Raw genomic sequence first — 111154 nt, 5'->3', positions numbered from 1 at the left:
CAGGCGGAGCGCGTCCTCGACGCGCACGATCCCGACCTGCTCACCGTTCGGCCCGACCAGCCGCACCTCGGGGACGCGGATGCGGTCGTTGATGCGCGGTTCGCTGATGTGCCTTGCTCCTCTGCGACGTGCTCGGAACCACCGTCGCGGGAGGGTCTCCCCCGACGGACGCGTCGCGAGGGCCTGACCCGGCTCGGGCGTCGCAGGCGACGCCGGAGAACCGCACCCACCCCCGGTGCTCGCGGGGTGGTGCGGTGGACCGGGGACCCGGCGGCCGGTGAGGGCCGACGCGGGTGGGAGGAGGCCTCCACTTGGCGCACCGGGCCCCGTTCTGCGGTGCTCCCGGGTGCCCGGACGAGCCGGGCGGGAGCGTGCGCGGTCACGGAGCCGCGGTCGGTCAGTCGCCTAATGTACCAGCGTGAGCCAGCCAGAGACCAGCACCGAGTCCGCCACCGCCGTCCGGGACCTCGCGGAGGTCCCCGCGGTCGAGGTGGTGACGGCCGCCGCCGTCCACCTCATGAGCGCCGCGGCCGTGAAGTGCGGGCTCGCGGAGGACGCCGAGGCGGGCGGCCACCTCGACCTCGGCGAGGCCCGTGTGCTCATCACCGCGCTGGCCGGCCTGGTCACCGCTGCCTCCCCCGAGATCGGCGACCACCACGCCCGGCCGCTGCGCGACGGCCTCCGGTCGCTGCAGCTGGCCTTCCGCGAGGCGTCCCCCTTCCCCGACGCGCACGGCGCTGGCCCGGGCGAGAAGTACACCGGCCCGGTCCGCTGACCACGCCCGTCCGCCCCGTGGTCAGCGGGTGCTGAGGGGGTCCTCGGGCCAGGCGTGCTTGGGGTAACGACCCCGCATCTGCGCCCGCACCTCCCGGTAGGCGCCTCGCCAGAAGCCCGCCAGGTCGGCGGTGACCGCGAGCGGTCGCCCGGCCGGTGAGAGCAGGTGGATGACGACGGCGACGCGCCCGTCCAGCACGCGCGGCGCCCCGGTCCAGCCCAGCACCCTCTGCAGCCGGACCGCGAGCACGGGCGCGGCCGGGTCGGACCAGTCCAGCGGTGCGCTCGACTGGTCCGGTCCGCGCTGGCCGAGCACCCGGGCCCCTCCGTCGGGCAGGCGCAGGCGCTCAGGCGCCAGCTGGTCGAGCCTGGTCGCGTCCGGCCACGGCAGCAGCCGCCTCAGCGCGGAGGTCGTGTCCACCCGGGCGAGGTCGGCCCGTCGGCGCGCGCCGGCCAGCTCCGGGCCGAGCCACTCGGCGGAACGGGCGAGCAGGGCGTCGTCGTCGACGGCGGGCCACGGGTCGCCGAGCGCCTCGCGGCACGCCGCGAGGCGCCGCCGCAGCCGCACCGCCCCCTCCGGCCACGGCAGCAGCGCCAGGCCCGCCTGCCCGAGGCCGTCGGCGAGGGCGTCGGCCACGAGGGCGCGCTCGCGGTCGTCGAGGGCTCCGGTGAGCGGTCGGCTGCTCAGCTCGACGGCGCCGAGGCGCTCCACGCGCCGGGCGACCACGTCACCGGTCGCGCCGCCCTGCCAGGCCACCTCCTCGACGTCGACGAGCAGCTGCGGCGCCGCCGCGCGGGCGCCGTCCTCGTCGAGGGCGGCGGCGGCGCGGACACGGGCCTCCGGGTCGCTGCCGGACCTGTCGGCCACGGCGACGGCCAGCCAGGGCGCGCCGCGCAGGCCCGACCCGGGGGCCAGCCTGACCGCAGTACCGCCCGCCGTGAGGTAGGACTCCCCCGACGACCCCGCCGAGCGGGCGCGGGCGAGCCGCTCGGGGTGCGCCAGCCCGACGACGAGCCCGGCCGCGGCGTCGTCGGTGAGGCGGGCAGCCCTCGTGGCGGCGGCGGGCCGCTGGCCGGCGGGCAGGTCGCCGAGGGCGCCGGACAGACGGCGCACCTCCGCGCGCCACCGGGCCGAGCGGCCGGGGTCGTCGTCGCGGCGGAGGGCGCGCCAGCTCGCCGCGATGTCGTCACCCCCGCCGCCGGGGCCACCGCCGCCGACGAGGCCGTCCTCGCTGAGCAGGGCGACCACCTCGGCAGCGGTCCGCTCCCCCACCAGCGCCGCGCCGTCGAGCAGCGCACGGCCCCAGCGCGGCTCCAGCCCCAGCGACGCGACCGCGCGGCCGCGGGGGGTGGGGCGGGCGGTGGACGGGTCGTCGCCGTCGAGGAGGGCGAGGTCGTGCAGCACGCCGACCGCGGCGGCGGTGGCGCCGGCGGGCAGGGGGTCGAGCAGGGGCAGGCCGGCGCCGTCGGCGCGCGACCACGCGGCCAGCGCCAGCACCGCGCCGGTGAGGTCAGCGGTGGCCACCTCGGGCAGCGGCTGGGGCGCGAGGCGCTCGTGCTCCAGCGCGCTCCAGCACCGGTAGACGGTGCCGGGGGCCTCGCGGGCGGCGCGGCCGGCGCGCTGCTCGGCGGCGGCGCGGCTGACCCGGGTGGTGGCCAGCCCGCCCAGGCCGCGGGCGTGGTCGGTCCGGGGCACGCGCGACAGGCCGGCGTCCACCACGGTCCGCACGCCGGGCACGGTCAGGCTCGACTCCGCGACGGCGGTGGAGACCACCACGCGCCGCCGCCCGGGCTCGGAGGGGCGCAGCGCGGCGTCCTGCTGGTCGGTCGACTGCCGGCCGGACAGGGCGAGGACGTCGACGCCGCTGCCGCCGTCACTGCCGAGGGAGCGCTCCAGCCGGGACCGCACGCCGCCGACCTCGGCCGCTCCGGGGACGAACACCAGCACGTCCCCGGCCCGCTCGGCCAGGGCGCGGCGGGTCGTCGCGGCGACGTGGTCGAGCAGCGCGGGGTCGGTGCGCGTCCCCTCGGGCGGGCGCACGGGCCGCGTCGGAGGCGCCCACACCACCTCCAGGGGGTGGACGGGCGCGGTGGCGACGACGACCGGCGCCGGCCGCGCGCCACCGCCGTCGCCGTCCTCCTGTCCGTCGGCGGCGCCGAGCACGGCGGCGAGGCGGGCGGTGTCAGGGGTGGCGGAGGCGGCCAGGACCCGCAGGTCGGGGCGCAGCGCGGCGCGGGCGTCCAGGAGGAGCGCGAGGGCGAGGTCGGCGTCGAGGTGGCGCTCGTGGACCTCGTCGAGGACGACGACGTCCACGCCCGGCAGCTCCGGGTCGCGCTGCAGGCGCCGCAGCAGCAGACCGGTGGTCACCACCTCCACCCGGGTGGCGGCGCTGGTGCGGCGCTCACCGCGGACGCTCCACCCGACGCGCTGCCCGACGGGCTCGCCGACCAGGGAGGCCATGCGGCGGGCAGCCGCGCGGACGGCCACGCGGCGGGGCTCGGCGACCACCACGCGGCCCGCTGACGCCGGGAGGGCGTCGGCGAGCGCGAGCGGCACCAGCGTGGTCTTGCCGGTCCCGGGAGGAGCGACGAGCAGCGCGGTGCCGCGGTCGGCGAGGGCTCCGGCGAGGTCGTCGAGCACCTCCCGGACCGGGAGGTCGGCGCCCGAGCCGGGCCGTCCCGCGGGCGGCAGCATCACGTGCGCCATCCTCCCGCGCCCCGTCCCCCCTCCCTCGTCCGGCGACGACCGAGGGAGTCGCACGCGCAGACCGTGCGCGACTGCCTCGATCGTCGCGGAGGAGGAGGAGGGGTCAGATGCCGAGGAGGACCTCGCGGGCGGCGGCGCGGGCAGCGGCCGGGTCGTCGGCCTCGACGGCGGCGCGCGCGGCCTCCTGGCACGCGGCCAGCTCGACCTGCGCCAGGCGCGCCCCCACAGCGGAGACGGCGCTGGCCGCGCACGACAGCGACGTGATGCCCATGCCCGCGAGCACCGCGCCCAGCAGCGGGTCGGCGGCGGCCTCGCCGCACACGCCCACGGGCTTGCCGGCCGCGACCCCGGCGGCGGCGGTCAGCGCCACGAGCTGCAGCAGCGCGGGCTGCCAGGGGTCGTTCAGGTGGGCGAGGTCGGCGGAGAGCCGGTCGGCGGCGAGGGTGTACTGCGCCAGGTCGTTCGTGCCGATGGAGAGGAAGTCGACCTCGCGCAGGATCCGCTCGGCGTGCAGCGCGGCGGCCGGGACCTCGATCATGACGCCGGCGGTCAGACCGCGAGCGCGGACGCGGGCGGCGAAGTCGCGGGCCTCGGCGGCGGTGGCGACCATCGGCGCCATCACCCACGGCGAGGTGCCGGTCTGCTCGGCGGCGAGGGCGACGGCGTCGAGCTGGCGGTCGAGGATGCCCGGCTGGCCCCACGCGATGCGCAGCCCGCGCACGCCGAGGGCGGGGTTCTCCTCGTCCGGGGCGGTGGCGAACTTCAGCGGCTTGTCGGAGCCGGCGTCGAGGGTGCGCAGCACCACCTTGCTCCCGGTGCCCGCGCCGGACGGGCGGTCGGAGAAGGCCGCGAAGACCTCGCCGTAGATGCGGGCCTGCTCGGCCACGGACGGCTCGGAGTCGGCGTCGAGGAAGCACAGCTCGGTGCGGAACAGGCCCACGCCCTGGGCGCCGGTGGCGGCGGCCCTGCGGGCGCCCGCGCCGTCCTGGACGTTGGCGAGGACGTCGACGGCGCGACCGTCGGCGGTGGCCCCCGGGCCGGTCCAGGCGGCGACGGCGGCGGCCTCGCGCTCGGAGGCCTCCACGCGAGCGGCGGCGAGGACGCGGTCGGGCTCGACGGCGACCTCCCCGGAGGTCCCGTCGACCAGCACGAACTGGCCGGTGGCGACGTCGTCGAGGCCGCCGACGGCCACCACGCAGGGGATGCCGAGCTGGCGGGCGATGATCGCGGTGTGGCTCGTGGGGCCGCCGCGCGTGGTCGCGATGGCGAGCACCAGCTCGGGCCGCAGCCCGGCGGTGTCGGCGGGGGCGAGGTCGTCGGCGAGCAGCACCGAGGGGTCGGCGGGCACGGGCACGCCCGGCTCCTCCTGCCCGGTGAGCTCGGCCACGAGGCGGTCGCGCAGGTCGGCGAGGTCGGTGACGCGCTCGGCCATCACCCCCCCGAGCTGGGTGAACATCGCGCTGAACTGCTCCGCCGCACCGACGACGGCCTGGTCGGCGGGGGCGCCGGCCTTGACGCGCTTGGCGACGGCGGCCAGCAGCCCGCGGTCGCGGGCGAGGCCCGCTGTGGCCTCCAGCACCTCCGCGGCGGCGCCGGTGGCGCGCGCGGCGCGCCCCTCCAGGCGCTCGGCGACGACACCGGCGGCGGCCTGGAAGCGCTCGACCTCACCGGCGCGCGCCTCCTCGGCCACGGACGGCTCACCGGTGACCTCCGGCAGGCGCGGCCGGTCGGCCGGACGGACCACGGGGCCGGCACCGACGCCGGGCACGACGGGGATGCCCGCGAGCGCGCGGCCGCCGGAGGAGGCGGCAGAGGCGGACGGAGGGGTGGCGACGCTGCTCATCGTGACTCCTGCGCTGGAGCGGACCCGCCACGCGGACGGGCGCGGGTCGGGCTGAGGGGTGGTGTCCGGGACCAGCGTGCACCGAACCCGCCCCTTGACACAACAACATGAACGGGCGTAGAACCACATGTCACAAAGATGTTTCCCACACAAGCCCACATCGCAGCGGGCCGGGACACCACACACCGCCACCACACGCAGGCACGAGGGAGTGCGCCGTTGTACGCGACAGAGCGCCACGAGGCGATCGCCGGGCTGGTCCGCCAGCACGGTCGCATCGCCGTCACCGACGTCGCCGCGCAGTTCGGCGTGACCACCGAGACCGTCCGCCGCGACCTGGCCGCCCTCGAGAAGGCGGGCCTGCTGCGCCGCGTGCACGGCGGCGCCGTCCCCACCTCCTCCCTGACGGTCGTGGAGCGCGCCGTGGCCGACCGCGACGTCGAGCGCGCCGACGCCAAGGACCGCATCGCCCGCGCCGCCCTCGACCTCGTGCCCACCGGCGGCTCCATCGCCCTGGACGCAGGCACGACGACGGTCCGGCTGGCCCGACTGCTGCCGGTGGACGCCCCGCTCCTCGTGGTGACGAGCGCCGTGCCCGTCGCCGCCCAGCTCGCGGGCGCCGGCCGCATCGACCTCCACCTCGTGGGCGGCCGCGTCCGCGGCACCACGCACGCGGCCGTCGGCCCCGACGCGCTGGCCCAGATCGGCGCCCTGCGCGTCGACACCGCCTTCGTCGGCGCCAACGGCATCACCGCCGACCACGGCCTGACCACCCCCGACCACGACGAGGCCGCCCTCAAGCGGGCGCTCGTCGCCGCCGGACGCCGCGTCGTCGTGCTCGCCGACGCCTCCAAGCTCGGCCAGGAGCACCTCGTGCGCTTCGCCGGGCTCGACCAGGTGGACGTCCTGGTCACCGACGCGAGCGCCCCCCGGCGCGAGCTCAAGTCCCTCGAAGCCCGTGGAGTGGAGGTGCTGGTCGCGTGATCGTCACCCTGACCGCCAACCCCAGCCTGGACCGCCTGGTCCCGCTGGCCGGCCCGCTGGAGCGCGGCGCCGTGCTGCGCTCGGCCGCCGCCGTCGACCAGCCCGGAGGCAAGGGCGTCAACGTGGCCCGCGTGGTCGCCGCCGGTGGGCGCACCGCGGTCGCGGTGCTGCCCGGCCACCCCGACGACCCGCTGCTGCTGGCACTGCGCGAGCTGCACCTGGTGCACCGGGCCGTGCCGATCGCCGCGCACTCGCGGGTCAACCTGACCCTCGCCGAGCCCGACGGCACCACCACCAAGGTCAACGCTCCCGGCGCCCCCCTCGACGCCGGCGCGCGCGCGGGGCTGGCGGAGGCGCTGCGCCGCGAGGCCGCAGGCGCCCGCTGGGTCGCCCTCTCCGGCTCGCTGCCCCCCGGGGTCGACGACGACTGGTACGGCCGGCTCGTGGCGCAGCTGCGCAGCACCGGTGCCCGGGTGGCCGTGGACACCTCCGGCGCGGCGCTGCTGGCGACCGCCGGGCCGGACGCCCCCTCGTCGTCGACGGCGCTGCCCGACCTGCTGAAGCCGAACGCCGAGGAGCTCGCCGAGCTCACCGGCCTGGCAGCACCGGGCCGCGGCGGCGCGGCCGGCGCCGAGCTCGAGGCCGACCCCGTGGCCGCGGCCGAGGCCGCCTCGACCCTGGTCGAGCGCGGCGTCGAGACCGTCCTGGTGACCCTCGGAGGTGCGGGCGCCCTGCTCGTCACCGCCGACGGCGCCTGGCACGCCGTGCACGAGCCCGTCACGCCGGTCAGCACGGTCGGCGCCGGTGACTCCACCCTGGCCGGCTACCTGCTGGCCGAGCTGGACGGCGCCGCCGAGGCCGAGCGCCTCGCCGTCGCCGTCGCCCACGGCACCGCCGCGGTGCAGCTGCCCGGCTCGACCCTCCCGGGGCCCGAGCACGTGCAGCGCGACCGGGTCACCACCCGGCGCCTCTGACCTCTTCCCCGCACGACCCAGCCCCACCCCCAGCACTCCCCCAGCACGGACCGCCGACGCCGTCGGCCAGACCAGGAGGACCGGACCGCATGTCCACCGACACCACAGCGCCGGCGCAGCTGATCACGACGCAGCTCGTGCGCCTCGACGCCGACCTCGGCGCCCGCAAGGAGGACGTCATCGCGTCCCTCGCGGCGATCGTCGCCGGCACCGGCCGCGCCACCAGCCCCGAGGGCCTGCAGCGCGACGCGATGGCCCGCGAGGCTCAGTCGGCCACCGGCCTGCCCGGCGGCATCGCCATCCCCCACTGCCGCTCGGAGTCCGTCACGACGGCGACGCTGGCGTTCGCGCGGCTGTCGCCGAAGGTCGACTTCGGCGCCCCCGACGGCGGCGCCGACCTGGCGTTCCTCATCGCCGCACCGGCCTCCGGCGGCCAGGAGCACCTCAAGCTCCTCACCGCGCTGGCCCGCGCGCTGGTCAAGCCCGCCTTCACGGCAGCGCTGCGCGCCGCCAAGACCGAGCAGGAGGTCGTCGACCTCGTCACCGACGTCGTGACCCCGAAGCCCGCCGCCGCACCGGCCGCTGCGACGACGACGGCGACCGCCGCTCCTGCTGCCGCCGCACCCGCCGCGGGCGCGTCGTCGTCGAGCTCCTCCAACGGCGCCGGCAAGGTCGTCGTGGCCGTCACCGCGTGCCCGACCGGCATCGCCCACACCTACATGGCCGCGGACTCCCTGGTCGCCGCCGCCGAGCGCGCGGGCATCACCCTCAAGGTGGAGACGCAGGGCTCCGGCGCCACCACGCCGCTGCCGGCCGAGCTCATCGCCAGCGCCGACGCCGTCATCTTCGCCACCGACGTGCCGGTCAAGGGCCGCGAGCGCTTCGCGGGCAAGCCGGTCATCGCCTCCGGCGTGAAGCGGGCCATCAACGAGCCCGACGTCATGGTCGCCGAGGCGCTCAAGGCCTCCACCGACCCGGCGGCGGCCCGCGTGGCCGGCGACGGCGGCGGAGCGTCGGCGTCGACCGCGGTGCAGGGCGGCGACGTCTCGTTCTGGGTCAAGGTCCGCCAGGTCCTCCTGACCGGCGTCAGCTACATGATCCCGTTCGTGGCGGCCGGCGGTCTGCTCATCGCCCTCGGCTTCCTGCTGGCCGGCTACCGCGTGACCAACCTGCCCAGCGGTGCGGACAGCATCCTGCTGACCAACTCGCTCTGGAACCTCCCGGACGTGGCCTCGCTCAAGGCGGCCGAGCCGCTGCTGCAGGGCGACGGGCTGCGCGACAGCGCCCTGCTCGTCTACCTCGGCGCGATGCTCTTCCAGATCGGCGCCCTGGCGTTCAGCTTCCTCGTGCCCGCCCTGGCCGGCTACATCGCCTTCGGCATCGCCGACCGCCCCGGCATCGCCCCCGGCTTCACCGCCGGTGCCATCGCCGTCTTCACCGGCGCCGGCTTCCTCGGCGGCCTCGTCGGCGGTGTGCTCGCCGGTCTGGTGGCCTACGCCTTCTCGCGCCTCGACGTGCCCAAGTGGCTGCGGGGTCTCATGCCCGTCATGATCATCCCCCTGGTGGCGTCCATCGTGGCCGGTGGCCTGATGTTCCTCTTCCTCGGCCGCCCGCTGGCCGCCGCCACGAACGGCCTGTCCAGCTGGCTGAGCGGGCTCACCGGCACCTCGGCGATCCTGCTCGGCGTCATCCTCGGCCTGATGATGTGCTTCGACCTGGGCGGTCCGGTCAACAAGGCGGCCTACGCCTTCGCCACCGCCGGCCTGTCCGTGACCAACCCCGGCTCGATGCAGGTGATGGCGGCCGTGATGGCCGCCGGCATGGTGCCGCCGCTGGCGATGGCCCTGGCCACCGCCGTCCGCCCGAAGCTCTTCTCCGCCGTCGAGAAGGAGAACGGCAAGGCCGCCTGGCTGCTCGGCGCCTCGTTCATCTCCGAGGGGGCCATCCCGTTCGCCGCGGCCGACCCGCTGCGCATCATCCCGGCGTCCATGGTCGGCGGGGCCGTCACCGGTGCGCTGATCATGGCCTTCAAGGTGCAGCTGCAGGCGCCTCACGGCGGACTCTTCGTGTTCTTCGCCATGAACAACGTCCTGCTCTTCGTCGCGGCGCTGGTCGTCGGGTTCGTGGTCTCGGCCGCGCTCGTCATCGTCCTGAAGAGCACCGCCAAGACCCCGGTCGCGGCCTGACCGCCCCTCTGATCCACTCTCGCTAGACGACACGCCCCTCACGAAGGAGAGAGCACCGTGCCCAGCACCACCGTGACCGTCGGGTCCGCCGTCGGCCTGCACGCCCGCCCCGCCGCCGTCATCGCCCAGGCGGCGACGGACACCGGCGCCGAGGTGACCCTGTCGGTCGAGGGCCAGGAGCCCGTCGACGCCGGCTCCGCCCTGCTGATCATGACGCTGGGCGCCGCCAAGGGCGACCAGGTGACCGTCGAGTCCGACGACGAGGCCGCCATGAAGACCGTGGCCGACCTGGTCGCCAAGGACCTCGACGCCTGACGCACCCCGCTCCACCAGGAGGGCCCCCGCCGGATCCGGCGGGGGCCCTCCTGCGTCGCAGGACCCGTGACGACGGCGAAGAGGTCATTGCGAGCGCGCCCCCTCCACCCGGGCCTCGACGCTGAAGAGGTCACCGGGCTGGCAGCCCAGGGCGTCGCACACCGCGGTGAGGGTGGAGAAGCGGACGGCGCGGGCCCTGTCGTTCTTGAGCACCGACAGGTTGACCACCGTCACCCCAGCGAGCTCCGCCAGCTGGACCAGCATCAGGCCGCGCTCGGCGAGGAGCGCGTCGAGGTGGCATCGGACCCGGTGACCGCCGTCGTCGTCCTGCGGCACGGTCAGACGGGCCCCTCGGCGTCGCGGACGAGCTTCTCGCCCTGCCGGAAGGCTTCGGCGAGGGCGAGCAGCAGCCCCACGAGGAGGAGGCTGCTGACGTCGAGCACCTGCCACGACGGGGACAGGGAGGCACCAGCGCCCGCCATGCCCAGGCGCTCCAGCACGAGCGCCGCGGCCCACCTGGGGAGCACCGGCGCGACCTGGGAGGCGACCAGCACGCAGACCGCGCTCCCCGCGATGCACCGGGCGTTGCCGCCGGAGAAGGACCGTCCCTCCCCCACGCGCGTGACGACGCGGCGGAGCAGCAGCGCCGCGACGCCTGCAGCTCCCCACCACAGCAGCACGCCGCCGCGCACGAGCGCCCACTCCGCGACGGTCGATCCCTGGCTGGACAGCTCCAGGTCCTGGTTGGTGGCGGACAGCTGCGGCGGAGGCACGTCGCCGGTGGAGACGAACGCGGTGCCCACGGGCAGGTCCACGGCGACGTCCGCCGGTCGGCCGCCGCTGCCGTCCAGGGCGTCGACGGACCGCACCACGACCACGGGCACGTCGATGCCGGCTCCGGCCTGCGTCATGCCGTTGACCCAGTAGACGGGGGCTATGACGATCGCGGCGAGGCCGGCGACCCCCAGCACCACCTCGAGCAGGCCGAGGAGCCAGGGACGCGCGTACTGCTTCGCCGCGGTGGTCACGGCGCAGCGTGGCGCATCGACAGTCGATAGGGCAAGCAGTCGCTCGGTGCGGCGCGCCGCGGTCCGGCGTCAGGGGGCGGTGCGCTCGGCGAGGAGGACGAGGCGCTCGAGGCGGCGCTGCTGCCCGAACCCGGACAGCGGCGCCGCGAGGCGCTGGAGCAAAGGGCCCAGCGGCCCGTGGACGGTGGCGGTGAAGACCACGCGGCTGCCTCCGCCCGGTGCGGGGCTGACCAGCTGGGCGTACCGCAGCTCGTGCCCGAGCGCACGGGTGCGCCATCGCATCCCGCCGCCGGGCAGCACCTCGGTGACCTCCATCGTCGTGGCGGGCCCGAACCACGGCTTGACGCGCCCCCGCCAGCCGGGGTGCACGCGGCCGGTGGCCGGGTCGGTGCGGACCACGTGCGGCGACCAGAGCGGCCAGCTGCTCACGTCGACGAGCAGATCGTGCACGGCAGCCGGCGGCGCGGTGCTCGTGCGCTCGCGCGTGATCGGTGGAGCCGGTCGCAGCGCCATCGTCGTCATCCTCCGAACGCTCCCATCGCCGGCCCCGCCCCACCACCTCCGCACTCTCCCGCCCGAGTACCGGTCAAGGGGCTCCTAGACCGGCACTCGCGCGGGAGAGTGCCGGGAAGCAGGGCGCCACACCGGCACTCGGGCGGGAGAGTGCGGAGGAGGAGGAGGAGGTCACCCGGGGGCGGGCAGGCGCGCGAGTGTGACGGATGTCAGGTCCCAGGCCGTGAGGGGTGCACGCGAGGTCGTGAGCGCGCGCACTGCCACCGGGTCCTCCCGGGCGGGAGCGTGGAGCCATGACCAGCACAGCGACCGCCTCGGCTCCGGCGGGCACGACGAGCGACCTCGTCGTCGACGTCCGGGGCCTGTCCGTCACCTACGGCGCGTTCACCGCGGTGGACGCCGTCGACCTCGACGTCCGCCGCGGGGAGGTCTTCGCCCTGCTCGGCACCAACGGCGCCGGGAAGACCTCCACGCTCGAGGCCCTGCAGGGGTTCCGCCGCCGCTCGGCGGGCTCGGTGGCCGTGCTCGGGGAGGACCCGATGGTCAGCACCCGCCGACTGCGCGCGGCCAGCGGCACGATGGTGCAGGAGGCGGGCTTCGTGCCCGAGGCCACACCCCTGTCCGCGCTGCAGCTGTGGGCCTCGCTGAGCAGCCGCGTCGACGACGCCGACGCCGTGCTCGAGCGCGTCGGCCTGGCCCACCGCCGCACGGTGCTGGTCAAGGACCTGTCCGGCGGCGAGAAGCGCCGCCTGGACCTCGCGCTCGCCGTGTGGGGCGCTCCCGAGCTCATCGTGCTCGACGAGCCCACCACCGGCCTCGACCCGGAGTCCCGCGCCACCCTGTGGGCCCTGGTCCGGGAGCTGCGCGACGGCGGCACCACGGTGCTCATGACCACGCACCACCTCGAGGAGGCCGAGGCCCTCGCCGACCGGGTGGCGATCATGCACCGCGGCCGGATCGCGGTGGCCGGCACGCTCGCCGAGGTGCTCCGCGAGCGCCCCGCCCGCATCACCGCCGTCCGGCGCCACCCCGGTCAGCCCGCCGCGGCGGCTGAGCACCTCGACCTGCGCACCCGCCACCTCCAGCGCGACCTGCTCGCCCTGCTCCTCGAGGCCGACCGCGCCGGTGCCGTGCTCGACCAGCTGCGCGCCACACCGGCCTCCTTGGAGGAGGTCTTCCACGCCGTGGTCCGCGGCGACCTCGCCACCACCCCCGCCCGCGAAGGAGCCTCCCGATGAGCACCGCCGTCCCGTCCACCACCGCCCACCAGAGCCGGACGACGACGCAGCGCCGCCGCCGCAGCGTGACCCCGCTGCAGCGCACGCTGCGCCTGGCCAGGTTCGAGACGTCGATGCTCGCCCGGCAGCGCACCACCCTCGTCACGCTGCTGTCCGGCCCGTTCCTCGTGCTGGCGCTCGCCGCCCTCAGCCCGTCCGCCTCACCGCAGGCTCTGGCCGCCCTCGCGGGCATGGGCGTGCTCGTGGTGATGTCGCTCACCACCCACTTCGCCGGCGTCATGCTCACCGTCAACCGGCGCGAGGCGCAGGTGCTCAAGCGGCTGCGCACCTCCGAGCTCAGCGGCGGCGAGCTCGTCACCGGCATGTACCTGCCGCTCGTGGTGGTCGGCGTGCTGGAGTCCCTCGCGGTGGTCGGCGTGCTCGCGGCCCGCGGCGGGGCGCTGCCCGACGCGCTCGGTTGGCTCCCGATGATGACCGGGGTGCTCATCGCCTCCGTCGGCCTCGTGGTGGCCGGTGTCGCGGTCGCCGGGCTCTCGGGGAACGCGGAGAAGGCGAACTGGGCCGCGGTCCCGCTGCTCGTCGTCGTCTCCGGCGCGGCGAACATGCTGACGGTGAGCGCGCTGCCGGAGGTGGCGCGGCAGGTGCTGCTGCTGTTCCCCTTCGCCAGCCTCACCGACCTCGTGGCCCGCACGTCCGGTGCGTCGGTCTCGCTCGCGGAGCTCCCGGTGCCGGTGCCGGGCGAGCTGGTCGACATCGCCCTGCTCGTGGTGTGGACGCTGGTGTTCGCGGCGGTGGCGAAGCGGCTGTGGCGCTGGGAGCCTCGCGGCTGATGCAGCACGCTGGCCGCGTGAGCACGGACACGCGCGACGGACGGGGAGCGCCACCACGAGGACCGGTCACCGACCGGGTCCCCCCGTGGTGGCGCTCCCCGCGCGTCTGGTGGGCCTCGCTGGACCAGGTGCAGCGGGTGGAGGTCTACACCGCGCAGGTCCTCTACTGGCTGGGCGCGGTGCCACCGCTGCTCCTGCTGGTGCTGACCCGCGGCTCCGGCCCGGCGTGGCAGACGGCCCTGGTGGTGGGCCTGTCCGTGGCGCAGGGCGTCGCGGCGTTCGTGGTGCTGCGCGCTGGGGTCGAGCCGCACTGGCGCGCTCAGCAGCGCCCCGGGCTCGTGGCGCTCGCGGTGAGCACCGCCGCGCTGCTGGCCACCGCGCCGCTCGTGCCGACCGCGGCGTCGCTCAGCGGCTCCCCGCGGCAGGCCGTGGTCGCCTACTCGGTGATGTTCTCCCCCGCCGCGGTGGCCGTGGTGCACCGGCGAGCGGGCTGGCTCGTGCCGGTGTTCGCCGGCCTCGCCGTCGGGGCCGCAGCCCTGCTGGGTGGCCAGCCGCCGCTGGTGGTCCTCACCACCGGCGCGTTCACGGTGCTCGGGTCGGCGTTCATCGTCATGACGCTGCGGCTGTCGGTGTGGCTGCTCGACGTGGTCCGCCAGCTCGCCGGCGCCCAGGGCGACCGCGCCCGCCTCGCCGTCGCCGAGGAGCGGCTGCGCTTCGCCCGCGACCTGCACGACGTCGTGGGCCGCGACCTGTCCGCCATCGCCCTCAAGTCCGAGGTGGTGGCGCGCCTGGCCGAGCGCGGTCGGCCCGAGGCCGCCGCCGAGGCGCTCGCGGTGCGCGAGCTGGCGCAGTCGTCCCTGGCCGAGGTGCGCGCAGTGGTCCGCGGGCACCGCCGCGCCGACCTCGACGTGGAGCTGTCCGGGGCGCGCGCGCTCCTCGCCTCCGCCGGGGTGGGGTGCGAGCTGCGCGTCGAGCCGGGCGCTGTGGCGGCGCTCGCTCCCGCGGCGCAGGAGGCGCTCGCCTGGGCGGTGCGCGAGGCCGTCACCAACGTGGTGCGCCACGCCCGGGCGCGCGAGTGCTCCCTGTCGCTGGCCGTGGTGGAGGGGACCGCGGTGCTCGTGGTCCGCAACGACGACGACGGCGGCGCCTCGCCCGTCCGCCCCGGTGCCGGGCTGACGGGGCTGCGGGAGCGGCTCGAGGCCCGGGGCGGCTCGCTCGAGGTCCGCCGCGAGCCCGGCCGGGTGGTGCTCACGGCTACCGTCCTGGTGAGCCCCGACGAGGGGAGCCACCCCGTGGATCAGGAGGCCCGCGCGTGATCAGAGTGCTGCTGGCGGACGACGAGCAGCTCATCCGCACCGCGCTGGCGACCCTGGTGGACCTCGAGGACGACGTCGAGGTGGTCGGCCAGGCCGCGTCCGGGCCGGAGGCCGTCGCGGTGGCGCGGGCGGTGGAGCCAGACGTCGCCGTCCTCGACCTGCAGATGCCCGGCCTGGACGGCATCGAGGTGGCGGCGCAGCTGCGCCAGCAGGTGCCCGGGTGCGGCGTCGTCATCGTCACCGGCCACGGGCGGCCCGGTCACCTCAAGCGGGCGCTGGCCACCGGCGTGCGGGGGTTCCTGCCCAAGACGACGTCGGCGGCGGTGCTGGCATCCGTCATCAGGACGGTCCACGCCGGTGGGCGGCACGTCGACCCGGAGCTCGCGGCCGACGCGATCGCCGCCGGGGACTCCCCGCTGACACCTCGCGAGGCCGACGTGCTGGAGCTGGCCGCCGGCGGGGCCAGCGTGGAGGAGATCGCGGTGCGCGCGTCGCTCTCGCCGGGCACGGTGCGCAACTACCTCTCAGCGGCGGTGCAGAAGCTGGGGGTGTCCAACCGGCACGAGGCCGTCACCCGGGCCCAGGCCGCCGGCTGGATCTGACCCTCCCCAGCACCCTCTCAGGGGCACCAGCGAAGATCATGTCCTCCCCCCTGCAGAGAGGACTGATCCAGCGTGACCACCTTCGACACCCTCCTCGCCGAGCAGATCGGCCACGAGTTCGCTGCGTCCCACCAGTACGTCGCCATCGCCGTGTGGTTCGACGACCACGACCTCCCTCAGCTCGCCGGGTACTTCTACCGACAGTCCGTGGAGGAGCGGAACCACGCCATGATGCTCGTCCAGTACCGCCTGGACCGCGGCATGGGCGTGGCCATCCCCAGCGTGCCGGCTGTGCGGAACGAGTTCGCCGACGTGCGCGAGCCGATCGCGCTGGCGCTCGCCCAGGAGAAGCAGGTGTCGGAGCAGATCCAGGCGCTGTTCGCCGCCGCCCGTGCTGAGGACGACGGGCTCGGCGAGCAGGCGATGCTGTGGTTCCTCAAGGAGCAGGTCGAGGAGGTCGCGTCCATGCAGACGCTGCTCACCATCGCGGAGCGCACCACCAACCTCTTCGACATCGAGAACTTCGTGGCCCGCGAGGCCGGCAGCAGCCACGCGAACGACCCGGGGGCCCCGAGCGCCGCCGGCGGCGCCCTGTGAGGCGCTGACCCGTGAGGCGGTGGCGGTCCAGGTCCCACCGGCTGAGGCACCATCAGCGGGTGGGACCTGACCTGGCGTGGCCGCTGGACGCCCCTGACGTCGTCGTCCTGCCCTCGGGCAGGCGGGTGCGGGGACGCGGCGTGCGCCGCGGCGCTCCGCCGACGGGTCTGGAGCCGCACGTCAGCTACCAGTGCACGTGGCAGCGCCCGGCACCGCAGCCGTGGCCGGTGCGGTGGGTGCGCTGGCCCGACTTCGGCCTGCCGCTGGTCCCAGCCGACTCGCGCGCCGCGCTGCACGAGGCGTGGGAACGCGCCGCCACCGAACGCGTGGAGGTCTGCTGCGGCGGCGGGAACGGACGCACCGGGACGGCGCTCGCGCTGATGGCGGTGCTCGACGGCGTGCCGCCGGCAGAGGCGGTGGCGTGGGTGCGCGAGCACTACCGGCGGACCGCTGTGGAGACGCCGTGGCAGCGGTGGTGGGTCGGGCGCTGAGCGCTCAGTCGAAGTCGAAGATCGAGTGCTGGTCGTAGAAGTGCAGGACGTAGCGGCACTGGACGCAGATCATCAGCGTCATCCGGTGGGTGGTGAAGCCCCAGCGCGAGTCCTGCCGGGACTCCTCCTGCTGGAACTGCGTGCACCCGCACAGCGGGCACGCCAGGGTCGGGGACGTCTGCTCCGTCACGGCTCGCAGCCTGGCCGTGACGGGCTGCGGCCGCGTCAGCCCGCAGGCTGACGCGGCCGCAGCCGCCGTCGTCAGTCCGCCAGACCGTGCTCGTGCCAGTAGCGGAGGTGCTCGGCCGTCGACCACGCGCTGACGGCGTCGAGGTCGGGGTGCTCCGGCAGCGGTGAGCGGCCGCTGGCCAGGAGGTCCTCGAGGTGGGCGCCGCGCTCGTCGATGAAGGCGAGCGCCTGCTGCTGGGTGCGCTCGCCGCGCTTGACCTCCAGCACGAGCGAGCGCTCCGGCTCGGGCATCGGGAGCGTGAGACGCCCGTGCTCCACGACCTCGATGCCCTGGAACGCCAGCCGGAGCGCGTGGGAGGCGTACTTGGTGTCGAAGCCGTGCTGCGCGACGAGCTCAGGCCGGTTCGGCGCACCGGACGCTGCGCCGAGCATCCGCTCCCTCTGGCTGCGCAGGTAGCCCAGGAACCTGTGACCCGCGCGCTGGCTGAGCAGCTCAGGGCCCTCGGCGCGCAGCCGCTCCCCCAGCGGGGTGGTCAGGACGACGTCGGCGGCCGGGGTGAACAGGGGCAGCAGCGCGGTCGGGTTGCCCGTCAGCACCAGCGCCAGGTAGCGGCGCAGCGAGTACAGGACCAGGTCGACGTCGCCGTGGTGGGAGCGGTGGCCCTCCGGCACGGTCCTCGCGACGTAGTGGCCGTCCACGTGGCCGACGCCGAGCACCGCCCGCGGGTGCTCGACGTAGACGCCCATCTCGTCGTGGTCGTCGGTGCCCTCGATGGCGATGCCGTGCACGCCGGAGCCCACGACGGTGCGCAGCACCTCGCGCTCGGTCGCGGTGGGGTCACCGTGCTCCGTCAGCCAGGTGCGGTCGGCATCGACCTCGTCGGTCTCCGTGGTGGTCATCCACCCATGATCACGGTGGGCGCAAGGAGGTTCCTGCTCAGGTGTCGCCGAGCCAGACCCTGCCGAAGCGGGGCAGCTCCACCTCGAAGGCGCCGTCGGGCACGGTCACCGGTGACGACGTCAGCAGCTCGACCAGCTCGGTGCCGGGCTCCACCACCCCGTCGGGCACGGTGACGGTCACCGGCGCGTCGCGCAGCGAGTGCAGGGCGAGCACCGTGCGACCGCGCCACGTCATGGTGTGCGCCAGCACCGACGGCTCCCCCACGTCGACCAGCCGGACGGCACCGCGGCCGAGCTCGGGGCGACCGCGGTAGGCGCGCAGCATGCGGCGGAAGAAGTGCAGCAGCGAGTCGGGGTCCCGCTCCTGCTCGGCCACCACCGGGCCCGGCCCTGCATCGCCCGCGGCCCAGGCCATCGGCGTGCGCACGGACAGCCGCCCGGGGATGGAGAGGTCCTCCAGCTGGCCGACCTCCTCGCCGTAGTAGAGCACCGGTGTGCCGGGCAGGCTCCACGTCAGGCAGTAGGCGAGCTCCATGCGGTCGCGGTCGCCGTCGACCATCGTCGGCAGACGCAGCCGCAGGCCACGGCCGAACAGCTGCACCTCCTCCTCGGGGCCGAAGGCGTCGAAGACCTCCTGCCGCTCGTCGTCGGAGAGCTGGTCGAGGGTGAGCTCGTCGTGGTTGCGCACGAACAGGCCCCAGCTCTTGCCCTCGGTGAGCTCCGGCCGTGACTCGACCGCCTCGCGGACCGGGCCGGAGTCGCCGCGGGCCATGGCCAGGTACAGCGCCTGGTTCAGCGTGAAGTCGAAGCACATGGTCATCCGCTGGCCCGCCCCGCCGAAGAACGGGGCGATCTCGTCGCGGGGCTTGTTGACCTCTCCCAGCATCACCGCCTCCGCGCTGCGGCGTGACAGGAAGGTGCGCATGACGTCGAGCATCGCCAGCGACTCGTCGAGGGCGGTGTCGTCGTCGAGCTGCTCGTCGCGCTCGCCGCTGGACGAGCCGGACGTGCTCGCAGGGCCCGTGTCGTCGGCGTCGCCGTCGCGGGTGGCCGTCTCGGCGAGGAAGGGCGCGGCATCCACCCGGAACCCCGCGACGCCCAGCTGCAGCCAGAACCCCATGATCCGGCGGATCTCGTCGCGGACCTCGGGTTCGGAGGTGTTGAGGTCGGGCTGGTGGCGGTAGAAGCGGTGGCGGTAGTAGAGCCCGGCCACCTCGTCGCGGCTCCAGACCGAGTCCTCCGCGTCGGGGAAGATGATGTCCGCGTCGGCGTCCTCCGGGTCCGGCTCCTCGCGCCACACGTACCAGTGGCGGTAGGGCGAGTCCGGGTCGGAGCGGGCCGACTGGAACCACGGGTGCTCGTCGCTGGTGTGGTTGACGACGAGGTCCACGATGACGCGCATCCCCCGCTCGCGAGCCGCCCGCACCACCTCGACGAACTCCCCGAGCGTGCCCATGCCGTCATCGACGCCGTAGTAGTCGGAGATGTCGTAGCCGTCGTCACCCTCGGGCGAGGGGTAGAACGGCTGGAACCAGAGGAAGTCCACGCCGAGGTCGACCAGGTGGTCGAGGTGGGCGCCGAGACCGGCGAGGTCGCCGCGCCCGTCACCGTCGGAGTCGGTGAAGCGCTTGATGTCGAGGCAGTAGCCGACGGCGGTGGCCCACCACTCGTCAGCGGTCGTGGTCAGCATCAGAGGACTCCCGTCCGGGTGGCGGTGGCGCGGTCCGTCGTGGGGGCGGTTCCGCCACTGCGCTCTGAGAGGGCCTGCGCCGTGGTGCCGGCGCCGGTGCGGCCGACCAGCTCCAGCGGCGCCGTGGGGGCCAGGCGCGGCAGCACCCGCTCACCGGCCTCGTCGATCCACGCCTCGAGGTGCTGCCCCACGTGGTGCAGGTAGACGCCGTCGAAGCCGAGCCCGGCCCACTGCGCCACCGTGTCGCTGATCTGCCCGGCGTCAGCGGAGACCAGCACCGAGTCCTCCAGCTCCGCGGGCTGCACCCGCTGGCCGATGTCGTCGAACTGCTCGACCGTCGCGAGGTCGGCGAGGACCTTGGAGGAGAAGACGTTGTTGCGCCACTGCTCGTGGGCGACGGCCAGCGCCTCCTCGTGGGTCTGCGCCCACGAGAGGTGGACCTGGAGGTTCACCGGGCCGGTGCCGCCCGCCCCGCGGTAGGCGTCGACGACGGAGCGCATCTGGTCGGGCGGGGCGTTGACGGTGATGAGCCCGTCGGCCCAGCTCGCCGCCCACTCAGCGGTCCGCGGGGTGAGCGCGGCGGCGAGCAGCGCGGGTGCGCGATCGACCGGCGGACGGCTGAAGACCCGGGCCTCGTGCACCACCACCCGTCCGCGGTGGGTCACCTCCTCGCCGGCCAGCAGCCGGCGGACGACGTCGACCACCTCCGCCAGCCGCGCGTCGCGCTCGTCCTTGGGCGGCCACCCGTCCCCGGTGACGTGCTCGTTCATGTACTGGCCGCTGCCGAGAGCGGCCCAGAAGCGGCCGGGGAACATCTCCGACAGCGTCGCGATGCCCTGGGCGGTGACGGCCGGGTGGTACCGCTGGCCCGGCGCGTGGACGACACCGAACGGCAGCTGCGTGCGCGCCAGCGCGGCACCGAGCCACGCGAAGGCCAGACCCGACTGTCCCTGGGCGGTGCCCCAGGGCGTGATGTGGTCCGAGCACATGGCCGCGGTGAAGCCGGCCTGCTCCGCCATGACGGCGTAGTCGAGCAGTCTGCTGGGAGGGATCTGCTCGTGGCTGCAGTGGAAGCCGATCGCCGTCACGGCACACGAAACTAGGGGGCCACGGTGCAGCTGGCACGTCGGGCACACCTCGGCGCCAGATGGTAAAGGGCTCGCAAAAGTGGGAGGTCAGCCCGGCAGCGGGATCGTCACGACTCGGCTCCGCACCAGCGGCAGCGCGGTGACCCCGGAGGGCGTTCGTGCCCACCGTCGCCCTCGCACCACCGCGCCGCCGCCGCACGCGCGGCGGCCTCGCTGCGGTGGAACGTCGTCGGGTGGTGGGGACGCCCGGGTGTGGTCCCCTCGCCCCACGCGCACCAGCGGCGCAGCAGGCCACCCGGGTTCGGCCGCACGACCAGCACCGCCCGCGGCAGCTCGCGGACCACCAGCTCCACCGAGTCGACGCGCTCGGCCAGCAGCTCGTGCTGGCCGAGGCGCTGGGCCACGGAGTCACGGGCCCACCCGGCGTGCTCTCTCGCGCCGGCGGCCAGCTCCACCACGACCCTCAGCTCACGGCCCGCGGCCGCCCCCGGGCCCGCCTCGGCGGTGACGCCGACGACACCGCCGAGGCCGTCGCCGAGCCGCGCGACGGCGGCGGCGACCTCGGGGTCGCGCGGCGACGGCGTCCACACCTCCCCCTTCGCCAGCGCCCACAGCGCAGGACGGGGGACGACGACGGAGCCCGCGGGGCCGTCGACGCCCGGGTCGAGCACGAGCAGCTGCTGCCCCTCCTGCACGGCGCTGACCGCGGCGCGGCGCGCCTCCACGGGCACCGGGCGAGCCTCCGCACTCCATGCAGTGAGCGCCGTCACCGAGGTGAACACCGGCAGGGCATCGCGCCCGTCGGGCGAGCGCAGCGTGGGGATGGCCATGTCGGCCCCCAGGTCGCCACCCGTGGCCTCGTCGGCGCCGGCGGAGATCGCGGTCACCGGGACGAAGAGCCGCGCTCCCGGCAGCGCCGCGACGAGCGCCGCCACGTCGACCGGCTCTCCCGTCGCGCGTGCGGCGTCGAGCAGCGCGGCCACCGCCGAGGCCACCGCGCCGTCGTCACCGGCGAACGGGCTGTCGGTGAGGGTGCGCCCCGCCCACGGGGTGCCGGCGGAGTCGCCGTGGGCGTCCCCGTGGCGGCCGGGCAGGTGCTGGCCCCGGCGCAGGGGGTGGCTAGCGCCCATGATCACGGCCGGGGATGTCGGCAACGTCCATGATCACGGGGGCGGGTCAGGGGCGTCCGGCGACGTCGAGCGCCTCGGGCAGCGTGAACGCCCCCGCGTAGAGCGCCTTGCCGACGATCGCGCCCTCCACGCCGTCCGGGACCAGGGCGCGGAGGGCCTGCAGGTCGGCGAGGGAGCTCACGCCGCCGGAGGCGATGACGGGAGCCTCCGTGGCGGCGCACACCTGCGCGAGCAGCTCGGTGTTGGGGCCGCGCAGCGTCCCGTCCTTGGTGACGTCGGTGACCACGTAGCGGGAGCAGCCGTCGCGGTCGAGGCGGGCCAGCACCTCCCACAGGTCGCCGCCCTCCTGGGTCCACCCGCGGGCGGCGAGGGTGGTGCCGCGCACGTCGAGGCCCACGGCGATCCGGTCGCCGTGGCGCGCGATGGCGCTGGCGGTCCACTCCGGGTCCTCCAGGGCGGCGGTGCCGAGGTTCACGCGGCGGCAGCCGGTGGACAGGGCCCGCTCGAGGGAGGCGTCGTCGCGGATCCCGCCGGACAGCTCCACGTCGACGTCGAGGGTGCCGACCACGGAGGCGAGCAGCTCGGCGTTGGAGCCGCGGCCGAAGGCGGCGTCGAGGTCGACGAGGTGGATCCACTCCGCGCCGCCCTCCTGCCAGGCGAGCGCGGCGTCCAGCGGGGCTCCGTAGTGGGTCTCGGAGCCGGCCTCGCCCTGCACCAGGCGCACGGCCTGGCCGTCGGCCACGTCGACGGCGGGCAGCAGCTGCAGGCGGGCGGCGCTCGAGGGGGACGTGGTCTCACTGCTCACGGGCGCCATCCTCCCAGCCCCGCGAGCGCCGTCCGTCCACGGGCCGGGCTGGCCGGGTGGTCGGCACGGAGCGCGCGCAGCAGGCTGTGCGCCGTGTCCACCAGCAGCGGCGCGCCCGCCCTCCAGACCTCCGCCCCGCAGGACCACCCGGTGGTCGCGGCGGCCCGCCGGCGCGAGCCGGACGAGCGGCGCGAGCACGTCGTCGCCGTCCTCCTCGACGCCTTCGCGCCGCTCATCGAGTCCGACCCGGCGGCCTTCCGCAAGCGGTTCCGGAAGATGGCCGCCAGCCCGTGGACCTTCTACCGCGGGAGCGCGTGCCTGTTCTACGCCGACGTCGCCGCCCCGGAGGTGGCTGGGGCTGACAGGTGGGCTGACGAGCGCACCAGCCGCGTGTGGATCCAGGGGGACCTGCACGCCGAGAACTACGGCACGTACATGAACGACCAGGGGCAGCTGGTCTTCGACGTCAACGACTTCGACGAGGCCTACCTCGCGCCGTTCACGTGGGACGTGTGGCGGATGGCGGCGTCGGTGGCGCTGCTCGGGGTGGCCAAGGCCTTCGCCGACACGGACATCGAGCGGATGGTCACCGCCTACTGCACCGCGTACACGGAGCAGGTCCGCGCCTTCGCCACGAAGGACGACGACGCGGCGTTCGCCCTGCGGCTCGACAACACCACGGGCCCCGTCCACGACGCCCTGGAGGAGGCCCGCGCCTCCCGGCGGATCGACCTGCTCGACGCCGAGACGGAGATCGCCGACGCCGGGCCGGAGGCGACGATCGACCGGCGCTTCCGCGACACCCCCCTGCACCGCCGCCTCGACGACGACGAGCGCGCCACCGTGCTGGAGGCCTTCGACGGGTACCTCGTGACGATCCCGGAGGCCAAGCGCGGCGAGCGGATCGAGTACCACGTCAAGGACGTGGTGGGCCGCTCGGGCATCGGCATCGGCAGCGCCGGCCTGCGCACGTACAGCCTGCTGCTGGAGGGGCGCACGCAGGCGATGGAGAACGACGTGCTCCTGTCGATGAAGCAGGGCGTGGTGGCGGCGCCCTCGCGCGTCGTCGGCAGGCTCGTGGGCCCCGACGGGTCGACGGAGCTGTTCACCGACCACGGCCACCGCACCGCCGTCAGCCAGCGGGCCCTGCAGGCCCACGCCGACCCGTGGCTCGGGCACACCCAGATCGACGGCGTCGGGTACGTGGTGAGCGAGGTCTCGCCGTACACCGCCGACCTCGACTGGGACGACGTCGACGAGCCCGACCAGGCCGTCGCGCTGCTGCGCGACCTCGGCCGCGCGACGGCCAAGGTGCACTGCGTGGCCGACTCCTCCAGCGACGGCGGGGAGGTGCCCTTCCAGGTGGAGGAGGCCGTCGTCGCCGTGCTGGACGCGGCCGGGGAGGACGACGACGCGGGGCGCAGCGGTGACGCGCTGTTCGCGGCTGACGCCGTGGCGTTCGCGCTCGGCTACGCGGAGGTGGTCCGCGACGACTTCCGCCTGTTCGTCGACGGCTTCCGCAACGGCGCCTTCCCCGGGCTCTGACGGAGCCCGGTCAGCCCGCGGACGGCGAGGCGGAGGCGGCCGGGCAGTTGGCGTCCGACCAGGTCTTGAGGCGGTCCTCGACCGCCTGCGCGTCGGGGTGGGCCGCGACCGCCGCCTGCACCTTCGCCTGGAGGGCCGGGTCCTCCGGCGAACCACCCTGCAGCGCGTCGCTGATGGACGCCCACGCAGCGCGGTACTCGGTGAAGTCGGCCTCGACGGCGTCCGGCGGCTGCATGGCGTCCATGCGCTGGACGTAGGTGGGGAGCTGCTGGATCGCCGCCGGCAGGCCGCCCGCCTCGATCTGGGTGCCGAGGTCGGTCAGCGCGGCGCGGTCGGAGCAGAACTTCGCGACCACCCGGTCCTGCGAGCCCGCCGCGCCGGTGCTCGAGGAGCTCTCCGAGGGCGCCGGCGCGGACGTGGCGCTGGAGGCCGACGCTGCGGCGGTCGGCGCCTCCTGGCCGTCGGAGCCGCCGCTGCAGGCGCTCAGCGCCAGACCGGCGACCAGGACAGCGGTGACGCGGAGGGTTCGGGAGACCAGCACCCGGCGAGGCTAGTGCCCGTCAGCTGGTCCCTCCGCGGTCCGCCGCTCCCCCGCCAGCGCCCGGGTCAGAGCGTGCGGTGCACGGGGGCGCCTCCGACCACGGTGAGCACCACGGGCGCGGCGGCGAGGTCCGCCGGCGGGGCGGTGGTCGGGTCGACGCCCACGGCCGTCAGGTCCGCCGCGGCCCCCACCCGGATGACCCCCCGCGCTGCGTCTCCCACGGCCAGCGCGGGGGCGCGGGTGTACCCGGTGAGCGCCGCCACGGCGCTGATGGCCTGGTCCGGGCCGACGGGCGCGGCGTCGTCGTCCTCGACGGGGCGGCGCAGCTGGGCGGCGGCCATGATCGCGCGGGCGTCGAAGTGGGCGACGGGCCAGTCCGAGCCGAGCACCACCAGCGCCCCCGCGCCCAACAGGTCGCGGATGCGCCAGCCGTGGCCGGCGCGCTCGGGGCCCAGGCGCACCGACCAGTTGTCGCTGCCGTCGGCGGCCACGAAGTGCGAGCAGTGCGTCGGCTGCATCGAGGCGGTGATGCCCGAGCGGCCGATGCGGGTGACGAGGTCGTCCGGGAGCGTCTCCAGGTGCTCGAGGCGGTGGGCGGCGCGGCGTCCGGGGGCGCTGTCGGCGGGCACGGGCGGCCCGAGCGGCTCGAGCACGTCCATGACGAAGCGCACCCCGCCGTCCCCGATGGCGTGCGTGACCGTGGGGACCCCGGCGGCGTCCAGCGCCCGCACGGCGCGGGCGTAGGCCTGGGGGTCGCGCCAGTACGAGCCGGTGCTCTCGCCGTTGGCGTCGGCGTGGTCCAGCCAGGCCGTGCCGCCGTCGATGGTGCCGTCGATCATGAGCTTGACGCCCGCCACCCGCCAGCGCCGCCCGGTGCGCTCCTGCCACGCGACGAGCTGGGCGACGTCGTCGTCGTCGACCCCGGGCATGCAGAACGGGGCGACGCGCAGCCGGAGCGGCAGGTCGCCGTCGTCCTCGGTGCGGGCCAGCAGGTCCAGCGAGGCGGCGTCGCCGTCCATGACGTGGGCGCCGACCAGGCCCTGCGCCGCCATGTCGCCGAGCAGCGAGCGCAGCCGGGACCGCAGCTCGGCGTCGGGGGCGCTGGGGGCGTGGCGGTCGGCGAGCGCCATCGCGTCCCACTCGAGCAGGAAGCCCGTGGGGCGCGGCCCGTCGGCCGTGGCGTCGCAGATGACCTCGGCGGTGCTGGCGAAGCGCCGCGGGCCGTCGACGCCCGCGGCCCGCAGCAGCGACGTGCTCGCCAGCGCCGAGTGGGCGTCGGCCATGCGGAGCAGGCAGAGCGCGCCGCCGAGCGCGTCGTCGACGAGGTCGGCGCGCGGCACCCCGCCGGGGAAGACGTCGGGCACGAGGCCCCACCCCTGCACCCAGCCGTCGGTGCTCTCCCGGGCCAGCTGCGCGAGGCGCTCGCGCAGCTGGTCCAGCGTGCGCACGGCGGTGAGGTCGGCGCCCGCGGACATCGTGAGGCTGCCCACGGGGTGGGAGTGGCCGTCCACCCAGCCGGGGGTCAGCGCGGCGCCGCCGAGGGTGACGACCTCGGTGCGGGAGCCGCGCCACCGCTCGGCGACCTCGTCCCCTCCGACGTCCACGACCACGCCGCGGGAGACGGCCACGGCGCGGGCGCGGGGACGGGCGGGGTCGAGGGTGACGACGTCGGCGTCGACGATCAGCAGGTCAGCCGTGCTGGGGGAGCTCACGCTGCGCCATCCTCCCCGCGACCGGTGCCGAGCCGCGCCCAGGCCTCCGGCATGCGCCGGGCGAGCACCGGCGAGAGCACCAGCCCGAGGACGACGACGGCGAAGACGAGGCCGACGAGCACGGTGTTCACCGCCGCGCCGGCCGAGGTGAGCAGGTCGATCTGGCTGATGGTCAGGACGATGGCCACGACGAGCAGCACGAGCCCGAGAGCGGGGGCGACGATCACGCGGAGCGTGCTGTACCCGCGCCGGTCCTTCCAGAAGAAGCGGAGGACCGCGGCGCAGGCCAGGGCCTGGAGCAGGAGCAGCCCGATGCCGCCGGGGGTGTTCACCCACAGGAGCAGCTGGCGGTAGGGGTCGGCACCGGCGAGGGCGAAGCCGCCGACGACGACGAGCGCGAGCACCGTCTGCGCGAGGCCAGCGGTGGCCGGGGACTGGTAGCGGGGGTGCGTGCGTGCCAGCGCCCGGGGCAGCACGCCCTCGGCGGCGAGGGAGCGGGCGTAGCGGTTGCAGGCGTTGTGGAAGGCCAGCAGGGAGGCGAAGACGCTGCTGACCAGCAGGACGACGAGGACGTCCGCGGCCCGCGCCCCGACGTACTGGGTGGCGGCCACGGCGAACAGGTCGTTGAGGTGCTGGGCCAGGTACTCGGGGCCCTGGTTGCCGTACGCGTGCCCGACGGTCCACACGACGAAGGCGTAGAAGGCGGCGAGGAAGCCGACCGACACGATGGTGGCGCGGGGGACGGTGCGCTCGGGGTCGCGGGCCTCGGCGCGGTAGATCGCCGTGGACTCGAAGCCGGTGAACGCGACGAACGCGAGCGCCAGGACGGCGGCCATGCCGGGCGCGAACACCGCGGTCGGGGTGAACGACCCGGGCTGGCCGAGCTGGACGGCGCCGGCGGCGAAGATGCCGGTGCAGACGACCACGAGGATGGCGGTCTCGAGGGTGAGGAGCACCGCGAGGACCTTGGCGCCGACGTCGACACCGCTGCGCCCGAGGAGGTGGACGAGCACGAGGGCGGTGAGCGAGATGACCCACCAGGGCACCTGGGCGCCGGTCAGCGTGGTGACGGCGGTGGTCCCGGCGACGCCGAGCAGGCCGTAGACGCCGATCTGGAGGGCGTTGTACGAGACCAGCGCGAGCAGCGCCGACGCGAAGCCGGCGGGGCGGCCCAGGCCGAGGGTGATGTAGCTGTAGAAGGCGCCGCCGCTGGGCACCACCGCTGACATGGCGGTGAAGCCGGAGGCGAAGAGCAGCAGCACGAGGCCGGCGATGACGTAGGCGGCGGGGGCTCCCGGGCCGCCGATGAGCAGGGCGAGCGGGGCGACGCCCGCCATCACGGTCAGCGGTGCGGCGGCCGAGATGACGATGAAGGCGATGCTGGACGTGCCGAGGACCCCGGGGCGCAGCGCCGTCGCTGCGGTGGGGCCGTCCGAGCCGGCAGCGGTGCCGGTGCGGCTGGTGGCGGGGCTGGTGGCCGTCGGTGCGGCGGGGCGGTGCGTCGTCATGAGCACTCCTCGATTAACCCAAACCCTTTGGGATCGGCACACCGTAGGGCTCACGACGAGCCAGCGGAAGGGGTGAGCGCAGACTCCGACCCGAACCGGTCCTGGCACGATCGACGGATGCCCCGCCCACGGACCCGCCTGCTCGACCGCGAGCGCATCGTCGCGGCGGCCCTGGCGGAGCTGGAGGTCAACGGCCAGCTGACGATGTCCGCCGTCAGCCGGCGCCTGTCGGTGCACGTCTCGTCGCTCTACGAGCACGTGAGGGACCGGGCCGAGCTGGTGGACCTCATCCGCGAGGTCGTGACGTCGGGCCTGGACGAGGACCTCTCCGAGGTGCCCGCGGGGGCCGGCTGGCGCGAACCGCTCGAGCAGTGGCTCGTCAGCTACCGCGCGGCGTTCGCCCGCCACCCCCGCGCCATCGGCCTGCTGACCACCGAGCCGATCCGGAGCCACCGCGCGGCGCGCGGGTACGACAGGGTGCTCGGCCTCCTGGCCCGCGCCGGCGTCTCCCCGCAGGAGGCGATGGCCACCCTGACCGCCCTGGAGTGCTTCGTGCTGGGCTCCGCCCTGGACGCCGCCGCCCCCGACGCGATGGTCGAGGTGGACGACGACGACGCGCGCGGGCCGCTCGGCGAGGCGCTGCGCGCCGAGCCGTCACCGGAGCGGCGCGCGGACCACGCGTTCACGACCGGGCTGCGCCTGCTGCTGGACGGCCTCGCCGCGAGCGCCCCGGCGTCGTCGTCCTCCTGACCTGCGGTCCCTCGAGGGGACGGGAGGTGGGGGTCAGCGCAGGGAGGTGACCCAGTTGCGCAGCAGCTGCGCGCCGGCGTCGCCGGACTTCTCCGGGTGGAACTGCGTGGCCGACAGCGGCCCGTTCTCCACGGCCGCCACGAAGGGGGCGCCGTGCTCGGCCCACGTCACGAGCGGCCGGCGGCGGCGCAGCGTGCCGTCCTCGCGGACGTCGTCGTCCATCTCCCAGCGCTGCACGCCGTAGGAGTGGACGAAGTAGAAGCGCTCGTCGGCGATGCCGTCGAAGAGCACCGAGCCCTCCGGCGCGTCGACGGTGTTCCAGCCCATGTGCGGGACCACGGCGGCGGGCAGGCGCTCCACGGTGCCGGGCCACTCCCCCAGGCCCTCGCTCTGGACGCCGTGCTCGACGCCGCGGGCGAACATCACCTGCAGCCCCACGCAGATGCCGAGCACGGGGCGGCCACCGGCCAGGCGCCGGTCGACCACCTCGTCACCGCGCACGCCCTTGATGCCCTGCACGCACGCCTCGAAGGCGCCGACGCCCGGGACCACGAGGCCGTCGGCCTCCTGCGCGGTGCGCCGGTCGGCGGTGAGCTCGACGTCCGCACCCACCCGCTCGAGGGCTCGCACGGCGGAGCGCACGTTGCCGAAGCCGTAGTCGAGGACGACGACGCGGGGGCGCCGCGGCTGACCGGGAGTGCTGTCGGTGCTGGTCAGGCCCTCGCTCGAAGCGGTCGCGCTGGTCACTCCTCCAGGCTAGGCGGTCCACCGGTGTGACCCAGACCACTTCCTCCTGCTCGGCGAACAGGCCCTGGCGCGGTTAGCGTCGTGCAGCACTCCTTCCTGCCCGCGCAGGACGACCCGCCGCACGGGCGAGGTCGGTGGATCGCGCGAAGAGAGGTCAAGCCATGGCTCCTGAGCGTCCGTACCCCCGTCGTGACGTGTCCGAGGACGACGCCGGCCGTCTGTGGAACTGGGCCCGCAACTCCACCCTGGCCGACGCGTCGGCCCTGGTGAGGGCGAGCTCCGAGCTCGAGGTCCGCTCCCTGCTCGCTTCCCGCCCCGGCCGCGTGCGGCTGGTGGGCAGCCGCATGTCCTCGGGGCGGATGCTGGCCCCCGCCGGCTCGTCGGAGAGCGAGGTCCTCCTGGACGTGCGCGGCCACCGCGGCCTGCTCGCGCACGGCGAGGACTGGGCCACGTTCGCCGGCGGCACCGTGCTGCAGGAGGTCTACGACGCCCTCGCCGGGCTCGGCCGCATGCTCCCGTCGTCCCCCGGCGTCATCGCCGAGCAGACCCTCGCCGGCGCACTGGCGACCGGCACGCACGGCCAGGGCCTGCAGCAGAGCTCCATCGGCGACGCGCTGCTCGCGGTGCGCCTGGTCATGGCCGACGGCTCCGTGGAGGAGTTCGGCGCCGACCACCCCTGGTTCGGCGCGCTGCAGGTGGGTCTGGGCACCCTCGGCGTGGTCACCTCGGTGACGCTGCGCACCGTCCCCGTGGCCGTGTACTCGTGCGTCAAGGGCGCCACCAGCGCCGAGACCCTCGAGGACGACCTGCTCGTCTGGAACCGCGGTCACGAGATGGCCAAGGCGTGGTGGTTCCCGGACGACGAGAAGGTGCACGTCTGGACCGCGCAGCGCGCCGCGGCGCCCGAGCTGGCCGCCTGGGAGGCCGGTGGGCGGCAGCTGGTGGAGCGCACCGAGACCAGCGACGCCATGAACCGCGCCGTCGACGCAGCGCTGGCGCACATGCGCGCCGACACCCGCATCCTCGACGCGCAGGGCAAGCCGTTCCGCACGGTGACCCGCTTCAAGGACTTCTCCGACGTGACCGGTGACGTCTACCAGGTCTTCATGCGCGGCATCGCGACGCCGCAGATCAACGTGGAGATCGGGGTGCCGCTGGACCGCGCGCCCGCCGTCGTCCAGAAGATCCGCGCCTGGCACGCGGAGACCAGCCCGCACCTGCACTACCCGATCATCCTGCGGGCCACGGGTCCGTCGCGGGCGTGGCTGAGTCCGTCGGAGGGCGGCGACACCCTGTACTTCGGCTTCGTCGTCTACTACGCCGAGGACGGCTCGCTCAGCGAGGAGGGCGTCGACTTCCTGATCGAGGTCGAGAAGCTGCTCGCCGCCGAGGGCGGCCGCCCGCACTGGGGCAAGTACTTCGACGACACCCTCTACGACTGGCCGGCGCTCTACCCGCGATGGGACGACTTCCTCGCCGTGCGCGAGGCCCTGGACCCCGAGCGCGTCTTCAGCAACGCCTTCACCGACCGGCTCTTCCCTGCCTCGCGCGCGTCGGAGGTGGCCGCGTGAGCGGGCCCCGTCTCGACGAGCGCGTCGACGCGCGACCCGCGGCCTGGGCGACGCTGCTCACCCAGCCGAGCTACCTCGTGGGCGTCCGGGCGCTGCACGCCTCCCTGCGGCGCAGCGGCTCGCAGCACCCGCTCGTCGTCATGGTCACCGAGGACGTCGACGACGACGCGCGCCGCGCGCTCCTCGAGGACGGCGCTCTGGTGCGCGAGCTGCCGCGCGTCGGGCCCGACGAGTCCCTGGAGGCGCACTACGCCAACGCCCGTTTCGCCGAGGTGTGGACCAAGCTCGGGGCGTGGGGGCTGGTGGAGTTCTCGCGGCTGGTGGTGCTGGACGCCGACATGCTGGTCGTGCAGCCCATGGACGAGCTGTTCTCCGCCGAGCTGCCCGCCGGGGGGATCGCCGCGTGCCACGCGTGCCGGTGCAACCCCAACCGCATCGCCAGCTACCCGGCCAGCTGGGTGCCTGCCAACTGCTTCTACACGCACTGCCGCGGCGCCTCCCACGTGCGCGAGCCCGGCGTGGAGGAGTACTTCAACGGCGGCTTCCTCGTCATCGAACCCGACGCGGCCGTGCACGCGGAGATGCTCGCCCGGCTGCGCGGGCTGGAGGACCTCTCGGCCTACCAGTTCGCCGAGCAGGACTTCCTCAACGAGTTCTTCGACGGGCGCTGGCAGCCGATGGCGTACGTCTACAACGCGCTGAAGACGCTGCCGCACCAGCACCCGCAGGTGTGGGACGCGGCCGAGGTGAAGAACATCCACTTCATCATCGACAAGCCGTGGGAGAAGCGGCCGGAGCCGGGCGAGAAGTACGCCGAGCTGCACCAGCTGTGGTGGGACCTCGCCGACGACACCCCCGGCCTGCTCGCCGAGGACCCCGCGTCCGCCTCCACCGCTGCCTGACGCCCCTCCCCCCTTCCGCACTTTCCGCCGCACGTGCAGCAAGAGCCCTCTCCTTCTCGCACTTTCCGCGGCAAGTGCGAGAAGGAGAGGGCGGGTAGCGCGCTTTCCGCGGCAAGTGCGGGAGAGAAGCGCGTCAGGGGGTGATGGTGATCTGCGCCTTGTCGAAGGCCAGGTAGCCGGAGTAGTCGGAGCCCACCCGGTCGAAGGAGGCCGGGTACGGCTCGGGGTAGCTCCACGCGCCGTCCGCGGCGGTGGCGCCGCCGGGCGCGGTGACGTTCCAGTACTGCGCCACGCCCTTCCAGGGGCACGTGTACGGCGTGGGGCTCTTCGACAGCGCCCCCTCCACCACGCTGCTCGGCGGGAAGTAGGCGTTGCCCTCGATGCGCACGATCGCGTCGTCGTCGGCCTCAGCCACGACGACGCCGTCCAGCACTGCCTTCACGGTGTCCTCCAGGTGCATCCGGTGGAACGGTCCTTCCTCCGGAAGAACACCGGCCACGCGTCCGGCAGTCCCGTCCCCGGCACGTCCGGGTGGGCAGGCTGACGTCCGCTTCCGGGGCCGCAAGCGGACGTCAGCCTGCCCACCGGAACTCAGCCTCCCCACCCGGGGCGCCCGGCCCGGGCGCGACGCGGTCAGCGGGTGATGCGGCGCAGCACGTCCACCACGAAGTCGACGGCGACGCCGTACGCGAGGTGCGAGCCGCCCTCCCACACCCACCACGCCTTCGGGAGCTCCGACGGCGACGCCTGCACGCCCAGGGCGGGCAGGGTCGAGCCGTGGAAGGCGGCGAAGAGCGCTGCTCCCCCGACCGCTCCGCCACCGGCGCGCGCCAGCGGCACCCGGCGCGTCAGCACCGCGTAGAACACCGGGTAGCCGTACGCCAGGGCGCGGTGGAACCGCTGGGCACCGGCCTCGAGCTCGTCGTCGTCCAGCGCGTCAGCGGCGGCCTGGCCCTTCCGGGCAGCGACGAGCTTCCTGTAGAGCAGCGACGGCGGCATGCGGTCGCCGTGGCCGGCCGGGTCGGCGCCGTCGAGCTCCTTCTGGCCAGTCTCGGGCGGGAGCTTCCGCTCGCCCCACTCCTGCAGGCCCGACTCGGCCGCAGCCTTCACGGCCGACCCCACCCATCCGGCGGCGAGACCCAGGGCGACGTCGGTCAGGAGCTTCGAGGAGGCCACCCGACCTGAGTACTGCACCGCCGATCACCCCGCACTCCGGAACCGCAGCCGGGCGCCCGGCTGCGGTGAGCGTGACGGTCGGGTGGGGTCTCGTCAGCGCAGGGGCTGCGGGTCGTCGCGGGACGCGACGTAGAGGATCCGGTCGTCGGTGCGCAGCGAGCCGATCGACGGGTCGGAGTAGCGCAGCATCCGACCACCGCGCCACACCCCGACCACGGGAACGCCGCAGGCGTGCGGCGGCCGCCCCACCTCGGACGCCTCCACCGGGCGCTCGTCGAGGTCGAGCCCCGAGCCGAACGACAGCATGTCCTCCACCACGCTCACGGCGTCGGGGCTGTCGGTGGCCAGACCCAGCAGGCGGCCCGCGGTCTCGGAGGAGACCACCACCGACGTCGCCCCGCTCTCGCGCAGCAGCTCCGCCGTCGCCGACTCCCGTGACGACGCGAGCACCGTCACGTGCGGCGCCACGCGGCGCAGGGTGAGCGCGGCCAGGACGGCGGTGTCGTCGCGGTCGAGGGCGATGATCGCCGTTCTCGCGCGCTCGACCTGCGCCTCGACGAGCACCGACTTGTGCGTGGCGGACCCGATGACCACCGCGTACCCGTCGCTGCTGGCGCGGGAGGCGGCGGCGTGGTCGGCCTCGACGACGACGATCCGGTCGGCCGGGTGGTCGCGCAGCCGCAGCGCGCGCACCGCGTTGCGCCCCTTGGTGCCGTATCCGAGGACGACGACGTGGTCGCGCATGCGGGCCTTCCAGCGGTGGACGCGGATCTCGGTGCGGGAGCGCTCGGTGAGCGCCGACAGCGTGGTGCCGACCAGGATGATGACGAACATCAGGCGCATCGGCGTCACGACCAGCGCGTTGACGAGCCGCGCCTGCTCGGTGACGGGCGTGATGTCGCCGTAGCCGGTGGTCGAGAGCGTGACGGTCGTGTAGTAGAGCGCGTCGATGACGGAGACGTGCCCGTCGGCGTTGTCGGTGTACTGGTCGGCCTCGACCAGCACCAGGCCCCAGTTGACCAGCAGCAGGAGCAGCGCCAGACCCAGGCGCAGGGCGATGGAGGTCAGCGGCGTGCGCCGCGGGGTGAGGCGGGGCAGCCTCAGCCCGGCGCGCGCTGTGGCCATGGGGCGAGCCTAGGGGGCGGGGCCGTGAGCCGCGGCCGAGCAGCGGCCATAGGCGCTGCCTGGGGCGGGGGCCGCAGATGCGTCTTTGACGCGTGGCCGGCTCAGGGGTGTGCTGGAGATCAGCACACATCCGCACCACCGGGAGGCCCCACCGTGAGCTCCAGCAGCACGCGCATCGACAGCGGCGCCGTCGAGGGCGACTTCTTCCGCATCCACGACCTGCTCTCGCCCGAGGAGGCCGACGTCGTCACCCGCGTCCGCACCTTCCTGCGCGAGCGCGTGCAGCCGGGAGCCGACGAGCGCTGGGAGCGCGGGGAGACCCCGCTGGACCTCGTGCCCGAGGTCCGCGAGCTCGGCATCACCGGCACGCCCGAGGACGACCCGTCGGTGGCCCCGAAGAGCGCGCTGCTCGCCGGTGTCCTCGCCATGGAGATGACCCGGGTGGACCCGTCGTTCGCCACGTTCTTCGGCGTGCACAACGGCCTGGCGATGGGCTCGGTGCGGGTGTGCGGCTCGCAGGAGCAGAAGCGCCGCTGGCTGCCGGACATGGTGCGGTGGGAGAAGGTCGGGGCGTTCGGCCTCACCGAGCCGCTCGTCGGGTCGGGCACCGCCGGCGGCCTGACCACCACCGCCCGTCGCGAGGGCGGCACCTGGGTGCTCGACGGCGAGAAGAAGTGGATCGGCAACGGCACCTTCGCCGACCTCGTGGTGGTGTGGGCCCGTGACGTGGCCGACGACCGCGTCAAGGGGTTCGTGGTGACCAGGGGCGCGCCGGGGTTCACCGCCGAGGCGCTGCAGGGCAAGATCGCTCTGCGCGGCGTGCAGAACGCCCACCTCGTGCTCGACGGCGTCCGCGTCCCCGAGGCCGACCGCCTGCAGGGCGCGAACAGCTTCCGCGACACCGCCGAGGTGCTCAAGGTGACGCGCGGCAGCGTCGCGTGGAGCGCCACCGGCTGCGCGCTCGGCGCCTACGAGGCCGCCCGCGCCTACGCCGTCCAGCGCGAGCAGTTCGGCCGTCCGATCGCCAGCTTCCAGCTCATCCAGGACCTCATCGCCCGCATGCTCGGCAACGTCACCGCCTGCCAGGCGCTGGCCGTGCGCATGGCCCAGCTGCAGGAGGCCGGCCAGCTCGGCGAGGCGCAGGCCGCGATGGCCAAGATGTTCTGCACCACCCGCATGCGCGAGACCGTCGGCTGGGCCCGCGAGGTGCTCGGCGGCAACGGCATCCTGCTCGAGCACGGCGTCGCGCGGTTCTTCGCCGACGCCGAGGCCCTCTACTCCTACGAGGGCACCCGCGAGATGAACGCGCTCATCACCGCGCGCGCGGCCACCGGCACCAGCGCCTTCGGCTGAGGCGCCCCCGCTGCCACCTCGCACGCCCCGACGAGAGGACTCCTCCGTGACCACCACCCCCCTCGACCCCACCCCGAAGACCGACGACGACGGGAGCGAGCCCCTGCTGGCCGGCGTCCGCGTCATCGACCTGGCCAGCGTGATCATGGCGCCGTACGCCTGCCAGGTGCTGGGAGACCTCGGCGCTGACGTCATCAAGGTGGAGCCGCCAGCCGGTGACGTCATGCGCCGCCTGCAGCGGCGAGACCCCGCCGACCCCGACAGCACCGGAGCGATCGCCCTCAACCTCAACCGGAACAAGCGCAGCGTCCGTCTGGACCTCAAGACCGACGAGGGCCGGGCCGCCCTGCTCGACCTCGTGGCGACCGCTGACGTGCTGGTGACCAACATGAGGCCCGGCGCGCTGGCGCGGCTGCACCTCACCCACGAGGACCTCGCGCCGGTGAACCCGCGGCTCGTGTACTGCAACGCGCAGGGCTTCCGCTCGGACTCGGCCGCCGCTGACTCGGCCGCCTACGACGAGGTGGTGCAGGCCGCCTCGGGGATGGTCGACCTCATGCGCCGCACGACGGGCTCGCCGTCGTACGCGCCCACGGCCATGGCGGACAAGATCTGCGGCCTGACCATCGTGTACTCGGTGCTGGCCGCGCTGCTGGCCCGCGGTCGCACGGGACGCGGGCAGCGCGTGGAGGTGCCGATGGCGGACACGATGTTCGCGTTCACGATGGTGGAGCACCTCGGCGGCCGCGCCTACGAGCCCTCGGCAGGACCGGTCGGCTTCCCCCGCTCCCTCGAGCCGGGGCACGCCGCGGTGCCCACCGCCGACGGCTTCGCCGCGGTGCTGCCCTACAGCTGGCAGAACTGCGTCGACTACTTCGACCTGGTGGGCCACCCCGAGGAGCTGGACGCGTTCACCCCGGAGACCCTGCAGCACCACCTCGGCGACCTCTACGCGGCCGTCGCCCGCCACTCGCGGCTGCACACCACCGCCGAGTGGCGGCAGCTGTGCGCCGATCGGAGCATCCCGTTCGCCCCGGTCATGGACCTCGACCACGCCGGCGAGCACGACTACTGGGCCGACGGCCACATGCTCGACGTGCTGGAGCACCCCGTCGAGGGCCCGTACCGCGTCATCGGCTCCCCGGTCCGCTTCTCCGGCGCCGCCACCGGGGTGCGCCGCCACAGCCCGGCCCTCGGAGAGCACACCGACGAGGTCCTCGCCGAGCTGGGCTGGACCCCCGACCGCCTCGCGGCCCTGCACGCGCGCGGGGGCGCGGGCGCTGCTGCCGGCACGGGAGGCGCGCGGTGAGCACGCCGCACGACCGCCCGCAGGGCGGCCCTCCGGTGCGGACGGAGGTGCACGGGGCCGTCCTCGTCGTCGTCCTGGACCGTCCGGAGGCCCGCAACGCCGTCGACGAGGCCACGGCCCTGGCCGTCGACGCCGCCCTGACCCGGCTGGAGGACGACGACGCGCTGCGCGTGGGCGTGCTCACCGGGGCCGGGGGCGTCTTCAGCGCCGGGATGGACCTCAAGGCGCGCGCCCGCGGGGAGTCCCCCGTGCTGGGCTCCACCGGGTTCGCCGGTCTCACCCGCAGGCGCCGCAGCAAGCCCCTCGTGGCCGCCGTCGAGGGCTGGGCCCTGGGAGGCGGCACGGAGCTCGTGCTCGCCTGCGACGTGGTGGTCGCCTCCCGCGAGGCGAGGTTCGGCCTGCCGGAGGTGACCCGCGGGATCGTGGCGCCGCAGGGCGGCCTGGTGCGCCTGCCGCGGCGGATCCCCCGGGCCGTCGCCGCCGAGCTGCTGCTCACCGGTGCCGCCCTGGGCGCCGAGCGCGCCGAGCAGCTCGGCCTGGTCAGCCGCCTCACCGAGCCCGGTGGTGCGCTGGCCGGCGCGCTCGAGGTGGCTGAGCAGGTGGTGGCGGCGGCGCCGTTGGCGGTGTCGGCGGTCAAGCGGGTGCTCGACGAGACCGCCGACCTGCCCGAGGCGGAGGCCTTCACGCGGCAGGACGCGCTGGTGGCGGACGTGCTGCGCTCGCAGGACGCCGCCGAGGGGGCGCGGGCGTTCGCCGAACGCCGTGCCCCGCGCTGGCAGGGCCGCTGACCGGGCCGTCCGGCAGGCCGCCGGCAGAGCTGCTGACCGGGGACTAGGGACGACGACGACCGCACACCGAGCGCAGCGCGTCCACGAGCGCCTCGGCCGCCGGTGAGCTGGCCCCGGGCGCCCGCACCACTCCGAAGGGCAGCAGCAGCGGCGGGTCGAGCGGACGCGCGACGCCGCCGAGGGCGGTGACCCGCTGCGCGTGGCGCCGGTCGACGAGCGCGGCCCCCGCGCCCGCGAGCACCAGGGGCAGCACCGTGGCCGGCTGGGGCGTGACCACCGACGCGCGCGGCAGCCCGGTCTCGGCCAGCTCGGCGCGCAGCGCCGTGCGCGCCGAGCCACCGTTCTGCAGCGCCACGAGCGGGAGCGCGGCCACCTCGGTGCGCCCCAGGGGCTCACCCGCGCAGGACGAGCCGGGAGGGAGCACGGCCCACACCTCCTGCTCTCCCAGCTGCTCCGCCGGCAGGGTGCCCGGCAGCGGCAGCTGCACCACCGCCAGCTCCGTGCGGCCGCGGGCGAGGTCGGAGACCAGGCGCGCGTCGTCGCGGGCGTCCTGCACCCGCACCAGCACCCCGGGGTGGGCAGCGCGGAAGAGGCCGACCGCAGCGGCCAGGGGGTCCGCGGCCACCGACGCGTGGGCGACCACGTCGAGGGTGCCCGTGCGCAGCGCCACGACGTCGGCGACGGCCCGGCGGGCGGCGTCCAGCTCGCGCACCAACCGCTGAGCCGGTGCCACCAGGGCCCGGCCGGCTGCGGTGGGGACCGTGCCGCGGGGGGTCCTCTCGAACAGCGGGCACCCGGCGGCGCGCTCCATGGCCCGCACCGCCTGCGACAGCGACGGCTGCGCCATCCCCAGCAGCGCGGCGGCACCGGTGATGCTGCCCTGGTCCACCACGGCGAGCAGCACCTGCGCCTGGCGCTCGTCGGCCAGCAGCGGGGCGGTCACGGCGCGCAGTCCTCGGCGAGCCGCACCAGCGCCCGCGCGGCGGGCGACAGCGCGCGGCGCAGGTGCACCAGCGCGTGGGCGGCGGTGACCGCGGGCCGGGTGCGGCGCAGCACCACGCCCTCGGCGGCCGCCCACTGCGCGAGCACACCGCTGAGGAACCCCGCGCCCGCACCTGCGAGCACCAGCGAGGCCACCGCCTCGCGGTGAGCGGTCTCCACCGCCAGGCGCGGCCGAGCGCCCACCGCCTCCAGCGCCCGCGAGACCAGCCGCTCGCGGCGGCTGTGGTCGGTCACGCCGATGACGTCGCGGCCGTCCAGCGCCGCCAGGGGCAGCGGGTCGGGCAGGTCGTCGCTGCCGGGTGGGAAGGCCACGAGCACCTCCTGCTCCCCGAGCGGCACGACCACCAGCTCCGACGCCGCCCTGCTCGGGGTCGTCCGGCCGAGCGGCAGGGAGGCGACCGCCACCTCGGCCCGGCCCTCCAGGAGCGACTCGAGCACCCGGTCGTCGTGCTCGGCGACGCGCACCTGCACCCTCACCCCGGGGTGGCGGGCGCTGAAGGCTCCGAGCAGCTCGCTGGCGGCGTCCGCGGCGAGCACCGCCTCGACGGCGACGTCGAGGACGCCGCTGGCCCGCTGCGCGCACTGCTCCCCGGCGGAGCGCACGGCTTCCGCGGCGGCGCCGGCACCGCGGAGCAGCTGCCGGGCGTGGGGCTCCAGCGCCCGCCCGGCGGCCGTGGGCGTGGTGCCCGCGCTGGAGCGGTGCACGAGCACCGCGCCGAGCTGGGCCTCGAGACCGTCGAGGGACTGCGCCACCGTCGGCTGTGCCAGCCCGGTGGCCGACGCGGCGGCCCCGAGGCTCCCGTGGTCGAGGACGGCGAGGAAGACGGCGAGCTGGCGCCGGTTCACCGCCGGCGGGCGCGCAGCATGCCGCGCACCGCCGTCCACCGGCTGCGGCCGACGCTCGTCGCGGCGCCCGAGACGTCGGCCGCCTCGAGGCTGCCGAGCAGCAGCCGCAGCACGTCTCCGGGCCAGGTCGCCAGCAGCAGTCCCGCAGGCCGGCCGTCGGGGACCTGCTGCCCGCCGCGCCACGTCTGCGCGGTGACCTGCCCCTCCTGGCCCTGCTCCCCCTCGGTGAGGAGCAGGACGACGTCGAGCCCGCGCAGCATCCGGCTGAGCCGCTCCGCGGCGTCGACCCCGGCCAGACCGGGCAGCACCCCCTCGCGGGGTGCGGGCACCGCCACGACGCCCGCCCCGGACACCGGGGCGCACACCGCGGCGACGCCGCTCAGGGCGCACAGGTCGGCGGCGCGCTCGGCGTCGAGCACGGGCAGCACGAGCACCGCGCGCCGCGCGCCCTGGGAGGGGTCGAACAGCTCGCCGCCGCCCGCCCCGGGGAACTCGTACCTCACCGGGAGACCGCGGGGGCGCAGGCCCCCGGACGCGTGCCCGTCACAGCGCGCCCTTGGTGGAGGGCACGCCGTCGACGCGGGGGTCGAGCGCCACCGCGGCGCGCAGCGCGCGGGCCAGCGCCTTGTACTGCGCCTCGGCGACGTGGTGGGGGTCGCGGCCGGCGAGCAGCCGGACGTGCAGGCAGACGTGGGCGTGCAGCGCGATCGACTCGAAGACGTGCCGGGTGAGGCTGCCGGCGTAGGGCACGCCGCCTCCCCCGCCGCCGATGAGCACGTGCTCGTAGCCGTCCGGCTCACCGGTGTGGACGACGAACGGGCGCCCGGACACGTCGACGACGGCCTGCGCCAGCGCCTCGTCGAGCGGCACCAGCGCGTCACCGAACCTGGCGATGCCGCGCTTGTCGCCCAGGGCCTGGCGCAGCGCCTGCCCGAGGACGATGGCGGTGTCCTCCACCACGTGGTGGGCGTCGATGTGGGTGTCCCCGGTGGCCTGCACGCGCAGGTCGATGAGGGAGTGCTTGCCGAGCGCGGTGAGCATGTGGTCGTAGAACGCCACGCCCGTGCTGATCTCGGTGCGGCCGGTGCCGTCGAGGTCGAGCTCGAGGGAGATGCTCGACTCGCTGGTAGCTCGCTCGATGCGCGCCGTGCGCTGCCCGCTCATGCCTGCTCCTCGTCGTCGTCGGTGTCCTCAGGGTGCGCCGCGCGCTCCTCCTCCACGACCACCTCGGCCAGCGCGGCGAGCACCGCGTCGGTCTCGGCGGCGGTGCCCGCGGTGATCCGCAGGTGGCCGGGGATGCCGACGTCGCGCACGAGCACGCCGTGCGCCAACAGGGCCTTCCACGCGGCGGGGGCGTCGTCGAAGCCGCCCACCAGCACGAAGTTGGCGTCGCTGGGCAGCGCGAACAGCCCGAGGGTGGGCATCGCGGCCACCAGGCGGTCGCGCTGGGCCTTGGTGTCCTCGACGGTCGCGAGCAGGGCGTCGGCGTGGGCCAGTGCAGCGGTCGCCGCGGCCTGCGTGAGGGAGGACAGGTGGTAGGGCAGGCGGACGAGGCGCAGCGCGTCGACCACGGCGGGGTCGGCGGCGAGGTAGCCGACGCGCGTGCCGGCGAAGGCGAACGCCTTGCTCATGGTGCGCGTCACCACGAGGCGCGGGCGGCCCGGCAGCAGCGTGATGGCGCTGGGGGTGCCGCCGGCGCCCAGAGGGCGGGCGAACTCGGCGTAGGCCTCGTCGACGATGACGATGCCGCGGGTGGCCTCGTAGGCGGCCTCGACGACGTCGAGCGGCAGGGCCGTGCCGGTCGGGTTGTTCGGGCTGGTGAGGAACACGACGTCAGCGCCCGTGCCGCCGCCGGCCGCACGGACCTGCTCGGCGACGGCGAACGGGTCCAGCGAGAACCCGTCACCGCGCTTGCCGTCCACCCAGGCGGTGCCGGAGGTCTGCGTGATGATCGGGTGCATCGAGTACGACGGCGTGAAGCCGACCGCCGTGCGCCCCGGCCCGCCGAACGCCTGCAGCAGCTGCTGCAGCACCTCGTTGGAGCCGTTGGCGGCCCACACGTTCCCGCGGGTCAGCGGCACGCCGTGGGAGGCGGGCTGGGCGCGCAGGAACGCCGCGAGGGCGTCGCGCAGGGCGTCGGCCTCGCGGTCGGGGTAGCGGTTGAGGTGGGGCACCTGCTCGGCGATCGCAGCGACCACGGCCTCGACCACCTCCGGCGGCACGTCGTGGCTGTTCTCGTTGGTGTTGAGCCGCACGGAGACCTCGAGCTGGGGCGCGCCGTAGGGCGCGTGGCCGCGCAGGTCGTCGCGGAGCGGGAGGTCGTCGAGGGTGGTGTCCGAGACCAGGCCGCGCACGGGGGCGCCGGACGGGTCGGAGGTGCTGGGGCTCACAGGCGCCCAGGGTAGTGATCCGGCGCCGGGCCGGCCCTCCGCGTCAGACCGGTCGGGTCAGGCCGGCTGCGTGGCGGACGGCGGGGCGGTGCGCTCCAGCGCCGACCAGCCGGAGTCGGCCTCGCGCTCGGCGGCCTCCGCCCGTCCCCCGCCGCGCAGCCCGAAGAGGCGCTTGGCGAGGAGGAGGTAGACGACGACGGCGAGGTTCAGCGCGAACAGCGCCACGCCCGTGGCCGAGACGCCGCTGGCGAGGTCAGCGACCTCGGGGACCATGAGGATGCTCGTGGCGACGAACGTCAGGTACTCCGCCCACCGCCGCCCCAGCCACAGGCCCACGGCCTCGGTGGCCTCCAGCGCGGCGTAGGCGACGAGCCCCAGGCCGATGAAGAGCAGGTGGCTGGAAGGGGTGGAGAACCAGCCGGAGACCTGCGCCAGGAAGCCGTGGGTGGTGTCGATGACCACGCCGTGCTGCTGGACGAAGTCGAGGCCCCACGTCCACCAGCGGTCGAGGGTGCCGCGGTGGCCGGAGAAGACGAGCACGGCGGCGGCGAGGATCCCCAGCCCCAGGACGTGCACCACCCGGTCGAGGGCGATGAGCCGCAGCACGTACCGGTCGCGCAGCGGGCGGCCCCGCAGCGGGAGCCTGATCTGCTCGCGCGGCGGGAGGTGCTCGCGGGTGGCCTGCGCCGCGGTGGGCCCCACGGAGGGGAGCCAGGCGTCGCACCGCAGGCAGCGGTGCCAGCGCAGGCCGTCGGCGTCCTCCCGGAGCACGAGGGCGTCCTCCCGGCGCACGCGCGCGACGTCGCGGCCGACGGTGCGGTGGCCCTGGAGGGAGCAGTCGAGGAGGTCCCACCGCACGCGCGGCAGCCGCAGGCGCCTGCGGGGCTCGCTCCGCGGCTCGGACTGCTGTCCCGCGGTCTGCTGCACGGTGGTCACAGCGGACGGTAGTACCCACGATCCCTGGGAGGCACCTGGATGCTTCCGGCGCGCTTCCTGACCCTCCCCTGGTCTGATGGCGCGCTCCAGGGCGACCAGTGCCAGGTCGGCGCGCGCCGTCAGTCGCTCAAGGCCTCCTCCGGCGTCGACGTCCTGACGCTCCGCTTCGACCCGGCGGTGCGACAGGCTGTCGCCGTGGAGGCGTGGCAGCGGGCGGTCGAGCACGTCACCGCGCGCGTGGCCAGCACCGGAGGCGGGCCACCGCTGCCCTCGGGCGCCGCCGTCGTCGTCCACCTCCACCCCGACCGGCTGGCGGCGGCGACCGGCCGGCCCGTGCTCGCCCAGCTGGCTGCCGACGGCCGGTACCGCTCGCAGTTCCAGACCGGCACGAGCGCCGGCGGGCTGACGGCCCACCCCGGCGGCGACAGGTGGCGCTGGGAGTCGGAGCTCTTCGGCGGGGCGTACGACGCCGCGCCCGCCGGCGAGCGCCCCGTCTACGGCGCCCTGTCCCTGCCCGGGGACGACACCCGCGGGCCGGCGCTGCGCTTCGGCTCCTGCCACCTGCGCCTGCGGCCCGAGGTGCTGGACCGGGTGACGCTGGCCTTCCCCGACAGCGCGCTCGGGCCGGAGGCGCTGGGGACGGCGGCCTCGGCGCCCGCCCTGGTCGCGGCGACCGCCGCGCGCGCGGGGGGCGGGTTCGACGCGCTCGACGACTACGTGGAGGCCCACGTCCACGGGCAGCTGCTGCTGGCGCGCGACGTCGAGGCGGTGGTGCTGGACCCCTGCTTCCGCGGCACCGCCGTCGAGGTGGCGGCTGAGCGGATCAGGGCGACGACGGGCGTCGCGCTCGCGTGGCACCCCGGATGCGCCGTCCACGTCGCCGAGCTGGTGGGGCGGCCGGGGTGCATCGCCTACCGCGGCGGGGAGGTCGTGCAGGTGGCGCTGGAGGTGGCTGCCGCGCTGACCGACGACGGGGTGCTCAGCGCGGAGGTGGTCGGCCGGGCGGTGGCGCTGGAGAGGTGGGACGCGCAGCACCTCAAGCAGGTGTGGCACTGCATCGCCCGGTTCGGCAGCCCGTCTCCGGTCGGCCTGCCGTGACGAGCGACGTGCAGAAGTGCTCCGGACGGCCGTAGAGGGCGCTCCGGGCTGACTTCTGCACGTCCGGCGTCACACCTCCGAGGGCGACCAGCCCCCTGCCCCGTCCCGCCGGGCAGGCAGAACCTCACCGAACCGGCCCCAGACGGCCCCGGACGCGACTTCTGCATGTTGGACGGGACGCGGGCGCGGTGGTCAGTCGCGGCGGGTCCGGGCCTTGACGTGCATCCGCTCCCCCTGCGGGCCGAAGAGGCTGAGGACCTCCGCGGGCGCCGGCCCGGGGTTGGAGAACCAGTGCGGCGTCCGGGTGTCGAACTCGGCGACCTCGCCCTCGCGGAGCACCACGTCGTGCTCGCCGAGCACCAGCCGGATCTTCCCGGCCAGCACGTAGAACCACTCCCAGCCCTCGTGCACCTTCAGCCCGTCACCCTCAGGGGTGCGGCCGGGCTCGGGCGGCATGACGATCTTCCACGCCTGCAACCCGCCCGGCTGGCGCGTCAGCGGCACCACCGTGCGGCCGTGCGCGCGCTGCGGCCGCAGGTGCACGCGCGGGTCGCCGGTGGCGGGCGCGCCGACCAGCTCGTCGAGCGCCACCCGGTGCGCCTGCGCCAGCGGCAGCAGCAGCTCGAGGGTGGGGCGGCGCTGACCCGACTCCAGGCGGCTGAGCGTGCTCACGGAGATGCCCGTGGCCTCACCCAGCTGCGCGAGGGTGGTGCCGCGCTGCAGGCGCAGCGCCTTGAGGCGCGGACCGACGGCGTCGAGGACGCCGTCGAGGTCGCCGGCCCCGGTGGCGGTCGCGTCAGCCACGGCGGGGCTCCAGCTCGACGACGACGACCTCTCCCTCCACCGCGCCGGCCGCAGCCAGCAGCGCGCCGTCGGCGCCGTGCACCGCCGATCCCCCGGCCGTCTCGGGGAACCCGTGCCGCGGCCCCACCGCTCCAGCGGCACTGGCCACCGCGACCGGCGCCCGGCACGCCAGGGCGTTCCCCACCGCCCGAGAGCGGATCACCGGCAGCGCCTCGGGCAGGTCGACCACGCCCGCGGCGTACAGGTCCACGCCGAGCGCGGCGGTCGCGGCGGTGTGCTCAGCGATCCCGGTGTCGCGGCAGACCGCCAGCCCGACGCGCCAGCCGTCCACCTCGACCACCCTCGCTCCCGGCCCGGGCGAGAACGCAGCGACCTCGTCGCCGTAGAGGTGCACCTTGCGGTAGACCACCCGAACACCACCTCCGTCCACCGCGACGACGCCGATGGAGCGCCGACCGCCCTCCTCCGCGACCGGCGCTCCGACCAGCGCCGTCGAGCCGTGCTCGGCGCAGGCCGCGACCAGCGGCTCCCACACGGGGTCGTCGAGCGCGACGGCGGGTGCGTCCAGCACGTACCCGGTCAGCGACAGCTCGGGGAAGACCACCAGCCGCGCGGCGGCGCGAGCGACCGCCGCGGCGTGGGCGGCGGCGGTCGCCGCCAGGTCGCCGCGGGAGACGGCGGGCTGGGCCACCGCGACGCGCAGAGGGGTCAGCACGCGCCCATCCTGCGGCGACGCTTGCCGTTCTGGCAACAACGCTTGTCGTTCCGGCACCACTGCGCGCAGGGTCTCCGCATGACCTCAGCACCTCCCCTCGGACAGCTGGACGACCAGTACGACGCGGTGGTGGTCGGTGGCGGCGCCGCCGGCCTCGCCGGCGCGGTCGCCCTGGCGCGGATGCGCCGCCGCGTGCTCGTGGTGGACGCCGGCCAGCCGCGCAACGCCCCGGCCGACGGCGTCCACAACCTCCTCGCGCGCGAGGGCACCCCGCCGCTCGACCTGCTCGCCGCAGGACGGGCGGAGCTGCGCGGCTACGGCGGTGCGGTGGTCGACGGCCGGGTGACCTCCCTGCAGCGCAGCAGCGACGACGGTGCGCCGCTGCGCTTCGCCGTCGCCCTCGAGGACGGCCGGACGACGACGGCGCGCCGCCTGCTCCTGGCCCACAGCGGCACCGACGTGCTGCCGGACGTGCCGGGCCTGCGGGAGCTGTGGGGCAGCCGCGTGCTGCACTGCCCGTTCTGCCACGGGTGGGAGGTGCGCGGCCGCGCGGTGGCGGTGCTGAGCACGGGCCCGATGACCGCGCACGCGGCGACGCTGTGGCGCAGCGTCGCCGACCGCGTGGTGGTGCTCTCGCACACCGGTCCGGACGTCACGGCCGAGCAGCGGCAGGAGCTGGAGGCGGCCGGCGTGGAGTTCGTCGACGGCGAGGTGGTCTCCCTCGAGCCCGTCGGCCACGGCGACGACGGCGACGTGCGGGTGCGGCTCGCCTCCGGCGCGGAGCTGGAGGTGGCAGCCGTGGTGGCGGCGTCCCGGGTGCGGGTGGACACCTCGCTGACCGGACAGCTCGGTGTGGCGGTCGCCGACGTCGAGGTGATGGGGACCGTCGCGGCGACCGGTGCGGTGACCGTGGACCCGACGGGCCTGACGAGCGCACCCGGCGTGTGGGCGGCGGGCAACGCCGCGGCCCCCATGGCCGTGGTGCCCGCGGTGACGGCCGCTGGCATGCAGGCCGGCGCCGCGATGACGATGGACCTGGCCCGCGAGGACGTCGCGGCCGCCCTCCTCCTGCAGGGAGCAGCACGATGAGCGACCACCAGCACGGCCACGGCCAGCAGCACGGCCACGACCACGGCGGGCCGCGGCGCGAGATGCCGCCGCTGCCCCAGTCCGCCGAGGGCCTGCCGGCGTGGTGGGAGGAGCTCTACAGCGGAGCGGACATGCGGTGGAGCGGGAGCGCCAACGCGCGCCTCGTCGAGGCCGTGGCGGCCCTGGAGGAGCGGGGCGTGACACCCGGGCGGGCGCTCGACCTGGGCTGCGGCGAGGGCGGTGATGTCATCTGGCTGGCCGAGCGCGGCTGGACGGCCACGGGCGTCGACGTGGCGCACGCCGCGGTCGCCAAGGCGCGCAGCGCGGCTGCGGCGAGGGGCGTCGACGTCGTCCTGGAGCGGCACGACCTGACCGAGACGTTCCCCGAGGGTGAGTTCGAGCTGGTGAACGCGCAGTTCCTCCAGGCCCCGGTGGGCTGGCCGCGCGCGGAGGTGCTGCGGCGGGCCGCGGCGTCGGTGGCGCGCGGCGGTCACCTGCTCGTCGTGGACCACGCCGACCCGCCGCCGTGGTCGCAGCTGGACCGCGAGGCGGTCGGCTTCCCGACGCCGCAGCAGGTCCTCGCCGACCTCGCCCTCGACACCGGTGCAGGTGAGAGCTGGGAAGTGGTGCGCGCGGAGGTGAGCGCCCGCCCGGCCGCCGGGCCCGGTGGGGAGCACGGGCACCTCAACGACAGCGTGGTGCTGGTCCGCCGCCTGCCCTGACCACCCGGGCCGGTCCCGAGGGAGGTGGGCGAGACTGCGGGCATGGCCGTCTTCGTGGTGACGTACTCGTACACAGCTGACGCGGAGCACCGCAGCGCGGTGCGCCCGACCCACCGGGGGTGGCTCGGCACGCTGCCGAACCTGCTCGTCTCCGGGCCGACGGACGACGACGGCGCGGTGCTCGTCTTCGAGGGCGCGTCCGCCGCCGAGGTCGACGCGGTCGTCGACCAGGACCCGTTCGTCACCGACGGCGGCATCGTCGCCGAGCGCCGCACCGTCGAGTGGACCGTGGTCGGCGGCAGCCTGAAGGACGCCTTCCCGACCTCCTGACCCACCCGACCGTCCGTGATCATGGGCTTCCGGAACAGGCGCGTTCCGGAAGCCCATGATCACGGTGGAGAGTGGGAGCGTGCTCGTGGTGCTCAGCGGCCTGCCCGGAGTCGGCAAGACGACGCTCGCCCGGGAGCTGGCCCGCTCCCTCGGTGCGCCGCACGTGCGCGTCGACGCGTTCGAGACCGCACTCGGCCTGCGTGCGACCTCGGCTCGTGACGGTGACCCCACGGGCTACCGCCTCGCCCACGTGGTGGCCGGTGACGCGTTGCAGAGCGGCCGCCACGCCGTGGTCGACGCGGTCAACCCCGTGCGCGAGGCGCGAGACGGGTGGCGCGCCCTCGCGAGCGAGGTCGGGGTGCCGCTGCTCGAGGTCGACGTCGTCTGCTCCGACCCGGAACTGCACGAGCGCCGGGTGCGAGAGCGCACCGCCGACCTGCCCGGGCAGGTCGTCCCCACCTGGGAGGGCGTCACCGGTCGGCCCGCCTGGCGGCGCGACGCCGACGAGCCCGCCGCCGTCGTCGTCGACACCGCGACGACGGCGCTGGCCCGCGCGGTGGTCGAGCTGCGCGCCCGCGTGGACGCCCACCCCGAACAGGTGGCGGTCCCGGCGTCGCTGCTGGCGCCTCACCACCGGTTCGGTGCGTGGGCCGTGCGCGGCGAGCCCGAGGTGGTGCTCGAGACCGAGCGGCTGGTGCTGCGCCGCTGGCGCGAGGCGGACCTGGAGCCGTTCGCCGCGATGAACGCCGACCCCGAGGTCATGGAGCACTTCAGCTCCGGACCGATGGACCGCGCCGCCTCCGACGGACTGGCCCGGTACGCCGACGCGTGCTTCGAGGTGCACGGGTTCGGCCTCGCGGCCGTGGAGCGCACGGACGACGGCGCGTTCCTCGGCTTCTGCGGGTTCGGCCGGCACCGCCGCCGTCCGGAGGCGGTGGAGGTGGGGTGGCGGCTGGCCCGTCACGCCTGGGGCCACGGGTACGCCACGGAGGCGGGCCGGGCGTGGCTGGAGGCGGCGCCGGGGATCGGGCTGGAGCGCGTGGCCTGCTACGTCACCGCGACGAACAGGCGCTCGCTCGCGGTGGCGCGGCGACTCGGCCTGGTGGTCGAGGAGGAGGACGTCTGGGCCGGCCAGCCGGTCGTCGTCCTCTCCACCCGACCGTGATCGCGAGAGGGGTGGAGTTCAGTCCTCCTCGTCGGGGAGGGTCCAGGCCAGGTACCAGGTGGACAGCAGCCCGCTCGTGAACCAGAGCGCGAAGCCGACGGCGAGACCGGACCCCATCCCACCCCCGCGCCAGGTGACGAGCGCCGCAGCCACGAAGGCCAGCAGCCCGAGCACGTCGCGGTAGCGGGTGACGGCCGCCGCGGCGGTGTCACGCATCGACCGCTGCACCTCGTCGAGCGTCGCCTCGCGGCGGTCGAAGACGCCGCGGACGCCGAGGTTCACCACGGAGTGGACGGGGATGAAGGCGAGGCACGCAGCCACCCACAGGACCACGGGCACGAGGCCGCTCAGTGCGCTCATCGTCGAGACCAGCGGCACGCCCACGAGGAAGCCCACCAGGGCGGCCTCCACGGACACCGCCCTGCGGCGCACCGCGCGGCGGCGCGCCCAGGCGTACCGCTCGTCCTCGAAGGTGGCGGCCAGGCCGGTGGTGCGGGAGCGGGTCGTGGCGTTCATCGGGCTGTCCTTCCGTAGAGCTCGGAGCTGAGCGGGGGCAGGGGGTCGAGGCTGAACACGGCCTCGACGGGGAGGTCGAAGTACCGGGCGATGCGCAGGGCGAGGGCCAGCGAGGGGCTGTACTCGCCGCGCTCGAGGTACCCGATGGTCTGCGGGTGCACGCCGACGGCCTCGGCGAGCTCCTTGCGGCTGGTGCGCCGCTCGGCCCGCAGCACGGCGATGCGGTCGTGCACCGCATCTTCACTGCTGCGCGGCGTCCTTCCCATGCCTCTATTCGTAGCATTAATACAACGCTTCGTTCAAGAGGGACAGCGCCACACCCACAGAGAGGAGGACGACGTCCGCGACAGCGCCTGTCCACAGGCACCTGTGGTGGCCCTGCGCCGGGTGGTGTGGACGTGACAGGCTCGCCCTCGTGTCCCGGACTTCCCCCCGGGGGGCATCCGCTCCCGTGCGGTCACGCGTCGGCGTCGTCGTCGCGGTGGTCGTGCTCCTCGTGCTCCTCGTGCTCCTCGCCCGCTCCGTCGGCGGCCTCGGCGGGCTCGGAGAGCTGCTCGGCTCCGGCCAGGGCAGCACGCAGCAGGCCCCCGCCGGCACGGCGGCGGCCGCGCTGGAGCGCCTGCCCGTGAAGGGCAAGGCCCCCAAGACCGGGTACTCGCGCGAGCAGTTCGGGCAGGCCTGGCACGACGTCGACGCCAACGGCTGCGACACCCGCGACGACGTGCTGGCCCGGGACATGACCGACGTCGTCTTCAGCCGCGACGACCCCTGCCAGGTCGCCAGCGGAGTGCTCGTGGACCCGTACACGCCCAAGGAGATCCGCTTCCAGCGGGGCCCGCGCAGCTCCGAGGTGCAGATCGACCACCTCGTGGCGCTGTCGGACGCGTGGCAGACCGGCGCGCAGCAGTGGTCCGCCGACGAGCGCGAGCAGTTCGCCAACGACCCGCTGAACCTCCTCGCCGTGGACGGCCCCCTGAACTCGGCGAAGGGAGACGGCGACGCCGCCACGTGGCTGCCGCCGAACAAGGGCTTCCGCTGCCAGTACGTCGCGCGGCAGATCGCCGTGAAGACCAAGTACGGCGCCTGGGTCACGCAGGCCGAGCACGACGCCATGTCCGACGTGCTGGACACCTGCCCCGACCAGCGCCTGCCCCGCGACGACGGCGGGGTGGGCCCCCAGCCGGCCCCCTCCGGCGCAGCACCGTCCGGCGCACCGAGCGGCGAGCCCTCAGGCGCAGCGACGTCGACCGCGCCCTACGCCAGCTGCTCGGCCGCGAAGGCCGCCGGGGCCACACCGCTGCACAGCGGAGACCCGGGGTGGAACCCGCGCCTGGACCGCGACGGCGACGGGGTCGCCTGCGCCTGATGGCGCTGACGGCGGAAGATGGGCGGGTGATCCGCAACGTGGTGGTCGGCAAGCTCCTCGACGGCGTGGCCCTGGCGACGGTGCGGCCCGGGCTCGACGCCATCGCCGCCCTCGAGTCCCCCGGCCGCCTGGCGTGCCGGGTCGGCACGGACCTGCGGCTGCGCGAGCAGCCGTGGGACTTCGCCATCACCAACGACTGGGCGGACGAGGCCAGCTACCGCGCCTACGACCTCGACGAGGAGCACGACCGCATCCGCCGGGAGCTCTTCGCACCGCTGTGCGAGCAGATCGTCCGGGTGCAGTTCGAGGTGCCGGACACCCCCTGAGCGCTGCTAGCCCTCGTCGCGCGCGTCGTCGCGTGCGGGGGGCTTCGAGACGAGGTAGGTGCGCCCGGTGGCGTCCTTGTGCATCTCGTACTGGCCCTGCACGCCGGAGAGGCGGTGCTCGGCGCGGGCGGCCTGCGTGCCGGCCTGCTGCTCGTCCACCTGGGCGCCGCCGTAGACGGCCTTGAGGTTCTGCTCGACCGACCCCACGGCGCGGTCGAGCCTGCCGAACACCCTGCGCATGAACGACACGTCAGCTCGCCCCTCGACATCATCGGTTGTGTGCAATCGAATGGTACGCCACGAGACGCTACGCTGTCAGCCGTGACCGCCGCCACGCACGACGCCGAGCCCGACCTCCTGGCGCTCGACCAGCAGGTCTGCTTCGCCCTGGCCGTCGCGGCGCGCAGCGTCATCGCGCTGTACCGGCCGGTGCTCGAGCCGCTGGGCCTGACGCACCCGCAGTACCTCGTGATGCTGGCGCTCTGGCAGCACCGCCGCCTGAGCGTCAAGGAGATCGGCGGCCTGCTCCAGCTCGACTCGGGCACGCTGTCACCGCTGCTCAAGCGCCTGGTGAGCACGGGCCTGGTCACCAAGGCCCGCGACGACCGCGACGAGCGCGTCGTCGTCGTCGAGCTGACGGAGCGGGGGGCGGCGCTGCGCGAGCAGGCGCTGGCCGTGCCGCGCGCGGTGATGGCGCGGCTGGGGATGGACGTCGGCGACCTCGTGGCCCTGCGCGACTCGCTCACGTCGGTCATCGCCGCCGCGACGGTGGCCGTCCCTCCCCCGGGAGAGCCGCGTCAAACGTGACGACGGCGATCTGTGGCGCTCGCCACTGTCGTTGAAACTTGGAACAGGTGGCGCTGCCCGCGCCGTTGGCACCCTCCGTGGACCTCTTCACCCCCGCCGTGTTCGGCGACCTCAAGCTCTCCAACCGCATCGTCATGGCACCCCTGACGCGCCTGCGCTCCGGGGAGCGCGGCGTGCCCGGTGAGCTCGTGGCCGAGATGTACGCGCAGCGAGCAGGTCTCGGCCTGCTCGTCACCGAGGGCACCTACCCCGTCGAGGAGGGGCAGGGCTGGGTCGGCCAGCCGGGCATCACCACCGACGAGCAGCAGGACGCCTGGGGCCGCGTCGCCGAGGCCGTCCACGACGCCGGCGGCACGATCGTCATGCAGGTCATGCACGCGGGGCGGGTCACGCACACCGGCGTCACCGGCAGCACCCGCACCGTGGCGCCCAGCGCCGTCGCCATCGACGGCGAGGTGCGCACGCCCCGCGGCAAGGAGCCGTACGAGACCCCGCACGCCCTCACCCTCGACGAGCTCGAGGAGGTCCGCGAGCAGTTCGTCGCCGGCGCGAAGCGCGCCGTGGCCGCCGGACTGGACGGCGTGGAGGTGCACGGGGCCAACGGCTACCTGCTCCACGAGTTCCTCTCCCCCGCCGCCAACCTCCGCACCGACCTCTACGGCGGCTCACCGGAGGCCCGCGCGCGCTTCGTGGTGGAGACGGTCCGCGCCGTGGCCGAGGCCGTCGGCGCCGGCCGCACCGGGCTGCGCATCAGCCCCGCCCACAACATCCAGGACGCCTGGGAGAAGGACGCCGACGACGTCGCCGCCACCTACGCGGCGCTCGCCACCGGCATCGCCGACCTCGACCTGGCGTACCTTTCCGTGCTGCACGCCGACCTCGGCGGCCACCTCGTCCAGGACCTGCGCCGCCGCGTCGGCGCCCCGCTCGTGGCCAACAACGGCTTCGCCGCGCCGAGCACGCGCGAGCTGGCTCAGCAGCTGGTGGCCGACGGGGTCGCCGACGCCGTGGCCGTGGGCCGCCCGGCCATCGCCAACCCCGACCTCGCCGAGCGCTGGCGCGTGGGTGCCGACGAGAACGAGCCCGACGCCTCGACGTTCTACAGCGACGGCGCGAAGGGCTACACCGACTACCCGCGACTCGCTCTCTGAGGCGAAGGACCCGGCCGTGATCATGGGCGTTGTGCACACTCCTGCGCACAACGCCCATGATCACAACAGGGTCAGCGCGGGCTGTGGCGGAACCAGCCGCCACCGGACCGGTACTGCTCAGCGGTCTGGACCACCTGGACGCCCGGCTCGTAGCTCCCCTCGTAGCTCACGACCTCGTCGTCACCCCTGTCGGCGCCTTGGTCGGCGGGCACGCCCAGCAGGGCGCGCGTCAGCGCCTGCGTGGAGTCGAGCAGGTCGTCGAGCGCGTGCCGCAGGTGCTCCCCGGTCACCTCGCGGACGGCCTCGCCGGCACTGCTCGCACCGTCGTCCTGAGCCATCGCCGCCTCCAGCACCGCGCGGCGCACGAGCTCCTTGACGAACGACGCGGTCACGCCCTCGCTGCGCGCCACGACCTCCTCGACCACCTCGTCGCTGGCGGTCAGCGGTACCGCCCGCGAGTACAGCCGGAGGAGCCGGCGGCGCGCATCAGCGTCCGGCAGGCCGATCTCCAGCGCCACGTCCACCCGTCCGGGGCGCGCCGCGAGCGCCCGCTCGAGGGCCTCGGCGCGGTTGGTGGTGAGCAGGAAGAGCAGGTCGGCGTCGGCGGCGGCGCCGTCCATGGCGTCGAGCAGCTCGAACAGGACCGGGTTCATCCCGTGGCCGAAGGAGCGGTCCTCGGCGACCAGGTCGACGTCTTCGAGGACGACGACGGCGGGCTGCAGCTCGCGCGCCATCGCCGCGACGGCGCCGATGAGGTGCAGCGAGCGGCCCGACAGCAGCAGCGCGGTGGTCTGGGGCAGGTGCGTGACGACGTACCGGGTGGTGTGGGTCTTGCCGGTGCCGGGCGGGCCGTAGAGCAGCAGGCCCCGCTTGAGGTGCTGGCCGCTGGCGCGCAGCACCTCGCGGCGGGCGGCGACGGCGAGGGTGTGCCGCTCCACGCGGGCGAGCACGGCCTCGGGCAGCACGACGTCGTCGCGGTCGGTGCGGGGCAGGTCGGGGAAGCGCAGGGCGACGCCGCCGTGGTCGTTGGCGCTGATCTCCAGCACCTGGCCGCGGTAGACGTTCTTCGCCGAGCGCAGCGCCTCGAGCTCGCCGAGCAGCTCCTGGGCCGCCGCGGTCTCGAGGCCAGCGGCCTCCACGGTCAGCCCGCTGTGCCCGTGCTGGTCGGCGGGGCCGCGGACGTGCAGCGCGTGCCGACCTCGCGGGTCGGTGACGAGCAGGAGCACCGCCCGCCACACGGCGGTGGTGCTGGTCGGGCCGGAGGGCAGGTCGTCGACCGGCGGTGAGGTGACGCGCAGCGGCGGCAGGTGCGTGCCCTGCAGCATCTGCGCGACGTCGACGGTGCCGAAGTGCGGCGGGATGGTGTAGCCGACCACCTCCACCGAGCGACCCGGTTCCGCGGCCCACGCCTCGAGGGCCAGCTGGAGGTTGACCCTGTCGAACACCGCGAACTCGCGACTGACGACGGTGGCGTCAGCAGCTCCCTCCCCGAGGTGCTCGCGCAGGCGGGTCACCAGCGCTGGGACCCGCTGCGCGGTGGTCTCCTGCGCCCAGTCGAGCAGCCCGGTGACGGCGCGTGCCAGCGCCAGCCGCTCGTCGCGGCCCTCGCCGCTGCCCAGGGCGTCGGTGGGGACTGGCGATCCAGCGTGCGGACGTCCGGTGTCGGTCACCGCGCCATGGTCGCCGCAGTGATCAGTGCGGCGCGTCATCCCCCAGCCGGACGTCCGTCGCCCCCGCCCCGTCCCACCAGCGCAGCAGCCTCAGCGCGTGGAACGTCAGCCACCGCGACGGCTCACCCACCCCGCCGTCGACGTCGAACCAGACCCGGCCCTCGTGACGCAGCTGCTGGTGCCACGTGCCGTCCTCCTCGCGGGCGCCGCGGACCAGGGCCACGGCCTCGACCAGCCGCGGGTCGGGCGCGCGCCCGTCGTGCAGGGACGCCGCGCGGACGTGGTCGGCGGCTCGCAGGGCGCTGTACGTCCACCGGAACGGGTAGGCGAAGTGCGTGGCCCACGGTCCGTGGGGCTCGCCGGTGCTGAACCGCCGCAGGAGGTGGCGCTGCAGCAGGTACTCCTCACCGCGGTGGCGCGCCGCCCGCAGCACGTCGGATCCTCCGGTGCGCTGCTCGTGGTCGAGCAGGCCGACCACCGCGTTGAGCGTGGAGTGGAAGGAGCTGCGCGTGGAGCCCTCCACCCACTCGCAGTTCCACCCGCCGTCCTCGAGCTGGTGGGCGGGGAACCACGCCTCGACGGCGGAGACGTCGGCCCCGAGCCACGCGCCGTTGGCGAGGGTGAAGGCGTTGATGCAGACGTCGACCTCACCGCCCCAGTACGGCAGGTCCTCGTACTCCCAGCGCACCTCGGCCAGCAGCTCGGCGGTGCGGGGCCGCAGCGCGGCGGCGGGCACGCCCCACCCCCGCAGCTGGTTGAGCGACCACGTGGTGGCGGTGTACGGCTGGCCGGGCTCCTCGGGGAACGTCCCCTCGCGGACCTCCCGGGGGAAGTAGGCGCCGCCCGCCCACTGGCCGTCGTGGTCCTGGAGGGCCAGCAGCCGCGAGCCGAACCCCTCGGTGGCCGTGCGCTCCCGGGTGGCCTCCCACACGTCGGCCGGCTCACCGGCCAGGTCGCGCTGGACCTGCCAGCGCAGCGCGGGGTCGGAGTCGAGCAGCCACGTGAGGACCTCGTCGTCGGTCACGTCCGGGACGCTAGACCCGGCCACCGACACCGCTCACCGCTGCGGCCGCTGCGCGCACAGCAGCACCTGCGGCGGCTGGGAGCCCCGGGCGGGGAAGCGCAGCTCGGTGACCAGCTCCAGCCCGGCGCTCACGACGACGTCGACCAGCGCGTCCGGCAGCCACCGGTGCGTGGTCCAGCGCACCCCGTCGACGCCGTACGCGCTGGTGCGGGGCACGTCCTCGTCCCCGACGTGGGCGCCCAGGAGCAGCTGGCCGCCGGTCACGAGGGCGCGGGCGAGGTCGGCGACGACGGCGGCGAGCACGTCGCGCGGAAGGTTGACCAGCGACCACCACCCCAGCGCACCGCCGAGGGAGGCGTCCGCGAGGCGCAGGTCGGTGGCCGAGGCGACCTCGAAGGACAGGCCCGGGTGCAGCCGGCGCGCGTGCCCGACCATGCCCGACGAGAGGTCGACGCCCCGGACGTCGACACCGAGGCTCGCCAGGTGCGCGGTGGTGGTCCCGGGGCCGCACCCGACGTCGAGCACCGGTCCCAGCGGGGCCACGTGCTCGGTGAAGGCGGCGAGCGCCGCGCGCAGCCACGGCTCGGGTCCGAGCAGGCCGGCGCCCATGGCCACGTAGGCGTCGGCGACGCGGTCGTAGGAGGCGCGGACGTCGGCGAGGTCGTCGGGCTGGCGCACGGCGGTGACGGTAGGCCCCACCGCCGACACCGGGTCGCGCTGCTGGGGCGCAGCGCTGCGCCCCCTGCGCGGAACGGGCCGGGCGGACAGGAGGTGCCACGAGATGCCGGAACCCCGCCTCGCCATGTCGGAAGCGGGGCCAGAGTCCCGACACCTCGCGACAGGCTTCCGGCGCGTCGCGGCAGTGAGGACCGCGAGGGACGCACCAAGGTCGTTGACGCGCCACCGGTTCTCTGGTTAGTTACTCGACTAATGAACCAAGGAGGCGGCGTGATCGACGACGGGCGACCGATCTTCCAGCAGATCGCCGACCAGATCGCCGCCGGCATCGCCGCCGGCGCCTACCCCGAGGGCGCGCAGGTGCCCTCCACCACCGAGCTCGCGGCGTTCCACCGCATCAACCCCGCCACCGTCGGCAAGGGCGTGAACCTGCTGGTGGAGAAGGGGCTGCTGCACAAGCGCCGAGGGCTAGGGATGTTCGTCAGCGAGGGCGCGCGCGCAGCGCTCCTGGCCGACCGCACCGCCCGGTTCTCCGACGCCTTCGTCGCACCGCTGCTCGACGAGGCCCGAGCGCTGGGCCTGGGCCTCGACGAGGTCCAGCGGCTCATCACCGAGCGCGCCGCGCAGCCCGCCGCAGCGCCGCCGGTCCCGCCGTCCTCAGGAGCGCCCCAGCAGCGAGGGCCCGCCACCACCCGTGAGAGGAGTCCCCTGTGACCACCGACGAGCCAGCCCTCCGCCTCCACGGCGTCAGCCGGACCTTCGGCCAGACCGCAGCCCTGAGCGACGTCAGCCTGGAGGTGCCGCACGGCACGGTCTGCGGCCTGCTCGGGCGCAACGGCGCCGGCAAGACCACGCTCATGTCGCTGGCCGCCGGCCACGACCGGCCCACGGGCGGACGGGTCGAGGTGTTCGGGCGAGACCCGTTCACGCACGCACCCACCACCAGCGCGGTGAGCCTGGTCCGGGACGACCAGCGCTACCCCGACGACTTCCGCCTGCGGCACCTCCTGGCCGTGGCCCCGCGCTTCCACGCGCGGTGGGACCGCGAGCGCGCCGCCGAGCTGGTCGACGCCTTCCGGCTGCCGGCGCGCACCGACGTCAAGAAGTACTCCCGCGGCCAGCTGTCCGCGTTGGGCATCGTGCTGGGGCTGTGCTCGCGGGCGCCGCTGACGGTCTTCGACGAGCCGTACCTGGGCCTGGACGCCAGCGCGCGGCGGACCTTCTACGCGCAGCTGGTGGCCGACCTCGCCGAGCACCCGCGCACGGTGCTGGTCTCCACCCACCTGGTGGACGAGATGGAGGCGCTGCTCGACCACGTGGTGGTGCTCGAGGGCGGCCGCGTGGTGCGCGACTGCAGCCTCGACGAGGCGCGCAGCGCCGCGTACACCGTCAGCGGCCCCGCCGTCGTGGTCGACGGCCTCACCGCGGGGCTGCCGGTGCTCACGAGCCGCCGGCTGGGCGGGCTGCGCTCCACCACCGTCGAGGCACCGCTCACGCCGGAGGCAGCAGCAGCCGCCCGCGCGGTGGGGGCGCAGGTCGAGCAGGCGAGCCTCCAGGACGTGGTCGCCGCCCACGGTGCCGACCGGGACGACGACGACACCGCCCACCGCACCGCACACCCGACCCTCGAGACGGCAGGAGCCCGCGCATGACCACCACGGCAGCCCCCGACCTCGACGCGCCTGCGGAGACCCCGACCGCGGTGCGCGCGGTCTCCGCGCTCGACGTGGTGGCCCTGCAGACCACCAAGCGCTTCATGACCTTCGCGGTGCCGCTCGTGACGCTCGGGCTGGTGCTCGTCGTCTCGGCGGTGGTCGCCGGGTTCTTCTACCAGCTGGGCTCGCGGCCGGGCACTCCCGAGTGGGTCAGCAACAGCCGCAACAACCCCGGCGTGCTGTGGGCGCTGCCCGGCTTCCTGGGGTACTACGGCGTCCAGTCGGTGGCCACCACCTTCCCGCTGGCGCTGGCCCTCGGCACCGGGCGGCGCGCCTTCACCACGGGCACGCTGGCGTTCCACGGGCTGCTGGCGGCGTACGTCGCCGTCGTCGGGCTGGCGCTGCTGGGAGTGGAGCGGCTGACCGGGCAGTGGTTCGTCGGGCTGTACCTCATCGACGTGGTCGTGCTGGGCGGCGGTGACCCGCTGCGGCTGGTCTCGGTGCTGTTCCTCGGCAGCCTCACCCTGCTGTCGCTCGGGGCGCTGTTCGCGGCGGCGTGGGTGAGGTTCGGAGCGCGGGGGCCGCTGCTCCTGGGGCTGGGGTGCGGCGCGCTGCTGGCGGCCAGCGCCCTGCTCCTCGCCCCGCACCTGGGGGACCTCGCGGCTGGCTTCCAGCTGTGGTGGCTCGCGGCGCTGGGCGTGCTCGTCACGGCCGCGGCGTGCGCCGGTGAGCTCGCCCTGCTGCGGCGCGCGTCCGTCCGCTGATCGCCGCGAGCGGTGCGGGCGCTCACCCAGCCTCAGCCGTCGTCGGCGTCGGCCCAGGACCGGCACACGTGCACGTCCAAGGGGAACGTGATGGGGAAGCCGCCGTACAACAGCCGCCCCGCCCTCTCGGCAGCCGTGCGCACCGCGCCGACGACCTCGTCGGCCAGGGCGGCCGGGGTGTGCACAAGCACCTCGTCGTGGAGGAAGAGCACCAGGTGCGGACGCTGCTCCACCCGACCCGCACCAGCACCGCCGAGGCGCCACAGCTCTTCGCGGAGCAGCGCCACCCAGCTCGAGGCCCACTCCGCCGCCGAGCCCTGCACCACGAAGTTGCGCGTGAAGCGCCCCCACGAGCGGCGCTCGCGCAGCTCGGCGTCCGTGGCGGGCACGTCGGGGGCCTGCTGCGTCCAGGACCCGCTCGGCCGCGGCGACCCGCGCCCCAGCCACGTGCGCACCACCTCGCCGCGCTCCCCCGCCGCCGCGGCGGTCTCCAGGTGCTCGACCGCCCGCGGGTAGCGGCGCGCGAGGTGCTCGACCATGCGGCCGCCGCTGCCGGCGGTGGCCCCGTACATCGCGCCGAGCACGGCGAGCTTGGCGTCGGACCGGGTGGCGACCGCGCCGCTGTCCACGACGCCCTGGTACAGGTCGCCGCCGGCCGCGGCGCGGGCCAGGTCGACGTCCCCGCTGACCGCGGCCAGCACGCGCGGCTCCAGCTGGGCGACGTCGGCCACGACGAGCCGCCACCCGTCGTCGGCCACCACCGCCGGCCGCAGCACCGCCGGGACCGACAGCGCTCCCCCTCCCTGCGCCGCCCAGCGTCCGCTGACCACGCCGCCGGGCAGGTGGTCGGGGCGGTAGCGGCCTTCGCGCACCCACTCGCGCAGCCAGCGCCAGCCGTTGGCGGCGTGCAGGCGCGAGAGCCTGCGGTGCTCCAGCAGCGGAGCCACCGCGGGGTGCTCCACCTGCGACAGCGTGCCCGAGCGCGTGTCCGGCAGCTCCAGGCCCGCACGCCGCAGGGCGCGCTGCAGGTCAGCGGGGCTGTCGGGGTTCAGCGACGGGGCGTCGAGCGCCTGCCGCGTCCGCGCGAGCGCCGCGGCCAGCGCCGCCGGCGCCTCCCCCGCCGCCGGCTGCGGGCCGAGGTGGGTCACCAGGAGGCGGTCGTGGACGTCGGCGCGCCACGGCAGTCCGGCGTGCGTCATCTCCGCGGCGGCCAGGGCGGCAGCGCTCTCCGCGGCGGCGAGAAGCTGCAGGTGGCCGCGCGCCGGGGAGGCCGCGAGCGCAGCCTCCTGCCGGGCGAGCTCCGCGGCGGCGTCGAGGAGCCCGGCCGGCGGGTGCAGCTCGAAGAGCCCCTCCGGTGCCGGTGCGCTGCCGCCCAGCGCGGTCCCGCTGAGCAGCAGCGGCTGCGCCTCGTCCCACGCGGCCGTGTCCGGGCCGGTCAGGAGCGCCTGGTCGACCACCGGCGAGCGCCGCAGCACCCGGTGCACGAGGCGCAGGTCGGTGCACCGCCGCACGCGGCCGCCCGCGGCGAGGACCTGCGGGTACCAGCGGGTGGTGTCGTCCCACACCCAGCGCGGGCCCGAGCCGGCGCCCGTCCCCTCGAGCCCACCCACGAAGGCCGGCAGCTCGTCCTCGCGGAGCCGCACCACCTCGCCGCGGTCGCCGTCGTCGCCGAGCTGGGCGACGACGACATCGGGCGCCAGCCGCTGCAGCAGCACCTGGCGCGGACCCGACACCCCGACAGTCTGGGTGCCGGGTCCGACGGGCCGCGCGCTGCCCCGCCCGTCCAGCGGGGCCGCTGTCAGAGCCGGAAGGCCGCGACCAGCCCGTCCAGCTCGCGCGACATCCTCGCCAGCTCCACCGCTGCCGCCTGCGACTCCTTCACGCTCGCGGTGGTGCTACGCGCCCCGGCGGCCACGGCCCGGGTGGTGGCGGCGATGTCGTCGGTGCCACCGGCGGCCTGCGCCGCTCCCCGCGTCATCTCCTGGGTGACCACCGACTGCTCCTCCACCGCCGAGGCGATGGTGGTCTGGAAGTCGCTGATGGTGGCGATGACCTCCGAGATGCGCGTGATGGTCTCGACGGCGCTGCTCGTGTCGCCCTGGATGGCCTCGACGCGCCGGGCGATGTCCTCGGTGGCCCGGGCGGTGCCCTGGGCCAGCTCCTTGACCTCCGTGGCGACCACGGCGAAGCCCTTGCCGGCCTCACCGGCGCGGGCCGCCTCGATGGTCGCGTTCAGGGCGAGGAGGTTGGTCTGCTCGGCGATGGAGGTGATGACCTTGACCACCGCACCGATCTCGGCGGAGGAGCGGCCGAGGCGGTCCACCGCCGCCGACGAGGACGCCGCCAGCCCCACGGCCTCTCCGGCCACGCGGGCGGCGTCCTGCGCGCTCGTGCTGATCTCCAGGATGGAGGCGCCCATCTGCTCGCTGCCCGCGGACACGCTGCTCACCTCGCGGGCCACCCCGGAGGCGCTGTCGGTGAGCTCGACCGCCTGGCCGGTGGTGGCCTCCGCGGACTCGGCGATGGCCTCCGAGGTGGCGGTGAGCTGGGCCGAGGCGGTCGCGAGCGACTGCGCCGAGCTGCGCACCTGCGCCATGCTCGTGCGCAGCGCGGCGGTGGCGCGGTTGAGCGAGGCGGCCATCAGCGCGGTCTCGTCGGTGGTCCGCACGGTGACGGTGCGGGTGAGGTCGCCCTCGGCGAGCGCCCCCAGCGCTGCGGTGACCTCGCGCACCGGGCGCGTGACCTTGCGGATGACCACCGCGCCGCTGACCGCCATGAGGGCGAGGAGCGCCGCGCCGCCACCGATCTGCAGCGCCTCCGCGAGGACGGCGGACCTGTCGCTCTGCTCGGCGCGCACCGCCAGCAGCGACTCCTCCTCGGCAGCGACGTCGCCCAGCAGCCGGGCGATCTGCTCGCCGGAGGCGGCGCCCGCGTCGGTGAGCACGATGGCCTGGGCGGCGGCGAAGCCGCCCTCGCCCCGGCGCGCGTCGATGGTCGACTGCATCTCGGTGAGCTTGGCGCTCACGAGGGGCTCGAGCTGACCCAACCGGCCCTGCTGGTCAGCGTTGTCCGCCGTCAGGGTGCGCAGCCCCGCCAGGGCCTCGGTGACCTCCGCCGAGGCGGCGGAGAAGCCGGTGAGGTACTGGTCACGGCCGGTGATGATGAAGCCGCGCTGGCTCGACTCGGCCGTCGCGAGCAGCTCGGAGGTGTGCTCCACGCCCTCCAGCACCCGGTGGGTGTGGTCCACCCTGTCGTTGGCGACGGACAGCCGGTGCTGGGTGGTCACCGCCCCGGTCACGAGCAGCGCGACGGCCAGACCGATCGTCAGCAGCAGGGCGCCGAGGGTGCGTCCGATGGTCCACCGCTGGACGGCAGTGGTCGGCTCGGCGTCGGTCATGGTGGTCGCTCCTCGGGTCGCGTCGGCCGCGTCGGCAGCGCGCGGCGACAACCTGCATCGGCCGTGCGCGACCGACCTTGACCGAACGCTTCACAGGTGCTTCATCAAACGTCCCCGATCGAGTGAAACGACGCGGTGCGCCCACGTGGCGAGCCCGGTGAGCAGCCCCGCGACGACGACGAGCACCACCGCGCCCGTCCCCGCCCCAGCCCCGTCCACGACCCGCCCGACCACCGCAGCCCCCACGGCGCTCCCCGCGGCGCTGGCCGACCCGGTCCACGCCAGCGCCTCCGTGAGCACGCCGCGGGGCACCTCCCGCTCCAGCACCACACCCACCTGCACGACCACCACCGGGACGACGACGCTGGCCAGCACCAGCCCGCCCACCAGCAGCGCCACGGAGGTCCCCGTCGCGCCACCGCGCACGTCGATGGCGCCGGCGGCTGCGACGAGGCCGCACCCCAGGGCGAGGAAGCCCCCCGCGCCGGCCACCTGGGCCAGGGGCGCCGTCCGCCACGTGCGCAGCCCGAACGCCCACGCACCCGCCAGCCCCGCGAAGCTGGAGGCGGCGACGAGCGGCGCCGCGGCTGCCGGACCGCCCAGCTGCTCTCCCCACGCGGCCGTGACGAGCGGCACCCCGCCGAAGTGGACGCCGAGCAGCCCGCTCGCGCCGACGAGGAGCAGCGGCACCGGCCGCCTCAGGGCCCGTCGTCCCGGTGCTGCCGCGGGCGTCGGCGCAGCCGGGCGCTCCTCGACCGCTCGTCGTCGTCCTGCTCCTCTCCCGGGTGGGGCGGTGCGGCGCTGCAGCGACAGCGCGAGACCTCCGCCCACCACCAGCACCAGTGCTCCAGCGCTGCCCGCCCACGGCCGACCGGCGGCAGCGAGCGCGCTCACGAGCACCGGACCGGCGAGGAACGCCAGCGCGTTCGCCAGCGACTCCAGCGCGAACGCCCGAGGCAGGGCGTCGCGGTGGTCGCGGAGCAGCAGCGCCCAGCGCACGGATGACATGGCCCCGAGCTGCGGCGCGCTCGCGCCCGCGAGCGCCGCCGCAGCCACCACCGCTGCGCCCGGCGCTGCTCCGGTCACCAGGGTGACGAGGACGAGGACGGCGACCGCGTGCACGCCGAGCGCCGCCGGGAGCACCGCCGTCTGGCCCCACCGGTCCACGGCGCGGGCGACCTGCGGGCCGGCCACGGCCTCGGCCACCGCGAACGCCGCGACGGCCGCTCCCGCGGCGCCGAAGGACCCGCTCGCGCCGTGGACGAGCCACACCAGGCCCAGGCCGGTGGCGGCGACCCCGGTCCGGCCCGTGCTGGCGGCGGCGAAGAAGGCAGCGGCTCCCCGGAGTGCGAGCAGCTGGCGGTAGGTCTGCGGTGCTGTCAGCGGGCGCTGCGGCGCGCCCGTCGTCCCCGTGGGCACGAGGGTCCTCTCGCGGCCGGACCGCGGAGCACTGCTCACGCGGACGGACGTCTCGGTGCGGCCGGGCAGCTGCCTCGACGGGCCCCATGCTGCCACCGCTGGACGTCAGAGGAGCCGGCGACGCAGGGGGGAGGCCGTGAGCGAGCGCGACGACGTCCACGAGGCCGGCGCTGTCCAGGCCCTGCCGACCGACCTGCGCCTGCACCGGCGGACGACGTTCGACGACGACGCCGAGCGCTACGCGCGCACCCGCCCGACCTACCCTCCCGCGCTGTTCGACGTCCTCGCCGGGGCCGCCGGTCTGCGCGCGGGCTCGCGGGTGCTCGAGGTCGCCCCGGGCACCGGGCAGGCGACGGTGTCGATGGCCGAGCGCGGGTGGCGGGTCACCGCGGTGGAGCTGGGCGCGCACATGGCAGCGCTGGCCCGCCGGACGGTGGCCGAGGTGCCCTCAGCGGACGTGGAGGTGGTCGTGTCGCCCTTCGAGGACTGGCCGTTGCCGGCGGAGCCGTTCGACGCGGTGGTCTGCGCCACCGCGTGGCACTGGCTCGACCCGGCGCTCCGCGCGCGCAAGGCAGCCGCTGCGCTGCGGCCCGGCGGTGTGCTCGGGGTGGTGTGGTCCTCCCACGTCGCGGGCGGGTCGCAGGAGTTCTTCGACGCCGCGTCCAGCTGCTGGGAGCGGTTCGGGCAGCGTGACAGCGGCGGCGGCACCCGCTCCACGCTCACGCCGGAGGCGGAGGCCGACCCGTCCACGGCGGAGTTCGAGCGCAGCGACGCCTTCGCCGAGGTCTCCCACCAGGGGTTCCCGCTCGAGGTCGAGTACACGACGGCGCAGTACCTCGACCTCATCAGCACGTACTCGCAGGTGGCCGTGCTGGCGCCGGAGGCGCGGGAGGGCCTGCTCGACGGGCTGCGGCTGCTGGCCGACGGCCGGTTCGGCGGCCGCGTCACGCACCGCTACCTCTTCCAGCTGGTGCTCGCCCGCACCCGTGCCGGCTGACCGGCTCAGGCGCCCCGGGGCCGCCGTGCGTCGAGCGCCTCCAGCTGCGCGACGACGTCGCCCGGGTCGAGGCCGTCGGTGTCGACGACGACGTCGCCCGCCCCCGCCTGCTCCAGCTGCGCCTGGCGCTCCAGCGCCGCCGCGACAGCGCGGCGCTGGGCGGCCTCGTCCAACCCGCGCAGCGCGTCACCGGCGAGGTTCGCCCCCTCCCCGCGGGCGCGGGCGGCGACCCGCTCGCGCAGCGCCTCCTCTCCGGCCCTCAGGCGAGCGACCCGCAGCGGCGCACCCGCCAGGGCGTCGCGGAACGCCTCGACGTCATCGGCGGTGCTCACGTCCGCTCGCACGACGAGCGCCTCGGCGCCCGCCGCGCGGTAGGTCCGCCACAGGCGCCCGACCAGGTCTGCGGTGCCCCGGGCGTCGAGGCTCACGGTGTCGGGGGCTGCGGTGAAGGACAGCTGCCGCCCGTCGAGGTAGGCGCAGGTCTCGCCGCGCTGCCACGACCGCACCGCCAGGCCGAAGCCCGCGGTCGACGTCCCCACCCCGGGCGCTCCGCACAGCAGCAGCGCCCGCCCCCCTCCACGGGCGTCGGCCCCACCGTCGTCGTCCTGCTCCACCGGCGCGGCTGGACCGTCCGCCAGCTGCGGCGGCTGGCCGTCGAGGAGGTCCACCACGCGCCGCGCCACCTCCTCCACCGGTACCGCCGTGGTGTCGACGGCCGGGAGGTCGCTCGCGTCCCAGCGGCGGGCGTCGGCGAGGGCACGCCCGAGGTCGTCGCCGCCGTACCGCTGCTCGAGCCGCGAGCGCAGCGCCCCCTCCTCGGCGCGGAGGCGGCAGAACAGCACCGGCACCTCGCCGAGGGCCTCGCGGACCAGCGCGTCCGCGCCGTCGTCGAGGACGCCGGAGACCACGACGAGGCCGGCTCCAGCATCGAGGTGGTGCCGTGCCACCACGGCTGTGGCCCGCGCCTTCAGGGAGGCGCGCGCGTCGTCGTCCTCGGGTGCGGGGTAGCACATGCCGAGCTGGTCGACGTCGACGAACGCCCGCGGCCTCCCGGCGAGCGCCGAGGAGAACAGCTCCCACGCCGTCACCGACCCGCCCGCGCAGGGAGGTCCGGTCAGCCACCACACGGCGGGCGTCTCGTCGGTCACGGCGGGCACCGTAGGGACCGGCGCGCTGCGCCGTCCACGGACCTCCGGAGGGGGGCGGCGAGACGTCATCGTCGTCGTCCCGCCACGACGAACGTACCGCGACGAAGGGGCCTCGCCGCAAGACCCCCGTGCGGGAGCAGGACTCGTCACCGCCCTCCCCCTCCCTGGCGATCACGGGCCTCAGCGCCACCACGCGGGCTCCTGCGAGCGGCTACCGTCCGCTCGTGGTGATCTCGCGGCGGCGCGTGCTGGGGCTGCTCGCCGGCGGAGCGGTGGTCACCGCTGCGGGGGCCGGGGTCGCGTGGCACGAGCTGCGCCCGGACCCCGGCCCCGGGCCCGACGCCCCGCCGGCCACGAGCCCCGGATCGCTGGCCAGCGGGACGTTCGGCTCTCGCGCCTGCGGCCGCGAGGTGGCGTGGCAGCTGGCGCTGCCGCCGGGGACCACCGAGGGCGCCTCGCTGCCCGTGGCGCTGGTGCTCCACGGGCGTGGTGGTGACGCCACGGACGCGTTCGGGAAGCTGCACCTCGACGGGTTCCTCGCCGAGGTGGTCGCCGCCGGCGCACCTCCGTTCGCGCTGGCGTCGGTGGACGGTGGCGACCGCAGCTACTGGCACCGGCGCGTCAGCGGCGAGGACCCGCAGACGATGCTCCTCGAGGAGTACCTGCCGCTGCTCGCGGAGCGCGGTCTGCGCACCGACCGCTTCGGGGCGTTCGGCTGGTCGATGGGCGGGTACGGCGCACTGCTGCTCGCGCAGACCACCGGGCCGGAGCGCGTGGCAGCGGTGGCGGCGAGCAGCCCGGCGCTGTGGAGCCGCGCTCGCGACACCGCCGACGGCGCCTTCGACGACGCCGCGGACTTCACCGCCCACGACGTCGTCGGTCACGCCGCGCGCCTGGCGGGGGTGCCGGTGCGCCTGGCGTGCGGCGGCGACGACCCGTTCGCCCCCGCCACCCACGCCTTCGCGCCGAGGGTGCCTGACCTGACCGGCACCGACTTCGGGCCCGGCGCCCACACCCGCGGCTACTGGCGCGCGACCGCTGCCGGCCAGCTGCACTTCCTCGGCAGCGCGCTCGCCGCCGTCTGACGAGAGGCTCAGCAGCTCTGCTCGCGCAGGCGCGGAGGCGCCTGCACCTCCCAGGCCTCGCGGAGCACCTCCGCCAGCTCGTCCACCTCCAGCTCGGCCAGCCGCGCCAGCACGTACGGGTGCGCGGCGTAGTGGGGCGTCCGGAAGAACGCCACCGGGTCGGCGGCGGCGAGCTCCTCGGCGTCCTCGACGCTGGGGCGCCGCAGCACCAGGACGCCGGGCTGGTCGTGCAGGCGGGCGAACAGCTTGTCGTGCACCCGGAAGCCGGGCGTGCCCCAGGAGGGCTTCTCCACCGTGTCGGGGAGCGCGAGCGCGAGGCGCCGGACGTCGTCGTCATCAGCCACGGGGAGCAGGGTGCTCCACGGCAGCGCTCTGCGACAGGGCCTCACCCGAACCGCAGCCGGGCGCCCGGCTGCGGTTCCCCAGGGGGTGCAGACAGCAACGGGGCGCTCGGCTGCGAACAGGCCGCGAGGAGGTCTCAGTGGGCGGCAGCGGCGGCCGGAGCCGCGGTGCCGGCGCGCTCCGCGGGGGTGCGCAGGCGGAACGCCGGGATGGTGCGGTGCACCATCGGGCCGATGGCCAGGGCGTACACGAGCGTGCCCCACCCGACCGTGCCGCCCAGGGCGAAGCCGATCCCCAGCACCAGCAGCTCCACCCCCGTGCGCGCCACCCGCAGCGGCAGGCCCTTGGCCGCCAGGCCGATGCTGAGGCCGTCGCGGGGGCCCGGGCCGAGACCGGCCCCGACGTAGACGCCCGTGGCGAGGGCGTTGAGGACGACGCCGGCGAGCAGCAGCGCCCAGGCCGCCGCGGCACCGTCGCCCGCGCCGGCCGGGACCAGGGCGAGCGTCGCGTTGATGGACAGGCCGACGAGGACGACGTTGGCGAGCGTGCCGACCCCGGGGCGCTGCCGCAGCGGGATCCAGCACGCCAGGACGACGACGCCGGTGAGGATCGACCACGTGCCGACCTCGCCGCCGAACGTCCGCGACAGGCCCTGGTCGAGCACGCTCCACGGCATGACGCCCAGGTCGGAGCGCAGCATGAGGGCGATGCTCGCGCCGTAGGCGACCAGACCCGCCACCAGGACGAGCGCTCGCAGCGGCCGGCGGTCGGGGACGACGGGGAGCAGCACCCGGGACACCAGGCGGGAGGGCGAGGTCTTCGACACGTCAGCCACTGTCTGCCACTTGGCCCTTCTGCAACAGGGCCAAGTCCGCCACGATGGACGGGTGGACCCCGGCCGTCTCTCCTCTCTGCTCGCGCCCTGGCTCGGCGCGGGCGCCGCTTACACCGCCGTCGCCGACGGCGTGCGCGGGCTCGCGCTCGACGGCCGCCTGCCCGTGGGCGCCCGTGTGCCCAGCGAGCGCGCGCTGGCCGCAGCGCTCGGCGTGAGCCGGACCACGGTGAGCGCGGCGTACGACGTCCTGCGCTCCGAGGGGTACCTGCGCAGCGCCCACGGAGCGGGCAGCCGCGTGGCGCTGCCGAGCAGCGGCAGCCCGGTGGAGCGGCCCGACGTCGACCCCGGCGGCGAGCGAGAGCCGGAGGGCGTCCTCGACCTGACCATGGCCGCGCTCCCGGCGCCGGCAGCGGTGCTCGACGCCGTGACCGCCGCGAGCGCCGACCTGCCGCTGCAGCTGGCGCACCACGGCATGCACGCCTTCGGGCTGCCGGTGCTGCGCGACGCGGTGGCGCGGCACCTCAGCGCCCGGGGGCTGGCGACCACGCCGGAGCAGGTGCTCGTCACCAGCGGGGCGCTGCAGGGCTGGAACCTGCTGCTGCGGGCGCTGTCGCGCCCGGGCCAGCGGGCGCTGGTGGAGCAGCCGACGTACCCCGCCGTCGTCGACGCGGTGCGCGCCCACCACGTGCGCCCGGTGGCGCTGCCGCTCGGTGAGGCCGGGTGGGAGCTGCCGGCCTCCCCGGCCGGACGGCGGTCGATGGCGCAGGCTGTGCTGGCGCACGTCACCCCGGACGCGCAGAACCCCACGGGCCTGGTGCAGGACGACGACCAGCGCGTCGAGCTGCTGTCGGCGCTGTCGGGCGGACCGGGCGGCAACCCGGTCGTCGCCGTCGACGAGACCTTCGCCGACCTCGTGGCTCCGGAGGAGGCGCAGACGCCGCTGGCGGCGCTCGCCGAGGCGCGTCGCGGCGACGAGGTGGTGACGCTGGGCTCGGTGGGCAAGAGCTTCTGGGCCGGGCTGCGCGTGGGCTGGGTGCGGGCGTCTCCGGAGCTGGTGTCGCGTCTCGCCCAGGTGAGAGCGGGGCTGGACATCACCTCCCCCGTGCTCGACCAGCTGGTGACCGTGCACCTGCTGGCGCGGGCGCCGGAGCTCCTCGCCGAGCGGCGCACGCTGCTGTCAGAGCGCCGGGCCGGGATGCTCGCGGCGCTCGCCGCCGGTGTGCCCGACTGGACCGTGCGCCCGGCGCAGGCCGGGCTGGTGCTCTGGGTGGGGCTGCCCACGCCGAGCGCGACGCAGCTGGTGTCCCACGCGCTCGACCTCGGCGTGCGCCTGGTGCCCGGGCCGCGGTTCACGGTGGACGGCACGGGCGACCGGTGGCTGCGGCTGCCGCTGACGGTCGCTCCCGAGGACGCCCCCGCGCTCGTGTCGGTGCTGCGCGAGGCGCGGGCGCGCGCGGTGGCGAGCGCCCCGACGTCGCGCACCCCGGCGCGGTGGACCGCATGAGCACCCCGCCCCCGTCGTCGTCCCCCTCCTCCTCGCACTTGCCGAGGAGAGTGCGCCAAGAGGGGGCTCCCGACGCGCACTTGCCGCGGAAAGTGCGGGAAAGGGAAGGCGGGCCGCGGGAGGGGATCGGACGCCAGGTGGCGGCCGGCGTCGTGGGCGCCGTCACCGGGTACGCCAGCTCCTTCACGGTCGTCCTGACCGGCCTGGCGGCCGTCGGCGCCACCCCGGCGCAGGCCGCCTCCGGCCTGGTCGTGATGTGCGCGCTGCAGGGCGTGCTCGCCATCGCCCTCTCCTGGCGCACCCGGATCCCGGTCTCCTTCGCCTGGTCGACACCGGGCGCCGCCGTCCTCGTGGCGGCCGGTGCGGGCGGCGTGACGTTCCCCGAGGCTGTCGGCGCGTTCCTCCTGTGCGGCGCGCTCGTGGTGCTCACCGGGGCCTGGCCCGCGCTGTCGCGGCTGGTCACCCGGGTCCCCGCTCCCCTGTCGGGGGCGCTGCTGGCGGGGGTGCTCCTCCCCCTCTGCCTGGCGCCGGTGACGGCCGTGGCCCGCGAGCCGCTGGCCGGGGGTGCCGTCGTCGTCGTGTGGCTGGTGCTCCGGCGCCTGGCCGCGGCGTGGGCGGTGCCGGCGGCGCTCGTCGTCGCCCTGGTGCTGACGCTGACGATCGACGGCGGAGCTGGGGCCGCCACCTCGGGGACCTCCGGCCTCGGCTGGGCGCCCGTGCTCACCTGGACCACGCCGCAGCTCGACCCGCTGGTGCTGCTGAGCATCGGCGTGCCGCTGTACCTCGTGACCATGGCCAGCCAGAACGTCCCCGGCCTGGCGGTGCTGCGCGGCGCCGGCTACCCCGACCCGCCCGCCCGCGCGGCTCTCGTCGGCTCCGGCGGCGGGACGCTGGTCGGGGCGCCCTTCGGCGTGCACGCCCTCAACCTCGCCGCCCTGTCCGCGGCGATCATGGCCGGCCCGGACGTCCACCCCGACCCCCGCCGCCGCTGGCCGGCGGCCGTCACCGGCGGGGTGGCGTACCTCGGGCTGGCGGCGCTGTCGACGGCGGCCGCGGCTCTGGTCTCCTCGGCGCCGCCCCTGCTCGTGCAGGCCGTGGCGGGGCTCGCGCTGCTGGGGGCGTTCCTCGGGGGCCTGGCGTCGGCGGTGCAGGAGGGGCAGCCCGCCGAGCACCGCACCGCCGCGCTCCTGGCCTTCCTCGTGGTGGCCAGCGGCGTCAGCGTGGCGGGCATCGGCAGCGCCGTCTGGGGCCTGCTCGCAGGCGCCCTCTGCTACGCATGGCTCCGCCCCCGCACCGCCCCCGAGGGAGGACGACGATGACGAGCAGGCCCGCGGCGCCGGACGCGCCACCGCAGCCGGCGGCGCAGCGCCGGTCGCTGGAGGCGACCTCGGCCCTGGTGCCCATGCTCGTGCTGACCTTCGGCACCGGGGTGCTCGACGCCGCCACCTACCTCGGTCTGCACGGGGTCTTCACCGCCAACATGACCGGCAACGTCATCTTCATCGGCCTCGGGCTCGCCGGCTTCGAGACGCAGGTGCTGCTGCGCGCCGGGCTGGCCCTCGCCGGCTTCATGGCCGGCGCGGTGGTGGTCGGCCGCGCGGCTCGCGGACGCACCGTCCACCAGCACGCCGACGTGTTCTCGTCCTGGACGCTGGTGGTGGTGTCGCTGGTCATCACCGCGATGGCGGTGCTCCTGTCCGCGGGAGACCTGTCCGCCCGTGGGCTCGACGCCGTGACAGCGGTCATCTCGGCGGCGATGGGCGCCCAGGCCGTGGCCGCGCGGAGGGTCGGCGTGCCCGACGTCCCGACGGTCGTGGTGACGTCGGCGATCGTCGGCCTGTCCGCCGACCACCGCTGGAGCGGCCGCACCCACGACCGCGCCGTCCTGCTGCGGCGAGCCGGTGCCGTCGCCTCGATGCTCGTGGGGGCGATGGTCGGGGCGCTGCTGCTGCGGATGCACATCGGCGCCGGCGTGGGCACGTCAGCGCTGCTCCTCCTGGTGGTGGGGCTGCACGGCCTCGTCGCCGCCCGCCGGGCCCGCGCCGCCGGCTGACCCTCAGCCGTCGCGGCGCAGCGCCCGCAGACGCAGCGCGGCCTGCACGTCGAGGCTGCGAGGAGGCGCGTCCCACCCCGCCCCCAGCAGGGCGTCGAGCCGGTCGACGCGCTGCCGCACCGTGTTGACGTGCACGTACAGGCGCGCGGCCGCGGCGCTGCGCGAGCCCTCCTCCAGCACGGCCACCGCGGTCTGCTCCAGGTGCGTGCCGTGCTCGGCGTCGTAGGCGAGGACCGGGCCCAGCAGGCGCTCGACCATCGCGTCGACCACCCCCTCGTCGGCGCCGCCCAGCAGCAGCCCGGCGACGCCCAGGCGCGCCCGGTCGGCGTGGCCGGTGCGCCAGCCGAGCACCTGGGCCGCCCGCGCCACCTGCGCGGCCTCGGCGTGGGCGCGCCCGAGCGGACCGGCGCCGCGCCCGTCCGCGTCGGCGCACCCGACCACGGCCCGCACCCCCACCTCGCCGAGCGCGGCCTCCACCGCCCCGCCCAGCTCGTCGGCGGCCGCGGCGCCGCCCGTGCACACCACGCAGACGTGCCCGGCGTGCACGGCCACCAGGCCCCGGCCGCCCAGCAGCGGCCGCACGGCGGCGACGCTCCGCTGGCGGTCCGACGCCGGCACCAGCGCCACCAGCGACGAGGCCGGGGCCCTGAGGTCGAGCCCCTGGGCCAGCGCCCGCGCCTCGAGCACCTCGCGGCGCGCCCGCGGTCGTCGTCGCTGGAGCCGCCGCGGTCACCGCGCTCGTCCAGGAGGTCGTCCAGCAGCGCCGACGGCGACCTGTCGGCCGCCTCGGCGAGCTCGTGCTCCACCTGCAGCGCCAGGGCCACCGCGAGCGCCCCGCGGTCGAGCGCGGCGCGGGCGCGCTCGCCGGTCGCCGGGCTCACCAGCTCGCCCTGGTGGCTGGTGGTGCGGCTGGGGACGACGACGAGCGCCCGCGTGCCCCCGTCGTCGTCCTCGGTCCCCGCGGTGCCGCTGCGGGCGCTGCAGCGCGGGCGCCCGTCGGCGTCGACCAGCCGGACCGGGGCGTCCAGCGCGTCGGCCAGCTCCTCGACCACGGCGCGGCAGCCACCCCCGCCGCCGAGGGCGGCGAGCAGGCGCGCGTCGAGGGCCAGCAGAGCCGCGGCGTCGGCGACGTCGCGGGTGCTGCGGGCGGCGGCGGCGCGCGCGGCGACCTCCGCGGAGCGCAGCGCGGCGATCTCCGTGGCGCGGCGGGTCTGCTCCAGCGCGACGGCGGCCTGCAGCGCCAGCAGCCGCAGCGCGTCGAGGCCGGCGGGCGGCATGGCCACGGGCGCGCGGTGGGCCACGAGGAGCGCACCGACCACGTGGCCGTCCACGCGCAGCGGCTCGCCGCTGATGGCGCGCACGCCCTCACCGGCGACCACCTCGTCGATGTGGCCGAGGTGGTTGAGGTCGGCGTCGGCGAGGTAGTCGTCGGTGTGCACGGAGGTCCCGCCGGCCGCGACGGAGCCGAGGATGCCGGTGCCCAGCGGCATCCGGATCTCGGCGTAGGCGCGGGTCCGCACGCCGTCGGTGACGTGGATCCAGGTCTCGCCGGCGTCGAGGTCGTTGAGGGACAGGTAGGCCATGTCGGCGCCGAGCAGGGCGCGGGTCCGCCGCACGAGGGCCCGCAGGATCACCGTGCGGTCGCGCACGCTGGCGAGGTCGGTGGCGGAGTCGTGGACGGCGCGCAGCAGGGCCGCCGGTGTCGGCGCGGCGAAGGAGCCGAGCGCCGCCGTCGCCGTCGTCGTCGTCCCCGCGCCCTCGAGGGTGGTCACGGACAGGTGTCTACCGCCCACACCCGAGGGTCGCCAGTGTGTGCGCCGGCTCCATGGTCACCGCAGCCGCGTCCGTCGCAGGGTGGTCGTGCGCCGCACCTCCGGCGGCGCCCGCGATGACGCGAGACGAGGGGTCCGACGTGACTGGTGCCGCTCCCGAGATGAAGCTCCACGTGCTGTCCACCGGCGTGATGGAGACCGACCTGACCTGGCTGCTGCTCAAGGGCGGTCGCACCATCCGCGACCGCCACCACAAGGACGACCCGGTGGTCTGGGGGGACTGCCCCACCCACGCGGTGCTCATCGAGCACCCCGAGGGCCGGGTGCTGTGGGACACGGGCGTGCCGCGCGACTGGGAGGAGCGCTGGGCGCCCACCGGCTTCCACGACTTCTTCCCCGTCAAGGAGCCGGTCGACGGCCCCGGCTACCTCGACTCCTCGCTGGCCTCGCTGGAGCTGACCCCGGACGACGTCGACATCCTCGTGCTGAGCCACCTGCACTTCGACCACGCCGCCAACGCCCGCGACTTCGCGGGCGGGAAGACGCGCATCATCGCCAACGACAAGGAGGTCGAGGGCGCCTCGCAGATCCAGGGGTACAGCGCGGGGGCGCACATCGTCAGCGACTACCAGGGCCTGCCCATCGAGACGGTCAGCGGCGACGTGGAGATCCTCCCGGGCATCTCGGTGATCGAGACCCCCGGGCACACGTGGGGGACCATGTCGCTGAAGGTGGACCTCCCGCAGGAGGGCACCAAGATCTTCACCTCCGACGCGGTGTACCTGCGCGACTCCTGGGGTCCGCCGGCCGTGGGCGCCGCCATCGTCTGGAACAACCTGGCGTGGCTGGAGAGCGTGGAGAAGCTGCGGAAGATCGCCGAGGAGACCGGCGCTGAGGTCATCTTCGGGCACGACGGCGAGCAGGCCGCCCAGCTGCGCTACGCCCCCGACGGGGTGTACCGCTGATGGTCCTTCACGACTTCACCTGCGAGCAGGGGCACCGGTTCGAGGCGGGCGTGGCGTCCATGACCTCGCCGGACCCGGCGTGCCCGGCGTGCGGCTCCGCGACCCGTCGCCGCCCGTCGCGCCTCAACATCGGCGGGCGGGCCTCGACGGGCGTGCCGCGCGAGCGGATGCCGCGCAGCTGGGAGGGCGTCGGCCGGGGTGACCGGGAGACGATCAAGCACTGGCGCCAGGTCGCCCAGCACCGGGAGGAGCTCGAGGAGAGGCACCCCGAGCTCGCCGGTGACCGCCGCCCGGTGCTCGCGCACGAGGGCTTCTTCGCGGGCCGGCCGCTGCGCGCCGGGGACGACGTCGCCGTCTCGTTGGCTGCGGCGAAGGCCGCGAAGGCCGCCGCCGCTGGGGAGTCCCCGTCGGCCTCACCACGGGCGGCGAGCACGGGAGCGGCCCGGAGCACCGGCTCGGGCGGAGCGGCGTCGTGAGGGCGCGCGGCGCCGTCCTGGTGGAGATCGGCCGGGAGCGGCCGTACGCGAGCAGCCGGCCGATCGAGGTGGTCGACGTGGAGCTCGACCCGCCCGGGCCCGGTGAGCTGCTGGTGCGCATGGAGGCGGCGGGCGTCTGCCACTCCGACCTGTCCGTGGTGGACGGCAACCGGGTGCGCCCCGTGCCGATGCTGCTCGGCCACGAGGCCGCCGGCCGCGTGGAGCAGGTGGGCGAGGGCGTCGAGGACGTCGCCGTCGGGCAGCGCGTGGTCATGGCGTTCCTGCCCCGCTGCGGGGAGTGCGCCGGCTGCCGCACCGAGGGGCGGCTGCCCTGCACGCCCGGCTCGGCCGCGAACAACGCCGGTGAGCTGCTCGGCGGCGGACGGCGCCTGCACGCCGTCGACGGTGTCGGGACCGTCGGGGCCGGAGGCGAGCTGCACCACCACCTGGGCGTCAGCGGGTTCGCGACGCACGCCGTCGTCGACCGCCGCTCCGTGGTCCCCGTCGACGACGACGTGCCGCCCGAGGTGGCGGCCGTCCTCGGCTGCGCGGTGCTGACCGGCGGCGGGGCCGTGCTCAACGCCGGCAGGCCGCAGCAGGGCGACACCGTGGTGGTGGTCGGCCTGGGCGGCGTGGGCATGGCCGCCCTCATCACCGCGGTGTCACTGCGCCTGGGTGACGTCATCGGTGTCGACGCGGTGCCGGAGAAGCTGGCCCGCGCCCGCGAGCTGGGCGCCTCGGCGGTGTTCACCCCCGCCGAGGCGCTCTCATCAGGCCTCAAGGCGCCCGTGGTGGTGGAGGCCGCGGGCAGCGCCAGGGCCTTCGAGACGGCGGTGGCGCTCACCGGCGTCGGCGGCACCACCGTCACCGTGGGGCTGCCCGCGCCGACCGCCGAGGCCACCATCAAGCCCCTCGGCATCACCGCGGAGGCCCGCACCATCGTCGGCAGCTACCTGGGGTCGGCGGTGCCCGCGCGCCACATCCCCACCTACGCGCAGATGTGGCGCGAGGGCCGGCTGCCCGTCGACGCGCTGATCTCCTCGCGGACCACGCTGGACGGCGTCAACGAGGCGATGGACGCGCTCGCCGAGGGTCGCGCCGTGCGCCAGGTGCTGCTGTTCGACCGCGAGGAGGCCCCCGACAGCGGGGCGGGCGCGGCGGGAGGAGGATCGCAGGCATGACCACCGACACCTCGACGAACCGGTCGCCGGAGCAGGCGGCGCGCGAGGAGGCGCTCGTCGCGAGCGTCCCCACCGACCTCCTCATCGCCGGCCACTGGGTGCCCGCCTCCACCGGAGCGCGCTTCGACGTGGAGGACCCGGCCACCGGCGCCGTGCTCACCACGGTCGCCGACGCGTCGGTGGAGGACGGCGCCGCCGCGCTCGACGCCGCCGTGGCCGCGCAGGCCTCCTGGGGCCGCACCGCGCCGCGCGAGCGTGCGGAGCTGCTGCGCCGGGCCTTCGACGCCGTGATCGCCCGCGCCGACGACCTCGCGCTGCTCATGACCCTGGAGATGGGCAAGTCCGTGGCCGAGGCCCGCGGCGAGGTCGCCTACGGCGCGGAGTTCCTCCGCTGGTCCGGCGAGCAGGCGGCGCACGTCGCGGGCCGCTACCTGCCCGCGCCCGACGGCAAGCAGCGCCTGCTCGTGGTGAAGAAGCCCGTGGGCCCGTGCCTGTTCATCACGCCGTGGAACTTCCCGCTGGCCATGGCCACGCGCAAGATCGCGCCGGCGCTGGCGGCGGGCTGCACCGTCGTGCTCAAGCCCGCCGCCGAGACGCCGCTGACGGCGCTGCTGTTCGCGCAGATCCTCCTCGACGCGGGCCTGCCGGACGGCGTGGTCAACGTCATCCCCTGCACCGCGGCCGGTGACGTCACCGGGCCCCTCATCGCCGACCCGCGCCTGCGCAAGCTGTCCTTCACCGGCTCCACCCCGGTGGGCAAGACGCTGCTCAAGCAGGCCTCCGAGCAGGTGCTGCGGACGTCGATGGAGCTGGGCGGCAACGCCCCGTTCCTCGTCTTCGAGGACGCCGACCTCGACGCCGCCGTGGAGGGCGCGCTCCTGGCGAAGATGCGCAACGGCGGGGAGGCCTGCACCTCCGCCAACAGGTTCTACGTGCACTCCTCGGTGGCCGCCGCCTTCTCGGAGAAGCTGGCGGCGCGCATCGGCGCGATGAAGGTGGCGCGCGGCACCGAGGACGGCGCGCAGGTGGGCCCGATCATCAACGAGAAGGGGCGCACCAAGATCACCGACCTCGTCGAGGACGCCGTCTCCCGCGGCGCCCGCGTGCTCACCGGCGGTGGCCCCGTGGACGGTCCGGGCTACTTCTTCTCCCCCACCGTGCTGGCCGACGTGCCCCTGGGCTCACGGCTGCTCAAGGAGGAGATCTTCGGCCCGGTCGCCCCCGTGACGACGTTCGACACCGAGGACGAGGCCGTGGCGCTCGCCAACGACACCGAGTTCGGCCTCATCGCCTACGCGTACACGGCTTCCACGGCGCGTGCACTGCGGCTGACCGAGCGGCTGGAGACGGGGATGCTCGGCATCAACGCCGGCGTCATCTCCAACCCGGCGGCGCCGTTCGGCGGGGTGAAGCAGTCGGGTCTGGGCCGCGAGGGCGGCGAGGAGGGCATCGAGGAGTACCTCGAGACGCTCTACGCCGGCATCGCCGACCCCTGGGCCTGCCCCCCCCAGCCGGCGTGTGACGCCGGACGTGCAGAAGTCCGCCGAGACCCCGCCTGACGGGTTCGCGGCGGACTTCTGCACGTCGGTGGTCACACCCTCGTCCGCACATCGTCCCGCCGAGCATGCAGAAGTTCCGCAGAAAGCCGTCAGCAGGCCTCCGGCCCGACTTCTGCATGCTCGACGAGACGCCCAGCCCGCGCCAGCACCCTCAGCCGGACCACCGCCAGGAGCACGACCAACCCGGATGCCGCTGTCGTCACCGCCGCCAGCACCGTCGCCGCGGCCATGCCCTCTCCGAGCGGCGTGCCCGCGAGGTAGCCGAGCGTCACCACCCCCCACACCAGTGCGACCAGCCCGAGCAGCCCAGCCGCACCCAGCCACCCGCTGTGAGGGCGCCGCCAGCCGGCAGCCAGCGCCGCACCCGCCACGAGCGGGTCGGCCGCGAAGGACGCACCCGTGGCGTGGGCCGTCTCGAGACCCCAGAGGCCGAAGACCACGGCGACGGCGGCCGGAAGCGCCCACCACCACCTCGGCGACGGCGCCGGCGCGTCCCGGTGCCACGCGGCCACCGACAGCAGCGGGACGAGCAGCACCAGCCAGACCACGAGCTCCCGCGGCTGCAGCGCCCACGGCGACAGCTGCGCTCCCGAGATGAGCCACGGCACCACCATCCCCGCCACCGCCACACCGACCGCAGTCCGGCGGTGTCCCGCCACGAGCAGCGTCCACGTCAGGAGCGCCGCGAGGCACCCCGCGACCCACTCGACGCCGTCTGCCGGCGTGAGCTGCGACCAGCCCGGCTGCCGCGACTGCCACGGCAGGAGTGCGAGGTCCACGACGCCGTAGGCGGCGGGCAGCAGCCCCAGCAGGGCGGTCAGCCGCGCCGCGTCACCCACCGCCCTGCTCCTCGCCGACGCACCCGGCGTCGACGGCGCCGCGAGGTGGAGCCGCACCGCGAGCCCCAGCACGCCGACCACCTCGCGCAGCCGCGGCCGCTGCAGCAGCACCAGCTCGCGCTCCTCGTCCTGCCGCTGCGGGCCCTCGGAGACCACCGCCCGCGCCGCCGCCTCCTGCTCGGTGTCGAGCAGGACGGCGACCACGTCGTCCTCCCACCGCTCGCGGTACCCGCGCGGCAGGACCCGCAGCAGGCGGCGGTAGCTGCGCTCCAGCGGCGGAGGCGGTGCGGCGGCCGAAGCGCTCGACGGCACGGTCCTCACACCGCCCGAGCGGCGCGCAGCCGGGTCGACGCCGCGCGGGCCAGCTGCGCCAGCCGCTCCGCCTCGGTGGACAGGGCAGCGGCGCCGTCGTCGGTGAGTCGGTAGTAGCGCCGGGTGCGCCCCGCGTGGACCTCGTCGCGGTCACGCGCGATGAGCCCCTCACCGGTGAGCCTGTCGAGCAGGCCGTAGAGCGTGCCCACCGACAGGGTCACGCGGCCGTCGGACAGCTCCTGCACCTCTGCGATGAGCGCGTAACCGTGCCGCGGCTCCCCCACCAGCGCGGTGAGCACGAGCACCGCCGGCTCGGTCAATGCCATGCCTGACGATACATCGGTACGCGATGCATGAACAGGACTGCTCGCAGTGGCGCCGCTCGCGTGCGCGCCGCGCGGGACCCGCCTCTGCACCCTGTCGGGAGGCGCTCACCGCGAGTAGCGTCCTGGCGCGGAGGTGGACGCCATGGGGCAGCGCTCGCTCGGTCCGTACGTGCTGGAGGCGCTGCTGGGCGCGGGCGGGATGGGCGAGGTCCACCGCGCCCACGACACCGTCCGCGACCGCCGCGTGGCGCTGAAGGTGCTGCCCGAGGCGTTCAGCCACGACAGCGAGTACAGCTCCAGGTTCCGCCGGGAGCAGCACATCGCCGCTCGCCTGCGCGACCCCCACATCATCCCCATCCACGACTTCGGCGAGGTCGACGGCCGCCTCTTCATCGACATGCGCCTGGTGGACGGCCGCGACGCCGCGGGTCTGCTGGCGGCCGGCGAGCTGTCACCGGCGCAGGCGGTGCACCTCGTGGAGCAGACGGCGCAGGCCCTGGACGCCGCGCACGCCGAGGGGCTGGTGCACCGAGACGTGAAGCCGTCCAACCTCCTGGTGACCCCGAGCGGGTTCGTCTACGTGGTCGACTTCGGCATCGCCCGCCAGGTGGGCACCACGCGGACGTCGCTGACGGTCACGGGCGCCACGGTGGGGACGCTCGACTACATGGCGCCGGAGCGCTTCACCACGCAGCCGATCGACGCCCGCGCCGACGTCTACTCCCTGGCCTGCATGCTCTACGAGTTCCTCACCGCTCGGCGGCCCTTCCCCGGCCACGACCTGCCGTCGCTCATGTACGCGCACTTCTACACCGAGCCCGAGCCACCGTCCGCCGTGGCGCCCGCCCTGCCGCCCGCCCTCGACGCCGTGGTGCTGCGGGGCATGGCGAAGAGCCCGGCCGACCGCTTCGCGACCGCCGGCGAGCTGGCCGCGGCGGCGCAGGAGGCGCTCGGCGGCTCGGCCCCGGCCCGCTGGTCGCAGCCCTCACCGGCCGGTCAGCCGCGCAGTGTCGGCGATGTGATCGACCTGCGCGACGCCCCGCCCACCCGGGGTCCCGACCAGGACGACGACGAGCGCGACCGCGCGACGGCCGCCAGGCCGGCCACCACGGCGGCCGGCGGGGTGGGACTCGTGGTGGCGGGCGGGGCGCACCGCACGACGGACCCGCTGCCCGCGGCGGCGGCCGCCACCGCCGACGACCCGCTCACCGTGGTCCCCGCCCCGTCCTCCACCTCCACCACGGCTGCCCGCACGGCGGCTCCCGACGCCGGCGGGCGGGACCTCGCCGACCAGCCGACGGTCTCCCCCGGGGCCGCACCGCACGCCCAGCCCCCCGGGCACGCCCCGCACGAGCAGCGCCGGAGGCGCCGCAGGGGCGTGGCCGCGCTCGTCGTCGTCGCACTGGTCCTGGTGGGCGGGCTCGGCGCGGGAGCGTGGTGGCTGCTGCGGCCGGACGACGCGTCCCCGGCCGCCACCGGCGCTCCTCAGCCCGGGCCGCAGTCGCCGAGCGCCTCGGCCGCGCCGAGCGCGCCGGCCTCGGTGGCGCCCGCGGCGAGCGTGGCGATCCCCGCGGTGGGGCCGACGATCCCCGTCGGAGACACCCCCGGTTTCGTGGAGGTCACGCCCGACGGCCGCTTCGCGTACATCGCCAACCGAGACGCCGGCGTGGTGACGGTGATCGACACCGCCGTCAACCAGGTCACCGCGCGGGTCCCCGTGGAGGCGGGGCCACCGCAGTTCCTGTCCTTCTCCCCCGACGGCGGGACCGCCTACATCAGCACGTACCGCAAGACCGGCGACACCACCTACGACGACAACGACGTGGTCTTCCTCGACACCGCCACCAACAAGATCACGCAGGTCGTGCCCGTCGGGCAGCGCCCCTTCGCCTCGGCGACCACCCCGGACGGCACCCAGCTGTGGGTGCCGTCCCACGACACCGGGCGGCTCGACATCATCGACACCGCCAGCGCCAGCGTGGTCGGCGAGAAGCCGGTGGCGCCCAACCCGCACTGGGTGGCCTTCGGCAGGGACGGGAAGCACGTCTACACGGCCAACCACGAGTCCGGTGTCGTGACCGTCATCGACGCGGCCACGCGCTCCACGATCAAGGAGATCGCCGTCGGGAAGTCGCCGCACAGCACCGCGGTCTCCCCGGACGGGTCACGGGTGGCGGTGGTGAACTACGACAGCGACGAGGTCTCGGTCATCGACACGGCCTCGGAGACCGTCGTGGCCACGGTTCCCGTCGACGCCAAGCCGCAGGACATCGCCTACGCGCCCGACGGCCGCTACATGTACACGGCCAACGTCGACGCCGGCACCGTCGACGTCATCGACACCGCGACCAACACCGTCACCGCGAGCATCCCCGTGGGCGGTGGCCCGACCAGCATCTCCGTGCGCCCCGACGGGAAGCAGGCCTACGTGACGCTGCTGGACCAGGGGCAGGTGCGGATCCTCGACGTGGGCCGCTGACGTCCTCGGCGTCACGGGGTGCTGACGCGCTCGGCCAGGCGCCTCTCCCGCGCCGCGGCGGCGGGCGTGCCCGGCGTCGGGAGCCACCGCAGCAGCGCCAGCCCCTGCCCGAGCGACCACACCGCGGAGCTGGCCCAGTACAGGAGCAGACCCAGCGGCACGGCGGCGCTCGTCGCGGCCATGACCAGCGGCACCAGCCACACCGTCATCCGCTGGGCCTGCCCGACCGGCCCCTCGAGCGCCTCGGGGGCGGTGCCCCGGGTGAGCTGCAGGTGGGTGGTGGCCCAGGTCGCCACCGCGACGACGACGACCAGCCCGACCGCCAGCACCGCCCCCGCGGCGCCGCCCCCGCCGACCAGCGAGCCGGACAGCGGCGCCCCCAGCACCGTCGCCGCCCCGGCCTGCACCGCGAGCAGCGGGGACAGCAGCCCGACGGCGTGCCCGCGGGCGGCGCCGTCGAGCACGCGCGCCAGGGCGATCATCACCGGGACCTGCAGCAGCACCGGGAGGAGCGACAGCGGCGACGCACCGGCCTCGGCGTGCAGCGCCTTCTGCTCGGCGCGCCACCGGGCCAGCTCGGCGGGGTCGCGGGTGAGCTGCTGGCGCCCGCCGGGTCGTGCGGGGCGGGAGTAGCGGCCCTGCAGGGCGCGCAGCTGAGGGGCGATGCGCGCCAGCCGGTGCGACGCGCGGACCTGCCGGAGCACCAGCGGCAGCAGCGCGAGGCGGACCACCACCACGAGGACCACGACGGCGCCGACCCACGCGCCACCGGAGGCGGGGTCGAGCCCGAGCGCACCGAGGAGCGCGTGCGCGGTGACGAGGACGCCGGAGACGGCGGACTCCAGCCAGGCGAGGGGGTTGAGCAGGGACCAGGACGACGGCATGCGGATGCTCCAGACGGCACGGGGACGGGGACGGGAGGTCCCCGCGCCGGGTCGCCGGGCGGGCCGCGGGAGCGGTCGTCAGAGGGCGGGGCGGCGCGGGGAGGTCCCCGCGCCCGGTGCCCGCGAGCGCGTGCGCCCGGGGCGCCCCGGCCTGTCGTCGAGGCGGACGACGACGTCCGCCTGCCAGCGCACCGCGGCGGGCGCGCGCGGTGAGCCGGTGATGAGCAGGACGGCGAGGGCGGTCGCCACCGCGAGGCCCGCGGCCACGGCGGACCCGGCGAGCACGGCCGCGACCAGAGCGCCGCCGGCCAGCGCCTGCGGCAGCCCGTGGCCGGAGAGGGCCGACGGGCCGAGGAGCAGCAGCGGGCCGAGCACCACGGCCAGCGCGACGACGAGCCGGTGGACGGCTCCGCGCTGGCTGCTCACCGGCCCACTGTGCGGTCCGGCGCCCCGGCGGCGCAACACCGACACCCCCTTCTGCGGCCGCGACCCGAGCGCCAGGATGACCTCCGTGACCAGCGACGCGGTGGTGCGGACGGCGACCGTCGACGACGTCGAGGAGGTCGCGCGCCTGTTCGCCGGGTACCTCGACTCCTACGAGCACCCCCGCGAGCCCGACGACGTGACCGGGTACCTGTCGGCGCGGATCGGGAACGGGGACAGCGTCGTCCTGCTCGCCGAGGTGGACGGCGCAGCGGTGGGCTTCGCGCAGTGCTACCCCACCTGGGCGTCGCTGGAGCTGGCTCCCGCGTGGGTGCTGTACGACCTGTTCGTCGACCCGGCCGCCCGGGGCCGCGGGGTCGGCCGGGTGCTGCTGCGCGCCGTCGCCGAGCGGGCCCGCGCCGCGGGCGCGACGACGGCCGTGCTGGAGACCGCGCACACCAACACCGGGGCGCAGGCCCTGTACGAGAGCGAGGGCTGGGTGCGCGACACCACCTACCGGACCTACGCCCTGGAGCTCTGACCCCACGGACCCCGGTGGCCACGGCGCGGGACTTGGCGCACGGGGGTGGCGGGAGTAAGTTCCTGCGACCGTGCGTGACGACGGGCAGCCGGTGCAGGCGGCCCCGCACCCCACCACCCCCACGCCCGGTGCCGCGACCTGGTTCCGCGTCCACGGGCGCCTGGTCGCCGCGGGCTGGCGCCGCGGGTCCACCTACCGGGCTGCGGCGCTGGGCGGCCTGGTGGCCAACGTGACGTTCGGCTTCCTCAAGGTCAGCGTGCTCACCGCCGCCGTCGCCGCGGGCGGTGGCGAGCTGGCCGGGTACGACACCCGCGCCGTCATCGCCTACGCCTGGCTCAGCCAGGCGCTGCTCGGGTCGGTCAACCTCTTCGGGCGCATCGACCTCGCGGGGCGCATGAAGGACGGCAGCGTCGCCGTCGACCTCCTGCGCCCGATCGACCTGCAGACGTCCACCACGGCGCAGGAGGTGGGCCGGGCGCTTTTCTCGCTGCTGCCGCGCGGGGTGCCGATCGTCGTGCTCGCGCTGGCGGTCGGCGGCATGCGGCTTCCCACGGACCCGGCGGTGCTGGGGGCTGGGCTCCTCAGCGCGCTGCTGGCGGTCGTCGTGTCGCACCTGGTGGTCTACCTGGTCGCGGTCACCGGCTTCTGGACCGTCGAGACCCGCGGCCTGCAGGTCTTCTACATGGTGCTCGCGGGCTTCTTCGCCGGCCTGTTCGTGCCGGTGTCGATCTTCCCCGGCTGGTTGTTCGCGCTGGCGCAAGCCACGCCGTTCCCCTCCATGCTCCAGACGCCGGTGGACCTGCTGTCCGGGCGCGTGGTCGGCGGCGACGCCGCGGTCGCGCTGCTCGTGCAGCTCGCCTGGCTCGCCGGGGCGCTGGCGCTCGGGCAGCTCATGACCCGCGCGGGGCGCCGGCGCCTGGAGGTCCAGGGTGGCTGAGCCGCTCTCGGCGAGGTGGGGGCCCTACCGCGCCGTGGTGGCCAGCCGGGTGCGGAGCCAGACCAGCTACCGCGGCGGCTTCGCGCTCGACCTGGTCAGCTCGCTGCTGGTCGGCGTCGTCCAGCTGGCCGAGGTGCTCGTGCTGTTCCACTCGGTCGACTCCCTCGGCGGGCTCGACCTCGCCGCCGTCGTCCTGGTCTTCGGCATCGCCGACCTGTCGTTCAGCCTGGCCGACCTCGTCGTCGGGCACCTCGACACCCTCCCGGTCTACCTGCGCTCGGGCACCCTCGACGTCTTCTACCTGCGCCCCCAGCCGCTGCTCGCGCAGCTGGTGACCAGCGACATCAGCCTGCGCCGGGTGACGCGCATCGTGGTGGCCGCCGTGGCGCTCGGGGTGGGCGTGGCGGTCAACGACATCGCGTGGACGCCGCTGCACGTGGCCTTCCTCGTGCTCGTCGTGCTCACGAGCGCGCTGACGTTCGCGGCGGTGTTCGTGGCGGCGGCGGGCGTGCAGTTCTTCCTCGTCGACGCCGCCGAGGCGACGGCCGCCGCCGTCTACGGCGGCCGGTACGCCGCCACGCAGCCGGCGTCGGTGTGGACCGGGCCGCTGGTGGCGGTCTTCGGCTTCGCCATCCCGATCGCGTTCACCGCCTACCTGCCGGTGGTGGCCCTGCTCGACCTGCCCGGGCCGGGGTGGCTGCCGGGGTGGGCGGGCTGGCTGGCGCCGCTCGCCGCGGTGTGGATGTGGGGTGTGGCGCTGCTGGCGTGGCGCAGCGGGGTCAGGCACTACCAGGGGGGCGGAGGATGACGACGACGCCGGCCGTGCAGGTGGAGGGGCTGACGCGGAGGTTCCGCGTGCGTTCGGGGGTGCTCGGGCGGCGCGAGGTGACCGCCGTCGACGAGCTGACGCTGACCATCGCCGCCGGTGAGTCGGTGGGGTACATCGGCGCGAACGGCGCGGGCAAGTCGACCACCATCAAGATGCTCGCCGGCATCCTCGTGCCCAGCGCCGGGACCGTGAGGACGTGCGGGCTGGAGCCCGTCGCGCAGCGCAGGGCCCTGGCCCGGAGGCTCGGCGTGGTGTTCGGGCAGCGCTCGCAGCTGTGGTGGGACCTGCCGCTGGCCGAGAGCTACCGGATCCTCGCCGCGGTGCACGGCCTCAGCGCCGCGCGCGAGCGCGAGCGGACCGCCGAGCTGGTCGAGCGCCTCGAGCTGGGCTCCTTCCTGGCCACACCCGTGCGCCAGCTGTCGCTCGGCCAGCGGATGCGCGGGGAGGTGGCCGCGGCGCTGCTGCACTCCCCCGACCTCCTGGTGCTCGACGAGCCGACCATCGGGCTGGACGTGCTGAGCAAGCAGCGGCTGCGGGAGTTCCTGCTGGCCGAACGGGCCGCGCACGGGACCACGCTGCTGCTCACCACGCACGACATGGGCGACGTCTCCCGGCTCTGCGAGCGGGTGCTGCTGGTCGACCGAGGGCGCCTCGCCTACGACGGGTCGCTCGCCGGCCTCTCGAGGGAGGTGGGAGCGCGCCGCGTGCTCGTCGTGGACCTGGCGGAGCCGTCAGCGGACCTCGTGGGCGTGCCGCACGCCGAGCACCTCGGCAGCGAGGCCGGCGGCCTGCGCCAGCGGCTGGCCTTCGACGACTCCGCCACCACCGCCGCCGCGGTGCTGTCGGCGGTGAGCGACCGCGTGGAGGTGCGCGACCTGTCCGTGGAGGAGCCCGACGTGGAGGACGTCGTCCGCAGGGTCTACCTGTCCCGTGGCCGCTGACTCCCGCCCCGACCGCCGTCCCCGACGCGGGAGGCGCACGCCCGACCGGGCGGCTGCCGTCAAGTGCGGGCGGCTGCACGCCGACGAGCACGAGGTGGGCCATCGGACGGCGGGGACGGCCGCAGCGCTGAGCGCCGCTGCGGTCTGCGCCACCGCCTCGGCGGTCGTGGCCGCGGTCTCGGTGGCGGCGGCTCCGGCGGCGTCCGTCCCGCTGCCGGTGGTGGCGGCCATCGCCGTCGCGCCGCCTGCGCTGCTGGGCGTGGTGGCCGGGTGGCGCCAGCGCTGGTGGGCGTCCGCCGGTGGCAGCCTCATCGCCGCGGCGAACGTGCTGTTCTACGGGACGTGGATCATCGGCGGCGCCCCCAGCAGCTCGCCGCTGCTCCACGTCGGCTACGTGCTGGGGTACACCGCTCTGCTGCGGTCCGCGGGCCTGCGCTCCCGGGGTGGACGACGGGGTGTGGTCCTCGACGCGCTGATCGTCGTCAGCGGTCCCGCCCTGGTGGTGCTCTCGACGCTCGCACGCCCGCTGCTCGTGCAGGACCTGACCTTCGCCAGCGCCGTGTCGCTGGTGTACGTGGGCCTCGACCTCGGGCTCCTGCTGCTGGTGGTCCGCGGGGCGCTGGCCGGGGCCACGCCCCGGCTGCCGGCGTTCCTCAAGCTGGTGGCGGCCGTGCTGCTGCTGGGCGGCAACCTGGCCTTCCTCCTGCAGATGGTGTGGGTGCCGCCGTCGCTCCTGCCGTGGCTCGCCGTGCCCTTCTCCGTCGCCTACGCGCTCCTGGCCTCCGAGTGCGCGCTCTCGTCGCACCGGGGCTACCAGGCCGCGGCGAGCTCGTCACCGGACGCGACCGGCCAGGACTGGCGCACGGCGCACAAGGTCCCTGGCGGCACCTCGCGCACCGTGCTCGTGCTGCTGCCCACGGCTGCCTGCCTGCCCGCTGTAGCGCTCGTGGTCCAGGGGGTCAGCGGGCACACCCCCGACTGGCAGGTGCTCGGGGCCGGCGCGGTGCTCACCGCGGTGCTGAGCACGCTGCGCCTGCACACGGCGCTGCGCGTCTCGGCGGAGCAGGCGGTGCGGCTGGAGCGGCTGGCGCACCGCGACGAGCTGACCGACCTGCCCAACCGACGTCGCTGCAGCACCGCCGCCCAGGCGCTGCTCGCCTCCGGCACCGGCGCGGTGGCGCTCGCGCTGCTGGACCTGGACCGGTTCAAGGCCGTGAACGACACCCTCGGCCACGACGCCGGTGACGCGCTGCTGCGGGACGCGACCGCGGCCTGGCGCCGCGTGCTGCCCGCCACGGCGGGGCTCTACCGGTGGGGAGGCGAGGAGTTCGTCGTGCTCCTCGCCGGTGACGACGCAGAGCGCTCGGAGGACCTCCTCGACGACGTGCGCCGGGCCGTGCCGGGACCGCACACGGTCTCCGCGGGGCTGGCGCGACGGCTCCCGGACGAGGAGTTCCACGCGCTGCTGACGCGGGCCGACGGCCTCCTCTACGAGGCGAAGACCGCCGGCCGCGACCAGGTGCGGTCCGACGCCGAGCCCACCACCGCCGTCGACGCGGCCGAGGCGGGCGACGCAGCCGGTGGTCCGGTGCCCGCGGCGAGGACCCCGGTCTCAGCGGTCACCGCACCCCCCGCGTGATCACGGGGAGCCGGCCCCCAGCGGCAGGTGCTCCAGCACCTCGTAGCGCCCGTCGGAGGCGTGGCTGCGCACCAGGCGCGCCTCGGTAGCCGTCCACGTCGGCCCGCTGACGCTCGCCAGCTGGTCGGCGAGCTGCCCCAGCGCACCGGCCCCACCCCGCCCTGCGGCGCGGGCCAGCGTGACGTGCGGCCGGTACGGACGCTCCTCGAGCCCCACCCCGGCCGCCCGGGCCGCCCCGGCGACGCCGGCGACCAGCGACGACAGCCGCTCGACGTCGCCGGCGACCCCCGCCCACAGCACGCTCGTGCCGAAGGTGCCCGTACCGGCCAGCCGCAGCCGCACCGGCCCGGCTGCCGCCACCGCGGAGCGCAGGGGAGGCGCGAGGCGGCGGGCGTCGTCGTCGTCGAGCTCACCGAGGAACGCGAGCGTCACGTGCCAGCGGGTCGGCGGCGACCACCGCACCCCCGGCACCTGGCCGAGCTCGGTGACGGCGTCGGCCACCGGCGCCCACGCCTCCACCGGGGGCTCGAGGGAGACGAAGAGCCTCATCGCGGCAGCGGGTCAGCGGACGCCGAGGGCGGCCTCGATGGGCGCGATGGCGAAGTACACGACGAACAGCGCCGCCAGCAGCCACAGCAGCGGGTGCACCTTCCGCGCCCGCCCGGTCACCGCCATGAGCAGCGCGTAGGAGACGAGCCCCGCCCCGATGCCGTTGCTGATCGAGTACGTGAACGGCATGACCACCACGGTGAGGAACGCCGGGACGGCGATGGTCACGTCGCTCCAGTCCAGGGACCGGATCTGCGTGGCCATGAGGAACCCGACGACGACGAGCGCCGGCGACGCGGCCTCGAACGGCACGATCTCCACGAGCGGCGTGAAGAAGACCGCCAGCAGGAAGAGCACCCCGGTGACCACGCTCGCCAGGCCGGTGCGAGCCCCTTCTCCGACCCCCGCGGCGGACTCGACGAAGGTCGTGTTGGAGGAGACCGAGCCGATGCCACCGGCCGCGGCGGCCACCGAGTCGACGAGCAGCACCCGCTGCACGCCGGGGACCTGGCCGTCGGCGTCGAGCAGTCCGGCCTCGGCGGTCACGCCGGTGACCGTGCCGACGGTGTCGAAGAAGTCGGCCAGCACCAGCGTGAAGATGATGAGCACCGCGGCGACCACGCCGACGCGGGCGAAGCCGCCGAACAGGTCGACGGCGCCGACGATCGACAGGTCGGGGGTGCCGACCAGCTGCTCGGGCAGCTTCGGCACCACGAGGCTCCAGCCCGAGGGGTTGGTGGCGCCGTCGGCGGCGGTGCGCGGACCGACGCCCGTGACGGCCTCGACGACGACGGCGAACACCGTGGCGGAGATGATCCCGATGAGGATCGCGCCCTTGACCTTGCGGGCGATCAGCACGAGCGTCAGCAGCAGGCCCACCACGAAGGTGACCGTCGGCCAGCCGGTGAGGCTGCCGCCGACGCCCAGCTCCAGGGGCGTGCCGCCGCCGGCGGGGGTGCGGACGAAGCCGGAGTCGACGAAGCCGATGAGCGCGATGAAGAGGCCGATGCCCACGCCGATGGCGGTCTTGAGCTGCGACGGCACGGCCCGGAAGACCGCGGTGCGGAAGCCGGTCAGCACGAGCACCGTGATGACGATGCCCTCGACGACCACCAGGCCCATGGCCTCGGCCCACGTCATCTGCGAGGCCACGGAGAACGTCACGAACGCGTTGAGCCCGAGGCCCGCCGCGATGGCGAAGGGGTACTTGCCGACCACGCCCATCAGCAGGGTCATCACCCCCGCCACGAGCGCTGTGGCCGCGGCGACCGCCGGCACGCCCAGGACGCGGCCGTCGACGTCGGCGGCCGTCCCGATGATGAGGGGGTTCAGGACGACGATGTACGCCATCGTGAAGAAGGTGGCGAAGCCACCGCGGACCTCCCGCCCGACCGTCGACCCGCGGGCCGAGATCGAGAAGTACCTGTCGAGACCGCCCAGGCGTCCCGGACCGGGAGAGCGCCCCTCGCGGGCGCTGGTGGGCGTGGGTGCTGCATCTGCCACGTGGGGCGATTCTGCCGTGCTCAGGCGACTGCCAGCGACACGCGTCCGGCGAGGCGGACGGTCGTCGCGGTGTGTCACAGCCGTGTGTCACAGCGCAGTCGCGGGGTAGTGCCGCGCTAGCGGGTCGAGCGCGACGGCCCGGTCCGCCGACTCCCCCGAGGAGCCCGCTCGTGTCCCAGCCCCCCCAGCAGCAGTCCGTGCCCGGAACCACCTCCGCCATGGACCCCACCCCTGACCACGGCGAGACCAGCTACCGCGGCAGCGGGCGCCTGGCCGGCAAGAAGGCCGTCGTCACCGGCGGCGACAGCGGCATCGGCCGCGCCGTGGCCATCGCCTACGCCCGCGAGGGGGCCGACGTGCTGGTCTCCTACCTGAGCGAGCACGAGGACGCCGCCGAGACCCGGCGCTGGGTGGAGGAGGCGGGTCAGCGGTGCGTGCTGGTCCCGGGAGACCTGGGCGACCCAGCGCACTGCCGCGCCGTCATCGCGAAGGCCGTCGAGGAGTTCGGGCGCGTCGACGTGCTGGTGAGCAACGCGGCGTTCCAGATGAGCCGCGACTCCCTGGAGGAGACGCCGGACGAGGAGTGGGACCGCACCATCGCCACCAACCTCTCGGCGTTCTTCCACCTCACCAAGGCGGCGCTGCCGCACATGGGGCCGGGCTCGTCGATCATCGGCTCGTCCAGCGTGAACTCCGACAGCCCCTCGCCGCAGCTGCTGCCGTACGCGGCCACCAAGTCGGCGATCGCGAACATGACGGCGTCGATGGCGCAGCTGCTGGGTGACCGCGGGATCCGGGCCAACTCCGTGGCACCTGGCCCGATCTGGACGCCGCTCATCCCGTCGACCATGCCCACCGAGAAGGTGGAGCACTTCGGAGAGGAGACCCCGCTGGGCCGGGTCGGGCAGCCGGCGGAGCTCGCGCCCGTCTACGTGCTGCTCGCCTCGGACGAGGGCAGCTACATCAGCGGCGCTCGCATCGCGGTCACCGGAGGCCGCCCGATCCTCTGACGTCCCCCGGTGCGAACCGCAGCCGAGCGCCTGGTTGCGGTTCGCAGGGGTCCGGGAACCGCGACCGAGCGCCCGGTTGCGGTGGAGGTCAGCGGGTGGAGGCGAGCACCCGGGCGGCCTCGCGCTCCGCGTCGGCGTTCTTCTGCAGGTCGCGGGAGCCCGCGAGCTTCGCCGCGATGTGCTCGCCCACGGTCATCGGCGGGTAGAGCGGCACCTCGCCGTCCTCGACCGTCCCGGGCAGGGCGGTGATGACGGCGTCGACGTCGCCGTCGTGGAAGAACGCCGCCGAGCGCCGCCGCTCGATGGTGCCGTCGACGATCGGCGGCTTCACCCGGTGCAGCGTCGACATCCACCGCTCGTTCGTCCAGCGGGCCATGACGTCGCCGAGGTTGACGAGCAGCGCGCCGTCGGCGGGCATCACGTCGTGCCAGGCGCCGTCGGCGCCGAGCACCTGCAGGCCGGGCACCTGGTCGGCCCACAGCACGGTCACGATGCCGTAGTCGGTGTGCTCGCCCATGCCGGTGAGGTCGCCGTCGAGGTCGACCGTGCCCGGCGGCAGCGCGTAGTTGTTCATGCGGAGCACGTCGAGGCTGTGGCCGGTGACGCCGCGGAACCACCCCGGCTCGAGGCCGAGGGCGTCGGCGAAGACGTCGGTGAGGGTTCGGGCGACGCGGCCGGCCTCGGCCTCCCAGGCCTGGACGCGCTCCCGGAAGCCCGGCACGAGGTCCTCGCCGGGCCACAGGTCCTCGGGGTAGTGGGCGGGGTCGAGCGGCACGGGCGCGTCCGGGTAGTCGCTGACCGCGGCGCCCGTGTTGAACGCCTCGAAGAAGTCGTTCATGCGGCTGGCGGCCTCGACCCCGAGCGAGAGCGACAGGTTCTCGCTCTTGGGCGGGGTGTACCCGCGGTTGACGCCTTTCGGTGCGCGCAGCCGCTTCTTGGTCTCCAGCGGCAGTCCGAAGAAGTCGTCGACCGCGCTCGCCAGCCCCGCCGCGGTCTGCTCGGGCACCCCGTGGCCGACCACCTGCACGAAGCCGACGGTGCGGCAGGCGGCGTCCATGGCGGTGGCGGTGGCGGCGCGCGCCTCCGCCGTTCCTCGAGCGACGTAGGAGGAGATGTCGACGACGGGCACCTCGAAGGCTGCACTCATGCTCCTGACCGTAAGTGCTGCTTACGGCCCGTGGGTGACGCCGGTGTTACGGCTTCCTCGCGGCGGTGACGACGGCGAGGGCCTCCACCGGCTGGACGCTGCCGCCGGGGCCGGGGCGCAGCACCCAGCGGTGCGGGACGTCGCCCTCGTGGTGCAGCGAGTCGCCCGCGCCGAGGTCGGTGCTCGTGCCGTCTACGAACTCGACGGCCAGGGCACCGCGCAGCACGTGCACGAACACCTCGCCCGGCTGGGAGAACCAGTCCTGCTCGGCGTCGCCGGGGTCGATGACGTAGTGGTGCGCCTCCAGCAGCACGCCCTCCCCCGTGCGCGTCAGCAGCCGGGAGCGCTGGGGCGGGCGACCCTCGTCGTCGTCGTCGCTGACCCGGTAGCGGGGGCCCTCGCCCGCGCGCGTGGTGCGGCGGGCCTCTCCGGTGAGCGGCAGGAGGTCGTTGGCGGCGCAGCCGAGCGCCGAGGCGAGCCGGTAGAGCACCGGGATGCTCACCGACGAACGGCCGCCCTCGAGCTGGCTGACGAACGGTCCCGACACCTGCGCGCGGCGGGCGAGCTCGGCCACCGAGAGCCCCGCGGCCGTGCGCCGGGCGCGCACGGCAGCTCCGACCAGCGCGCCGGGGTCGTCCGCGAGCGGCTCCGGCTGCGACGGCTCCGTCACGACCTGTCCGGCTGCGGAGCCCCGTCGGGCGCGCGCATCACCGCGAACCGGGCGCCGTGCGGGTCGGTGAGCACCGCCATGCGGCCGAACGGGGTGTCCTCCGGCGGGCTCGTCACGCTCCCGCCGGCGCCGGTGGCGGCCGCCACGGCGGCGTCGGCGTCGGGCACGAGGAAGTAGACGAGCCAGCCCGGTTCCGGCGCGCCGAACAGCGGCCCGGCGCCGCCGCACGGGACCTGCTCGTCGGCCAGGCGCAGCGTGGTGTAGCCGCCGGGGGCTCCGTCGAAGGTGTCCGCCTCGAGGCCGAACACCGCCCGCAGGAAGGCGCGCGAGGCGTCGGGATCGGCGGAGCGCAGGTCCTCCCAGACCACGGCGCCAGGCTCGTTGACCACGCCCGCGCCGATCAGCGCCCCCGCCTGCCACGCACCCGTGACGGCACCGGAGGGGTCGGCCACGAAGAGCACGTGGCCCTGCGGGCCCATGGCCTCGGGCCCGGCCACCACCCGGCCCCCCGCGTCGACGGCCGCGCGGGCGGTGGCCGCCGCGTCGTCGGTGGCGAGGTAGACCGTCCAGCCGCCCGGCTGGGCGTCGTTCACGGGCCCGAGCCCCGCTGCCACCTCACCGTCCACGACGACGTGCGCGTAGGCCCCGGGCCCGTCACCGCGCAGGCGGAACTCCCACCCGAGCACGGCGGCGTAGAAGTCGCGCGCCGCGGCGGGGTCGGGCGAGGCGAGATCGGTCCAGCACGGCAGGCCCGCGGGCCACGGACGGGAGCGGCGGCTCATGCCCCGATCCCAGCACCCGCCACCGACACCCGTCGAGACCCGGCGGCGCCGGACGGGGTCAGGGCAGGCGGGCGGAGACGGCCTCGCCGTGGGCGGGGAGGTCCTCCGCGCCCGCGAGGGCCAGCACGTGCGGTGCGACGTCGGCCAGCGCCTGCTGGGAGTACTCGACCACGTGGATGCCGCGCAGGAACGTCGCGACGCTCAGCCCGGCGGTGTGCGAGCAGGTGCCGCCGGTGGGCAGCACGTGGTTGGAGCCGGCGCAGTAGTCGCCCAGCGACACCGGGGCGTACGGCCCCACGAAGACGGCGCCGGCGTTGCGCACGCGCGCGGCCACGGCGGCGGCGTCCCGGGTCTGGATCTCCAGGTGCTCGCTGCCGTACGCGTCGACGACGGCGAGACCCGCCTCGACGTCGTCGACCAGCACCACGAGGGACTGCGGTCCGGCGAGCGCGACGGCGATGCGCGCGCCGTGGCGCGTCGCCGGGACGCGGCGGGCGAGGGCGGCGTCGACCGCGTCGGCCAGGTCCGCGCTGTCGGTGACGAGCACCGCGGCGGAGGCCTCGCCGTGCTCGGCCTGGCTGACGAGGTCGGCGGCGACGTGCTCGGGGTCGGCGGTGTCGTCGGCGAGCACGGCCACCTCGGACGGGCCGGCCTCGGCGTCGGTGCCGATGACGCCGCGCAGCAGGCGCTTGGCGGCGGTGACGTAGATGTTGCCGGGGCCCGTGACCAGGTCGACCGGGGGGCAGCTCTGCGAGCCGTCGGCCTCGCGGGCGCCGAGGGCGAACATCGCGATGGCCTGCGCCCCGCCGACGGCGTAGACCTCCTCCACGCCGAGCAGGGCGCACGCGGCGAGGATGGTCGGGTCGGGCAGGGCGGCGTCGGGCCCGTCGCCGCGGCGCGGCGGGGTGGCGACCGCGAGGCTCTCCACGCCGGCCTCCTGCGCCGGGACGACGTTCATCACCACGCTGCTGGGCAGCGGGGCGACGCCGGCGGGCACGTAGAGGCCCACGCGCTGCACGGGCACGAAGCGCTCGGTGACGGTGCCGCCCTCGACCACCTGCGTCACGACGTCGGTGCGGCGCTGGTCGGCGTGGACGAGGCGGCTGCGCCGGATCGACTCCTCGAGCGCTGCGCGGACGGCGGGGTCGAGGGACTCCAGCGCCTCGCTCAGCGCCGCCGCCGGGACCCGGAGGTCGTCGACGCGGACGCCGTCGAACCTCTCGCCGAGCGCACGGACGGCGTCGGCGCCTCCCTCGCGGACCTGGTCGACCACGGGCCGGACGACGGCGAGAGCCGCCTCGACGTCCACCTCGGCCCGCGGCATGCGGCTGCGGAGCTCGCGCGCGTCGACGTGCTGCCCGCGCAGGTCCAGGCGTCGCATCGTCACGGGGGCGCTCGTCGTGCTGCTCACAGGGGGCAAGCCTACGGGCGCCCCCGACCTCTCCCCGTGATCATGGGAGTTGCGCACACGACCGCCCGTGATCATGGGCGTTGTGCGCACTCACGCACTCGCAGTGTCAGGACGAAGCGGAGCATCAGGGCCTGGCAGTGCGCCGGTCGCACGCCCAGGTGCCGGTGACGACGACGAGCGCGGCCACCAGCGACGTCCCTCCCGCCGCGGCCGCAGCGAGGCCGGCGACCCACAGGGGCTCCCCCGCGGCGTTGCAGGCGTCGTTCTGCTCCTGCTCCTCGGGACTCAGGGGACCGTCGAGGTAGTGCCACTCGACACCCGCGTGACTCTCGACGGCACGACCGCAGACGGTGTTTCCAGCGTTGATCGGCACGTACCAGAGCAGGGCGACGGCGAGCAGGAGCACCAGGACGCCCCCCGCGAGCAGGGCGCTCACCAGCTGGAAGCGCCGCTCGCTCACGAGCGGGACGGTAGCGCCGCAGGTGATCTCGACTTCCATGATCGCGGAAACTGACGTACGCGAAGTCCATGATCACGGGAGTTGGCGTACGCAACCCCCCATGATCACGAGGGGGGGACGAGGGCGCTGCGCGCGGCGGAGGTGAGCGCTGCCGCCACCGCGTCGAGAGCCGGGCTGCGCAGCTTCCACTGCTGCCAGTACAGCGGCACGTCCACCGGCGCGTCGTCGAGCAGCACCAGGCGCCCGGCCTCCAGGTCGGCGGTCGCGTGCACCTGCGGCAGCAGCGCCCACCCCCAGCCCAGCCGCACCGCCTCGGAGAAGTCCACGGACGCCGGGACGTGGTGGCGCGGCGGGTCGAGCCGCTCCTCTGCGCCGGAATGGTCGGAGAGCCACGCGTCCTGCAGCTCGTCGTCGCGGTCGAAGACGACGACGGGCGCCCGCCCCAGCGCCGCCGCCGTCACACCTCCGGCGAACCACCGGTCTGCCACCTCGGGAGTCGCCACCGCCAGGTAGCGGAGCGCCCCCAGCGGCTGCACCGAGCACCCGGGCACCACCTCGGCGTCGGAGGTGATGGCGCCCACCACGGACCCGTCGCGCAGCAGTCGCGCGGTGTACGACTGGTCCTCGCGTCGCAGGTCCAGGCAGACCTCCGCCTCGGGACCAGCGAGGTGGGCGAGGGCGGGCAGCACCCACGTGGCGAGGGAGTCGGCGTTCACCGCAATGGGGAGCACCGGCGGCCGCACCCACCTCCCGTCAGCCGCAGACGCGCCGCCGTCGTCGTCAGGCGCCCCGAGGGCAGCGGACGCATCGGCGACCAGCAGCGACACCTGCCGCGCCAGCTGCAGCACCCGCTCCCCCGACGCCGTCGGGCGCACGGGCCGAGAGCGCACGAGCAGCACCCGGCCGGTGGCGGACTCCAGCGCCCGCAGCCGCTGGCTCACCGCGGAGGTGGTGATGTGCAGCTGGCGCGCTCCCGCCTCGAGCGTGCCGGCGTCGACGACGGCGGCCAGGGCCCGCAGCTGCCCGAGGTCGAGGTCCATGACTCGACGTTAAGCGCTGCTTCACCTCGTGCAGCAGATGTCGATCGACTTCACCCGAGGCCGCACCTAGCGTCACCTGCGTGATCGACGCGCACCTCCTCGCTGCGGCCTCCGGGCTCGGCCTCGGCCTGTCCCTCATCGTGGCCATCGGCGCCCAGAACGCCTTCGTGCTGCGCCAGGGCCTGCGCGGGGAGCACGTGCTGGCCGTCGTCGCGGTGTGCGCCCTGTCGGACCTCGTGCTCATCGTCGCGGGGGTCGCTGGCGCGGGGGCGGCGCTGGAGGCCTGGCCCCCGGCGCTGGTGGTCGTCAGGGTGGCCGGGGCGCTGTTCCTGAGCGGATACGCGCTGCTCGCGGCCCGCCGCGCCCTGCGCCCGTCGGACAGCGCTGCGCTGCGCACGGAGACCAGCGGCACGGGCACCGCCCTGACCTCCGCGCTCGCCACGTGCCTGGCGCTGACGTGGCTCAACCCCCACGTCTACCTCGACACGGTGGTGCTCCTCGGCTCCGTCGCCAGCACCCACGGGGACGAGCGCTGGTGGTTCGCCGCCGGCGCCGGTGCCGGCAGCGTGGTCTGGTTCACCGCCCTCGGCTTCGGCGCCCGCCTGCTGCGGCCGCTGTTCGCCAGGCCCGTCGCGTGGCGGGTGCTGGACGGGGTGATCGCCGTGGTCATGGCCGCGCTGGCCGTCACCCTGCTCCTCGGCCTCTGACGCGCAGGACGACGACAGCGGTCAGAGCCGGTCCGCGATCGCCTGCCGGAGTGCGTCGTGCTGGGGGCCGAGGGCGGTGGCCGGGTCGTGCCAGCGCTCCAGGGGGTGGATCCACACCGGGCGCCGGACCACGTCGTCCGGCTCCCAGTCGTAGCGGGGCCAGACGTGGGTGTGCAGGAACGGGCTCGCGTTCCCGAGGATCTCGATGTTGACGCGCCGGAACGCCGGGTCGGCCGCCGCGCACGCGCCCTCCACCGCTGCGGCCAAGGCCGCCGCGCTGTCCAGGTAGTCGCGCCGCGCACCGACGTCCAGGTCGGACAGCCTCGTGGCGGTCGGGTCATCGGTGAGCAGCACGCAGTAGCCGGGCAGGAACTGCGCGTCGCCCATGGCGGCGAAGGCCCCGGGCAGCCGCGCGAAGACCCTGGGGTTCTCGCCCCTCAGCGCTGATCCGACCCGGTCCTCGCGCCAGCCCTCCACGCGTCGATCCAACCAGCGCCGGCCGCCGCAGCCGCCACCTGGTCAGCGCCGCCGCACCTCGCGGGCCACGAGGTGCACGAGGTAGGCGCCGCCGAGGGAGACCGTCACCACGCCGGCAGGCAGCGGCACCGGCAGCAGGTGCTGGGCCACCACGTCGGAGGCGAGCAGCAGCAGTGACCCCACCGCCCCGGACAGCAGCAGCGGCTGGTGGGGCGTGCGCGCCAGCCGTCGCGCGACGTGCGGCGAGACCAGCGCCACGAACGCCACCGGCCCGACCACGGCGGTGGCCACGCACACGAGCAGCACGCCGAGCACCAGCGCCACCGCCCGCACGCGCGCCACGCGCACGCCGGTGGCGGCGGCCACGTCGTCGCCGAGGTCCAGCTGCCGCAGCGATCGAGCCAGCGCCAGCGCCCCCAGCACCAGCACCGCCACGAGCACCCCGGCGGGCAGGGCCTGCACCGCGGTGACGCCGTTGAGCGACCCAGCGCCCCACGCGGAGGCGAACATCGCCACGTCGAGCTCCACCTGCAGCAGCAGCCACGTGTTCACCGACGCCAGCAGCGCCGAGACCCCGATGCCGACCACCACCAGTCGCAGCCCGCCGACCGCTCCCCCGCTGGCCAGCAGCCACACCGCCAGCGCCGCGGCCAGCCCGCCGGCCACCGCGCTCGCCGTGAGCACCGTCCAGCTCCCGGCTCCGAGCACGAGCGCCACGAGCACGCCGGTGAACGCCCCGTGCGCGAGCCCGACCACGTCGGGGCTGGCCAGCGGGTTGCGCGTCACGGTCTGGAACAGCGCCCCCGACACGGCCAGCCCGAACCCGAGCACCACCGCCGCCAGCGCCCGCGGCAGCCTCCACTGCACCACCACCACGTGCCCGAGGCCGTCACCCGCCAGCGCCCGCAGGACCTCCCCCGGGGTGAGCCGGAACTGCCCCAGCCCCAGGCTCGCCACCACCAGGACCAGGACGACGACGACGAGCGCCGCGCCCACCGCCGCCTCCCGCGAGCGCCGGCGCCGAGGCCGGACCGCGGCAGCGACACGCCCAGCGAGAGCGGTCACCGGGTGCTCCGCCGCACGACGGCGATGAGCAGCGGTGCGCCGACCACTCCGATCACCACGCCCACCGGCACCTCGGCGGGGGTGATGACCACGCGGCCGAGCACGTCGGACAGGAGCACGAGCACCGGTCCGAGCAGCAGGCACGTCGGCAGGAGCCGGCCGAGCGCCGGACCCACGAGCCACCGGGCCACGCGCGGCGCCACGAGCCCGACGAACACCAGCGGCCCGGCCACCGCGGTGGCAGCACCGGCGAGCAGCGTCACCGCGGCCACGACGGCCAGGCGCAGGGGCGCGACCCGCACCCCCTGGGAGCGTGCGAGGTCGTCGCCGAGGGAGAGCGCGTCGAGCCCGCGAGCGCACACGGCGGCGACCACCAGGCCCGCGACCACGAACGGCAGCGCCGGCCCCAGCACGTCCCAGCCGCGGCCGAGCACGGAGCCGGCGTGCCAGCTGCGCATCGCGTCGAAGGCGTCGGGGTCGCTGAGCACGAGCCCGGTCGTGATGCCGGACAGCGCCGCTCCGAGCGCCACCCCCGCGAGCACCAGCCGCAGCGGGTCTCCTCCTCGGCTCCCACGGCCGGCGCCACCTGCCGACCCCACGCCGCCGACCACCACCACCGCCGTGCTGAGCACCAGCGCTCCCGCGAGGGCGAGCCACAGCACCGACCACGGGTCGTGCAGGCCGAGCAGCGCCACCCCGAGCGCGACGGCGAACGCGGCGCCCGCGTTGACGCCCAGCAGCCCCGGGTCGGCCAGGGGGTTGCGCGTGAGGGCCTGCACGAGCGCGCCGGCCACCGCGAGCGCGGCGCCGGCGAGCACGGCGGCGGCCGTCCGGGGCAGCCGCAGCCCCATGACGTACTGAGCGTCCGCGCCGCCCCGCCCGGCCAGCGCGTCCAGCACCACCGCCGGCGCCAGCGGCTTGGCGCCCACCGCCAGCGACAGCACCACGGCAGCTCCCAGCGCGGCGAGCCCCGCCAGCAGGACCACGAGCAGCGGCGCACGTCGTCGTCGTCCGCGGTCAGCCCCGGGCGACGACGGCGCAGCGGCCTCCGACGAGCGGACGGGCATCAGGAGCCGGCGCTGAGGATCCTGTCGAGGTCGTCGAGGACCTTCTGGCCCCCCAGCGGCCCCACACCGGAGATCCACCAGCTGGTGTCGACGGGCACCACGCGCGGGAAGTCCGCGGCGTTCGCGGTGATGGCCGCGGGGATGGCGGCCGGGTCGGCCGGGTCAGAGGCGGTGACCAGCACGAGGTCGGCCTTCGCCTGGGTGATCTGCTCCGGGGAGATGTCCGTCTGGATGGTCTGCGCCCACTCGCGCTGCGGGATCGTCAGCCCGACGCACTCGATGGTGCTGCCCGCGAAGGAGGTCGGGCTGTAGAGGCTGAGCGTGGTCTCGTCACGCGGGCGGACGAGCTGCGCGGTCATGCCGTCGGTGGGGTGCGCGGCGCGGACCTGCTCGCAGCGGTCGGTGTACTCCGCCAGCGCAGCGGTGGCGGCGTCCGGCTCGCCCAGGGCCTCGCCGACCAGACGGACGCTGTCCTGCCAGGGGTCGGTCTGGGACTTCTGGAAGACGGTCGGGGCGATCTGCGACAGCTGGTCGTACAGCTTCGAGTGCCGCGCCTCGGTGCCGAGGATGAGGTCCGGCGCGAGCGCGGCGATGGCCTCGAGGTCGGGCTCGCTCACGGTGCCGACGGGCTCCACGCGGCCTCCGACGCCCAGGTAGGCGGGCACACCGGCGGTGGCGCTGACGACGGCCGCGCCGACGGGCACCACGTCGAGCGCCACGGCGGTGTCGAGCTGCACGGGCTCGAGCACCACGACGCGCTGCGGGTGGTCGGGCACCTCGGTGGTGCCGCGGGCGTGCGTCACGGCACGGACGCCGGACTCGCTCACGGCAGGTGCGGCCTCGGATGCCGACCCGGCGCTCGACGAGCTGGCACCTGCGGCAGAGCAGCCCGCCAGGAGGGTCGCGGAGAGGAGCGCGGCCGCGAGGGCAGCCGGGCGGAGGAGGGCAGGGGTGGTCACAGCAGTCTCCCAGGAGTTAGGTGAGGCACGCCTAACCTAGGGGTGATCCACGATCGACCGCAAAGCGCCCCGTCAGCGCTCCACGGGAGGGGTTCGCAGGCCTCGCTCCACGTGCAGCGAGCGGTAGACCCCGGTGCGCAGCTCCACCTCGTACTCGAGCGCCAGGGGCATCGCCAGGTCGCGTGCGACCGCCACCTCGGCGTCGACGTCGTACGGCACCCGCACGAACTGGTAGGCGAAGGGCGCGGCCTCCGCGGAGCCCAGCTCGCCCTCCAGCAGGAGGTAGCTGAGCTGCGGGTCCTCGTCGAGGGGGTTGCCCGCCGAGCCGCAGTTGATGAGCGTCCGCCCGTCGATGACCTCGCTGTACGCGTGGTGGAGGTCGCCGTAGACGGCGACGTCGGGGGTGGGGCTCGGTCCGTCGCGCTCGGTCAGCGGCGTGGCCGCGAAGAAGGAGTCGAACTCCTCCTTGCTGTGGTGCCGCCAGATCCGCGTGAACGGGCTGTCGGTGGAGGCGTGCACGAACCGCACCTGCCGCCCCGACAGCAGCAGGTGGTGAGCGACGGGCAGGGAGCGCATCCAGGCGCGGTCGTCGTCGGTCAGCTCCGCGCGCCACCACTGCATGCCGGGGTGCGTCATGCGGCGGGACAGGTCCGAGAGCACGACCTCCCAGTTGCCCATCACCGTCACCGAACAGCGCTCCCGCGTGAGCGCCACGCACTCCGAGCCGCGCGGCCCCTTGCCGGCGACGTCACCGAGGTTGAGGACGACGTCGGCGCCGCGGCGCTCGGCGTCCTCGAGCACCGCGCGGTAGGCGGTGAGGTTGCCGTGGACGTCCGAGACGACGGCGATGCGCACCACGCCCCCACCTTCTCGCACGCCCCGCGGCGCTGCCGCCCCGGCTCGAGCTCTACGCCGCCGACGGCGCCGACGCCGGCACTGAGCACGCGACGCGCGAGCAGCGCGCCCTCACCTTCCTGGCCGGCACCGAGTGCCGCGTCCCGGCCGTTCTGACCTTCGAGCCCGACCCGTCGGTCAAGGGGGCGGCCGTACCTCCTCGTGGAGGTCGTCCCCGGTCGCTCGCTCTGGTCCGCTTGCGCGTCAGCTGAGGACGACGGTGAGGTGCGGGTCCTCGACGGGGGCTGGCAGGTCGGCGACGCCCGCTTCGACGTGGCGTGGACCTGCACGCTCCTCGAGCGCAGCGGCTACGACGCCCCGAGCTCGGCCTCCAGCGACGAGCACGGCCGCCAGGGTGGTGCGCCGCTGCGCGCCCTCACCGGGCTCGACGTGCCGCTGACCCCGTGAACGGGGGGGCACCTCCCCGACCAGGGCGCGGTGCCCCCCCCCCCCCCGCTCCGGTGTCAGCGGTTCGAGACGTCCCGCACGTCAGCGAGGATCCAGCCCCCGCTGCTGGTGGGGGGCGCGGTGGCGGACACCGGGCTGTTGGCGCTGCTCGTCACGCCACCGCCGCTCAGCCCGGGCACCGCCAGGGGCGTGAAGCGCATGCTCAGGCTGGAGAGCGACACCGAGCCCCCGTAGACCGACCCGCGCAGAGGGGTGGTCGCGGCCCCGACGGGGTTGGAGCCGCTCACCGCGCAGGGGGTGTAGAGGAACCAGCGCACGTCCTTGAGGTTGCGCAGGCCCGAGGGCACGAGCGAACCCGTCCCGGAGCAGGAGGGGAACGCGGAGGCGCTCACCGCGGGGCTGTCCGAGGGGACGATCCAGTAGAGGTCTCGGTCGTGACCGGCCGCGGAGCTCGCGATGCCGCTCGCGTTCTGGTTGGTGATGCCGGCGTCGGAGATGACCGCCAGGTCGTTGAGCAGGGTCAGCGTGTCCGACCCCCGCAGCAGGGCCTTGTTGCCGCCGTCCAGCTGCAGGGGCTGGGAGCAGTCGCGGACCACCACGGCCAGCGGCGCAGCGGCCCACGCCGCGCCTTCCGCGGTGGCGGGCTGCACGGCGCGCGCCAGGTGGTCGAAAGCGGCGGTGCACGAGCCGGCGCCGGAGAAGACCTCGACCTGCCAACCGGCAGCTCGCCAGGCGTCCAGGGGGTCGCGGCCGCCGACGGGGCGCGAGGGCAGCGTCGGGAACGCCAGTCGCGGCGGGGCCGCCACTGCGGTGGGCAGGGCGGTGGTGGGGACGCCTGCGGGGTTGTGCGGTCGCTCGGGGAGCACGGGAGCGCTGGTGGCGGGAGCGTTCGCGCCGCACGCAGCGCCGGTGCGGCTGGCGGGCGGGGAGGTGGTGCCGCGCACGGTCACCCGGCTGGAGATGCAGCCCGCAGCGACTGCGTCACCACCCACCACGGCGCCCGGGTTCTGCGGGTCGGGCAGGGACCCCCGCGTGGACACGGCGTCCATCCCGACCGAGCCCTGGTCGAGCAAGATGCCGAGGGCGCCGTAGGTGCTGCCACCGACGGCAGGTCGGTTGGTCATGGTGATGGTGCTGGCGGTGGACAGCACGCTGCCGCCCACCGAGGCGTCGCTGACGCGCACGGCGCCGTTGGTGTAGACGTTCCCGCCGACCCTCGCGGAGCTGTTCGTGAGGCGGACGGCCGGTGCGCCGGCGTCCGTGCTGGTCGACGCGGCGAAGACGTCGCCGCGCACGGTGGCGTCCTGCACCGCGACCCGCCCCGCTGACCAGACGGCGGACACCGTGCAGCGGTTGGGCAGGGTGATGTCGCTCTGCGACAGGACGGTCCCCTCCACGGAGGCGCTGCTCAGGCAGGAGACGCCACCGGAGTCTGCGTAGACGTCACCGTCCTCGGCGCCCGGGGCGCTCGCGGCGACCTCCAGGAGGTTCTGCGCGGTGACCCCGCGCTGGCCGAAGAGCGCCAGGGCGGTGGTGCCGGCTCCTCCAGCGCCTCCTGACGACGCCGCCGGCGGCGCCCCGGCCGCTGGCGCGGTGAGCACCGCCTGCAGCCGACGGACGTCTCCCGCGGTGACCCCCTGGCTGCCGCCGGTGGCGGCGCGTCCGGTGGACACGAGCAGCGCCGCACCGGCACCGACGCCGCCCAGCGCACCTGCGGGCGCGGGGCACGCCGGTGCACCGGCGACGCCCGCGCCGTAGGCCACCTGCACGCTGAAGACCGGCGGTGCGGAGGACGAGTAGGTGCAGAGCAGGGGGCCGCCCACCGGGGCCGCCACGATCGCGGCCTGCGCTGCGGCGAGGCCGGCCTCGGCGGCGGCCTGCGACTGCACCGATGCGCGCAAGCTCGTGGCGCTGCCGATCGAGCTCAGGGAGGTGGCGGTCACTCCAGCGACGAGCAGCGCGCCCACCACCACCAGGGCGACGACGACGGGCAGCGCCATCCCGGAGTCGCCGCGCGCGGGCGCCCAGCGCTCGGAGCGCCGCGGGCAGCGTCGACGGGCTGCAGCGACGGGGGAAGGGTGACGGAGGTGGCGCGCCACGACTTCGACGAAGGACGCGCGGGGGAAGGGGGTCACAGGTGCTGACCGCTCCTCGGGAGAAGCGCGCACCCAGGGGTTGCAGGTCGGCGCGACGTCGACGACGTCAGTCGGCGACGAGAGCACTTCGGCATGTGGGGCCCAGGACTTGAGCCTCCCGTCCGTCGGCGCTCCCCGACCGGCTGAGGACGAGGCGCGGCTACCTCCGGGAGACGCCCGCCTCGTCGGCGTTCGTGGTGAGCACGCAGAACTCGTTGCCCTCGGGGTCGGCGAGCACCGCCCACCCGGCGTCGGGAGTGCGGAGGTCGTCGAGGAGGGTCGCCCCCAGACCCAGGAGGCGGTCGACCTCCTCGTCGCGGCTGCGGTCGACGGGACGCAGGCACAGGTGCATGCGGTTCTTCACCGTCTTCGGCTCGGGCACCCGCAAGAAGATGAGGCTCCGCCCGGCCGGACCCACGAGGCCGGCTTCGTCGTCACCGCCGTCCTCGTCAGGCTCGTAGTCGTCGAGCACCTGGGCCCACCAGGCCACCTGGGCCTGCGGGTCGCGGGAGTCGATGCAGGAGTTCGCCGTGCGGGAGACCACAGGAGGCATGCTGGCACCGCCGGGACCGACAGGCGCCCCGGGCGCCTCCGCTGGTGGTCGACTCGGTGTTCGCCTCCCGCACGGAGGTCGACGCCTCCTGGGACCACCGGACCCGGCTCGAGGTGGCACCCGACCGGTGGTGACCAGCGGCCGCGGCCGGTTCAGCCGCGCGGGTCGGCCTCGGCGAGCTGCTTGACGCGTGTCAGCGCGTCGTCCCAGGCGCCGACCATGGCGTCGTAGTGCTCCTCCCCCACGGGCGCTGACACGGCGAGGTGCGTGCCGGCGTCCACCGCCTCCAGGCGGTAGGACTCGTGGGTCCCGCGGTACTCGCGGGCGGCGTCGCTGTCGGTGTCGACACGGCCCTGCGAGACGAAGCCGTCGTACTCGACGTCGAGCAGCTCGTGAGGGCGGCCCACGACGATGCGACCGAGCATGCCGCCGCCCTCGGGACCGAGGAAGCGGACGGTGCTGCCCTCCCGCCAGTCGGTGTCGGCGTAGGAGCCCTCCGCGAAGACGGAGGTCCACTCCCGGTAGGTGGCGTCGCCGAACAGCACCTCCCACACGCGCTGCGGCGGGGCGGCGATGTCGATGGTCTTGTCGATCGGTCGGGCGGTCATGGCGGGTCTCCCTCGTCGTGCCGGTGGTGGTGGAGTGACCGCCCGACCCGCCAGGACTCATCGCGCCAGGGGGCAGACAGACCGGAACTGCAGTGCTCGACTCGCCGCATGCCCGCGCTGGCGTCCTTCGACGGGGCCGCACGCATCGCCGCGCTCGACGCGCAGCGCGCGGAGCCCGGGCTCGACTGGGCGCAGCTGGCGGACGAGCTGTGGGACCAGTCGCACGACCTCAACCTCGGGCTGGCTGACGACTGCCTGTGCTCCGGCGCTCTCGTGCGGACGGCGAGGCGCGGCACCATGACCTGCCAGTACGCGCTCGTGCTCCTGCGCTGGATCGGGCGCACCCCGGAGGAGTTCCTCGTCGGACCCGCCGTCGACGTCGGCACCACCGCTCTGCCGGTGGCGGGTCCGGGCCACCGTCTGCGCTTCGACCTGCCGCTCCTGCACGGGGCGCTCGACCAGCGTCGCCGCGAGCGCGGTCTGACGTGGACCGCCCTGGCGGAGGAGCTGAGATGCACTCCGTCGCGGCTGACCGACCTCCGGCGGGCGCGCCTGGCGGACGCGGAGCTGGTGCTGCGGGTCACGCAGTGGCTGGGCCGCCCCGCCGCGGCTTTCGTCGTCCTGGCGCGGTGGTGAGGGTCAGCGCTCGCGCTCGAGCTGTGCGACGTCCTCCGGTGACAGCCCGACCTCCGCCACCGCCACGTTCTCCTCCAGGTGCGCGAGGCTCGAGGTGCCGGGGATGAGCAGCACGTTGGGCCGGTGGGCCAGCAGCCAGGCCAGACCGACCTGCGCCGGGGTGGCGCCGGTGCGGGCGGCGACGGCGAGCACCGCGGGGTCCTCCACCACCTTCGGCGTGCCAGGGAAGGCCGAGCCGAGCGGGAAGTAGGGCACGTACGCGACACCCGCCTCGTGGCAGAGGTCCAGCACGTCGGCGTCGGACTGGTCCAGCAGGCTGAAGGCGTTCTGCACGCACACGATCCCGGCCTGGTCGACGGCCTGCTGGACCTGCGCGCGCGTGGCGGTGGAGATGCCGACGCCAGCGATCTTGCCCTCGTCGCGCAGCGCGACCATCTCGCCCAGCTGGTCCTCGAGCGCCACGGGCTGCTCGTCGTGCTCGTCGCCGTGCCCCTGACCGTCGTGCAGGCGCAGGTTCACCGCGCCGAGCTGCTCCACCCCCAGCGAGCGGAGGTTCTCCTCGACGGCCGAGCGCAGCTGCTCGGGTCGCTGCGCGGGCAGCCAGCCACCGTCGGCGTCGCGGGTCGCACCGACCTTGGAGACCAGCACGAGGTGGTCGGGGTACGGGTGCAGCGCCGCGCGGATGAGCTCGTTGGCGACGTCGGGCCCGTAGAACTGCGCGGTGTCGATGTGGTCGACGCCCAGCTCGACGGCCCGCCGCAGCACCGCGATCGCCGCGTCGCGGTCGCGCGGAGGACCCATGACGCCTGGACCGGGGAGCTGCATCGCCCCGAACCCGACGCGGTGCACCGACAGGTTGCCCAGAGCAAAGGTGTCCACGGGCGTCACGCTAGCCACGCCCCGCAGAGCTCACCCGTTGGAGGACGCCTCGACGTGCCGTCGCTCGACCTCTCGCACCAGGGTCGACACGCAGTCCTCGACGCCGCGCTCGCTGGTGTCGAGGACGACGTCGGGGGCGAGCCGCCGCAGCTCGTCCGGCCACCTCTCGTAGACGCCGGTGAGGAAGCCGAGCTCCTTCGAGAGGCCGCGGGTCGGGTCGGCCCGGGCGCGCTCGTAGGCGACGTCCAGCGTGGTCGTCACCCCGACCGTCAGCACGGCGGTGCCGGCGGGCGCCTGGCGGACGACGCTCGCCACCTCCGCCGCCGAGCCGCTCCCCTCGGCGACGACGCACGTGGTCCCCGAGCGGAGCCACAGACCCGTGACGGTCTCGAAGATCCGGTGCGCGACGTCCCAGCCGGGCAGCGTCGGCAGCGCCATCGCGGCGAGCGCGTCGAGCTCGACGACGGCGACGACCTCCCCCTGCGCGCGCAGCCGCTCCGCCAGAGCAGGCGCCAGGGTGCTCTTGCCCGAGGCCTGCGGACCCGCGATGACGACGAGGACGCTCACCCGTCGATCATCCTCGGCCGCAGCACCAGCACGCGGTCGGCTCCGCGCTGGAACCTGTAGTCGGTCGGCCTGAGCTCAGCGGTGACGGCCTCAGCGGCCAGCTGCTCGAGCAGCGCCCCCAGACCGGCGTGCTCTCCCCCTCCCCCGACGACGACGAGCGGGAACACGCGCACCTCGCGGCGCGCGACGCGCACGAGCTCCCGCAGGGCCGCGAGGTGGAAGGCGTCGTCGAGGCGGTCGGCGTAGGTGAAGAGCAGGTGGGAGCACAGCACCAGGTCGACGGCGCCGTCGGCGAACGGCAGCCGCGGCAGGGACGCCTGCACGTAGTGGTCCGGCTCCGACGAGGCGTGGGCCGCGAACGCGGCCGCGGCACGGAGGCGCTCGGCGAGGTGGTCCTCCGGGGTGGGGAAGAAGGTCCACGCGAAGTCGGCGGCGCGCTCGCGCGCCCAGGCCGAGCCGCGCTCCGCCTCGGCCGCCGCGTGCTCGCCGAGCGCCCGCAGCGCTCGACCGCGCTCCGCGGCGGGCCCTGCCGGTGGGTAGGTGGGGTCGACGGCGACGACGTCGACGCCGGCCCGGCGGGCCTCGGCCGTGAAGGAGGCCGCTCCGCCGGGGCAGTCGAGGACGCTGCCCGCGAGGTCGGCGTCGGCGAGGTCGAACATCGCGCGGTACTCGGCGAGGGACCGGGCGCTGACGAGCACGTCGCCGAAGCCGGACGAGCCCTGCTGGGGTGGTTCGGGTGTGGTCACGGGAGGTGCTCCGAGGTCGGACCGGCCTGGAGGACCGCACGCGTGCGTCCGTCAGCCGGTGGGGGCTGAGGGACTGCGAGGCGCTGGTGCGCTGCGGAGTGCCCGCCCTACGAGGGCGGCCACCACAGGCGGCGTGCAGCGCTGATCACGACGGCGACGCTACACCCGGCGCGGGCCGGGCCAGCCGCTGCCGGAGGAGGTCAGGGCAGCTGCAGGTAGAGCTTGCGCAGCGGCTCGTGCACGGTCCAGGTGGTGCGGTCACCGGCGTGCAGGTGCACCACGGATCCGGCAGCCAGCTCGAGCACCTCGTCGTCGTCCCCGTCGACCGCGACGGTGACGGTGGCGCGACCGGCCAGGACGACGAAGACCTCCTCGGCCTCCGTGTCGCGTGCTGAGCCCGGCGTCATCTCCCACAGACCCACCTCGACGCCCTCCGGTCCGGCGAGCTCGAGGTACCGCGCGGTGGGGGCGCCGGCGATGACCGCCTCTCCCGCCGGGAGCGGCTCGGGCAGGTCAGCGCTGAGCGCGTCGGCGCACAGCAGCCTGCGGGGCGCCCTCACGAGTCGAACCCCAGGCCGGCGGCGTCCAGCGCCTTGAGGAACAGGTTGCGCCGGCCCTGGTGGTGGTCGGCGCTGTCCAGGGAGGCCTTCGTCAGCGCCACCCCCACCGCCGTCGCCGGCTCCGGGGGGAACGGCAGCGGCTTGCGCCGCACCAGCTCCAGCTCGGTGCGCTCCGTCGGCACCCCGGCCAGCAGGTCCAGCAGCACCTCCGCGGCGAAGCGCGTGGCCCCCACCCCCAGACCGGTGAACCCGCGCGCGTAGGCCAGGTCACCCCTGCGCGCGGTGCCGTAGTAGGCGGCGAAGCGGGTGCAGGTGTCGATCGCCCCGGCCCAGCGGTGGCTGAAGCGCACGTCCTCCAGCTGCGGGAACATCGTGAAGAAGTGGCTGGCGAGGCGCTCGTAGGTCTCGGGACGGTCCTCGTAGCGCGAGTCGACGCGCCCGCCGGCGTGGTGGACCGCGTCGTACCCGCCGAAGAGCACCCGGTCGTCCGCGGACAGGCGGATGTAGTGGAACTGGTTGGCGAGGTCGGTCAGCCCCTGGCGGTTCTGCCACCCCACGGCCCGCTTCTGCTCCGCGGTCAGCGGCTCGGTCATGACCACGTAGTCGTAGACGGGCACGGTCATGAGGCGGTCACGCCGCAGCAGCGCGGGGAAGACGCCGGTGGCCAGCACCACCTGCCGCGCGGAGACCGCCGCGCGGGCGGTGCGGACCACCTGGGGGCCGCCCTTGCCCGAGCCCCCAGCGGGCTTGTCGATCCCGGTGACGGCGGAGTGCTCGAAGACGCGCACCCCCAGCTCGCGAGCTGCCCGGGCCAGCTCCCGGGCCAGGCGGGCGGGCTGGAGCAGGGCGACGTCGTCGCGGTCCCACCGCCCGGCCAGGAAGATCGGGGAGTCGATCTGCGCACGGGTCGCAGCGGCGTCCATCACCTCGTGCGCGGCCCCGTCCGCCTCTGCGGCCGGGGCCTCGGACAGCCACGGCACCTGGTGCGGCTCGACGGCCACAGCCAGGCTGCCCGTGCGCTCGAAGTGGCAGTCCAGGCCGAGCTCGTCCACGTCGCGGGCGAAGGCGTCGAGGTTCTCGCGCCCCAGCCTCTCCAGCTGGTCGTACTCGGCGGGCCAGCGGTTGCGCCCGTTCTCCTCGCCGTGGGTGGTGCTCGCCTCGCAGAAGCCGCCGTTGCGCCCCGAGGCCGCCCACCCGACGGTCTCGGCCTCCAGCACCACCACGCTGCGGCCGGGGTCGCGACGCTTCGCCAGCACCGCGGTCCACAGGCCCAGGTACCCACCACCGACCACCACCAGGTCGGCCGACGTGCTGGCCGTCAGCTGGTCGGCGGTGGGCGCGGGAGGTGCCTCGTCGAGCCAGAACACCCGCTGCTCGCTGCCCTCCAGGGCCTTGACCACCAGCGCGGGGTCCGGTGCGCTGCGCTCCCACACCGTCCGGGTCCTGCTCATGCGGCTGTCCCTCTCGTCGCGGGTCTCGTCGGGTCTCGTCGGGGGTCGCTCGGCCAGTGTCGTCCCTCGGTGGGCCGACGACGACGTGCGCGCGGTTCCTGCCGGCCTCAGGCGAGGTGCAGGTGCTCCTCGACCGCGGTCAGCGCGGCGTCCAGCGCGGTCAGCCCCTCACGGGCCTCGTCGTCGGTGGTCGTGCACGGCGGCACGACGTGCAAGCGGTGGTAGTTGGTGAACGGCAGCACCCCGTTCGCCTTCAGGGCCTTCACCAGCACGCCCATCGCCTCGCTGGTGCCGCCGTAGGGCGCGATCGGCTCCCTGGTCTCGCGGTCGCTGACCAGGTCCAGGGCCCAGAAGACGCCCAGGCCGCGGACCTCGCCGATGACGGGGTGGCGCTCGGCCAGCTCGCGCAGCCCAGGGCCGAGCACCTCGCGCCCGAGGCGGTCCGCGTTCTCGACGATGCCCTCGTCGTGCATCGCGGTGATCGTCGCCACGGCCGCCGCGCACGCCAGCGGGTGACCGGAGTACGTCAGGCCGCCGGGGAAGGGACGGTCGCGGAAGGTCGCGGCGATGGCGTCGCTGATGACGACCCCGCCCAGGGGCACGTACCCGGAGTTGACGCCCTTGGCGAAGGTGATCAGGTCGGGGACGACGTCGAAGTGCTCCACGGCGAACCAGCGCCCGGTGCGACCGAACCCGGCCATGACCTCGTCGGCGATGTAGACGATGCCGAACCTGTCGCACAGCTCGCGCACGCCCGCCAGGTAGCCCGGCGGCGGCGGCATGATCCCGGCGGTGCCCGGCACCGTCTCCAGCACCAGGGCGGCGATGGTGCCGGGGCCCTCGAAGGTGATGAGCTGCTCGAGGTGCGCCAGGGCGCGCTCGGTCTCCTCGGCCTCGGTGGTGGCGTGGAAGGCCGAGCGGTACAGGAACGGGCCGAAGAAGTGCACCGCGCCGGCGCTGCCGTAGTCGTTGGGCCAGCGGCGCGGGTCGCCGGTGAGGTTGACCGCGGTGGCGGTGCCGCCGTGGTAGCTGCGGTAGGCCGACAGCACCTTGTACCTGCCGGTGTGCAGCCGGGCCATGCGGACGGCGTGCTCGATGGCGTCAGCACCGCCGTTGGTGAAGAACACCGTGTCCAGCCCCTCGGGGGCGACCTCGGCGACGAGCTGGGCGGCGCGCGAGCGCGCGGCGTTGGCGTGCTGGGGGGCGATGGTGCACAGCCGCTGGGCCTGCTCCACGATGCCGGCGACCACTGCCGGGTGCTGGTGGCCGATGTTGGTGTTCACCAGCTGGGAGGACAGGTCCAGGTAGCGCTTCCCGTCGCCGTCCCAGACGTGGGAGCCCTCGGCTCTGGTGATGACCATCGGCTGCAGGGGGCCCTGGGCGGACCAGGAGTGGAAGACGTGCTCCCGGTCCAGGCGGTAGGTCTCCTCCGGGGAGAGCAGGTCACCGGTCGGGGTGGTGGAGCTGGTGGGGCTCTCGAGCAGGCTCATGGCGGTGTCCTCGTCTCAGGTGGTCGAGGGTGGCCAGCGCCCGTGATCACGAACGCGTCCCCGTGATCACGGGCGCTGGCCGGCCCAGCGGCGGGTCAGGCGTTGGTGGGGAAGCCCAGGTTCAGGCCCGCGTGGCTCGGGTCCAGCCAGCGGGAGGTGACGACCTTGCCGCGGGTGAAGAAGTGCACACCCTCGGTCCCGTGGGCGTGGGTGTCA

General features: G+C 75.5%; 115 protein-coding genes and 1 pseudogene (1 of these 116 cut by a window edge). 49 read left to right on the top strand and 67 right to left on the bottom strand.

Annotated features, from left to right (window positions below):
• Window positions 1-66 carry the 5' portion of a translation initiation factor IF-3 gene (gene infC, locus FMM08_RS24175; protein WP_369431764.1) on the bottom strand. The gene continues 1104 nt to the left of window position 1, outside the view, so the window shows 66 of its 1170 coding nt (coding positions 1-66); the start codon lies at window positions 64-66; the stop codon falls past the left edge of the window.
• Window positions 67-418: 352 nt separating this feature from the next.
• Between infC and FMM08_RS19395 the strand changes: the two genes are divergently transcribed.
• The gene (locus FMM08_RS19395; protein ID WP_147928029.1) at window positions 419-775 is read left to right on the top strand and encodes a DUF1844 domain-containing protein; all 357 of its coding nucleotides are present in this window, start codon (window positions 419-421) and stop codon (window positions 773-775) included.
• A 21-nt stretch (window positions 776-796) separates the two neighbouring features.
• Here the strand turns inward: FMM08_RS19395 and hrpB are convergent, their stop codons facing one another.
• Both hrpB and FMM08_RS19385 read right to left on the bottom strand, forming a co-directional pair.
• On the bottom strand, window positions 797-3469 hold the full coding sequence (hrpB, locus tag FMM08_RS19390) for an ATP-dependent helicase HrpB (protein ID WP_147928071.1): 2673 nt from the start codon (window positions 3467-3469) through the stop codon (window positions 797-799).
• 115 nt (window positions 3470-3584) lie between these two features.
• Entirely contained in the window at window positions 3585-5324 is a 1740-nt protein-coding gene (locus FMM08_RS19385; protein WP_147928028.1) for a putative PEP-binding protein, read from the bottom strand.
• 219 nt (window positions 5325-5543) lie between these two features.
• Between FMM08_RS19385 and FMM08_RS19380 the strand changes: the two genes are divergently transcribed.
• The 4 genes from FMM08_RS19380 (at window position 5544) to FMM08_RS19365 (ending at window position 9783) form a co-directional block, all read left to right on the top strand.
• Window positions 5544-6308 carry a DeoR/GlpR family DNA-binding transcription regulator gene (locus tag FMM08_RS19380; RefSeq protein ID WP_147928027.1) on the top strand — a complete coding sequence of 255 codons (765 nt, stop codon included), beginning with the start codon at window positions 5544-5546 and terminating at the stop codon, window positions 6306-6308.
• Complete coding sequence (locus FMM08_RS19375; RefSeq protein WP_147928026.1) at window positions 6305-7282, top strand: 1-phosphofructokinase family hexose kinase; 978 nt, start codon at window positions 6305-6307, stop codon at window positions 7280-7282. The genes FMM08_RS19380 and FMM08_RS19375 overlap by 4 nt, the downstream gene beginning before the upstream one ends.
• An 89-nt stretch (window positions 7283-7371) precedes the next feature.
• Entirely contained in the window at window positions 7372-9468 is a 2097-nt protein-coding gene (locus tag FMM08_RS19370; protein WP_147928025.1) for a PTS fructose transporter subunit IIABC, read from the top strand.
• Between the two features lie 57 nt (window positions 9469-9525).
• Window positions 9526-9783, top strand: a complete 258-nt coding sequence (locus FMM08_RS19365) for an HPr family phosphocarrier protein (RefSeq protein ID WP_147928024.1) — start codon at window positions 9526-9528, stop codon at window positions 9781-9783.
• An 84-nt stretch (window positions 9784-9867) separates the two neighbouring features.
• On the opposite strand, the gene FMM08_RS19360 is transcribed toward FMM08_RS19365, so the two are convergent.
• The 3 genes from FMM08_RS19360 to FMM08_RS19350 form a co-directional block, all read right to left on the bottom strand.
• Entirely contained in the window at window positions 9868-10119 is a 252-nt protein-coding gene (locus FMM08_RS19360) for a helix-turn-helix domain-containing protein (protein WP_147928023.1), read from the bottom strand.
• A gap of 2 nt (window positions 10120-10121) precedes the next feature.
• Window positions 10122-10811, bottom strand: a complete 690-nt coding sequence (locus FMM08_RS19355; protein WP_147928022.1) for a hypothetical protein — start codon at window positions 10809-10811, stop codon at window positions 10122-10124.
• Window positions 10812-10880: 69 nt separating this feature from the next.
• Window positions 10881-11324 (bottom strand): SRPBCC family protein, encoded by a 444-nt coding sequence (locus tag FMM08_RS19350; RefSeq protein ID WP_187279874.1) that lies wholly within the window; start codon window positions 11322-11324, stop codon window positions 10881-10883.
• A gap of 293 nt (window positions 11325-11617) precedes the next feature.
• On the opposite strand from FMM08_RS19350, the gene FMM08_RS19345 reads away from it, so the two are divergent.
• The 6 genes from FMM08_RS19345 (at window position 11618) to FMM08_RS19320 (ending at window position 16398) form a co-directional block, all read left to right on the top strand.
• On the top strand, window positions 11618-12562 hold the full coding sequence (locus FMM08_RS19345; RefSeq protein ID WP_147928020.1) for an ABC transporter ATP-binding protein: 945 nt from the start codon (window positions 11618-11620) through the stop codon (window positions 12560-12562).
• Window positions 12559-13392: an ABC transporter permease gene (locus FMM08_RS19340; protein ID WP_147928019.1), complete on the top strand. Its 834-nt coding sequence runs from the start codon at window positions 12559-12561 to the stop codon at window positions 13390-13392. Before FMM08_RS19345 ends, FMM08_RS19340 begins: the two co-directional genes overlap by 4 nt.
• Before the next feature lie 17 nt (window positions 13393-13409).
• Window positions 13410-14708 carry a sensor histidine kinase gene (locus FMM08_RS19335; RefSeq protein ID WP_187279873.1) on the top strand — a complete coding sequence of 433 codons (1299 nt, stop codon included), beginning with the start codon at window positions 13410-13412 and terminating at the stop codon, window positions 14706-14708.
• Window positions 14708-15310 (top strand): response regulator transcription factor, encoded by a 603-nt coding sequence (locus tag FMM08_RS19330; RefSeq protein ID WP_147928070.1) that lies wholly within the window; start codon window positions 14708-14710, stop codon window positions 15308-15310. Before FMM08_RS19335 ends, FMM08_RS19330 begins: the two co-directional genes overlap by 1 nt.
• Window positions 15311-15382: 72 nt before the next feature.
• Window positions 15383-15907 (top strand): ferritin, encoded by a 525-nt coding sequence (locus FMM08_RS19325; protein ID WP_147928017.1) that lies wholly within the window; start codon window positions 15383-15385, stop codon window positions 15905-15907.
• Window positions 15908-15966: 59 nt separating this feature from the next.
• Window positions 15967-16398, top strand: a complete 432-nt coding sequence (locus FMM08_RS19320; protein ID WP_255472622.1) for a protein-tyrosine phosphatase family protein — start codon at window positions 15967-15969, stop codon at window positions 16396-16398.
• Window positions 16399-16402: 4 nt separating this feature from the next.
• Here FMM08_RS19320 and FMM08_RS19315 read toward each other — a convergent pair whose 3' ends face one another.
• The 6 genes from FMM08_RS19315 to priA form a co-directional block, all read right to left on the bottom strand.
• Window positions 16403-16588 carry a hypothetical protein gene (locus FMM08_RS19315; protein ID WP_147928016.1) on the bottom strand — a complete coding sequence of 62 codons (186 nt, stop codon included), beginning with the start codon at window positions 16586-16588 and terminating at the stop codon, window positions 16403-16405.
• A 71-nt stretch (window positions 16589-16659) separates the two neighbouring features.
• Window positions 16660-17487: a nucleotidyltransferase domain-containing protein gene (locus FMM08_RS19310; protein WP_147928015.1), complete on the bottom strand. Its 828-nt coding sequence runs from the start codon at window positions 17485-17487 to the stop codon at window positions 16660-16662.
• Window positions 17488-17524: 37 nt separating this feature from the next.
• Window positions 17525-19177: an alpha-amylase family glycosyl hydrolase gene (locus FMM08_RS19305; RefSeq protein WP_222710974.1), complete on the bottom strand. Its 1653-nt coding sequence runs from the start codon at window positions 19175-19177 to the stop codon at window positions 17525-17527.
• On the bottom strand, window positions 19177-20265 hold the full coding sequence (locus FMM08_RS19300; RefSeq protein WP_147928013.1) for a TIGR03885 family FMN-dependent LLM class oxidoreductase: 1089 nt from the start codon (window positions 20263-20265) through the stop codon (window positions 19177-19179). The genes FMM08_RS19305 and FMM08_RS19300 overlap by 1 nt, the downstream gene beginning before the upstream one ends.
• A gap of 107 nt (window positions 20266-20372) precedes the next feature.
• Complete coding sequence (locus tag FMM08_RS19295) at window positions 20373-21395, bottom strand: SseB family protein (protein WP_255472626.1); 1023 nt, start codon at window positions 21393-21395, stop codon at window positions 20373-20375.
• A gap of 46 nt (window positions 21396-21441) precedes the next feature.
• Window positions 21442-22209, bottom strand: a complete 768-nt coding sequence (gene priA, locus FMM08_RS19290) for a bifunctional 1-(5-phosphoribosyl)-5-((5-phosphoribosylamino)methylideneamino)imidazole-4-carboxamide isomerase/phosphoribosylanthranilate isomerase PriA (RefSeq protein WP_147928011.1) — start codon at window positions 22207-22209, stop codon at window positions 21442-21444.
• A gap of 141 nt (window positions 22210-22350) precedes the next feature.
• On the opposite strand from priA, the gene FMM08_RS19285 reads away from it, so the two are divergent.
• Complete coding sequence (locus tag FMM08_RS19285) at window positions 22351-23745, top strand: DUF2252 domain-containing protein (RefSeq protein ID WP_147928068.1); 1395 nt, start codon at window positions 22351-22353, stop codon at window positions 23743-23745.
• A 10-nt stretch (window positions 23746-23755) separates the two neighbouring features.
• Here the strand turns inward: FMM08_RS19285 and FMM08_RS19280 are convergent, their stop codons facing one another.
• The 3 genes from FMM08_RS19280 to FMM08_RS19270 form a co-directional block, all read right to left on the bottom strand.
• On the bottom strand, window positions 23756-24286 hold the full coding sequence (locus tag FMM08_RS19280; RefSeq protein ID WP_147928010.1) for a hypothetical protein: 531 nt from the start codon (window positions 24284-24286) through the stop codon (window positions 23756-23758).
• Between the two features lie 65 nt (window positions 24287-24351).
• Complete coding sequence (locus FMM08_RS19275) at window positions 24352-25998, bottom strand: amidohydrolase (protein WP_147928009.1); 1647 nt, start codon at window positions 25996-25998, stop codon at window positions 24352-24354.
• Window positions 25995-27506: an APC family permease gene (locus FMM08_RS19270; RefSeq protein WP_147928008.1), complete on the bottom strand. Its 1512-nt coding sequence runs from the start codon at window positions 27504-27506 to the stop codon at window positions 25995-25997. The genes FMM08_RS19275 and FMM08_RS19270 overlap by 4 nt, the downstream gene beginning before the upstream one ends.
• A 117-nt stretch (window positions 27507-27623) precedes the next feature.
• On the opposite strand from FMM08_RS19270, the gene FMM08_RS19265 reads away from it, so the two are divergent.
• Entirely contained in the window at window positions 27624-28256 is a 633-nt protein-coding gene (locus FMM08_RS19265; RefSeq protein WP_147928007.1) for a TetR/AcrR family transcriptional regulator C-terminal domain-containing protein, read from the top strand.
• Between the two features lie 33 nt (window positions 28257-28289).
• Here the strand turns inward: FMM08_RS19265 and hisH are convergent, their stop codons facing one another.
• Window positions 28290-28973, bottom strand: coding sequence for an imidazole glycerol phosphate synthase subunit HisH (hisH, locus tag FMM08_RS19260; RefSeq protein ID WP_147928067.1), 684 nt, complete (start codon window positions 28971-28973; stop codon window positions 28290-28292).
• Window positions 28974-29164: 191 nt separating this feature from the next.
• On the opposite strand from hisH, the gene FMM08_RS19255 reads away from it, so the two are divergent.
• Together FMM08_RS19255 and FMM08_RS19250 are read left to right on the top strand one after the other, a co-directional pair.
• Window positions 29165-30574: a D-arabinono-1,4-lactone oxidase gene (locus tag FMM08_RS19255; RefSeq protein ID WP_147928006.1), complete on the top strand. Its 1410-nt coding sequence runs from the start codon at window positions 29165-29167 to the stop codon at window positions 30572-30574.
• Window positions 30571-31476, top strand: a complete 906-nt coding sequence (locus FMM08_RS19250) for a glycosyltransferase family 8 protein (RefSeq protein ID WP_222710971.1) — start codon at window positions 30571-30573, stop codon at window positions 31474-31476. The genes FMM08_RS19255 and FMM08_RS19250 overlap by 4 nt, the downstream gene beginning before the upstream one ends.
• 133 nt (window positions 31477-31609) lie before the next feature.
• Here FMM08_RS19250 and FMM08_RS19245 read toward each other — a convergent pair whose 3' ends face one another.
• From FMM08_RS19245 to FMM08_RS19235, 3 genes are all read right to left on the bottom strand, one after another.
• A complete protein-coding gene (locus tag FMM08_RS19245; RefSeq protein WP_147928004.1) occupies window positions 31610-31918 on the bottom strand; it encodes a DUF427 domain-containing protein in 309 nt (102 codons plus the stop codon).
• Window positions 31919-32109: 191 nt separating this feature from the next.
• Window positions 32110-32652, bottom strand: coding sequence for a DUF1440 domain-containing protein (locus FMM08_RS19240; RefSeq protein ID WP_187279872.1), 543 nt, complete (start codon window positions 32650-32652; stop codon window positions 32110-32112).
• A 93-nt stretch (window positions 32653-32745) separates the two neighbouring features.
• The gene (locus FMM08_RS19235; protein WP_147928002.1) at window positions 32746-33777 is read right to left on the bottom strand and encodes a potassium channel family protein; all 1032 of its coding nucleotides are present in this window, start codon (window positions 33775-33777) and stop codon (window positions 32746-32748) included.
• A 153-nt stretch (window positions 33778-33930) separates the two neighbouring features.
• On the opposite strand from FMM08_RS19235, the gene FMM08_RS19230 reads away from it, so the two are divergent.
• Genes FMM08_RS19230 through FMM08_RS19220 form a run of 3 tightly spaced genes read left to right on the top strand, consistent with a single transcriptional unit; the run spans window position 33931 to window position 37227 of the window.
• Window positions 33931-35130 carry an acyl-CoA dehydrogenase family protein gene (locus FMM08_RS19230; protein ID WP_255472619.1) on the top strand — a complete coding sequence of 400 codons (1200 nt, stop codon included), beginning with the start codon at window positions 33931-33933 and terminating at the stop codon, window positions 35128-35130.
• Window positions 35131-35176: 46 nt separating this feature from the next.
• Window positions 35177-36439, top strand: a complete 1263-nt coding sequence (locus FMM08_RS19225; protein WP_222710970.1) for a CaiB/BaiF CoA transferase family protein — start codon at window positions 35177-35179, stop codon at window positions 36437-36439.
• A complete protein-coding gene (locus tag FMM08_RS19220; protein ID WP_222710969.1) occupies window positions 36436-37227 on the top strand; it encodes a crotonase/enoyl-CoA hydratase family protein in 792 nt (263 codons plus the stop codon). The genes FMM08_RS19225 and FMM08_RS19220 overlap by 4 nt, the downstream gene beginning before the upstream one ends.
• 43 nt (window positions 37228-37270) lie before the next feature.
• On the opposite strand, the gene FMM08_RS19215 is transcribed toward FMM08_RS19220, so the two are convergent.
• The 6 genes from FMM08_RS19215 to FMM08_RS19195 are packed head-to-tail and all read right to left on the bottom strand — an operon-like array spanning window position 37271 to window position 42401.
• Window positions 37271-38170, bottom strand: a complete 900-nt coding sequence (locus FMM08_RS19215; RefSeq protein ID WP_187279871.1) for a LysR family transcriptional regulator — start codon at window positions 38168-38170, stop codon at window positions 37271-37273.
• Window positions 38167-39075: a LysR family transcriptional regulator gene (locus FMM08_RS19210; RefSeq protein ID WP_187279870.1), complete on the bottom strand. Its 909-nt coding sequence runs from the start codon at window positions 39073-39075 to the stop codon at window positions 38167-38169. Before FMM08_RS19210 ends, FMM08_RS19215 begins: the two co-directional genes overlap by 4 nt.
• On the bottom strand, window positions 39072-39578 hold the full coding sequence (locus FMM08_RS23185; RefSeq protein WP_187279869.1) for a hypothetical protein: 507 nt from the start codon (window positions 39576-39578) through the stop codon (window positions 39072-39074). Before FMM08_RS23185 ends, FMM08_RS19210 begins: the two co-directional genes overlap by 4 nt.
• A 40-nt stretch (window positions 39579-39618) precedes the next feature.
• Window positions 39619-40239: an imidazoleglycerol-phosphate dehydratase HisB gene (gene hisB / locus FMM08_RS19205; protein ID WP_147927999.1), complete on the bottom strand. Its 621-nt coding sequence runs from the start codon at window positions 40237-40239 to the stop codon at window positions 39619-39621.
• Window positions 40236-41465, bottom strand: a complete 1230-nt coding sequence (locus FMM08_RS19200; RefSeq protein ID WP_255472618.1) for a histidinol-phosphate transaminase — start codon at window positions 41463-41465, stop codon at window positions 40236-40238. Before FMM08_RS19200 ends, hisB begins: the two co-directional genes overlap by 4 nt.
• A 57-nt stretch (window positions 41466-41522) precedes the next feature.
• A complete protein-coding gene (locus tag FMM08_RS19195; protein WP_222710968.1) occupies window positions 41523-42401 on the bottom strand; it encodes a DUF2127 domain-containing protein in 879 nt (292 codons plus the stop codon).
• 39 nt (window positions 42402-42440) lie between these two features.
• Between FMM08_RS19195 and FMM08_RS19190 the strand changes: the two genes are divergently transcribed.
• The gene (locus FMM08_RS19190) at window positions 42441-43499 is read left to right on the top strand and encodes a DUF3626 domain-containing protein (protein WP_147927998.1); all 1059 of its coding nucleotides are present in this window, start codon (window positions 42441-42443) and stop codon (window positions 43497-43499) included.
• Between the two features lie 192 nt (window positions 43500-43691).
• Here the strand turns inward: FMM08_RS19190 and FMM08_RS19185 are convergent, their stop codons facing one another.
• On the bottom strand, window positions 43692-44303 hold the full coding sequence (locus FMM08_RS19185; protein WP_147927997.1) for a helix-turn-helix domain-containing protein: 612 nt from the start codon (window positions 44301-44303) through the stop codon (window positions 43692-43694).
• Window positions 44296-45018, bottom strand: coding sequence for a carbon-nitrogen hydrolase family protein (locus FMM08_RS19180; protein WP_147927996.1), 723 nt, complete (start codon window positions 45016-45018; stop codon window positions 44296-44298). The genes FMM08_RS19185 and FMM08_RS19180 overlap by 8 nt, the downstream gene beginning before the upstream one ends.
• Window positions 45019-45096: 78 nt before the next feature.
• Here FMM08_RS19180 and FMM08_RS19175 point away from each other — a divergent pair, with 78 nt between their 5' ends.
• The 4 genes from FMM08_RS19175 (at window position 45097) to FMM08_RS19160 (ending at window position 48324) form a co-directional block, all read left to right on the top strand.
• The gene (locus FMM08_RS19175) at window positions 45097-46107 is read left to right on the top strand and encodes an FAD-dependent oxidoreductase (protein ID WP_147927995.1); all 1011 of its coding nucleotides are present in this window, start codon (window positions 45097-45099) and stop codon (window positions 46105-46107) included.
• A complete protein-coding gene (locus FMM08_RS19170; RefSeq protein ID WP_222710966.1) occupies window positions 46104-46829 on the top strand; it encodes a class I SAM-dependent methyltransferase in 726 nt (241 codons plus the stop codon). The genes FMM08_RS19175 and FMM08_RS19170 overlap by 4 nt, the downstream gene beginning before the upstream one ends.
• Before the next feature lie 42 nt (window positions 46830-46871).
• Entirely contained in the window at window positions 46872-47159 is a 288-nt protein-coding gene (locus FMM08_RS19165) for a YciI family protein (RefSeq protein ID WP_147927994.1), read from the top strand.
• 64 nt (window positions 47160-47223) lie between these two features.
• On the top strand, window positions 47224-48324 hold the full coding sequence (locus tag FMM08_RS19160; protein ID WP_187279868.1) for a GNAT family N-acetyltransferase: 1101 nt from the start codon (window positions 47224-47226) through the stop codon (window positions 48322-48324).
• Between the two features lie 18 nt (window positions 48325-48342).
• Here the strand turns inward: FMM08_RS19160 and FMM08_RS19155 are convergent, their stop codons facing one another.
• Both FMM08_RS19155 and FMM08_RS19150 read right to left on the bottom strand, forming a co-directional pair.
• Window positions 48343-48840 carry a hypothetical protein gene (locus tag FMM08_RS19155; RefSeq protein WP_147927992.1) on the bottom strand — a complete coding sequence of 166 codons (498 nt, stop codon included), beginning with the start codon at window positions 48838-48840 and terminating at the stop codon, window positions 48343-48345.
• A complete protein-coding gene (locus FMM08_RS19150) occupies window positions 48837-49106 on the bottom strand; it encodes a helix-turn-helix transcriptional regulator (protein ID WP_147927991.1) in 270 nt (89 codons plus the stop codon). The genes FMM08_RS19155 and FMM08_RS19150 overlap by 4 nt, the downstream gene beginning before the upstream one ends.
• Window positions 49107-49291: 185 nt before the next feature.
• On the opposite strand from FMM08_RS19150, the gene FMM08_RS19145 reads away from it, so the two are divergent.
• Together FMM08_RS19145 and FMM08_RS19140 are read left to right on the top strand one after the other, a co-directional pair.
• Complete coding sequence (locus tag FMM08_RS19145; RefSeq protein WP_255472616.1) at window positions 49292-50206, top strand: GmrSD restriction endonuclease domain-containing protein; 915 nt, start codon at window positions 49292-49294, stop codon at window positions 50204-50206.
• A gap of 26 nt (window positions 50207-50232) precedes the next feature.
• A complete protein-coding gene (locus FMM08_RS19140; protein ID WP_147927989.1) occupies window positions 50233-50532 on the top strand; it encodes a Dabb family protein in 300 nt (99 codons plus the stop codon).
• Between the two features lie 6 nt (window positions 50533-50538).
• On the opposite strand, the gene FMM08_RS19135 is transcribed toward FMM08_RS19140, so the two are convergent.
• On the bottom strand, window positions 50539-50781 hold the full coding sequence (locus FMM08_RS19135) for a hypothetical protein (RefSeq protein ID WP_147927988.1): 243 nt from the start codon (window positions 50779-50781) through the stop codon (window positions 50539-50541).
• A 72-nt stretch (window positions 50782-50853) separates the two neighbouring features.
• Here FMM08_RS19135 and FMM08_RS19130 point away from each other — a divergent pair, with 72 nt between their 5' ends.
• Window positions 50854-51339, top strand: a complete 486-nt coding sequence (locus FMM08_RS19130; protein ID WP_147927987.1) for a MarR family winged helix-turn-helix transcriptional regulator — start codon at window positions 50854-50856, stop codon at window positions 51337-51339.
• Window positions 51340-51416: 77 nt separating this feature from the next.
• Window positions 51417-52490: an alkene reductase gene (locus FMM08_RS19125; RefSeq protein ID WP_147928060.1), complete on the top strand. Its 1074-nt coding sequence runs from the start codon at window positions 51417-51419 to the stop codon at window positions 52488-52490.
• A gap of 71 nt (window positions 52491-52561) precedes the next feature.
• Here the strand turns inward: FMM08_RS19125 and FMM08_RS23460 are convergent, their stop codons facing one another.
• The 3 genes from FMM08_RS23460 to FMM08_RS19110 are packed head-to-tail and all read right to left on the bottom strand — an operon-like array spanning window position 52562 to window position 55862.
• Window positions 52562-54160, bottom strand: coding sequence for an AAA family ATPase (locus FMM08_RS23460; protein ID WP_255472612.1), 1599 nt, complete (start codon window positions 54158-54160; stop codon window positions 52562-52564).
• 22 nt (window positions 54161-54182) lie between these two features.
• Entirely contained in the window at window positions 54183-55184 is a 1002-nt protein-coding gene (locus tag FMM08_RS19115; protein WP_147927986.1) for a squalene cyclase, read from the bottom strand.
• 33 nt (window positions 55185-55217) lie between these two features.
• Complete coding sequence (locus FMM08_RS19110; RefSeq protein ID WP_222710965.1) at window positions 55218-55862, bottom strand: class I SAM-dependent DNA methyltransferase; 645 nt, start codon at window positions 55860-55862, stop codon at window positions 55218-55220.
• 270 nt (window positions 55863-56132) lie between these two features.
• Here FMM08_RS19110 and FMM08_RS19105 point away from each other — a divergent pair, with 270 nt between their 5' ends.
• From FMM08_RS19105 to FMM08_RS19095, 3 genes are read left to right on the top strand one after another with little or no spacing between them, the layout of a single operon-like run.
• Entirely contained in the window at window positions 56133-56576 is a 444-nt protein-coding gene (locus FMM08_RS19105; RefSeq protein ID WP_147927984.1) for a GntR family transcriptional regulator, read from the top strand.
• Window positions 56573-57514, top strand: coding sequence for an ABC transporter ATP-binding protein (locus tag FMM08_RS19100; protein WP_147927983.1), 942 nt, complete (start codon window positions 56573-56575; stop codon window positions 57512-57514). Before FMM08_RS19105 ends, FMM08_RS19100 begins: the two co-directional genes overlap by 4 nt.
• Window positions 57511-58281: a hypothetical protein gene (locus tag FMM08_RS19095; protein ID WP_222710964.1), complete on the top strand. Its 771-nt coding sequence runs from the start codon at window positions 57511-57513 to the stop codon at window positions 58279-58281. The genes FMM08_RS19100 and FMM08_RS19095 overlap by 4 nt, the downstream gene beginning before the upstream one ends.
• Before the next feature lie 32 nt (window positions 58282-58313).
• On the opposite strand, the gene FMM08_RS19090 is transcribed toward FMM08_RS19095, so the two are convergent.
• From FMM08_RS19090 to FMM08_RS19080, 3 genes are all read right to left on the bottom strand, one after another.
• A complete protein-coding gene (locus FMM08_RS19090) occupies window positions 58314-60014 on the bottom strand; it encodes a bifunctional 3'-5' exonuclease/DNA polymerase (RefSeq protein WP_147927982.1) in 1701 nt (566 codons plus the stop codon).
• 65 nt (window positions 60015-60079) lie between these two features.
• On the bottom strand, window positions 60080-61678 hold the full coding sequence (locus FMM08_RS19085; RefSeq protein ID WP_147927981.1) for a methyl-accepting chemotaxis protein: 1599 nt from the start codon (window positions 61676-61678) through the stop codon (window positions 60080-60082).
• A gap of 90 nt (window positions 61679-61768) precedes the next feature.
• Window positions 61769-63097, bottom strand: coding sequence for an MFS transporter (locus FMM08_RS19080; protein ID WP_187279867.1), 1329 nt, complete (start codon window positions 63095-63097; stop codon window positions 61769-61771).
• 136 nt (window positions 63098-63233) lie between these two features.
• On the opposite strand from FMM08_RS19080, the gene FMM08_RS19075 reads away from it, so the two are divergent.
• Window positions 63234-64094 (top strand): class I SAM-dependent methyltransferase, encoded by an 861-nt coding sequence (locus FMM08_RS19075; RefSeq protein WP_222710963.1) that lies wholly within the window; start codon window positions 63234-63236, stop codon window positions 64092-64094.
• A 5-nt stretch (window positions 64095-64099) separates the two neighbouring features.
• On the opposite strand, the gene FMM08_RS19070 is transcribed toward FMM08_RS19075, so the two are convergent.
• Window positions 64100-65242 carry a hypothetical protein gene (locus FMM08_RS19070; RefSeq protein WP_147927980.1) on the bottom strand — a complete coding sequence of 381 codons (1143 nt, stop codon included), beginning with the start codon at window positions 65240-65242 and terminating at the stop codon, window positions 64100-64102.
• 224 nt (window positions 65243-65466) lie between these two features.
• Between FMM08_RS19070 and FMM08_RS19065 the strand changes: the two genes are divergently transcribed.
• Window positions 65467-66327 carry an alpha/beta fold hydrolase gene (locus FMM08_RS19065; RefSeq protein WP_147927979.1) on the top strand — a complete coding sequence of 287 codons (861 nt, stop codon included), beginning with the start codon at window positions 65467-65469 and terminating at the stop codon, window positions 66325-66327.
• 8 nt (window positions 66328-66335) lie between these two features.
• Here the strand turns inward: FMM08_RS19065 and FMM08_RS19060 are convergent, their stop codons facing one another.
• Both FMM08_RS19060 and yczE read right to left on the bottom strand, forming a co-directional pair.
• Window positions 66336-66671 (bottom strand): MmcQ/YjbR family DNA-binding protein, encoded by a 336-nt coding sequence (locus FMM08_RS19060; RefSeq protein WP_147927978.1) that lies wholly within the window; start codon window positions 66669-66671, stop codon window positions 66336-66338.
• A 134-nt stretch (window positions 66672-66805) separates the two neighbouring features.
• Window positions 66806-67495 carry a membrane protein YczE gene (gene yczE, locus FMM08_RS19055; RefSeq protein WP_222710962.1) on the bottom strand — a complete coding sequence of 230 codons (690 nt, stop codon included), beginning with the start codon at window positions 67493-67495 and terminating at the stop codon, window positions 66806-66808.
• Window positions 67496-67556: 61 nt separating this feature from the next.
• Here yczE and FMM08_RS19050 point away from each other — a divergent pair, with 61 nt between their 5' ends.
• The 3 genes from FMM08_RS19050 (at window position 67557) to FMM08_RS19040 (ending at window position 71061) form a co-directional block, all read left to right on the top strand.
• Window positions 67557-69008: an aminotransferase-like domain-containing protein gene (locus FMM08_RS19050; protein ID WP_187279866.1), complete on the top strand. Its 1452-nt coding sequence runs from the start codon at window positions 67557-67559 to the stop codon at window positions 69006-69008.
• Window positions 69009-69145: 137 nt separating this feature from the next.
• On the top strand, window positions 69146-70327 hold the full coding sequence (locus FMM08_RS19045; protein ID WP_222710961.1) for a benzoate/H(+) symporter BenE family transporter: 1182 nt from the start codon (window positions 69146-69148) through the stop codon (window positions 70325-70327).
• Window positions 70324-71061, top strand: a complete 738-nt coding sequence (locus FMM08_RS19040; RefSeq protein WP_255472610.1) for a YoaK family protein — start codon at window positions 70324-70326, stop codon at window positions 71059-71061. The genes FMM08_RS19045 and FMM08_RS19040 overlap by 4 nt, the downstream gene beginning before the upstream one ends.
• A 3-nt stretch (window positions 71062-71064) precedes the next feature.
• On the opposite strand, the gene FMM08_RS19035 is transcribed toward FMM08_RS19040, so the two are convergent.
• Together FMM08_RS19035 and FMM08_RS24170 are read right to left on the bottom strand one after the other, a co-directional pair.
• Window positions 71065-71643 carry a helix-turn-helix domain-containing protein gene (locus tag FMM08_RS19035; protein ID WP_147927975.1) on the bottom strand — a complete coding sequence of 193 codons (579 nt, stop codon included), beginning with the start codon at window positions 71641-71643 and terminating at the stop codon, window positions 71065-71067.
• A gap of 692 nt (window positions 71644-72335) precedes the next feature.
• Window positions 72336-72677, bottom strand: a pseudogene (locus tag FMM08_RS24170) (GAF domain-containing protein); the annotation flags it as partial.
• Between the two features lie 317 nt (window positions 72678-72994).
• Between FMM08_RS24170 and FMM08_RS19025 the strand changes: the two are divergent.
• Genes FMM08_RS19025 through FMM08_RS19010 form a run of 4 tightly spaced genes read left to right on the top strand, consistent with a single transcriptional unit; the run spans window position 72995 to window position 77014 of the window.
• Entirely contained in the window at window positions 72995-73798 is an 804-nt protein-coding gene (locus FMM08_RS19025; protein ID WP_147928053.1) for an N-acyl homoserine lactonase family protein, read from the top strand.
• Window positions 73798-74274 carry an FmdB family zinc ribbon protein gene (locus FMM08_RS19020; RefSeq protein WP_147927974.1) on the top strand — a complete coding sequence of 159 codons (477 nt, stop codon included), beginning with the start codon at window positions 73798-73800 and terminating at the stop codon, window positions 74272-74274. The genes FMM08_RS19025 and FMM08_RS19020 overlap by 1 nt, the downstream gene beginning before the upstream one ends.
• A complete protein-coding gene (locus FMM08_RS19015) occupies window positions 74271-75455 on the top strand; it encodes an alcohol dehydrogenase catalytic domain-containing protein (RefSeq protein WP_147927973.1) in 1185 nt (394 codons plus the stop codon). The genes FMM08_RS19020 and FMM08_RS19015 overlap by 4 nt, the downstream gene beginning before the upstream one ends.
• Entirely contained in the window at window positions 75452-77014 is a 1563-nt protein-coding gene (locus FMM08_RS19010) for an NAD-dependent succinate-semialdehyde dehydrogenase (protein ID WP_147927972.1), read from the top strand. The genes FMM08_RS19015 and FMM08_RS19010 overlap by 4 nt, the downstream gene beginning before the upstream one ends.
• An 89-nt stretch (window positions 77015-77103) precedes the next feature.
• Here the strand turns inward: FMM08_RS19010 and FMM08_RS19005 are convergent, their stop codons facing one another.
• On the bottom strand, window positions 77104-78165 hold the full coding sequence (locus FMM08_RS19005; RefSeq protein WP_147927971.1) for a hypothetical protein: 1062 nt from the start codon (window positions 78163-78165) through the stop codon (window positions 77104-77106).
• A 5-nt stretch (window positions 78166-78170) separates the two neighbouring features.
• Window positions 78171-78491, bottom strand: a complete 321-nt coding sequence (locus FMM08_RS19000) for a PadR family transcriptional regulator (RefSeq protein WP_222710959.1) — start codon at window positions 78489-78491, stop codon at window positions 78171-78173.
• Between the two features lie 142 nt (window positions 78492-78633).
• Here FMM08_RS19000 and FMM08_RS18995 point away from each other — a divergent pair, with 142 nt between their 5' ends.
• Complete coding sequence (locus tag FMM08_RS18995; protein WP_147927970.1) at window positions 78634-80970, top strand: protein kinase domain-containing protein; 2337 nt, start codon at window positions 78634-78636, stop codon at window positions 80968-80970.
• Between the two features lie 11 nt (window positions 80971-80981).
• On the opposite strand, the gene yidC is transcribed toward FMM08_RS18995, so the two are convergent.
• Window positions 80982-81854 carry a membrane protein insertase YidC gene (gene yidC / locus FMM08_RS18990; protein ID WP_147927969.1) on the bottom strand — a complete coding sequence of 291 codons (873 nt, stop codon included), beginning with the start codon at window positions 81852-81854 and terminating at the stop codon, window positions 80982-80984.
• Window positions 81855-81932: 78 nt separating this feature from the next.
• Window positions 81933-82280 carry a hypothetical protein gene (locus FMM08_RS18985; RefSeq protein WP_147927968.1) on the bottom strand — a complete coding sequence of 116 codons (348 nt, stop codon included), beginning with the start codon at window positions 82278-82280 and terminating at the stop codon, window positions 81933-81935.
• Between the two features lie 85 nt (window positions 82281-82365).
• On the opposite strand from FMM08_RS18985, the gene FMM08_RS18980 reads away from it, so the two are divergent.
• From FMM08_RS18980 to FMM08_RS18960, 5 genes are all read left to right on the top strand, one after another.
• Window positions 82366-82818: a GNAT family N-acetyltransferase gene (locus FMM08_RS18980; protein ID WP_222710958.1), complete on the top strand. Its 453-nt coding sequence runs from the start codon at window positions 82366-82368 to the stop codon at window positions 82816-82818.
• Between the two features lie 70 nt (window positions 82819-82888).
• The gene (locus tag FMM08_RS18975) at window positions 82889-83755 is read left to right on the top strand and encodes an ABC transporter permease (RefSeq protein ID WP_255472605.1); all 867 of its coding nucleotides are present in this window, start codon (window positions 82889-82891) and stop codon (window positions 83753-83755) included.
• Window positions 83748-84563, top strand: a complete 816-nt coding sequence (locus tag FMM08_RS18970) for an ABC transporter permease (RefSeq protein WP_147927966.1) — start codon at window positions 83748-83750, stop codon at window positions 84561-84563. Before FMM08_RS18975 ends, FMM08_RS18970 begins: the two co-directional genes overlap by 8 nt.
• Window positions 84560-85525 (top strand): ABC transporter ATP-binding protein, encoded by a 966-nt coding sequence (locus FMM08_RS18965; protein WP_147927965.1) that lies wholly within the window; start codon window positions 84560-84562, stop codon window positions 85523-85525. Before FMM08_RS18970 ends, FMM08_RS18965 begins: the two co-directional genes overlap by 4 nt.
• Window positions 85515-87164: a GGDEF domain-containing protein gene (locus FMM08_RS18960; RefSeq protein WP_147927964.1), complete on the top strand. Its 1650-nt coding sequence runs from the start codon at window positions 85515-85517 to the stop codon at window positions 87162-87164. Before FMM08_RS18965 ends, FMM08_RS18960 begins: the two co-directional genes overlap by 11 nt.
• Here the strand turns inward: FMM08_RS18960 and thpR are convergent, their stop codons facing one another.
• Together thpR and FMM08_RS18950 are read right to left on the bottom strand one after the other, a co-directional pair.
• On the bottom strand, window positions 87165-87713 hold the full coding sequence (gene thpR, locus FMM08_RS18955; RefSeq protein ID WP_147927963.1) for an RNA 2',3'-cyclic phosphodiesterase: 549 nt from the start codon (window positions 87711-87713) through the stop codon (window positions 87165-87167).
• A 12-nt stretch (window positions 87714-87725) separates the two neighbouring features.
• Window positions 87726-89216: an NCS2 family permease gene (locus FMM08_RS18950; protein ID WP_147927962.1), complete on the bottom strand. Its 1491-nt coding sequence runs from the start codon at window positions 89214-89216 to the stop codon at window positions 87726-87728.
• Between the two features lie 170 nt (window positions 89217-89386).
• On the opposite strand from FMM08_RS18950, the gene FMM08_RS18945 reads away from it, so the two are divergent.
• A complete protein-coding gene (locus FMM08_RS18945) occupies window positions 89387-90226 on the top strand; it encodes an SDR family oxidoreductase (protein WP_187279864.1) in 840 nt (279 codons plus the stop codon).
• Window positions 90227-90314: 88 nt separating this feature from the next.
• Here FMM08_RS18945 and FMM08_RS18940 read toward each other — a convergent pair whose 3' ends face one another.
• The 6 genes from FMM08_RS18940 to FMM08_RS18915 all read right to left on the bottom strand — a co-directional run bounded on the left by FMM08_RS18940 (window position 90315) and on the right by FMM08_RS18915 (window position 95736).
• Window positions 90315-91373, bottom strand: a complete 1059-nt coding sequence (locus FMM08_RS18940; protein WP_147927961.1) for an isopenicillin N synthase family dioxygenase — start codon at window positions 91371-91373, stop codon at window positions 90315-90317.
• 46 nt (window positions 91374-91419) lie between these two features.
• Window positions 91420-92043 (bottom strand): helix-turn-helix domain-containing protein, encoded by a 624-nt coding sequence (locus FMM08_RS18935; RefSeq protein ID WP_147927960.1) that lies wholly within the window; start codon window positions 92041-92043, stop codon window positions 91420-91422.
• On the bottom strand, window positions 92040-92825 hold the full coding sequence (locus FMM08_RS18930) for a VOC family protein (RefSeq protein WP_147927959.1): 786 nt from the start codon (window positions 92823-92825) through the stop codon (window positions 92040-92042). The genes FMM08_RS18935 and FMM08_RS18930 overlap by 4 nt, the downstream gene beginning before the upstream one ends.
• Window positions 92826-92883: 58 nt before the next feature.
• Entirely contained in the window at window positions 92884-94206 is a 1323-nt protein-coding gene (hisD, locus tag FMM08_RS18925) for a histidinol dehydrogenase (RefSeq protein ID WP_147928049.1), read from the bottom strand.
• Window positions 94207-94360: 154 nt separating this feature from the next.
• Window positions 94361-94696, bottom strand: a complete 336-nt coding sequence (locus tag FMM08_RS18920) for a hypothetical protein (RefSeq protein ID WP_147927958.1) — start codon at window positions 94694-94696, stop codon at window positions 94361-94363.
• 104 nt (window positions 94697-94800) lie between these two features.
• Entirely contained in the window at window positions 94801-95736 is a 936-nt protein-coding gene (locus FMM08_RS18915; protein ID WP_147927957.1) for a LysR family transcriptional regulator ArgP, read from the bottom strand.
• 83 nt (window positions 95737-95819) lie between these two features.
• Between FMM08_RS18915 and FMM08_RS18910 the strand changes: the two genes are divergently transcribed.
• Window positions 95820-96443, top strand: coding sequence for a LysE/ArgO family amino acid transporter (locus FMM08_RS18910; protein WP_147928048.1), 624 nt, complete (start codon window positions 95820-95822; stop codon window positions 96441-96443).
• Between the two features lie 21 nt (window positions 96444-96464).
• On the opposite strand, the gene FMM08_RS18905 is transcribed toward FMM08_RS18910, so the two are convergent.
• The 5 genes from FMM08_RS18905 to FMM08_RS18885 all read right to left on the bottom strand — a co-directional run bounded on the left by FMM08_RS18905 (window position 96465) and on the right by FMM08_RS18885 (window position 100869).
• Window positions 96465-96920 (bottom strand): diadenosine tetraphosphate hydrolase, encoded by a 456-nt coding sequence (locus FMM08_RS18905; protein ID WP_147927956.1) that lies wholly within the window; start codon window positions 96918-96920, stop codon window positions 96465-96467.
• Between the two features lie 42 nt (window positions 96921-96962).
• Window positions 96963-97985 (bottom strand): FecCD family ABC transporter permease, encoded by a 1023-nt coding sequence (locus FMM08_RS18900; RefSeq protein ID WP_147927955.1) that lies wholly within the window; start codon window positions 97983-97985, stop codon window positions 96963-96965.
• Window positions 97982-99052, bottom strand: coding sequence for a FecCD family ABC transporter permease (locus FMM08_RS18895; RefSeq protein ID WP_187279863.1), 1071 nt, complete (start codon window positions 99050-99052; stop codon window positions 97982-97984). Before FMM08_RS18895 ends, FMM08_RS18900 begins: the two co-directional genes overlap by 4 nt.
• Window positions 99052-100011: an ABC transporter substrate-binding protein gene (locus tag FMM08_RS18890; RefSeq protein WP_187279862.1), complete on the bottom strand. Its 960-nt coding sequence runs from the start codon at window positions 100009-100011 to the stop codon at window positions 99052-99054. The genes FMM08_RS18895 and FMM08_RS18890 overlap by 1 nt, the downstream gene beginning before the upstream one ends.
• 72 nt (window positions 100012-100083) lie before the next feature.
• Window positions 100084-100869 (bottom strand): metallophosphoesterase family protein, encoded by a 786-nt coding sequence (locus FMM08_RS18885; RefSeq protein ID WP_147927954.1) that lies wholly within the window; start codon window positions 100867-100869, stop codon window positions 100084-100086.
• A gap of 261 nt (window positions 100870-101130) precedes the next feature.
• Between FMM08_RS18885 and FMM08_RS18880 the strand changes: the two genes are divergently transcribed.
• Window positions 101131-101313, top strand: a complete 183-nt coding sequence (locus FMM08_RS18880; RefSeq protein ID WP_147927953.1) for a hypothetical protein — start codon at window positions 101131-101133, stop codon at window positions 101311-101313.
• A gap of 56 nt (window positions 101314-101369) precedes the next feature.
• On the opposite strand, the gene FMM08_RS18875 is transcribed toward FMM08_RS18880, so the two are convergent.
• The 3 genes from FMM08_RS18875 to FMM08_RS18865 all read right to left on the bottom strand — a co-directional run bounded on the left by FMM08_RS18875 (window position 101370) and on the right by FMM08_RS18865 (window position 104609).
• Window positions 101370-103313 (bottom strand): hypothetical protein, encoded by a 1944-nt coding sequence (locus FMM08_RS18875; protein WP_147927952.1) that lies wholly within the window; start codon window positions 103311-103313, stop codon window positions 101370-101372.
• 295 nt (window positions 103314-103608) lie between these two features.
• Window positions 103609-103992 (bottom strand): VOC family protein, encoded by a 384-nt coding sequence (locus FMM08_RS18870; RefSeq protein ID WP_147927951.1) that lies wholly within the window; start codon window positions 103990-103992, stop codon window positions 103609-103611.
• Window positions 103993-104153: 161 nt separating this feature from the next.
• A complete protein-coding gene (locus tag FMM08_RS18865; RefSeq protein ID WP_147927950.1) occupies window positions 104154-104609 on the bottom strand; it encodes an SRPBCC family protein in 456 nt (151 codons plus the stop codon).
• Between the two features lie 108 nt (window positions 104610-104717).
• Here FMM08_RS18865 and FMM08_RS18860 point away from each other — a divergent pair, with 108 nt between their 5' ends.
• Window positions 104718-105245 carry a hypothetical protein gene (locus FMM08_RS18860; protein WP_147927949.1) on the top strand — a complete coding sequence of 176 codons (528 nt, stop codon included), beginning with the start codon at window positions 104718-104720 and terminating at the stop codon, window positions 105243-105245.
• Window positions 105246-105248: 3 nt separating this feature from the next.
• On the opposite strand, the gene FMM08_RS18855 is transcribed toward FMM08_RS18860, so the two are convergent.
• The 6 genes from FMM08_RS18855 to FMM08_RS18830 form a co-directional block, all read right to left on the bottom strand.
• Window positions 105249-106124 carry an oxidoreductase gene (locus tag FMM08_RS18855; RefSeq protein ID WP_147927948.1) on the bottom strand — a complete coding sequence of 292 codons (876 nt, stop codon included), beginning with the start codon at window positions 106122-106124 and terminating at the stop codon, window positions 105249-105251.
• Between the two features lie 30 nt (window positions 106125-106154).
• Window positions 106155-106691 carry an AAA family ATPase gene (locus tag FMM08_RS18850; RefSeq protein ID WP_147927947.1) on the bottom strand — a complete coding sequence of 179 codons (537 nt, stop codon included), beginning with the start codon at window positions 106689-106691 and terminating at the stop codon, window positions 106155-106157.
• Entirely contained in the window at window positions 106688-107437 is a 750-nt protein-coding gene (locus tag FMM08_RS18845) for a methyltransferase domain-containing protein (RefSeq protein WP_222710957.1), read from the bottom strand. The genes FMM08_RS18850 and FMM08_RS18845 overlap by 4 nt, the downstream gene beginning before the upstream one ends.
• Window positions 107438-107637: 200 nt before the next feature.
• Window positions 107638-107997, bottom strand: a complete 360-nt coding sequence (locus FMM08_RS18840; RefSeq protein WP_147927946.1) for a cupin domain-containing protein — start codon at window positions 107995-107997, stop codon at window positions 107638-107640.
• Window positions 107994-109448 carry an NAD(P)/FAD-dependent oxidoreductase gene (locus FMM08_RS18835; protein WP_147927945.1) on the bottom strand — a complete coding sequence of 485 codons (1455 nt, stop codon included), beginning with the start codon at window positions 109446-109448 and terminating at the stop codon, window positions 107994-107996. Before FMM08_RS18835 ends, FMM08_RS18840 begins: the two co-directional genes overlap by 4 nt.
• Before the next feature lie 107 nt (window positions 109449-109555).
• Window positions 109556-110938 (bottom strand): aspartate aminotransferase family protein, encoded by a 1383-nt coding sequence (locus tag FMM08_RS18830; RefSeq protein WP_147927944.1) that lies wholly within the window; start codon window positions 110936-110938, stop codon window positions 109556-109558.
• Between the last annotated feature and the right edge of the window lie 216 nt (window positions 110939-111154).

It is taken from the genome of Quadrisphaera setariae (assembly GCF_008041935.1).
In the GTDB taxonomy this organism is placed as follows: Bacteria; Actinomycetota; Actinomycetes; order Actinomycetales; family Quadrisphaeraceae; genus Quadrisphaera; species Quadrisphaera setariae.
This window is presented reverse-complemented; position numbering and strand designations above follow the sequence as displayed.

What these genes read in the sequence shown, in the direction of transcription:
- hrpB (WP_147928071.1), bottom strand. Translation starts at nt 3,469, where the DNA reads ATGCTGCCGCCCGCGGGACGGCCCGGCTCGGGCGCCGACCTCCCGGTC.
- FMM08_RS19385 (WP_147928028.1), bottom strand. Translation starts at nt 5,324, where the DNA reads ATGAGCAGCGTCGCCACCCCTCCGTCCGCCTCTGCCGCCTCCTCCGGC.
- FMM08_RS19370 (WP_147928025.1), top strand. Translation starts at nt 7,372, where the DNA reads ATGTCCACCGACACCACAGCGCCGGCGCAGCTGATCACGACGCAGCTC.
- FMM08_RS19350 (WP_187279874.1), bottom strand. Translation starts at nt 11,324, where the DNA reads ATGGCGCTGCGACCGGCTCCACCGATCACGCGCGAGCGCACGAGCACC.
- FMM08_RS19345 (WP_147928020.1), top strand. Translation starts at nt 11,618, where the DNA reads ATGACCAGCACAGCGACCGCCTCGGCTCCGGCGGGCACGACGAGCGAC.
- FMM08_RS19340 (WP_147928019.1), top strand. Translation starts at nt 12,559, where the DNA reads ATGAGCACCGCCGTCCCGTCCACCACCGCCCACCAGAGCCGGACGACG.
- FMM08_RS19310 (WP_147928015.1), bottom strand. Translation starts at nt 17,487, where the DNA reads ATGACCACCACGGAGACCGACGAGGTCGATGCCGACCGCACCTGGCTG.
- FMM08_RS19305 (WP_222710974.1), bottom strand. Translation starts at nt 19,177, where the DNA reads ATGCTGACCACGACCGCTGACGAGTGGTGGGCCACCGCCGTCGGCTAC.
- FMM08_RS19295 (WP_255472626.1), bottom strand. Translation starts at nt 21,395, where the DNA reads ATGGGCGCTAGCCACCCCCTGCGCCGGGGCCAGCACCTGCCCGGCCGC.
- priA (WP_147928011.1), bottom strand. Translation starts at nt 22,209, where the DNA reads ATGGCGCCCGTGAGCAGTGAGACCACGTCCCCCTCGAGCGCCGCCCGC.
- FMM08_RS19270 (WP_147928008.1), bottom strand. Translation starts at nt 27,506, where the DNA reads ATGACGACGCACCGCCCCGCCGCACCGACGGCCACCAGCCCCGCCACC.
- FMM08_RS19265 (WP_147928007.1), top strand. Translation starts at nt 27,624, where the DNA reads ATGCCCCGCCCACGGACCCGCCTGCTCGACCGCGAGCGCATCGTCGCG.
- FMM08_RS19255 (WP_147928006.1), top strand. Translation starts at nt 29,165, where the DNA reads ATGGCTCCTGAGCGTCCGTACCCCCGTCGTGACGTGTCCGAGGACGAC.
- FMM08_RS19235 (WP_147928002.1), bottom strand. Translation starts at nt 33,777, where the DNA reads ATGGCCACAGCGCGCGCCGGGCTGAGGCTGCCCCGCCTCACCCCGCGG.
- hisB (WP_147927999.1), bottom strand. Translation starts at nt 40,239, where the DNA reads ATGAGCGGGCAGCGCACGGCGCGCATCGAGCGAGCTACCAGCGAGTCG.
- FMM08_RS19190 (WP_147927998.1), top strand. Translation starts at nt 42,441, where the DNA reads ATGCTTCCGGCGCGCTTCCTGACCCTCCCCTGGTCTGATGGCGCGCTC.
- FMM08_RS19175 (WP_147927995.1), top strand. Translation starts at nt 45,097, where the DNA reads ATGACCTCAGCACCTCCCCTCGGACAGCTGGACGACCAGTACGACGCG.
- FMM08_RS19170 (WP_222710966.1), top strand. Translation starts at nt 46,104, where the DNA reads ATGAGCGACCACCAGCACGGCCACGGCCAGCAGCACGGCCACGACCAC.
- FMM08_RS19165 (WP_147927994.1), top strand. Translation starts at nt 46,872, where the DNA reads ATGGCCGTCTTCGTGGTGACGTACTCGTACACAGCTGACGCGGAGCAC.
- FMM08_RS19155 (WP_147927992.1), bottom strand. Translation starts at nt 48,840, where the DNA reads ATGAACGCCACGACCCGCTCCCGCACCACCGGCCTGGCCGCCACCTTC.
- FMM08_RS19150 (WP_147927991.1), bottom strand. Translation starts at nt 49,106, where the DNA reads ATGGGAAGGACGCCGCGCAGCAGTGAAGATGCGGTGCACGACCGCATC.
- FMM08_RS19095 (WP_222710964.1), top strand. Translation starts at nt 57,511, where the DNA reads ATGACCACCACGGCAGCCCCCGACCTCGACGCGCCTGCGGAGACCCCG.
- FMM08_RS19085 (WP_147927981.1), bottom strand. Translation starts at nt 61,678, where the DNA reads ATGACCGACGCCGAGCCGACCACTGCCGTCCAGCGGTGGACCATCGGA.
- FMM08_RS19040 (WP_255472610.1), top strand. Translation starts at nt 70,324, where the DNA reads ATGACGAGCAGGCCCGCGGCGCCGGACGCGCCACCGCAGCCGGCGGCG.
- FMM08_RS19025 (WP_147928053.1), top strand. Translation starts at nt 72,995, where the DNA reads ATGAAGCTCCACGTGCTGTCCACCGGCGTGATGGAGACCGACCTGACC.
- FMM08_RS19020 (WP_147927974.1), top strand. Translation starts at nt 73,798, where the DNA reads ATGGTCCTTCACGACTTCACCTGCGAGCAGGGGCACCGGTTCGAGGCG.
- FMM08_RS19010 (WP_147927972.1), top strand. Translation starts at nt 75,452, where the DNA reads ATGACCACCGACACCTCGACGAACCGGTCGCCGGAGCAGGCGGCGCGC.
- FMM08_RS19000 (WP_222710959.1), bottom strand. Translation starts at nt 78,491, where the DNA reads ATGGCATTGACCGAGCCGGCGGTGCTCGTGCTCACCGCGCTGGTGGGG.
- FMM08_RS18995 (WP_147927970.1), top strand. Translation starts at nt 78,634, where the DNA reads ATGGGGCAGCGCTCGCTCGGTCCGTACGTGCTGGAGGCGCTGCTGGGC.
- yidC (WP_147927969.1), bottom strand. Translation starts at nt 81,854, where the DNA reads ATGCCGTCGTCCTGGTCCCTGCTCAACCCCCTCGCCTGGCTGGAGTCC.
- FMM08_RS18965 (WP_147927965.1), top strand. Translation starts at nt 84,560, where the DNA reads ATGACGACGACGCCGGCCGTGCAGGTGGAGGGGCTGACGCGGAGGTTC.
- thpR (WP_147927963.1), bottom strand. Translation starts at nt 87,713, where the DNA reads ATGAGGCTCTTCGTCTCCCTCGAGCCCCCGGTGGAGGCGTGGGCGCCG.
- FMM08_RS18940 (WP_147927961.1), bottom strand. Translation starts at nt 91,373, where the DNA reads ATGAGTGCAGCCTTCGAGGTGCCCGTCGTCGACATCTCCTCCTACGTC.
- FMM08_RS18930 (WP_147927959.1), bottom strand. Translation starts at nt 92,825, where the DNA reads ATGAGCCGCCGCTCCCGTCCGTGGCCCGCGGGCCTGCCGTGCTGGACC.
- hisD (WP_147928049.1), bottom strand. Translation starts at nt 94,206, where the DNA reads ATGCGACGCCTGGACCTGCGCGGGCAGCACGTCGACGCGCGCGAGCTC.
- FMM08_RS18915 (WP_147927957.1), bottom strand. Translation starts at nt 95,736, where the DNA reads ATGGACCTCGACCTCGGGCAGCTGCGGGCCCTGGCCGCCGTCGTCGAC.
- FMM08_RS18895 (WP_187279863.1), bottom strand. Translation starts at nt 99,052, where the DNA reads ATGCCCGTCCGCTCGTCGGAGGCCGCTGCGCCGTCGTCGCCCGGGGCT.
- FMM08_RS18875 (WP_147927952.1), bottom strand. Translation starts at nt 103,313, where the DNA reads ATGGCGCTGCCCGTCGTCGTCGCCCTGGTGGTGGTGGGCGCGCTGCTC.
- FMM08_RS18865 (WP_147927950.1), bottom strand. Translation starts at nt 104,609, where the DNA reads ATGACCGCCCGACCGATCGACAAGACCATCGACATCGCCGCCCCGCCG.
- FMM08_RS18860 (WP_147927949.1), top strand. Translation starts at nt 104,718, where the DNA reads ATGCCCGCGCTGGCGTCCTTCGACGGGGCCGCACGCATCGCCGCGCTC.
- FMM08_RS18835 (WP_147927945.1), bottom strand. Translation starts at nt 109,448, where the DNA reads ATGAGCAGGACCCGGACGGTGTGGGAGCGCAGCGCACCGGACCCCGCG.
- FMM08_RS18830 (WP_147927944.1), bottom strand. Translation starts at nt 110,938, where the DNA reads ATGAGCCTGCTCGAGAGCCCCACCAGCTCCACCACCCCGACCGGTGAC.